General features: G+C 59.5%; 76 protein-coding genes, 5 tRNA genes and 1 pseudogene. 36 read left to right on the top strand and 46 right to left on the bottom strand.

Annotated features, from left to right (window positions below):
- Positions 1 to 251: hypothetical protein (locus F4V58_RS12670; protein ID WP_211362710.1), on the top strand; the 251-nt coding region annotated here is incomplete at its 5' end.
- 606 nt (positions 252 to 857) lie between these two features.
- Here F4V58_RS12670 and F4V58_RS02215 read toward each other — a convergent pair.
- Positions 858 to 1,826: a sugar-binding transcriptional regulator gene (locus tag F4V58_RS02215; RefSeq protein ID WP_075732986.1), complete on the bottom strand. Its 969-nt coding sequence runs from the start codon at positions 1,824 to 1,826 to the stop codon at positions 858 to 860.
- Positions 1,827 to 2,026: 200 nt separating this feature from the next.
- Between F4V58_RS02215 and F4V58_RS02210 the strand changes: the two genes are divergently transcribed.
- From F4V58_RS02210 to F4V58_RS02185, 6 genes and pseudogenes are all read left to right on the top strand, one after another.
- Positions 2,027 to 3,013, top strand: a complete 987-nt coding sequence (locus tag F4V58_RS02210; RefSeq protein ID WP_075732984.1) for a phosphotriesterase family protein — start codon at positions 2,027 to 2,029, stop codon at positions 3,011 to 3,013.
- 1 nt (position 3,014) lies between these two features.
- Entirely contained in the window at positions 3,015 to 3,665 is a 651-nt protein-coding gene (locus F4V58_RS02205) for a 3-dehydro-L-gulonate-6-phosphate decarboxylase (RefSeq protein WP_075732982.1), read from the top strand.
- Complete coding sequence (locus tag F4V58_RS02200) at positions 3,665 to 4,522, top strand: L-ribulose-5-phosphate 3-epimerase (RefSeq protein WP_075736406.1); 858 nt, start codon at positions 3,665 to 3,667, stop codon at positions 4,520 to 4,522. The genes F4V58_RS02205 and F4V58_RS02200 overlap by 1 nt, the downstream gene beginning before the upstream one ends.
- 34 nt (positions 4,523 to 4,556) lie before the next feature.
- Positions 4,557 to 5,231 (top strand): annotated as a pseudogene (locus F4V58_RS02195) (L-ribulose-5-phosphate 4-epimerase); the annotation flags it as partial.
- A complete protein-coding gene (locus tag F4V58_RS02190; RefSeq protein ID WP_075732978.1) occupies positions 5,224 to 6,171 on the top strand; it encodes a sugar kinase in 948 nt (315 codons plus the stop codon). The pseudogene F4V58_RS02195 and the gene F4V58_RS02190, both read left to right, overlap by 8 nt.
- 50 nt (positions 6,172 to 6,221) lie before the next feature.
- A complete protein-coding gene (locus F4V58_RS02185; protein WP_211272767.1) occupies positions 6,222 to 7,604 on the top strand; it encodes an MFS transporter in 1,383 nt (460 codons plus the stop codon).
- Between the two features lie 336 nt (positions 7,605 to 7,940).
- Here the strand turns inward: F4V58_RS02185 and murA are convergent, their stop codons facing one another.
- Both murA and ramA read right to left on the bottom strand, forming a co-directional pair.
- Positions 7,941 to 9,209, bottom strand: coding sequence for a UDP-N-acetylglucosamine 1-carboxyvinyltransferase (gene murA, locus F4V58_RS02175; RefSeq protein WP_075732976.1), 1,269 nt, complete (start codon positions 9,207 to 9,209; stop codon positions 7,941 to 7,943).
- Between the two features lie 10 nt (positions 9,210 to 9,219).
- Positions 9,220 to 10,059: an acetate metabolism transcriptional regulator RamA gene (gene ramA / locus F4V58_RS02170; protein WP_075732974.1), complete on the bottom strand. Its 840-nt coding sequence runs from the start codon at positions 10,057 to 10,059 to the stop codon at positions 9,220 to 9,222.
- 242 nt (positions 10,060 to 10,301) lie between these two features.
- Here ramA and cysK point away from each other — a divergent pair, with 242 nt between their 5' ends.
- Entirely contained in the window at positions 10,302 to 11,240 is a 939-nt protein-coding gene (cysK, locus tag F4V58_RS02165) for a cysteine synthase A (RefSeq protein WP_075732972.1), read from the top strand.
- 86 nt (positions 11,241 to 11,326) lie between these two features.
- Positions 11,327 to 11,890 (top strand): serine O-acetyltransferase EpsC, encoded by a 564-nt coding sequence (gene epsC, locus F4V58_RS02160; protein WP_075732970.1) that lies wholly within the window; start codon positions 11,327 to 11,329, stop codon positions 11,888 to 11,890.
- A gap of 124 nt (positions 11,891 to 12,014) precedes the next feature.
- Here the strand turns inward: epsC and F4V58_RS02155 are convergent, their stop codons facing one another.
- The 5 genes from F4V58_RS02155 to F4V58_RS02135 form a co-directional block, all read right to left on the bottom strand.
- Positions 12,015 to 12,293, bottom strand: coding sequence for a GNAT family N-acetyltransferase (locus F4V58_RS02155; protein WP_150385676.1), 279 nt, complete (start codon positions 12,291 to 12,293; stop codon positions 12,015 to 12,017).
- A 58-nt stretch (positions 12,294 to 12,351) separates the two neighbouring features.
- Positions 12,352 to 12,424: transfer RNA gene (locus F4V58_RS02150), tRNA-Phe, on the bottom strand.
- A gap of 25 nt (positions 12,425 to 12,449) precedes the next feature.
- A tRNA-Asp gene (locus F4V58_RS02145) sits at positions 12,450 to 12,523 on the bottom strand.
- Positions 12,524 to 12,903: 380 nt separating this feature from the next.
- Positions 12,904 to 12,977 (bottom strand) — tRNA-Asp (locus F4V58_RS02140).
- Between the two features lie 34 nt (positions 12,978 to 13,011).
- A tRNA-Glu gene (locus tag F4V58_RS02135) sits at positions 13,012 to 13,084 on the bottom strand.
- 338 nt (positions 13,085 to 13,422) lie between these two features.
- On the opposite strand from F4V58_RS02135, the gene F4V58_RS02130 reads away from it, so the two are divergent.
- From F4V58_RS02130 to F4V58_RS02115, 4 genes are read left to right on the top strand one after another with little or no spacing between them, the layout of a single operon-like run.
- Positions 13,423 to 14,487, top strand: coding sequence for a FecCD family ABC transporter permease (locus F4V58_RS02130; protein WP_150385675.1), 1,065 nt, complete (start codon positions 13,423 to 13,425; stop codon positions 14,485 to 14,487).
- Positions 14,484 to 15,191 (top strand): ABC transporter ATP-binding protein, encoded by a 708-nt coding sequence (locus F4V58_RS02125; RefSeq protein WP_075732964.1) that lies wholly within the window; start codon positions 14,484 to 14,486, stop codon positions 15,189 to 15,191. Before F4V58_RS02130 ends, F4V58_RS02125 begins: the two co-directional genes overlap by 4 nt.
- On the top strand, positions 15,188 to 16,114 hold the full coding sequence (locus F4V58_RS02120; RefSeq protein ID WP_075732962.1) for an ABC transporter substrate-binding protein: 927 nt from the start codon (positions 15,188 to 15,190) through the stop codon (positions 16,112 to 16,114). Before F4V58_RS02125 ends, F4V58_RS02120 begins: the two co-directional genes overlap by 4 nt.
- Before the next feature lie 40 nt (positions 16,115 to 16,154).
- On the top strand, positions 16,155 to 16,412 hold the full coding sequence (locus F4V58_RS02115) for an ArsR/SmtB family transcription factor (protein WP_075732960.1): 258 nt from the start codon (positions 16,155 to 16,157) through the stop codon (positions 16,410 to 16,412).
- Here F4V58_RS02115 and F4V58_RS02110 read toward each other — a convergent pair.
- The 9 genes from F4V58_RS02110 to scpC form a co-directional block, all read right to left on the bottom strand.
- Entirely contained in the window at positions 16,409 to 17,215 is an 807-nt protein-coding gene (locus F4V58_RS02110; RefSeq protein WP_075732958.1) for an urease accessory protein UreD, read from the bottom strand. The genes F4V58_RS02115 and F4V58_RS02110 overlap by 4 nt on opposite strands.
- Entirely contained in the window at positions 17,215 to 17,829 is a 615-nt protein-coding gene (gene ureG, locus F4V58_RS02105; RefSeq protein ID WP_075732956.1) for an urease accessory protein UreG, read from the bottom strand. Before ureG ends, F4V58_RS02110 begins: the two co-directional genes overlap by 1 nt.
- Positions 17,830 to 17,885: 56 nt before the next feature.
- Positions 17,886 to 18,557 (bottom strand): urease accessory protein UreF, encoded by a 672-nt coding sequence (locus tag F4V58_RS02100; protein ID WP_075736402.1) that lies wholly within the window; start codon positions 18,555 to 18,557, stop codon positions 17,886 to 17,888.
- 13 nt (positions 18,558 to 18,570) lie between these two features.
- Positions 18,571 to 19,038, bottom strand: a complete 468-nt coding sequence (locus F4V58_RS02095; protein ID WP_075732954.1) for an urease accessory protein UreE — start codon at positions 19,036 to 19,038, stop codon at positions 18,571 to 18,573.
- Between the two features lie 14 nt (positions 19,039 to 19,052).
- Positions 19,053 to 20,765: an urease subunit alpha gene (ureC, locus tag F4V58_RS02090; RefSeq protein WP_075732952.1), complete on the bottom strand. Its 1,713-nt coding sequence runs from the start codon at positions 20,763 to 20,765 to the stop codon at positions 19,053 to 19,055.
- On the bottom strand, positions 20,766 to 21,107 hold the full coding sequence (locus F4V58_RS02085; protein ID WP_075732950.1) for an urease subunit beta: 342 nt from the start codon (positions 21,105 to 21,107) through the stop codon (positions 20,766 to 20,768).
- A gap of 9 nt (positions 21,108 to 21,116) precedes the next feature.
- Positions 21,117 to 21,419, bottom strand: coding sequence for an urease subunit gamma (locus F4V58_RS02080; protein ID WP_075732948.1), 303 nt, complete (start codon positions 21,417 to 21,419; stop codon positions 21,117 to 21,119).
- A gap of 291 nt (positions 21,420 to 21,710) precedes the next feature.
- Positions 21,711 to 21,783, bottom strand: a tRNA-Lys gene (locus tag F4V58_RS02075).
- A 100-nt stretch (positions 21,784 to 21,883) separates the two neighbouring features.
- Positions 21,884 to 23,383, bottom strand: a complete 1,500-nt coding sequence (gene scpC, locus F4V58_RS02070) for a succinyl-CoA:acetate CoA-transferase ScpC (RefSeq protein WP_075732946.1) — start codon at positions 23,381 to 23,383, stop codon at positions 21,884 to 21,886.
- Between the two features lie 124 nt (positions 23,384 to 23,507).
- On the opposite strand from scpC, the gene dusB reads away from it, so the two are divergent.
- Both dusB and phoU read left to right on the top strand, forming a co-directional pair.
- A complete protein-coding gene (gene dusB, locus F4V58_RS02065; RefSeq protein ID WP_075736400.1) occupies positions 23,508 to 24,650 on the top strand; it encodes a tRNA dihydrouridine synthase DusB in 1,143 nt (380 codons plus the stop codon).
- 50 nt (positions 24,651 to 24,700) lie between these two features.
- Entirely contained in the window at positions 24,701 to 25,429 is a 729-nt protein-coding gene (gene phoU, locus F4V58_RS02060; RefSeq protein WP_075732944.1) for a phosphate signaling complex protein PhoU, read from the top strand.
- Positions 25,430 to 25,733: 304 nt separating this feature from the next.
- Here the strand turns inward: phoU and pstB are convergent, their stop codons facing one another.
- From pstB to mshD, 5 genes are all read right to left on the bottom strand, one after another.
- Complete coding sequence (gene pstB, locus F4V58_RS02055; protein ID WP_075732943.1) at positions 25,734 to 26,507, bottom strand: phosphate ABC transporter ATP-binding protein PstB; 774 nt, start codon at positions 26,505 to 26,507, stop codon at positions 25,734 to 25,736.
- A 32-nt stretch (positions 26,508 to 26,539) separates the two neighbouring features.
- Entirely contained in the window at positions 26,540 to 27,454 is a 915-nt protein-coding gene (gene pstA / locus F4V58_RS02050; protein WP_075732941.1) for a phosphate ABC transporter permease PstA, read from the bottom strand.
- Positions 27,455 to 27,466: 12 nt separating this feature from the next.
- Positions 27,467 to 28,513: a phosphate ABC transporter permease subunit PstC gene (gene pstC / locus F4V58_RS02045; protein WP_075732939.1), complete on the bottom strand. Its 1,047-nt coding sequence runs from the start codon at positions 28,511 to 28,513 to the stop codon at positions 27,467 to 27,469.
- A 124-nt stretch (positions 28,514 to 28,637) separates the two neighbouring features.
- Complete coding sequence (pstS, locus tag F4V58_RS02040) at positions 28,638 to 29,738, bottom strand: phosphate ABC transporter substrate-binding protein PstS (protein WP_075732937.1); 1,101 nt, start codon at positions 29,736 to 29,738, stop codon at positions 28,638 to 28,640.
- A gap of 206 nt (positions 29,739 to 29,944) precedes the next feature.
- The gene (gene mshD, locus F4V58_RS02035) at positions 29,945 to 30,778 is read right to left on the bottom strand and encodes a mycothiol synthase (protein WP_084559649.1); all 834 of its coding nucleotides are present in this window, start codon (positions 30,776 to 30,778) and stop codon (positions 29,945 to 29,947) included.
- A gap of 42 nt (positions 30,779 to 30,820) precedes the next feature.
- On the opposite strand from mshD, the gene F4V58_RS02030 reads away from it, so the two are divergent.
- Positions 30,821 to 31,582, top strand: a complete 762-nt coding sequence (locus F4V58_RS02030) for an LmeA family phospholipid-binding protein (protein WP_075732933.1) — start codon at positions 30,821 to 30,823, stop codon at positions 31,580 to 31,582.
- Here the strand turns inward: F4V58_RS02030 and F4V58_RS02025 are convergent.
- Entirely contained in the window at positions 31,557 to 32,516 is a 960-nt protein-coding gene (locus tag F4V58_RS02025; RefSeq protein ID WP_245803015.1) for a diacylglycerol/lipid kinase family protein, read from the bottom strand. The genes F4V58_RS02030 and F4V58_RS02025 overlap by 26 nt on opposite strands.
- A gap of 37 nt (positions 32,517 to 32,553) precedes the next feature.
- Here F4V58_RS02025 and F4V58_RS02020 point away from each other — a divergent pair, with 37 nt between their 5' ends.
- Positions 32,554 to 33,204, top strand: coding sequence for a heme-binding beta-barrel domain-containing protein (locus tag F4V58_RS02020; protein ID WP_075732931.1), 651 nt, complete (start codon positions 32,554 to 32,556; stop codon positions 33,202 to 33,204).
- Positions 33,205 to 33,322: 118 nt separating this feature from the next.
- Here F4V58_RS02020 and F4V58_RS02015 read toward each other — a convergent pair whose 3' ends face one another.
- Positions 33,323 to 34,162 carry an aminodeoxychorismate lyase gene (locus F4V58_RS02015; protein WP_075732929.1) on the bottom strand — a complete coding sequence of 280 codons (840 nt, stop codon included), beginning with the start codon at positions 34,160 to 34,162 and terminating at the stop codon, positions 33,323 to 33,325.
- A gap of 29 nt (positions 34,163 to 34,191) precedes the next feature.
- Between F4V58_RS02015 and ygfZ the strand changes: the two genes are divergently transcribed.
- A complete protein-coding gene (ygfZ, locus tag F4V58_RS02010) occupies positions 34,192 to 35,256 on the top strand; it encodes a CAF17-like 4Fe-4S cluster assembly/insertion protein YgfZ (protein WP_075736396.1) in 1,065 nt (354 codons plus the stop codon).
- Between the two features lie 155 nt (positions 35,257 to 35,411).
- A complete protein-coding gene (locus tag F4V58_RS02005) occupies positions 35,412 to 35,666 on the top strand; it encodes a DUF3073 domain-containing protein (protein WP_075732927.1) in 255 nt (84 codons plus the stop codon).
- A 98-nt stretch (positions 35,667 to 35,764) separates the two neighbouring features.
- On the opposite strand, the gene purM is transcribed toward F4V58_RS02005, so the two are convergent.
- From purM to F4V58_RS01990, 3 genes are read right to left on the bottom strand one after another with little or no spacing between them, the layout of a single operon-like run.
- Positions 35,765 to 36,820 carry a phosphoribosylformylglycinamidine cyclo-ligase gene (purM, locus tag F4V58_RS02000; RefSeq protein ID WP_075732925.1) on the bottom strand — a complete coding sequence of 352 codons (1,056 nt, stop codon included), beginning with the start codon at positions 36,818 to 36,820 and terminating at the stop codon, positions 35,765 to 35,767.
- Between the two features lie 10 nt (positions 36,821 to 36,830).
- The gene (gene purF / locus F4V58_RS01995) at positions 36,831 to 38,324 is read right to left on the bottom strand and encodes an amidophosphoribosyltransferase (RefSeq protein ID WP_075732923.1); all 1,494 of its coding nucleotides are present in this window, start codon (positions 38,322 to 38,324) and stop codon (positions 36,831 to 36,833) included.
- 46 nt (positions 38,325 to 38,370) lie between these two features.
- Entirely contained in the window at positions 38,371 to 38,742 is a 372-nt protein-coding gene (locus tag F4V58_RS01990; RefSeq protein WP_075732921.1) for a sterol carrier family protein, read from the bottom strand.
- Positions 38,743 to 38,767: 25 nt separating this feature from the next.
- Between F4V58_RS01990 and F4V58_RS01985 the strand changes: the two genes are divergently transcribed.
- On the top strand, positions 38,768 to 39,760 hold the full coding sequence (locus F4V58_RS01985; RefSeq protein WP_075732919.1) for an acyl-CoA thioesterase: 993 nt from the start codon (positions 38,768 to 38,770) through the stop codon (positions 39,758 to 39,760).
- 109 nt (positions 39,761 to 39,869) lie between these two features.
- Here the strand turns inward: F4V58_RS01985 and trhA are convergent, their stop codons facing one another.
- The gene (gene trhA / locus F4V58_RS01980; protein ID WP_245803014.1) at positions 39,870 to 40,562 is read right to left on the bottom strand and encodes a PAQR family membrane homeostasis protein TrhA; all 693 of its coding nucleotides are present in this window, start codon (positions 40,560 to 40,562) and stop codon (positions 39,870 to 39,872) included.
- Between the two features lie 322 nt (positions 40,563 to 40,884).
- Here trhA and F4V58_RS01975 point away from each other — a divergent pair, with 322 nt between their 5' ends.
- Positions 40,885 to 41,922, top strand: coding sequence for an alpha/beta hydrolase (locus F4V58_RS01975; protein WP_084559645.1), 1,038 nt, complete (start codon positions 40,885 to 40,887; stop codon positions 41,920 to 41,922).
- Positions 41,923 to 42,214: 292 nt separating this feature from the next.
- Here F4V58_RS01975 and purL read toward each other — a convergent pair whose 3' ends face one another.
- The 3 genes from purL to purS are packed head-to-tail and all read right to left on the bottom strand — an operon-like array spanning position 42,215 to position 45,394.
- Complete coding sequence (gene purL, locus F4V58_RS01970; protein WP_075732917.1) at positions 42,215 to 44,479, bottom strand: phosphoribosylformylglycinamidine synthase subunit PurL; 2,265 nt, start codon at positions 44,477 to 44,479, stop codon at positions 42,215 to 42,217.
- 3 nt (positions 44,480 to 44,482) lie between these two features.
- Positions 44,483 to 45,160: a phosphoribosylformylglycinamidine synthase subunit PurQ gene (purQ, locus tag F4V58_RS01965; RefSeq protein WP_075732915.1), complete on the bottom strand. Its 678-nt coding sequence runs from the start codon at positions 45,158 to 45,160 to the stop codon at positions 44,483 to 44,485.
- Positions 45,161 to 45,394, bottom strand: coding sequence for a phosphoribosylformylglycinamidine synthase subunit PurS (gene purS / locus F4V58_RS01960; protein ID WP_075732913.1), 234 nt, complete (start codon positions 45,392 to 45,394; stop codon positions 45,161 to 45,163).
- A gap of 118 nt (positions 45,395 to 45,512) precedes the next feature.
- On the opposite strand from purS, the gene F4V58_RS01955 reads away from it, so the two are divergent.
- Positions 45,513 to 48,866, top strand: coding sequence for an ExeM/NucH family extracellular endonuclease (locus tag F4V58_RS01955; RefSeq protein WP_150385674.1), 3,354 nt, complete (start codon positions 45,513 to 45,515; stop codon positions 48,864 to 48,866).
- A 90-nt stretch (positions 48,867 to 48,956) separates the two neighbouring features.
- On the opposite strand, the gene F4V58_RS01950 is transcribed toward F4V58_RS01955, so the two are convergent.
- From F4V58_RS01950 to F4V58_RS01925, 6 genes are all read right to left on the bottom strand, one after another.
- Positions 48,957 to 49,292 (bottom strand): SdpI family protein, encoded by a 336-nt coding sequence (locus F4V58_RS01950; RefSeq protein WP_075732909.1) that lies wholly within the window; start codon positions 49,290 to 49,292, stop codon positions 48,957 to 48,959.
- Between the two features lie 554 nt (positions 49,293 to 49,846).
- Complete coding sequence (locus F4V58_RS01945; protein ID WP_075732907.1) at positions 49,847 to 50,524, bottom strand: DUF2334 domain-containing protein; 678 nt, start codon at positions 50,522 to 50,524, stop codon at positions 49,847 to 49,849.
- A 41-nt stretch (positions 50,525 to 50,565) separates the two neighbouring features.
- Positions 50,566 to 52,674 (bottom strand): S9 family peptidase, encoded by a 2,109-nt coding sequence (locus F4V58_RS01940; RefSeq protein ID WP_075732905.1) that lies wholly within the window; start codon positions 52,672 to 52,674, stop codon positions 50,566 to 50,568.
- Positions 52,675 to 52,713: 39 nt separating this feature from the next.
- Positions 52,714 to 52,857 carry a hypothetical protein gene (locus F4V58_RS13130; protein WP_483862412.1) on the bottom strand — a complete coding sequence of 48 codons (144 nt, stop codon included), beginning with the start codon at positions 52,855 to 52,857 and terminating at the stop codon, positions 52,714 to 52,716.
- A gap of 450 nt (positions 52,858 to 53,307) precedes the next feature.
- A complete protein-coding gene (locus tag F4V58_RS01930; RefSeq protein ID WP_075732903.1) occupies positions 53,308 to 53,823 on the bottom strand; it encodes a helix-turn-helix domain-containing protein in 516 nt (171 codons plus the stop codon).
- Between the two features lie 104 nt (positions 53,824 to 53,927).
- Complete coding sequence (locus tag F4V58_RS01925; RefSeq protein ID WP_169833296.1) at positions 53,928 to 54,692, bottom strand: type IV toxin-antitoxin system AbiEi family antitoxin domain-containing protein; 765 nt, start codon at positions 54,690 to 54,692, stop codon at positions 53,928 to 53,930.
- A gap of 550 nt (positions 54,693 to 55,242) precedes the next feature.
- Here F4V58_RS01925 and F4V58_RS01920 point away from each other — a divergent pair.
- Genes F4V58_RS01920 through F4V58_RS01910 form a run of 3 tightly spaced genes read left to right on the top strand, consistent with a single transcriptional unit; the run spans position 55,243 to position 57,639 of the window.
- A complete protein-coding gene (locus F4V58_RS01920) occupies positions 55,243 to 56,505 on the top strand; it encodes a S1 family peptidase (RefSeq protein ID WP_075732899.1) in 1,263 nt (420 codons plus the stop codon).
- 9 nt (positions 56,506 to 56,514) lie between these two features.
- Entirely contained in the window at positions 56,515 to 57,012 is a 498-nt protein-coding gene (locus F4V58_RS01915; protein WP_075732897.1) for a GNAT family N-acetyltransferase, read from the top strand.
- A gap of 33 nt (positions 57,013 to 57,045) precedes the next feature.
- A complete protein-coding gene (locus tag F4V58_RS01910) occupies positions 57,046 to 57,639 on the top strand; it encodes an exonuclease domain-containing protein (protein WP_075732895.1) in 594 nt (197 codons plus the stop codon).
- A 135-nt stretch (positions 57,640 to 57,774) separates the two neighbouring features.
- On the opposite strand, the gene F4V58_RS01905 is transcribed toward F4V58_RS01910, so the two are convergent.
- Genes F4V58_RS01905 through F4V58_RS01895 form a run of 3 tightly spaced genes read right to left on the bottom strand, consistent with a single transcriptional unit; the run spans position 57,775 to position 60,739 of the window.
- A complete protein-coding gene (locus tag F4V58_RS01905; protein WP_211362709.1) occupies positions 57,775 to 58,977 on the bottom strand; it encodes a hypothetical protein in 1,203 nt (400 codons plus the stop codon).
- Between the two features lie 47 nt (positions 58,978 to 59,024).
- Positions 59,025 to 59,864 (bottom strand): phosphotransferase, encoded by an 840-nt coding sequence (locus F4V58_RS01900; protein ID WP_075732891.1) that lies wholly within the window; start codon positions 59,862 to 59,864, stop codon positions 59,025 to 59,027.
- Between the two features lie 5 nt (positions 59,865 to 59,869).
- On the bottom strand, positions 59,870 to 60,739 hold the full coding sequence (locus F4V58_RS01895; RefSeq protein WP_075732889.1) for a phosphoribosylaminoimidazolesuccinocarboxamide synthase: 870 nt from the start codon (positions 60,737 to 60,739) through the stop codon (positions 59,870 to 59,872).
- Between the two features lie 75 nt (positions 60,740 to 60,814).
- Between F4V58_RS01895 and F4V58_RS01890 the strand changes: the two genes are divergently transcribed.
- Positions 60,815 to 61,519, top strand: a complete 705-nt coding sequence (locus F4V58_RS01890; RefSeq protein WP_075732887.1) for a hypothetical protein — start codon at positions 60,815 to 60,817, stop codon at positions 61,517 to 61,519.
- Between the two features lie 6 nt (positions 61,520 to 61,525).
- Here the strand turns inward: F4V58_RS01890 and purB are convergent, their stop codons facing one another.
- From purB to purD, 3 genes are read right to left on the bottom strand one after another with little or no spacing between them, the layout of a single operon-like run.
- Positions 61,526 to 62,965 (bottom strand): adenylosuccinate lyase, encoded by a 1,440-nt coding sequence (purB, locus tag F4V58_RS01885; RefSeq protein ID WP_075732885.1) that lies wholly within the window; start codon positions 62,963 to 62,965, stop codon positions 61,526 to 61,528.
- Positions 62,949 to 63,668 carry a copper homeostasis protein CutC gene (locus F4V58_RS01880; RefSeq protein WP_075732883.1) on the bottom strand — a complete coding sequence of 240 codons (720 nt, stop codon included), beginning with the start codon at positions 63,666 to 63,668 and terminating at the stop codon, positions 62,949 to 62,951. Before F4V58_RS01880 ends, purB begins: the two co-directional genes overlap by 17 nt.
- Positions 63,665 to 64,933, bottom strand: a complete 1,269-nt coding sequence (purD, locus tag F4V58_RS01875) for a phosphoribosylamine--glycine ligase (protein ID WP_075732881.1) — start codon at positions 64,931 to 64,933, stop codon at positions 63,665 to 63,667. Before purD ends, F4V58_RS01880 begins: the two co-directional genes overlap by 4 nt.
- A 34-nt stretch (positions 64,934 to 64,967) precedes the next feature.
- Between purD and F4V58_RS01870 the strand changes: the two genes are divergently transcribed.
- Entirely contained in the window at positions 64,968 to 65,399 is a 432-nt protein-coding gene (locus F4V58_RS01870; RefSeq protein ID WP_075736390.1) for an HIT family protein, read from the top strand.
- Positions 65,400 to 65,630: 231 nt separating this feature from the next.
- Here F4V58_RS01870 and F4V58_RS01865 read toward each other — a convergent pair whose 3' ends face one another.
- A complete protein-coding gene (locus F4V58_RS01865; protein ID WP_245803012.1) occupies positions 65,631 to 67,067 on the bottom strand; it encodes a sensor histidine kinase in 1,437 nt (478 codons plus the stop codon).
- A 55-nt stretch (positions 67,068 to 67,122) separates the two neighbouring features.
- Positions 67,123 to 67,842: a response regulator transcription factor gene (locus tag F4V58_RS01860; protein ID WP_075732879.1), complete on the bottom strand. Its 720-nt coding sequence runs from the start codon at positions 67,840 to 67,842 to the stop codon at positions 67,123 to 67,125.
- A 175-nt stretch (positions 67,843 to 68,017) separates the two neighbouring features.
- Here F4V58_RS01860 and F4V58_RS01855 point away from each other — a divergent pair, with 175 nt between their 5' ends.
- Positions 68,018 to 69,325 (top strand): MFS transporter, encoded by a 1,308-nt coding sequence (locus tag F4V58_RS01855; protein ID WP_075732877.1) that lies wholly within the window; start codon positions 68,018 to 68,020, stop codon positions 69,323 to 69,325.
- A 3-nt stretch (positions 69,326 to 69,328) separates the two neighbouring features.
- Here F4V58_RS01855 and F4V58_RS01850 read toward each other — a convergent pair whose 3' ends face one another.
- Positions 69,329 to 71,065, bottom strand: a complete 1,737-nt coding sequence (locus tag F4V58_RS01850; RefSeq protein ID WP_075732875.1) for a pyruvate dehydrogenase — start codon at positions 71,063 to 71,065, stop codon at positions 69,329 to 69,331.
- Between the two features lie 256 nt (positions 71,066 to 71,321).
- Between F4V58_RS01850 and F4V58_RS01845 the strand changes: the two genes are divergently transcribed.
- The 8 genes from F4V58_RS01845 to F4V58_RS01810 form a co-directional block, all read left to right on the top strand.
- Entirely contained in the window at positions 71,322 to 73,775 is a 2,454-nt protein-coding gene (locus tag F4V58_RS01845; protein ID WP_075732873.1) for a choice-of-anchor M domain-containing protein, read from the top strand.
- A 35-nt stretch (positions 73,776 to 73,810) separates the two neighbouring features.
- A complete protein-coding gene (locus F4V58_RS01840; protein WP_075732872.1) occupies positions 73,811 to 74,620 on the top strand; it encodes a choice-of-anchor M domain-containing protein in 810 nt (269 codons plus the stop codon).
- Between the two features lie 26 nt (positions 74,621 to 74,646).
- A complete protein-coding gene (locus F4V58_RS01835) occupies positions 74,647 to 76,371 on the top strand; it encodes a choice-of-anchor M domain-containing protein (RefSeq protein ID WP_075732870.1) in 1,725 nt (574 codons plus the stop codon).
- A complete protein-coding gene (locus F4V58_RS01830) occupies positions 76,372 to 77,910 on the top strand; it encodes an anchored repeat ABC transporter, substrate-binding protein (RefSeq protein ID WP_075732868.1) in 1,539 nt (512 codons plus the stop codon).
- Positions 77,911 to 78,804: a choice-of-anchor M domain-containing protein gene (locus tag F4V58_RS01825; protein WP_075732866.1), complete on the top strand. Its 894-nt coding sequence runs from the start codon at positions 77,911 to 77,913 to the stop codon at positions 78,802 to 78,804. It abuts the gene before it with no gap.
- Positions 78,804 to 79,553, top strand: a complete 750-nt coding sequence (locus F4V58_RS01820) for an anchored repeat-type ABC transporter ATP-binding subunit (RefSeq protein ID WP_075732864.1) — start codon at positions 78,804 to 78,806, stop codon at positions 79,551 to 79,553. Before F4V58_RS01825 ends, F4V58_RS01820 begins: the two co-directional genes overlap by 1 nt.
- Positions 79,550 to 80,407, top strand: a complete 858-nt coding sequence (locus tag F4V58_RS01815; protein WP_075732862.1) for an anchored repeat-type ABC transporter permease subunit — start codon at positions 79,550 to 79,552, stop codon at positions 80,405 to 80,407. Before F4V58_RS01820 ends, F4V58_RS01815 begins: the two co-directional genes overlap by 4 nt.
- Positions 80,404 to 81,422: choice-of-anchor M domain-containing protein (locus F4V58_RS01810; protein WP_211362708.1), on the top strand; the 1,019-nt coding region annotated here is incomplete at its 3' end. The genes F4V58_RS01815 and F4V58_RS01810, both read left to right, overlap by 4 nt.

The following is an 81,422-nucleotide window of genomic DNA, read 5'->3' as shown; positions in this document are numbered from 1 at the left end:
AACTCTCCACAAAATCTCTTTTAAGAAAAAGAAGAAAAGGCCGTGAAAAGCCCAAACCTAACAAAATCAAGAACAAACCAACGCAAACACTCACGAAAAACGCAAAGCATTATACGCCTGGCTTATATCTATCCAAAAATTACTACATAAAGAAAAAATACACTCACCACCAATCCGACGAGGATAAACAGTGGCAAGCAAAGTTACCGCAACCAAAAAATTGCAATGAACTAAGATTGATTCTTGTATGAGCCCAAATAATTTCTCATTATTTACAGTGACACCCCTATATGGAAAAGGGCACCACCCGGCACACACCAACCAACACCGCACATAACGGCACCGGCACAACCCAAGCACACAACAACAAAAAGTCACAAACAACCATAAGTTATATAAGTACATTGGTACACTATTGAGTTCTCAGACATCGTCCGTACCCCAACTTCAAACATCATGTATAATGACATTTTCTGTCTCAGGGACTTTTTCTAAGTTACTCCGTCTCAATCACACTGTCAAATCCGAAGATTTTCAAGGAATTTCGATTTCGCAATCTAGAAGTTGTCACTAGCCTGTAACCTTCCGGCTACCTCGCTGGCGACTCGAATAACTTTAGGACATAGCCACTGAAGTTGCAAATTCGCCTTTGGCACACCTTTAAATGCACAGCTAAGGGAGGGTTTTTGCCCAATCCGTTCCTCCTTGGGATTGTCCCTTCTTTGGCCTGTTTCTGCTTTCGTTCGGCCCGGAATTCTACGCAATAAGTTTCACTTTCAGTTCCGGCTGTCAGTTCCGGCTGTCAGTTCTGGTTGTCAGTCCTGACCGTCTCCCCGGGGTTACCGCTCCGCTTGTACTTAGGCTGGTGGAGCGGGCTCGGCCGTGGCTAATAGGCGGGACGCCGTGACTTCGTCAGTCACTAACGTGTTTATATAACCCCCACGGATAACTGCGCGGATGGCCGGGACCTTTTCCACGCCCCATGCCAACAAGATGACGTTGTCTATGGCACGCAGTTTTTCCGGAGGCATAGCGATTGTGCGTTCGCATAGTGACGTTGTTAAATGCCTGCCGTGGGCGTCAATATGGTGGCTACAGATCTGCGCGACCGCACCGAGTTCACGGATTTCTTCCTCGATATCCTTACTGTCCCAGCCTTCCAGGACACCATCCATGCTCCCCACGACTACGCTACCCACGCCTACGATTGCTATTTCCGCGCGTGCAGCCAGATCCAACACTGCAGCCGTTTGCCCATCCGCACGCAGGTATCTAGCCGTAGCGCTTGAACCCAGGACCAACGGAACCGGAATAGTCCGGAAACTTCCCCCCAGCTTGTCTGCCATTCTCCGGCACAGGTCCGGAGAGTCTTCCAGGTGGTTAGCACTACCGAGCGAGCCCAAAAGCTGCACAACACAGCTATTACTAAAACGTCGCGTCTTGAGGTGTTCTACTGCCAGGGCGATGGACGATCCGTTGGATAGCGCAATCAGACTATCGTCGCGGACGGTTTCTTCAATGTACTCTGCAGCCAAGGCGGCAACGGCCGCTGGTTGGGATTTCTCCGAGACAACGGCGGCCGCCAAGCCGAGCTTTTCACACAAACGGCCTTCAATATCATCCAGGCGCTCCATGGGGTGCGCCACCGTGATGGTGACAATCCCCATCTCGCGGGCCTCCGCCAGCATCCGTGAGACGGTAACGCGGGAGTACTTTATCTCGCGCGCAATCGTGGCTTGGGACTTGCCTTCCTCGTAATAGGCCCGCGCAACCCGGAGCAATAGCCGAATACGCCGCCTGTTTTCACCCCTTAATGTGCTGTACATATGTTCATCTTACTGTAGTTAAAAGGGTCACAACTGGAAGTTTGCCCAGAAATATCAGTGCATTTTGCGACAATCATTCCCATTATGAATTTTTGGTGAACATCTGTTCACAAAACTCCTTTACGGACCTCCTAGGGCTAACTAGATTGAGTTACAGAGCTAACAAAAGTTAGCGTAGGTCACAATTTAAGGAGTTTGCAATGTCATTTGCACGCACCATCCTCGGCGATATCGATCCAAAAGAACTCGGCGTCGTCAATGCCCACGATCACCTCATCCGTACCGGCGCCGGTGAAGTCTACATCGACGCTGACCACCTACTCGACAACGTAGATAAGGCTGTCTACGAGGCAGAGCTATTTGTCAAAGCCTCCAAGAACTGGGCAAATTCGGGCACCATCGTTGACATGTGCCCCGCCAACTCCGGACGCGGCATGGACAAGCTCGTCGAGGTTAACCGCCGCGTCGAGGATCTTCACATCATTGCATGTACCGGCTTCCACCGTGAGAAGGTTTACCTGGAGACTCGTGACCACTGGGTCAGCCGCTACACCGTGGACCAGATCACCGAGCTGCTGATTGCTGACATTGAAGAAGGCATCGACCGCAATGACTACTCCGGACCCATTGTTGACCGCACCGACGTCAAAGCCGGCTGCATCAAGGTAGCTACCAGTTACGGCATCATCACCGACTTCGAGCGCAAGTGTATGGAAGCCTGTGCAAACGCCTCCATCGAAACCGGAGCCCCCATCAACACCCACACCACCTACGGCACCTGTGGCCTAGAGCAGGCGCAACTTCTCATCGAGATGGGCGTCCCAGCTGACCAGATTGCTATTGGTCACATCCAGCGCAACGCGGACGTGTGGTACCTCCAGCAGATCCTGGAAACCGGCGCTTACCTTGAGATCGACGGCACCTACCGCATCAAGTACCAGCCAGACTCCAACCGCATCATGGAACTGCGCGAGCTGGGCAAGAGGGGCTTCGGTGACCGGATCCTGTTGGGCACCGACTCCGGCAAGGCCTCCTACCAAAAAGCTTACGGCTCCGTCACCGGTGTTGACTTCAACCCAGCTAACGACGGCCCCCGAATGATCGACGAAGGCTTTGACCCCAAGTTCGTTGATGATCTGCTCATCAACAACGGCCGCACCTTCTTCACCATGCGCAAGGACAAGTAAAATGACCAGGCTCCAAATTGCGCTAGACACTGCCAGTATCTCTGAGGCACTGCGTCCGCTCAACAAGGCCATCGACGCCGTGGACGTTATAGAGTGCGGCACAATCTTGATCTTGCATGAAGGCCTACGTGCCGTCGAGGAGATCCGCGCACTCTACCCAGAAAAGACAATTCTTGCCGATGTCCGCATTGCGGAAGCCGGCCAAATCATTGCCAAGGCCTGTTTCAGCGCCGGCGCTGATTGGGTGAGCTGCGTTGCCGGGGCATCACTAACAACTATTGAACAAGTAGTTGAAGTTGCCCGCGAGTTCGGCGGAGAAGTCCAGGTTGAGCTCAATGATGACCACTACACACTGGAAAAAGCGAAGAAGTGGCGCGAGCTGGGCGTAGAGCACGTGATTGTCAAACGGTCACGCGACCAGGAAGCCGCCGGCATCCTGGAGTGGGGCAAGGATGATTTGCAACGGATCTCCGACCTTCACGAACTCGGTTTCACCGTCAGCGTCACAGGTGGCATCAAGCCAGCGGAGCTCGATACCTTCGCCGATAGCGCGGTGGACGTGGTCATCGCCGGCCGTTCCATTCTCAAAGCTGATGACCCGCGCGCCGCCGCGGACGCATTCCAGCAGGCATTTGACCGAGTGTGGCCCTGATGGATTGCCAAATCAGTCTAGGGATCTACGAAAAGGCTCTGCGCTCCACCGATAACTGGGATGATTTCTTTGCTCAGGTAAACGAAGGGGGATTCAGCTTCGTTGACCTATCGGTCGATGAAACCGACGAACGCAGGGCCCGCCTAGAGTGGTCGGCCGAAAGGCGCCAAGAAGTCCGCGCCGCCGCCATGCGCAACGGCGTGCAAATTGGGGGAATCTGCTTGTCCTTGCACCGCCTCGTGATGCCCGGGTCTATCGACCCGGCCATTCGGGCTGAGGCCCGGGAGGTATACCGCAAAGGTATCGACCTATGCGCAGACCTAGGAATTAGCTTGTGCCAGATCGCTGGATACTACAACTACTACGAAGATCCACACGATCTAGCCCGCAAACACTACATTGACCTCCTTGCTGAAGCTACCCAGTATGCCGCCCACCGCGGCATCGTCTTAGGGATCGAAAACGTGGACGGCAATGACATTAACTCGATCCCAGCCGCCCGCGAACTAGTTGACATGATTGGTTCCCCCTGGCTGCAGATCTACCCAGATCTGGGAAATATTTCCGAGCACGGCGGCGAAGAAACCGCTGAGCTCCGCGCCGGAGAAGGCCACATGATGGCTATCCACGCAAAGGATGTACTACCGGGTCAGCCACGCCGGATTCCGCTCGGGACCGGAACGGTTGATTGGCCAGCCGCCTTTGCTGAGCTAGCTCGGCAGAAGTGGAGTGGACGGATGATGCTGGAGATGTGGAACGACGACGCCCCAGATTCAGTGGAAACCTGTGTCGCCGCACGCCTAAAACTCACCCAGTGGCTCGAAGAAGCCGGGTTCACCGTCCTCAACGAAGCGTAACGAGCGCTTCACACTATTCGAGAAGGAGAAAGCACCAATGCTAGAAGCCCTTAAGGAAGAAGTTTGTGAAGGTAACCTCGCGTTACCTCGTAACGGACTAGTTGCCTGGACCGGAGGAAACCTTTCGGCCCGCGATAAGGAAACCGGATACATTGTCATCAAACCATCAGGTCGCTTGTATGAAGATATGAAGCCTGAAGATATGGTCGTCGTTGACCTATCCGGCAAAATTATTGAAGGCGACTTAGGACCATCCTCAGATACCGCCTCGCACCTGGAAGTTTATAAGGCCCGTGAGGATATCAATTCCATTGTCCATACCCATTCCCGCTACGCTACGGCGTTTGCTGCAGTAGGAAAAGAAATCCCCTGCTGCTTGACCGCCATCGCTGACGAGTTTGGCGGACCAGTTCCCTGTGCCCCCTACGCCTCCATTGGTGGCAAGGAAATCGGGGAAGCAATCCTTTCAACTATTGGGCATTCCCCCGCGGTCCTGCTCAAACAGCACGGCGTTTTCACGATTGGACCCACAATCAACAAAGCCCTCCAAGCCGCCGTCATGGTTGAAGATATTGCGCACACGGTAGCGGTGGCTATGAGTCTCGGTGAAGTCATTTCTTTGCCGGAAGATGAAATCGCAGCCAACTACGACCGCTACACCAACCGTTATGGCACTGTCAACGCATCTCAAGGAGTTTCCAATGTTTGATCTCACGACCATCGGCGAAGGCCAAATACGCCTTACCGTACAAAGCGGCGACCGCCTGGTCACCGCAAACCAACTACGAATGACAGCAGCATGTTCCGAAGCAAACGTTGCCGGACTGCTGTCCGAACTGGGCCGGGAAACCTCGTGGTGCTCGAAGCTGCCAAAAGGCCAGCTCAGCCGCCGCATCATGCAGGAATTCCGTTCGGTAGGTGTGGACATGTCCAACATGCTCCGCGCCGAGGAAGGCCGCGTAGCCCTATACTTCATGGAACCAGGGAAAAGCCCAATGCCATCGAAGGTAGTCTACGACCGTTTGCATACCCCGTTCCGAGATCTTAAAGTCGACGAGATCAACTGGGAGTCCATGTTAGATACCAAGCTCATCTTTGTCACCGGTATTACTGCCGCCCTGACGGAGAACACGGCGAAGGTTGTTCGCTATTTCTGCGACCAGGCCCACGAGCGCGGCATCAGCATTGCCCTCGATGTTAACTACCGGTCCCTCCTGTGGTCGCCTGAGCAGGCACGGGAAACCCTCGAGCCAATCGCGAAGATGTCCGATCTACTGTTCGTATCCCATGCCGATTCCAAAATCGTCTTCGATATGCCCGAAGGTGAGGGCGTTGATGTTTGCCGTGCTGTGCGGGAAAAGTACGAAGTTCCAACTGTTGTCTCCACAAACGGTACCCGCGGCGTCTACCTCTCAGATGAACAAGGCGATGAATCCTACGAAGTTGAGGCTGTGCCAATCGTAGACCGCCCCGGCGCCGGAGATTCGTTCGTTGCCGGAACGATCCACGGATACCTGGACGGCGACGTTCGCGCTGGAGTCTGTTACGGGCAGCGGGTATCTAAATACGCGCTTACCCACCACGGAGATCTCACCCGCATATCCCCGAGTGAGCTGCAAATCCCTATAACATCTGACATTATTCGTTAGTCGTATCTGGGCATCACGGTAGATGCCCGGAGCGCACAAAGAAGGGTTCAATGATGAACACTACTACTACCGCTATGCAGCAGGTGGACTCACGTCCCCTGACCAGCAATCAGAAGTCCCTCATCGGGCTTACTGTGGTTGGAAATATTTCCGAGTTCTTCGATCTGTTCCTGATCGGCTTTGTCATCCACCTGCTCATGAAGACCCCGGGCTGGGACCTCACCGGCTGGGAAATCGGTATGATCGGCGCAGCGTCCGGCGTGGGTACAGTTCTTGGCGCTGTCATCTGGGGCAGGTTAGCTGACCGCTTCGGCCGCCGTAATTCATTCATCGGCTGTATCATCGTGCTGGTGGTATTCACCGCCGTCACGCTGACCATTCAGCCCGGTCAGTGGGAGCTTCTCTCCCTCTACCGTATCGGCGTATGTATCGGTGTGGGTGGTTTGAACATCACCTCCATCCCGTTCGTGCAGGAGTTCGTGCCCGCCAAACAGCGCGGCTTGCTCTCCGGACTTACCTCAGTATTCATTCCACTAGGTATCTTCCTAGGCAGCTTGGCTACCAAGTTCCTGGGCGAGCCGTTTGGCTGGAAGGGCCTCATCGCCCTGGGATGCCTGCCCATCCTCTTGATTGCGTGGGCCGCCACCGTTCCTGAATCACCACGGTTCCTTGCCTCCCGCGGCAAAATCAACGAAGCCAAGAAGGCCTACGCGTGGGCACTGAAGATGCCCGAAGACCAGGTAGGTTCCCTGCCCGTTTTCGAGAAAAACACCAAGTCCACTTCCTACGGCATCATCTTCTCGAAGTACCCGAAGGAACTGCTCATTGTTTCCGCCGGCTCCTTCTGCTTCATCCTGGGTGCATTCACCGTGCAGTCCTGGGGCCAGACGATCTTGGGCGAAAGCTTCAAGTTTGACACCAACGCCGTGGCCTACATGTTCATGGCTGTCTCCCTCGCTGACCTGCTTGGCCGCCTGGGTTCGGCGTGGATTTCAGACCACATTGGGCGCCGCAAGACCATGCTCATCTGGGGTGGCCTGGGCGGTGTGGGCTGCTTGATTGCCGCCTTCTCCACCAAGATTGCCACCTCCTTTGGTGAGGACTCCTTCCACGCCGCCGGAATTGTCTTTTTCATCGGTATCCTCATTGCCATGGCCTTCGGTGACGGTGCATTCGGAATCCTCAACGCCTTCGGTGCTGAGCAGTTCCCGAACGAGGCCCGTTCCACCGGTGTTGGCCTGGGCTACGGTATCGGTGCCTCCGCAAAGATCTTTGGCCCCTACCTAGTTGGCGCGATGATCGGCGGCGGCAAGCCCACGCCCGAGGTTGTGTTCCTGCCGTTCATGATTTTCGCAGTCCTACTCTTTGTGGGTGGGTTCATCTACATGCAAGCAAAAGAGACTGCCGGAAAGCAGCTGGAACAAATTGAGTAACAGCAACCAGCTTTACCACCATGAAGTCCCTTGGCTTGTGACCGCAGCTGCGGTCACAGGCCAGGGGATTTTATTTCTGGTTTAGCAGCCCAAACTGGCGGGCAGCCGTGGTACTAACCAGCAACATCACGCCCCTGCGGTTTCACACTGGTGGAAGTTGCAACTATTTTCCGCACTGTGTTGATTGCTGAGTGCTGAGTGTTGAGTGCTGGGTGCTGGGTGCTGGGTGCTGGGTGCTGGGTGCTGGGTGCTGGGACCCACCAGTCAAAACTAGGAGACGGTCACATCCCACCGGCGGTGCCTCCACTGGCATTCGCGGAGACAAAAGATAGGGAGCTAGTAGATAGTCTCTTCCTGCGAGCGCTCAATGGTGGCGCCCAGCGCACTGAGGTTTTCCACGAAACGCGGGTAACCGCGGTCGATATGGAATACGTCGTGGACAGTAGTGACTTCATCAGCACATAGGGCCGCAAGGACCAAGCCGGCACCAGCACGGATGTCCGAAGACCACACATGAGTGGAAGACAACTGTTCAATTCCCCGAATGACTACATGGTGGCCGTCCACCTGCGCGTCAGCGCCCAAACGCAACATTTCATCAACAAAACGGAAACGGGACTCGAAAACGTTTTCCGTGATCATGGTGGTGCCGTCCGCAATAGCGGACAACCCAATGGCCATGGGCTGCAAATCCGTGGGAAAACCCGGGAAAGGCAGGGTTTGGTAATCGACTGCCGCCGGCCGGCCTTCCATGCGCACACGGAACCCGTTTTCGTAAGTCTCAATCTCCGCACCCGCAGACTTCAGCTTTTCCAAGGGCAAATGCAGATGCCGTGGTGCGATACCCGTTACCGTGATATCCCCGCTGGTCATGGCGGCGGCGTAAGCCCACGTGCCGGCTACAATCCTATCCCCCACTACCTCGTGCGTGGCGGGGCTGAGCTTTTTCACACCCTCAATAGTGAGAGAAGAAGTTCCAGCGCCAGAAATCTTTGCCCCCATGGACGTCAACATCTCACACAAGTCCACAATCTCCGGCTCGCGCGCCGCGTTGTCCAAGAAAGTGGTGCCCTCCGCCAACACAGCGGCGGTAAGAATGTTTTCCGTAGCACCCACGGAAGGAAAATCGAGCTTGATGTGGGACCCCACCAGGCGGTCTGCTTGCGCAACTACCGCCCCGTGCTCAATGTGGGTGGTGGCCCCCAAACGTTCCAAGCCGGATTGGTGCATATCCAAGGGGCGGGACCCAATGGCGTCCCCGCCAGGCAGTGCGACCTTGGCGCGGCCGCAGCGCGCGGTCAAAGGCCCCAGGACGCACACGGAGGCGCGGAATTGGCGGACCGCGTCAAAGTCTGCATCGGAAGAAATCTGCGCCGGGGTGTCAATCTCCACACGGTCACCGTCAATAGTGACCGTGCAGCCCAGACCTTCCAGAACCTTCTTCATTAAGGGGACGTCAAGGATTTCAGGACAATTAGTCAAGACGGAGGTGCCCTCCGCCAGCAGCGCCGCAGCCATGAGCTTCAGCACGCTGTTTTTAGCACCAGCAACCTTCACGGTGCCGTGCAGGCGAGCACCACCAGAAACAATAAAGATATCTTTCACACGGACTAGTTTACGGCAAAGCGCCAATCCTGCGGGCAGCGTTGACGGCTTCGTAGCGAGTGTGCGCGCCAAGCTTGCGCATAACCGAACGCAAGTAGGATTTCACGGTTTCCGCGCCGATACCCATTTCCTCCGCCGCCTCCACATTGGTGTGTCCCAAAGCCACACAAGACAAGACATCTAGTTCGCGTGCGGACAGCTTAGTGGACTGCTTCACGCGTACCGGAGAAACCATCTGGTCACACAACGTTTCCAGCTCTTTGCGCAGGTCTTCATCATCCACCCGGTTGGCCAACATACGCAGCTTAGAGTGGGTGGAGCGGATCTGTTCCCACTCCGCGCCGTTCATCACGTTTCCGCGGGCAGCCATGCCCTTGGAACCATCCATGCGCCGCATAACGGAGTTGACTGCCAGATCCTGTTCCAAGGAACGGGCGGTCATGGTGACTTCTTCAATCACTTTGTCACCCAAGCGAACCGGGGAATGCACGCCCACGTAGAACACGCCCCGGATTTCCCGCTGGACTATGACGGGGACTGCCACGATGGAATGCAGGCCCTCATCTTGAATAGCGCTGTCATTTTCGTGAGTGATGGTGGTGGCGCGGGTGTAGTCCGTGACCCCCACGGCACGGCGGGTGGCCACCACGCGGCCGCCAACGCCAGCGCCCGGATCGATGATCAGGTTTTGCAGGGCCGGCGTGCGCAGGCCGATCCAGTGCGTAATATGCAGGCGGTTGTCAGCCAACAACGTGGCGTACATGGTAACCGGAATGCCAGTAGCGTTCTTCAGGGAAGAAAGCGCAGCACGGACGGCTTCGTCATCATCTTTAATTCGAGGCGAGTCCAAAAGTTTCTCTCCGTCTTCGGGGGCACCCGAATTGGTGCCCTATTACTTAACCAATTTCCGGACATTTGCCCGATTGTCATCTGGCTTGTGGGGGTAATTCTAAACCACACCCCCGCACTTTCACAATATTTGTTGTCAAATCCTTAAGAAATCCTGTCTAGTTTTCCCATACTGATTTGTCTGGTTTGGTCGTGTATGATGGCGACCGTAAAAAATAATTCCCACTAAGAAAGGCTTGTGACATGGCAAAAATATACGACTCCATCCTGGACACCATTGGCGGGACTCCCCTAGTCCGACTCAACCGGTTGACCGGTGACTCCAAGGCAACCGTGCTGGTCAAACTAGAATCCTTCAACCCAGCCAACTCCGTTAAAGACCGCGTGGGCAAGGCCATTGTGGACGCCGCAGAAAAATCCGGTGAGCTGGCTCCCGGCGGCACCATCGTGGAGGCCACCTCCGGAAACACCGGAATTGCACTGGCACTAGTAGGTGCCGCGCGCGGCTACAAAGTCATCCTCACCATGCCGGAGACAATGTCCAATGAGCGCAAAGTCCTGCTCCGTGCCTACGGAGCGGAGCTAATCTTGACTCCGGGGGCGGCCGGCATGCAGGGCGCGGTGGACAAAGCCAATGAGATTGTCAGCGGCACGGACAACGCCGTGCTAGCACGTCAATTCTCCAACGAGGCCAACTCCGCCATGCACTACTCCACCACCGGCCCGGAAATCTGGGAGGACACCGCCGGCTCAGTGGACGCGCTCGTGGCAGGCGTAGGTACCGGCGGCACCGTCACCGGTGCCGGCGGCTACCTCAAAGAGAAAAACCCCGACCTGACCCTGATTGCGGTTGAGCCAGCCGAATCCCCGCTGCTTACAGAAGGCAAGGCCGGTCCACACAAGATCCAGGGTATGGGCGCAAACTTCATCCCCGAGGTCCTGGACCGCAGCCTGCTCAACGACGTCTACACCGTCACCGGCGAAGAAGCCATTGCCACCGCCCGCAAACTGGCCACCGAAGAAGGCCTACTGGTAGGAATCTCCTCCGGCGCCAACGTCGCCGCAGCCCTGCGCCTAGCGCAACAGCCAGAAATGGAAGGCAAAACCATTGTCACCGTTGGCTGCGACTTCGGTGAACGCTACGTCTCCACCGTCCTTTTTGAAGATATCCGCGAGAGCTAACTCCACACCCTCTCTCAGGCGCCCGCCACACCGGCGGGTGCTTTTTCATATCCGTTCCCGTGCAAACCCCGTTAGGATAAATAACCATGAACATCCTCAAGATGATCCGCGAGGATCTAGCCAACGCCCGTGAACACGACCCCGCCGCCCGCGGTGACGTAGAAAACGCCGTGGTCTACTCCGGCCTTCACGCCATCTGGGCACACCGTGTTGCTCATCAGCTCTGGCAACGGGGGTGGAAAGGACCGGCGCGTATATTAGCCCAAGCCACGCGTTTCCTCACCGGAGTTGAGATACACCCGGGTGCCACAATCGGCCGGCGTTTCTTCATTGACCACGGAATGGGAATAGTCATTGGTGAAACCACCGAAATCGGTGACGGCGTGATGCTCTACCACGGGGTCACATTAGGCGGACAAGTCCTTACCCAGACCAAACGCCACCCCACAATCGAAGACGGCGTAGTGATAGGTGCCGGTGCTAAAGTCCTAGGCCCCATCACCATTGGCAAAGATTCCGCCATAGGCGCAAACGCAGTAGTGACCAAGCCCGTACCAGCCAACCATGTGGCCGTTGGCATACCGGCAAAGAACCTACCCCGCGACCCAGAACACCGAGTCAAGCTGGTTGACCCGGACTACTTCATTTAGGTCCCCCGTACCCGTAGAGGCCACCACACCCCTTTTGCGAGCCCCAGGGCCGTGTGAAAGCCCCCGCAGCGGGACTAGGAACGCGGGCCCTACTTACTCTCCCCGTGCGGGCACTGCGGCTGCGCTAGACCCGCAAGTCCCCATAGCGGGGATTCTGCTCAATGAAGTACTCCACCGCCGAACACGATGGCCTAACGCGCAGCCCCGCCTGGCGGGAGCTATCTAACGCTTCCCGTATCAACGGCTTGGACAACCCCTGCCCCTGAAACTGCGGATAGACCTCAGTGTGGAAGAAGTCACGAACCCCGGTTCTATCAGAGTACTGGGCAAACCCGGCTTCCTTGCCCTGCGCGGAAAGAACGTAGCGAGAATTGGCTTTGTCATGAACTACCTGAATATCCATGCCCGCCATTATGGCAGAAAACAACTGAAGCCCTCTCCAAGGAGAGGGCTTCATATTGTGGCCAGAGCCAGGATTGAACTGGCGACCCCACACTTTTCAGGCGTGTGCTCTACCGACTGAGCTATCTGGCCAAAGATTGCCGCAAAGACAATCTTGCGACCCTGACGGGACTTGAACCCGCGACCTCCGCCGTGACAGGGCGGCGCGCTAACCAACTGCGCCACAGGGCCAGTATTTATTTTTCAGTGTGCTCATTGGCACGGGATATTACTTTACACAGGTGCGGGAAAAAGGCACAAATCACCACCTCAGCGCACCATTTCGCGCCTACAGCGAACACCCTAAGCCCCAGATTCGGAAAAGCACAGTCTTGATGTCCGGGAATGACCGCCAGGGTTGGGGCTATCGCTGGGGGACGGGGCTGGTGTTAGGGCTAGGGCTAGGACTGGGGTTAGGACTGACACCGCGCCAAGACAGACACGCTTTTGCCTCTTAACCCTTAACCCCTTAACAACTCGTCCGCCAGCCCTGGCCAGCGCCGCCCCACGCACGGGAAAACCAAAAATCCCAAGCACCACCGAAAAGGTGATTGCTTGGGATTATGGAAATGCGACCCTGACGGGACTTGAACCCGCGACCTCCGCCGTGACAGGGCGGCGCGCTAACCAACTGCGCCACAGGGCCAATATTTATTTAGGTAAAGCCATTTCTGACTTTGTACCCCCAACGGGATTCGAACCCGTGCCGCTGCCGTGAAAGGGCAGTGTCCTAGGCCGCTAGACGATGGGGGCGTGCCATATGCTCAGCTGGCGCTTTACGCGTTCGCTTTGCTCGACCTCTAAGAAATATACTTGAGATATCCCCACACCACCAAATCGCTTCACCCAACAGCCCCGAAAGTGGTCCCTGAACTGTGCTTTTCCGGGAGGGCTGCCGGCCAACTTTAACTACTTCTTCGAGCAGGAACCCCGCCGGTTTTCGTTATCTCCGGCTTTGGCGCGTCCGGTTCTGACGCGTCCGGTTTTCGCTATCTCCGGTTTTTGTTATCGGTTAGCCGCCGGGCTTATCAACGGGCGGGCCATACGCACCGATATTCAAACATTCACTTGAATGACTTATACTTTCCCGTGTGTTGAAAACTTCAGACCCGTTGGGGTTTGCGGCGGCGAGGCGTCGTACCTTCCTCACGGCTTATGTACTGATAGCCGTGCTTGCTGCCCTCTTTTCCTTGGGCCTTATCGTGGGCCCCACCCCACTGAGCGTGCCAGATGTCTTTCGCGTCTTAAGCCACCACGTGTTTCACTCCGCCCTTCCCCACCACCTCATCACGGCGGACGCCATCGTGTGGGATATCCGCACCCCACGCCTTGTCCTGGGGGTCTTCATCGGCGCGAGCTTGTCGGTATCCGGCGCTATTTTGCAAGCCGTAGTGCGCAACATCTTGGCGGACCCCTACGTGCTGGGCATCAACTCCGGCGCCAGCACCGGCGCCGCCCTAGCCATCCTGTTTGGGGTGGGTGCGGGATTTGGGGCCTTTGCACTCCAGGCATCGGCGTTTATTGGTGCATGCGCGGCCGCGGGCTTGATGTTCGCGGTAGCCTACAGCGCCGGCCGCTTGACCTCCACCAGGCTGCTGATGGCAGGAATTGCTGTGGGTTACGCGCTAGCTGCCGTGACCTCCTTCCTCATTTTTGCCTCCGACTCCGCCGAAGGCGCGCGCTCAGTCATGTTCTGGCTCCTGGGCTCTTTGGCCCTCGGGGACTGGAATATCGCGCTCGCACTTACCTGCCTAACCGTCACGGTGATTTCCGCGGCCTTCTGGGCAATGGGCAAACACATAGACATTCTCTCCATTGGTGATGACCCCGCCCGGACAATGGGGCTCAACCCGGACCGCACCCGGCTGCTCCTGGTGCTCATGGTCTGCCTCCTAGTGGCAGCCGCGGTGTCCATGGCCGGATCGATAGGCTTCGTGGGCCTGATAGTCCCCCACGCCGCCCGCCGGCTGGTAGGCGGCACACACCGCCACTTGTTGCCCATCTGCGCGCTCCTGGGCGCGGTGCTACTAGTGGCCGCAGACATAGGTGCCCGCTTTTTACTGGCACCCCAGGAAATCCCCATCGGGATCCTCACCGCACTGGTGGGGGCACCGTTCCTACTGCTGCTGGTGCGCAACATGGCGGGCGCGTCATGATAGAAGTCACCGGACTAAGCTACGGGCCCATCTTGCAAAACATCTCCTTGACCATCCCGGAAAAGGGTGTCACAGGCCTAGTGGGCCCCAACGGCTCGGGCAAAACCACCCTACTGCGCTGCATGTTCGGCGCACTCAAGCCCTCCGCCGGTACCGTGATGGTAGACGGCACGCCACTGCAAAAAATGCGCCCACGGCAAATATCTCAGCTCATGGCAGTACTAAGCCAGGAAGCCATAGAGCCACCAGCCATGACCGTCGCGGAGCTAGTAGGGCTAGCGCGAACCCGCCGCAGCGAAGCCGCCATTGCCGCGAGCTTGGAAAAAGTGGGGCTCAAAGACCGGGCCACCACCTTGCTACCCGAGCTCTCCGGGGGTGAGCGCCAACGTGCCATGATTGCCCGCGCGCTGGCCCAAGACGCCCCCTACCTACTGCTAGATGAACCCACCAACCACCTGGACATTTACTACCAGCTGGAGCTTTTTGAACTCCTCCGGAAACGGAAAGACGCCACCGCGGTGGTGGTCCACGACTTAAACCTGGCATTGCAATACTGCGCGCACGTCCACCTTCTCAACCACGGCAAGCTGGTGGCTTCCGGACCCCCGGACCAGGTGCTAGTCCCCGCAGTCCTGGAACCTATTTACCAGGTGCGGGTACAACGATCCTCCCACCACCTTCACTTCGAAAGGAAACCCGAATGAAAAAACTCGCCCTCCTAGGAGCGTTACTGCTCACTGCCTGTGGCACCAGCCCAGAGGCCCCCAGCGCCTATTCCGTAGACAACTGCGGCCACACCTTTGATTTTGAACGCGCCCCGGAGCGCGTGGTCCTCCAGGACGTCTCTCCTGTACTGACCCTCTCTGAGCTGGGAGTGCTGGATAAGGTGGTAGCCAAGGCCGGTTTTTATCCGGAAGAATACTTCAGCCCGGAGCTCAACTCCCAGGTGGAGAGCATCAAGACGCTGTCGGACCGCTTAGACGCCACCGGGCACCTGCAGATTTCCAAAGAAGCTATTGTGGCAGAACGCCCTGACCTGGTTATTGGTTATAGCGACGCGTACAGCCCAGACACTGTCACCGACACCCCTGTGGTCATGGATCCCGGTTTTTGCGGGGAAGTCAAGGAGGCCAGCTGGAGCCACGTGGATGACGAAATTGATCTCTACGCCCAGATTTTCCAAGCCGAGGAAGCCGCGCAGGCACTCAAAGATGACGTTGCCGCCCAAGTGAAGGCCCTTGACTCCTCCGCCGGGGCTGGGCGCACCGTGGCCGTGCTCTACCCCGGTACTGAGGGCGGAACGCTCTACGCCTACGGCAAGGACTCCATGTCCAACCCCATAGTGACCTCGCTGGGTTTAAAGAACGTCTTTGGGGATACCGCGGAGCGCGTTTTTGAAATCAGCGCGGAACAGTTGGTGGCTAAAAATCCCGATGTCATCCTCATCCTCAACTCTGGGGAGGACCGCGTGGTGGAATCCGTGACCTCCCTGCCGGGTGCGCAGACCATCACCGCAGTGCAAAAGAAAGCCATCTTGCCTATGCTGCTGACCTTTGCTGAGCCACCCAGCCCTATGGCTGTCAAAGGGGCGCAGAAACTTGAGCAGTTCCTGCATGATACCCACTAATATCGGCCGCTGATGTTAGCCAGTGATGTGAGCCAGTGATGTGAGCCAGTGGGCCAGGACCTTTAAGACGCTGGGGTGTCCCACGCGGCTTAGCCTGTTGATGGCCATTCATCAGGAAGGTTCCCCCACGGTCACGCGCCTAGCAGAGCAAGCGGGCGTTAGGGTGGCCACAGCCTCAGCCGCGCTGCGGGCCATGGAGAAAATGGGGACCGTTGAGTCCGTGCGCGATGGACGCATGATCCATTACCAGCTGGCTGACCCCCGCGTGCACCAGCTGCTGCACCTGTGTTCGGGCTAGTACTGGCGCAGCCGCACCGGCCCCTGGCCACGGAGTCGCGCGCGGACCAGGGAGGCCACGTCCAGGATGAGTCCGTAGACGTCCTCGCTGCGGTTGCCCAGGGCGCGCAGGACAAAGCCGGGGCAGTCCGCAGCACTCACCGCTGCGGGATTACCGTCCAGCAGCGCGCGGATCTCAGCTAGCAGGTCCTCATCCACGCCCGCGTCAACGCAGATCGCGGTGCCGCAATGGGTGTAGTCCCCTAAGTAAAAATCCCGGTCTCCGGGGGTCAGGAGCAGGTTGTCTACCACCGCCAGCTGGCCGGCGTAGGTAACCTCCGTGCGCAGGCGCGCCTGTCTATAGCCAAAAAGGGTGCCGTCCGGCGCCCAGCCGGGCGTGATGATGTCCGCTATAAAAAGGGAGCCACCCCGCGCCACGGACGCGGAGACGTGTTGGCGGAAATCCGCGTCGCGGTACAGAATCAGCGGGTCCGGCAGGTACTCCAAGACCCCACGCACCGCAAAGTCCACCCGTTGGGTGACGTGGTTTCCCGGGGTGCGGTAAACCTTGGCCGCTGACTGGTCTGTCAGCAACACGGAGGCACCTTCAGCAACGTCAACGTCAATCCGGTAGCTATCCCCGCCCACATATCCCCCGCCGGGGTTGACCACGATGTAGTACACCTGCCCGGAGTCATCAAGGTAGTGCGGGCGGATGACCTTCAGCGCGCGGGTGTGGTACTGCCGGGTGGCTACCGACCGGCCGCCGCTAAGCGCTATGCCCAGCTCCAGTTCCCCGGTGTAGGGCGGGGTGATGGTAAACACTAGCGGGCAAGATCCTGCATGAGGACGTCGTGGCGGATCCACGCCAGCACCTTATCCAGGCCTTCGTCGGTCTTCAGGTTGGTAAACACAAAAGGTTTGTCCCCCCGGAATTTCCGGGAATCCGCCGCCATGACGTCCAGGTTGGCACCCACGTGCGGGGCCAGGTCCGTCTTGTTGATGACAAACAGGTCAGATTTAATCATGCCTTGGCCGGCCTTGCGGGGAATCTTCTCCCCCTGCGCGACGTCAATGATGTAGATGGAAAAATCCACCAGCTCTGGGCTGAACGTGGCGGAGAGGTTATCCCCGCCAGATTCCACGAACACCAGCTCCAGGTCCGGGTGGCGCGAAACCAGTTCTTCGAAGGCGTCGTCGTTCATGGAGGTGTCCTCGCGGATAGCGGTGTGCGGGCAGCCGCCGGTTTCTACGCCGATGATCCGGTCTTCCGGCAGCAGCCCGTCGCGCGCCAAGATCTTGGCGTCCTCGGTGGTGTAGATGTCATTGGTGATAGCGGCCATGGACACCTCCCCGTCCAACGCGCGGGTAATCCGCTCCACCAAGGCGGTTTTGCCGGAGCCTACCGGCCCGCCGATTCCTACTTTAATTGCTCCCATTTCTTCTCTCCTCTTTCTTCATAGCCAGCTCTAGCCGTCTAGACAGTTCTAGCCGGCTACGACATAAACATGCGCGAATACAGCTGTTCGTGTGCCATTTGCGCGATTTCTAGTTGGGGTGAGACTACCCCTAAGTCTTGTTCAGTATGGTTCATTGTCAACTCTGTGGCCTCCACGATGACTCCGTAGGAGGCTACCAGCGCTCGCTGCCCGGCGTCTTGACCCAGCGGGATGGCACGGATGGCGTTTTGCGTCATCGAATTGGCCATCTGCATCAGGTAGCCGGCCACCGCCCGCGAGCACTCTACTTCCGATGCCCCCATGACCAGCCCCGCAGCAATCCCCGGGTTTCCTTTCGCCCGGCGCGCCGCAACCTGGGCTGCGTAGTAGGCCACCAGGGGGGCATCGGGAGCGACGATGGCCGCGACCTTGGCCCAGCGCTTGCCCATGGAGTTCATGGACGCCCGGACCTGCTTGGGACTCTGGCAGGCGTGAGCCAGCCGGTCCAGGGCCAGGAGGCCCTCCCTGTCCCCGCGGGCGTGGCAGCGGTGGGCTAACTTAACCGCCAGGGCCTCGTTAAAGCTGGCCTGGCGCAGGTAGCCGCCCAGCCAGTCCTGAAACTGCTGCGCCGTAGTGACGCGGCCGTCGGCCACGTAAGTCTCCAGGCCTGCCGAGTGCGCAAAACCGCCCGTGGGCAGCGCGGAGTCAGTCAAGTGCCACAGCACCATATCGGCGTGCATGCTAGTGGGTGTGCTCCGCGTGCCTAAAGGCCTTGGGCATGACGTAATCCCCGCGGTAGTACTTCACGCCCACGTGGTCCAGGTAGTGCTCCACCGTGTGGTCGTAGCGCACCACCATGACCTGCGCACCAAACTGATTGACGCGGCCGAAGAACTGCGCCTGCAGGTGGCGGTTGCCCAGCGTGTGGGCTACCTCAAGGGCTTGCTCAATGCTGGCGGGTTCAATGACCAACACGTCGGTGGGCTCCACCGCCGCCACCAGCAGGCGGTCTGCGGGCCCGGCAAAGATATCCCCGTCGCGGATTTCGCGCACCTCATTCCCCAGGCGCAGGGCGTATTCCTGCCCCGCCTGGGAAGTTACGCGCTGCACGCGCTTGAGCCGGGTTTCATCGTTGAAACGAAGGTATTCCACCGGCTTGCCGTCAGGGACTCCGTCCGCAACGTTGCCGGTGATTTCAGTAATAAGCATGAACACTCTCTTTTCTAGAATAGGAAATAGCGCTGCGCCATGGGCAGCTCAGTGGCGGGCTCGGAGGTGATCTGCTCCCCGTCCACGGTAAGCACATAGGTCTCCGGGTCCACCTCAATTTTTGGAGTGGCGTCATTGTGCTTCATGTCCGCTTTGGAGATGTTACGCATGTTCTTGGCCACCACGAACTTCCGCTTAATCCCCAGCTTCTCCGGGGTGTCTGACTCAAAAGCGGCGGAAGGCAAGAAGGTCACCGAGTTCTGCCCCGCCGCGTGCCCCAGCGCCCCGTAGGAGTAGCGCATGGTGCGCGGCTGCGGGGTAGGAATGGAGCCGTTGGAGTCCCCCATCACTGAGCGCACCACATAGCCGCTCTTGAGCACCAGGGATGGCTTCACTCCAAAGAAGGCCGGATCCCAGATAACCAGGTCCGCGAGCTTTCCTTCCTCCACCGAGCCCACCGCGTGGGAGATACCGGAGGCGATTGCCGGGTTGATGGTGTACTTGGCCACGTAACGCTTAATCCGCTCATTGTCATTGCCCTCGGTGTCGCCTTCCAAGGGCCCGCGCTGCACCTTCATCCGGTGCGCTACTTGCCAGGTGCGTAGCACTACCTCCCCTACCCGGCCCATGGCCTGGGAGTCCGAGGAGGTAATGGATAGCACGCCCAGGTCATGGAGCACGTCCTCAGCGGCAATGGTTTCCTTGCGGATACGGGAGTCCGCAAAGGCCACGTCCTCCGGCAAATCCGGGTTGAGGTGGTGGCAGACCATGATCATGTCCAGATGCTCATCCATGGTGTTAACCGTGAACGGCAGTGTGGGGTTGGTCGAAGCCGGCAACACGTTGGGCAGTCCCGCCACCTTGATGATGTCCGGGGCGTGCCCGCCGCCCGCGCCCTCCGTGTGGAAGGTATGGATAACGCGGTCACCGATGGCGGCTATGGTGTTATCCGCAAACCCGCCCTCATTAAGCGTGTCGGTGTGGATGGCTACCTGCACGTCCATCTCATCGGCTACCTCAAGGGCAACGTCAATGGAGTTAGCAGTAGCGCCCCAGTCCTCATGGATTTTCAGGCCGATGGCACCGGCTTTGATTTGCTCGCGCAGCGGGTTGGCATCTGAAGCGTGGCCCTTGCCAAAAAATCCCACGTTGACGGCGAAGTCCCGGGAGGCCTGAATCATCCGCCGGATGTTTTCCCCACCCGCGGTCACCGTAGTGGCGTTAGTGGAGTCCACCGGCCCGGTTCCCCCGCCAATCAAGGTGGTGGTGCCGTTATCCAGTGCCGCCTCCACCTGCCCCGGGGAGATGAAGTGGATGTGGGTGTCCACCGCCCCGGCGGTGACAATCTTGCCCTCCCCGCCAATGACCTCCGTGCCCACGCCCACCACAATATCCACGTCATCCTGGATATCAGGGTTGCCCGCGTTGCCAATCTTTAAGATTTTGCCGTCCTTGACCGCGATATCCGCCTTGTAGATCCCGGTGTAGTCAATGATGGTGGCGTTGGTAATCAGCAGGTCCGGGATGGTGTCAGCACCCGTGGTGCGACTGTTGTGCCCCATGCCGTCACGGATGACCTTGCCCCCGCCAAAGGACACCTCTTCCCCATACGGGGACGCGTGGTGCTCAATGCGCGCGATTAAGTCCGTGTCCGCCAGACGAATCCCGTCCCCCGTGGTGGGGCCGTGCAGCTCAGCGTATTCACGCCGGTTAATTTCAAAAGACATCTACTTATTCTCCTCTGCTGCCTCAACCACGGCGTCCACCGGGCCATTGACCTTACTGTTGAAGCCGTGCACCTCACGCCGGCCTTGATAATCGATCAGGTTAACCGTGCGGGAATCCCCCGGCTCCAGGCGCACTGCCGTGCCCGCCGGAATGTCCAGGCGCTTGCCCAAGGCGGCATCACGGTCAAACTCCAGCTCCGCGTTGGCCTCATAGAAATGGAAGTGCGAACCCACCTGCACCGGGCGGTCGCCCCTATTGGTGACTTCGATGGTGATGGACTCACGGCCCGCGTTCAACTGCACCGGACCTTCGTCCGCAATGAAATACTCTCCGGGAATCATGCGCGCTCCTTAGCGGATAGGGTTGTGGACGGTAACTAGCTTGGTGCCATCCGGGAAGGTGGCTTCTACTTGGACGTCGTGGATCATCTCCGGCAGGCCCTCCATGACCTCATCCCGGCTTAAGATGGAGGTGCCAAAGCTCATCAGCTCCGCCACCGTCTTGCCGTCGCGTGCACCCTCCATGAGCTCATCAGTAATCAACGCCACCGCCTCCGGGTGGTTGAGCTTCAATCCCCTGGCCTTGCGCCTGCGCGCCACGTCCGCAGCCACCACAATGAGCAGCTTTTCTTTTTCCCGTTCCGTCAAACGCATGGATTCTCCTTAATTCGGGTTATACGCCTTTTCTCAAATCTACCCGCCCCCACGGGCATTCGGCGGACGCAAATAGGAAAATGGCCCCCACCAAGGCACTTATTTCCGCGATGTAGCCCCCTACCTGCCAGTGGTTGACCACACGGCCGATTCCCGCAGCTCCCCGGCAAAATCCAAGCTGGGAAAACCCAGAACAGTGCCTCAACACGCGACACGCCGATCTAGACACACATTTTGTCCCTCAACCGAGGAAACCCCCTGCTAGAAAGAATTTCTAACAGGGGGTGATTGTGGGCCCTCCGGGGCTCGAACCCGGGACCTGCGGATTAAAAGTCCGTAGCTCTACCAACTGAGCTAAAGGCCCAACAAGTTAAACAGTCTACCCGCTTTACCCCGCGCAGCGAAAATCAGGGCTCAAGCTGGTAAAAAGCGGGCCGGAAAACCGGCCCGCTCACCAAAATCACTTACTTGCCGCGCATGTCGCCGGTCTTGGCAAAGTTGATCTGGAACTCAAAAGCAGTCTCCAGGTCGTGCGGGGTGTGCAGGAACTTGTTTTGCTGTGCGCGCTCATAGTACTCCTCCAGCAGCGGACGGTAGTCCGGGTGGGCAATAGCAATGATGCGCTCAACGCGCTCACAAGGCGCCAGGCCACGCAGATCAGCCACACCGTACTCAGTGATGATGACCATGGTGTCATGCTCCGTGTGATCCGTGTGGGACACGAAAGGCACGATGGCGGAAATGGCGCCGCCCTTAGCAACGGATGGGGACACGAAGGTGGTGATGTAGCCGTTACGGGTGTAGTCACCGGAGCCACCAGTACCGTTCATGATGCGGGAGCCGCCCACGTTGGTGGAGTTGATGTTGCCGTAGATGTCAGCCTCAATCATGCCGTTGGAGGAAATCAGGCCAACGCGGCGGATAACCTCTGGGTGGTTGGAGACTTGCTGCGGGCGCAGGATGATGTGCTTGTTGTAGAAGTCAGCCTGCTCATTCATCTTGTCCGCATACTCAGGAGACAGGGCAAAGGAGGTGGCCGAGGCCACGGTCATCTTGCCGGCGTCAATCAGGTTGAGCATGCCGTCCTGGATGACCTCGGTGTAGGCCTGGATGTTTTCAAACTTGGAGTCCAGCAGGCCCGCCATCACGGCGTTGGGGACGTTGCCCACGCCGGACTGCATGATGAACTTGTCATAGTCCAAGCGGCCAGCGGCAACTTCACCTTCCAGGAACTCGATGAAGTTAGCGGCAATCTTCTCCGAGACCTCATCTGGCTCCTTGAACGGAGCGTTGCGGTCCGGGGCGTTGGTCTTAACTACAGCTACTACCTTTTCCTTTGGCAACTCAATGTAGGGAGTACCAATTCGGTCATCACACTGGGTGATGGGGATAGGCAGGCGGTTAGGCAGCTTCTGGATCTTGTAGATGTCATGCATCCCCTCCAGGTTGAGGGACTGCCATTCATTGACTTCCAAAATGATCTTGTCAGCGGCGTCAATGTACTCCAGGTTGTTACCCACAGCGGAGGAAGGGATGATGTTGCCGTCTTCGGTGATGCGAACAACCTCAATGATGGCTACCTGGAAATCACCATAGAAGCCCTCTTCTACCTGCTGGCCGGAATGGGACAGGTGAAGGTCCTGGTAGAGAGCAGTGCCGTCGTTGAACTGACCACGCAGTACTGGGTCCGAGTTGTACGGGGTACGGAAGCGGATGGCCTCAGCTTCTGCCAGCACACCGTCACAGTCAGGTGCGGTGGATGCGCCTGAGAACAGGTCGATCTTGAATTCCTCACCCTTTTCATGGGCGGCTTTGGCCTTTTCCGCGATGGCGGCGGGCAGTGCCTTGGGGTAGCCAGCGCCGGTGAAACCGGAGATGCCCACGCGGTCACCATGATTGACGTGCTTAGCTGCTTCCTCTGCGGAAACAACTAGGTCTTGGTAAAAACCGATACGTTCGGTCACAGCAATTCCTCCTGATTGTCGTTTAAAAAATTGCGTTACCCAGCCCACAATAGCGAATTTTTGTTACACGGGCTACCCGTTCAAAGATTTGCCTAAACGGCTGCTCACGTGGAAAATGCGTGGAGTGAACTTGCGCATCGGAAAACTAGAGCTGGCCTCCCCTGTCATCCTGGCCCCCATGGCGGGGGTTACCAACGTGGCTTTCCGCATGCTGTGCCGCGAGCTGGAGCAACAACGCACCGGCACGGTGGCCGGCCTCTACGTCTGCGAGATGGTCACTGCCCGCGCCCTGGTGGAGCGCAATGAAAAAACGCTCCACATGACCACCTTTGCGCCGGAGGAAAACCCCCGGTCACTCCAGCTTTACACGGTCAACCCAAAGTACACCTTCGAAGCAGTAAAAATGATAGTCGAAGAGGACTTGGCAGACCACGTGGATATGAATTTTGGCTGCCCGGTGCCCAAGGTTACCCGCCGGGGCGGCGGCTCCGCCTTGCCCTATAAACGCAAACTTTTTGGCCAGATTGTCGATGCCGCCGTCACCGCCGCCGCCGGCAGCGGCGTCCCGGTCACCGTCAAAATGCGCGTCGGGATAGATGACGCTCATCACACCCACCTGGAGGCGGGGAAAATCGCGGTAGATATGGGGGCATCGGCAGTAACGTTGCACGCCCGCACCGCTGAACAGCGGTACTCGGGCGACGCCCGCTGGGACGAAATCGCCCGGCTCAAAGACCACCTGGGCGACACCGTCCCTGTCCTAGGCAACGGTGATATCTTCGCCGCTGACGACGCCCACCGCATGATGACCCAAACCGGCTGCGACGGCGTGCAGGTAGGCCGCGGCTGTTTGGGCCGGCCGTGGCTTTTTGCGGAGCTCTCCGCCCAATTGCGCGGCAAGGAAATCCCCGCCCCACCCACGTTAGGTGAGGTCACACGGATAATTGTCCGCCACGCGGAGCTGCTGGCAGATTTTGATGGGGAACGCTACGCCAGCCGCGATATCCGCAAACACATTGGTTGGTACATGCGCGGCTACCCTGTGGGAGGCAAGGTCCGCGCCAGCTTGAGCCAAGTAAATTCCCTCCAGGACTTGCGCGATATCTTGGCTCCGTGGGCTGATTCTGACGCCCTGCCGGACGACGCCGACGGCGCCCGTGGCCGCCAAGGCTCCCCGGCCAAGGTCATGCTGCCGGAGGGATGGCTGACGGACCCGGACGACGCGGCGGTGCCCCACGGCGCGGATGTGATGAATTCGGGCGGATAAAGATCCCCGCTCGCGCTGCAGGTGGTGGCACCTGGCTGTAAGATAGGCTCATGCGTACTGCCTACCGTGAACGTCTTGATAACTTTTCCCACGACCTAATTGTCATGTGTGACAAAGTTGAGCAGATGCTTGGCTTGGCCACCAGCGGTTTGTTGGACTCTGATTTGCAGGCCGCTGAGGAAACTTTATCTACCCGGGATGACCTTGAGGTTATCCGTCTGCGCTGCGAAGAACGGGCAGTGCGCCTCTTGGCCCTGGAAAACCCCCTGGCCACGGACCTGCGTCAGGTGGTGTCTTCCATCTACATCGTTGAAGACCTCAACCGGATGGGCAAACTAGCCAACCACGTGGCCAAAGCCGCGCGCCGCCGCCACCCGGAAACGGCCATCCCCACGGAATACCTAGGGTATTTCAGGGAACTCGCCCGCCTATGCACCGACCTACTCCACCAGACGCGGGAGCTGCTTATCAACCCTGACGCGGACTCCGCGCTAGCGCTGCGGGAAGATGATGACGCCATTGATGACATCAATGAACACATCATGACTATCTTGACCTTGCGCGATTGGCCGGGAACCGCACGCGAAGCCGTAGACATGGCCTTGTTGTGCCGGTTCTACGAACGTTTTGCGGACCACGCAGTCAACGTCTCATCCCGCATCGTGTACCTCACCACCGGTTTGCAGCCGGATCAGTACCTTGCTAAGAAAGACGAAGCCAGCCGCAAGGAACAAATTGAGCTAAGGTTTGCGGATCTGGAACGCCAGTTCCGCCGCTAAAGCGCTCTGGTGGTTACCCGCCGCTAGCTTCCGCGCCACCCCCACCTACTCCCCTGGCTCCGCCACGGTGGACAAGCCCACGGCCCCAGCTCAGCTCCCCGCACCCAGGACCAAGCTCCCTGCACCCAGCTCCCTGGCCGCAATAACGCAGCGGGAAACCCGTAACAGCGGCCCATAAACGGCACACGCTGATGTAGACACACTTTTGTCCCTTATGCTCCGTCAGGCGCTACGCGGGGCTTTGGAACGGGAAATCCCCCGGCACCTGTGAGGGTGCGCGGGGGATGTTTCCTGCGGTGGCGTTCTAGCCAAAGCGGCCGGAGATGTAGTCCTCGGTTTCCTTCTCAGAGGGGTTCTCGAAGATGTTCTTGGTCACGTCATATTCCACCAGATGGCCGGGCTTGCCGGTGGCCTCCAGGTTAAAGAAGCCGGTTTTATCGGATACGCGGGCGGCCTGTTGCATGTTGTGGGTAACAATCACGATGGTGAAGTTTTCCTTCAGCTCGTGAATGAGGTCCTCTACGGCCAGGGTGGAGATGGGGTCCAGAGCGGAGCAGGGCTCATCCATGAGGAGAACTTCCGGCTCCACGGCAATGGCGCGAGCAATACACAGGCGCTGCTGCTGGCCGCCGGACAGGCCGCCGCCGGGCTTATCCAGGCGGTCTTTGACCTCATCCCAGAGGTTGGCGCCGCGCAGGGATTTCTCCGCGACTTCTTTGAGCTTGGTCTTGTTCTTTTCACCGGAGAGCTTCAGGCCGGCTACTACGTTTTCCTCAATGGACATGGTGGGGAAAGGATTGGGCTTCTGAAATACCATGCCAATGGTGTTGCGGACGGATACGGGGTCCACTTTGGGGCCGTAGATGTTGTTGCCGTCCAGCAGGATCTCACCCTTGACGGAGGCACCAGGGATAACCTCATGCATGCGGTTGATGGTGCGCAGAACGGTGGACTTGCCGCAGCCAGAGGGGCCGATGAAGGCGGTGACGGCTTGTGCGGGGATTTCTAGATTGACGTTTTGTACTGCGTGGAAATCGCCGTAGTAAATGTTGACGTCTTTTAGTGACAGCTTGGACATTTCTGACTCCTGTGCGGGGAAAATTTGTGGGGTTACTTCTTGACAGAGAATTTCGCGGAGATAAGGCGCGCGCCGATGTTGAGCAGGGCAATGATGAGCACCAGGGTAAGTGCCGCGCCCCAGAGCTTGTCCAAGACCACCGGCAGGGCGCCTGCCTTGTACATGTCCAACATCATCAATGGCAGCGAGGACTGGGGGCCGGACAGTGGGTCCCAGTTCATGACCTGGGTGGAACCCACCAAGACCAGCACTGGTGCGGACTCGCCCATGACGCGGGCTACGGCCAGCATGATGCCGGTAACAATTCCGGACAGCGCGGTAGGGATGACAATCCGCGCGATGGTCTTCCACTTGGGTACGCCTAGGGCGTAGGTTGCCTCACGCAGGTCCATGGGGACCACGCGCAGCATTTCCTCAGTGTTGCGGACCACGATGGGAATCATCAGTAGAACCAGGGATAGGGCCACGGCAAAGCCGGAGCGCTCGAACCCGAACAAGGTGATCCACATGGCGAATACGAACAGGGCGGCAACGATGGACGGGACACCGGAGAGGATGTCCACCATGAAGGTGGTCATGCGGCCCAAGAAACCACCCTTGGAGTACTCCACCAGGTAGATGGCGGTGAACACACCGATGGGGATGGAAATCAGCGAGGCCATGGCGGTTTGGACAAAGGTACCAATGATGGCGTGCAGTGCACCGCCACCAAAGACGTTGAGCGGTACGCCGCGCTGCGAGGAAGTAAACCACTCAGATGAAAGCATGGGACCGGTTCCGCGCACGATGAGGTCAACGAGCACCCACACCAGCGGGACGAGTGCCAAGAGCATGGCAAACCAAACGATGCCGGTAACTATGTTGTTGGTCAGCTTGCGGGAGCCGGAGATCCCGGTAAACGGGGTGGGGTTGGAAACTGGGGTTGCGATTGTGGTTGCAGTAGTCATCTCCACCACTCCTTACTTGTTTTTCACGATTGAGCGGGCAAGGGCGTTGACCACGAAGGTCAGCAGGAAGAGCATGAGGCCGGCGGCAATGTAGGCACCGGCGCGCATCTCATTACCGAACTCCGCTGCAGCCAACGCGATGGCGGTAGCAAAGGTGGTGCCGCCATCGAATAGGGAGAAACGGAAGTCAATCAGTGGGGAAACAACCATGTACAGCGCCATGGTCTCACCCAGCGCACGGCCCAGGCCCAGCATGGAGCCCGCGATGTAACCGGACAGACCGAAAGGCAGGACCGTCATGCGGATCACTTCCCAGCGGGTAGCGCCCAAAGCCAGCGCGGATTCAACCTGACCGGGAGGGGTTTGCACGAATACCTCGCGGGCGGTGGCGGCGATGATAGGCAAAATCATGATTGCTAGAACGATGCCACCGGTGAGGATGTTGCGGCCCGTTGCAAAAGACGGTGAGTTGTCATAGGTGTGGAAGAGGAAGAAACCACCGGCCCAGGATTCCATCCACGTGTAGAAGCCGGATAGCGCTGGGCCCAGGACTTGCCAGCCCCACAGACCGTAGACGATGGAGGGGACGGCAGCCAGCATGTCCACCAGGAACCCCAGGGGCTTGACCAGGTTGCTGGGGGCGTAGTTGGACAAGAAGATGGCTACGAAAAGCGCGATGGGCATGGCAATGAGCAATGCCACAACTGACACCAGCACGGTGTGGGCAAACAACGTGGGAATACCAAACTTCATGGCCTCCACGTTGGTGGTGTCCCAACGCCCGCCGTAGGTGAAAAAGCCCATGATGCCGCCTTCATTCACGGCGATTGCGGGAATAGCGCGCCAAAGGAGGAAAGCACCGATGGCGGCAATCATCACGGTGATAAGGGTGGCGGACGCGGTGGAGAAGAACTCAAAGATTTGATCTCCGGGGCGCTTGACCTCGGACTTTATCTCCGGAGAGTGCTCCGGACTATCTGAAGTGACACCGGGGCGGGAGGCCGTAAGAACAGTCTCCTGCTCGTTCGACGGCGCCGTGGTGAGGTTACTGTCTGCCATGAGACTGGGAAATCCTTTGCAACGGAAAATAATGGAAAAATTTTAAAAGAAATACCGCAGCCCCCATCGAGCCAAGGTGGCGCATGGGGGCGGGGATTCAAGCTGCGCTAGCCAAGGTGGCGTGTTACGCGACTGCGTCGATGGCAGCCTTCAGGCGGTCAGCGTGACCACCGGAGACTGGGATGAAACCACGGGCAGCAAGGTCATCATTCTGGTTATCCAGAACGGTGGTGAAAAATGCCTTGACCAGCTTGGAGGTTTCCTCATCATAGCCAGCGGAGCAAACAATGTTGTAGGTGGTCAGGATGAGTGGGTAGGAACCTTCACCGTCGGAAGCAAACAGCGCGTCCGCGTCCACAACCATGTTGTGCTCAGAACCGGTGTCTTCGAAAGCCAGGTTGTCCAGGGCCTTGCCCACGGAGTCGTCGTTGAGCTCTACTGGGCCGTTGCCAAAGTCAATGTTGGCAATACCCAGGCCCAGATCCTTAGCAAAGCCGGCCTCTACGTAGGTGATGGCACCTTCAATGCTGGATACCTCGGTAGCAACGCCGGAGGAACCGTTAGCGCCAGCGCCAACTTCCTGTGGGAACTGCTTGCCTTCGCCGTCCCATGCGCCGGTGGCGGCGGCCAGGAACTTCTGGAAGTTTGCGGAAGTACCGGATTCATCGGAGCGGTAAACCACGTTGATGTCGGTGGAAGGCAAATCTACGCCTTCATTCTCAGCCTTGATGGCGGCGTCATCCCACTTGGTGATTTCACCCTTGAAGATCTTGGCCACGGTGTCCACGGAGAGGTTCAGGCCTTCGGAGCCGGGCAGGTTGTATGCAATGGCAACCGGTCCGATAACGGAGGGCAGGTGCCACGCGTCATTGCCGCCACAACGTTCTTTGGCTTTCTCCGGCTGGTCTTTCTTCAGCGGGGAGTCAGAGCCAGCGAACATGGCGGTTCCGTTGATGAAGGACTCAATGCCAGCGCCGGACCCGGAGGGGGTGTAGGACAAGGTGGCGTTGGGATATGCCTCTTGGAATGCGATACCAAAAACATCCATGGCGTTTTGCTGCGAGGAAGCGCCCTCACCGACGAGGGTGCCACCCAGATCGCCGTTGCCGTCCGCAACCGCGTCACCATCAGTGGACCCTGAGGTTTCATTACAGGCTACAAGTGCGGTAGAGGTGGCGGCAACGAGGCCAAAGATAGCGGCGGTGCGCTTGAAATTGCGAATCACGGGAAACCTTCCAGTTGAGATAAAGAAATGTCCGAGCGGGGCTAGATTCCGGGTTTGGGAACCCAGCCTTTTTCGCTCACAGCACATCAAGTTATCCGCGCCCGGTTAACCCCAGTGGTGCGTGGAGGTGAACAAAGTGTGAACATTGACAAACTTTGTATGAACCCCCACGCCGGGCCCCGCAAACTGCCCCACACGCACCCGCGCTAAGCGCCGTAGAGCACGTGCTCCTCACTGACCGCAAAGCCCAGCTTTTCATAGGCCGCCACGGCCGGGGTGTTGTCCGCCTCCACGTACAAGATGACCTCCGTGGCCCCTTTGCTATGCAAATGCTCCAGGCCTGCATGAAGTAGCGGCGCGCCCAGGCCCTGTCCCCGGTAGGCGTTGCTTAAGCCCACCACGTAGACCTCCCCCAGGCCCCCGCCGTGCCACTTAGTCCAGTGAAAGCCCGCCAGCTTCTTCCCATCCCACAGCATTACCACGCCCTCCGGATCGAACCAGCTGGCCTCCATGGCGCGGTGCAGCCGGCTGGTATCCCAGCCACCCTGCTCTGGGTGCCAGGAAAAGGCCTCATTATTGGCCGCCACCCAGGCATGGTCCACAGCGTCCCGGCCAAACTTTGCCGCCGACACCGCGTAGTCCGCCACCTCCAACTCAGTTTCCGGCCGCACCGCCACCGCCTGCAAATCAGCGCCCGCAATCTTCATCACCAGCAAACGCCGTTGCTCTTTAAGCCCGTGTGCGTGCGCAAACCCCTGCGCGGCCGGGATGTTGCCGTGGGCCCATACTGGGGCACCCGCCACGGGGGTTTTGGCAAGCAATGCTGAACCTATCCCCTGGCGGCGGTGATCAGGGTGGACCACCATCTCCGCCGTCTGGCCGTCGTGGGCCCATAAACCAATCACGCGCCCCTGCTGCTTGCGCACCACGTGCTGGTGGCCCAGCCGGGAATCCGTAAGGCCCAGCACGAACTGCTCGGACAGCGGTTCATAACCGTCCGCTGCGGCCGCTTCTGCCAATAATTTCTTCACTTGCTCCATGTCTCCACTCTGCCACAACTGTTGTTAGATAGGATGTGAAGAGTGAAGGCCAAAAAATCTATTGTTGCCGCAGTTGCCGGCCTTAGCCTGGTGTTTTTAGGCGATACCGCGGCGGCCATCAACGCAGAGCGCCAGCTGGCCGCGCGCACCCGCGAGGCCAGTAATCTAGAAGCTACGCCCGCGACCTACATTGGCGGGTTTCCTTACCTCGGTGCACTGGTCACCGGCCAGATACCCCTGGTGGAGGTGCACGCGCTGGACGTCGAAGTTCCCGAGCTAGGGCTAGTCAACGCCGCCACCGTTCTGCGCGACGTAGACGTTTCCACTGCTCAAGTGTGGTCCGGGGATTTCAGCGGTGCCTCCGCGTCCACCCTGTCCCGCTCCATTAGCCTGGACGGCGTGGCGCTCGGCCGGCTACTGGGCATGGATGATATCTCCATATCCAATCCTAAAAATATCTCCCCCTCCGGCGGCCAATCCGCGGAGGCGGAGCTAACCGGCACCATTCCCGGCGATGAAACCCCTACCACCGTGGAAGTGTCCCTGCGGCTCGAAGGCGCCATGTTCTACATGCGCCCGGACACCACCGACCAACGGATAGCGGAAGCCTTTAGCTACCAGGTAGACACCCGCCGGCTGCCGCTTCCTGCCCGGGCCACCAAAGTAAGCATGCGCGGGGGCACAATTTCCTTTGAGGTGCAGCGCCGCGAGGTCACGTTGCGCGACCGGAGCCTATCCCCGCTGGAAATTGACGGCCACTTTGATGAGGCCGGGAGAATTACTGGGGAGCAAGAACCTCAATAGCCCCCGCCACTGAAGAAAGCTTGACTAAGTCACATTTGCCCACCACTTCCCCGTCAGCTTGGAACCGGGCTTCGTCCGGAACTTGCATTTCTAGCTCCTGCACGTCGTCCATAGTGACCACCTCGTCACTGGAGAACATATGCGCGCCGAACAGGTGGAAGAGCCCAGCCAGACCGGACCATCCTTGCAAAGACTTCAGCCCAAAAAGCCCCAGGCCCTTGTCAAAGGAGTTGCCCGGGTTGGTTACCACCGGAACCGGGCCCAGGAATGTCCACGGGTTGGTGTTGGAGGCAAAGATCAAAGGCATCCCGGACAGGGAAATCTCTTTCTTTCCGTTGGTTGCCTGAACCTTGATGCGCTTGGGGTTGCGCAGGGCGTCACGCCAGGTCTTGACCGTAATCCACAGGTACCTAGCCGGGGTGGCAGCGTGACCTTTAGCGCGTTGTTTGTCCACCGCCGCCAGCACGTCCGCGTCAATCCCGAACCCGGCGTTGACGCCAAACCAGCGTTGCTCACCGTCCGATGGGGTTTCCCATACGCCCAGGCGGATGGTCCGGCGGGAATTGTCCCGCAGGGTCTGGGCAAGCTCTACGGCGGCGTCTTCGGGGAATCCGGAAAAGCCCAGTGCGCGCGCAAAAACGTTAGCTGACCCGGTGGGGACCACTCCGAGGGCCGGGACCTCCTGCGGGTCACGGGGGTCATCCGGGGAGCCCAACAGGCCGTTAATGACCTCACTGACAGTGCCGTCACCGCCCACGGCTACCACTACGTCATAGTCCTCGCGGGTGAGGTCCTGGACGATTTCTTCCGCATGCCCGGGGTATTGGGTCAGGCGGACAAAATATTCCGCCCCCTCTACCGCATCAAGGGCCGGGAATACGTGCCGCATGACGGATGAGTCTTGGGAGGTGGAATTAGGATTAGTTATAAGCATTACGCGCATGTTTACCAAGCCTAGTAGAATTTGCCCCATGAATGAGACTCACCCAGAAAATGATCCTAAAAAGCTCGACGGCAATCAGGCCGTAAACCAGGCTGCGGAGGCGTGGAAAGACGCCGCTGGACGCAACATCCCAGCAATCGGACTTGGTGAGACGCCGGTGCCCGATGACACCGCCAACCTGCGCCAAGGCCCATCGTTGCACGACGCCCTCCTGGGGCTTCTCCCCCTCGTGGGCGTGTGGCAGGGCGAAGGCCAGGGCCATGACGCCAAGGGGCAGGAATATTCCTTTGGCCAGCAGCTCATCATTGCCCACGACGGCCAGGAGTACCTGACTTTCTCCTCCCGCACCTGGCGCCTTGATTCCGAAGGCCAAGCGCAGGGCCCCGACGTCCGCGAGACGGGCTTTTGGCGCATCTCCCCCAGCGATGACATTGAGATGACCTACACCTCTTCCAACGGAATCGTAGAGATTTTCTACGGCGAACCCTTCAACGAGCGCGCCTGGTCGCTGCAGTCCGCCTCCACCATGGTCACCGAAACCGGGCCGCAGGCGCTTGGCCCCGGCAAGCGCATGTACGGCCTCATGCCCAATAACAACCTGGGCTGGGTGGATGAACGCCTCGTGGACGGGGAAATGCGCCCTTACATGTCCGCTGAGCTCACCCGCGTGGCCGGCTAGGATTCCTCCCGCCCGACCCCACCGGCTGGCCCCACGGCCCGGCTCCACCGGCCGCCCCGCGGCCCGGCTCCACCGGCTGGCTTCACCGGCCGCCCCACCAAGCCCCGCGCCCGGGAGGCTAGCCCTCGGCGTACATCGCCTTGGTCATCAACTTCTTAAGCTCTGCTTCATCCGCGGGCTTGGCCAGCTTCTCCCCATCCAGGTGGGTCACGCGCACCGGCCCGCGGGTGGAAGACACCAACCACACAGAGTCCGCACCCCGCAGATATTCAGTATCCATAACCTTGGCCTTGCAGCGGTAACCGTCCTTCTGAGCTAGCTCAAACAGGGCGGCCTGGGTGGTGCCGCTGATGATCCCGGGGGCATCGGGCGTGCGGAGCTTCTTGCCCTTTACCGTGATAACGCTAGAGCGAGAGCCCTCCAACACGTGGCCGTCCGAGTCCAGGAAGATGACCTCATCCGCACCGGATTGCTTGGCCTGGCGCAGCGCCGCCATGGTGGACGCGTAATTTAGGGTTTTAGCCCCCACCGCGCCGGGGAACTGCCGCACATTTTCCAGGCTCACCGCCTTAACACCTTTTTCCCGCTGCGCTAACAGCTCCGCGTCCAGGGGCTCCACGCTGACCCAGCCGGTGGGAATACCGGTGGATGCGCGCCCCCGGGTGTAGATCCAGGTGCATTTGCCCTCCCCGAGGCCAAACTCCTCCAGCGCCGCCAAGGTAGCCTCTACCCACTTCGATTCAGTAGGGTCCGGCAGATCCATGGCCAAGGCGGAGGCTTTGAACCGCTCCAGGTGGCGGTTGACGTTAAACGCCTGCCCCTGGTTCAGCACCAGCGTTTCAAAGATTCCCTCACCTCTTGTAATCCCCGCATCATCCGGAAAGACAAGTGGTAGAGCTGGGTTGTGACGGCGGATTGAGCCACCAAATGGCTCAACTACGTAAATGATGGGGAGCATACAACCAATTATGCCCTACGATGGGCACCATGACTTATGCTTCACCACTTTTAACCCGCGCAGGGGCAGCTACTTTGCAAGAAGATTCACCGATCGACGCCGCCGGTGTGGCCTGGCACTACGGAAATCCGTTGGTGGAGCAGCGCTTTGTCGAAGATAGCGGGGCCATCATCGACCGCTCACACCGCCGCGTGATTTCGGTCGCAGGACCAGACGCGCCCAGCTTTCTAAACAACCTGCTTTCACAAAAACTTGACGATACCGCCCCCGGGTATAGCGCCCAGGCCCTGGACATGGACATCCAGGGCCGTATCCTGCACACCATGGGGGTGGCAGTGTCCAAAGACGGCACGTTCTACCTTGATACCCCCGCAGCAGAGTTTCCTTCTCTCCTGGACTACCTGACCAAAATGATCTTCTGGTCTCAGGTAACCGTCGCGGAGGCAGACATCGCGGTACTGAGCGTGCTGGGCGCTCCACTAGAATGCTCGGCTGCGGTTTTTGCCCGCACCCTGCCTCCGGCAACGGAGCTGGCGGCCCCGCAAACGGACTTCGGTGTGCCACGCGGAGAACTGGAAACCGCAGTAGCGGAACTGGAAGGTCAAGGCGGAAAGCTGGCCGGGCTAATGGCCTATACTGCCCAACGAGTTCGCGCCCGGGAACCGGAGTTGGCAGCTGATTTGGATAGCAAGGCTATTGCGCACGAGGTTCCGCAGTGGATTGGCCGCGCGCCTCACCCCGGGGCTGTTCATCTCAATAAGGGCTGTTACCGCGGGCAGGAGACGGTGGCGCGGGTGGAAAATATAGGCCGCTCCCCCCGGCTGCTGGTCATGGTCTATTTGGACGGCTCGGCACCCACCATGCCCATCCCTGGTGCCGATATCACCAGTGGTGGCCGCCGGGTAGGCCGCCTGGGAACCGTTGTTGATGACTGCGACTTCGGCCCGGTGGCGCTAGCGCTGGTAAAACGCTCGGCGCTGGGCGGGCCGCTACAGATTGGGGACGTGGCCGCGGCGGTGGAACAGGGCACCATCCCCCAGGATGAGGGTCCAAAGGCTGGCCGCGCTGCCCAACAACGGCTGCGGGGGCGCTAAATGCCCCGCATTTTCCCAGTTGAGGGGTGTGGTGCGGAATTTTTCCGCGATACAGGCTATTGTATTTAAAAGGAAGATACTAAAACAGACAAAGTTGATGGAGCATCCGAACATTCCCTGGATAGCTTTCCACACACCTCAAGGGGGTCATGCACATGGGACGCGGACGCGCAAAGGCAAAGCAGACCAAGGTTGCACGCCAGCTCAAGTACAATACTCCGGACATGGATCTGGCGTCATTGCAACGTGAGCTTGCTTCGCAAAAACCTAGCAACAGCCAGGACAAAGAAGACGATGAGGTGGACTACGCGAAACTCTACGCTGACTACACTGATTACCCTGATGACCACTCTCGTTATGCCAAATATGGAGACGAAGAATGGGATAGCAAGGGTTCCGGCCAGCAGTAGGAACGCCGGTGTAACAACCTCCGTCTAGCAAGAAAGCCACCCCGCGGGGTGGCTTTTTGCTGTGAGAAAACGAACCCACCGGGGTGGGCCCTAGGGTCCTAGAAGTTGGGGTGTTCGCCAGTCATCTCCACACGCGCCTCATCTGCCTCCTGAGCCTTGGTGATATGCCCCAGTTCCCAAGCGTCCACGTGGCGGGCAGCCAGCATAGCCATAGCGCGGTCACGGTCCTCCGGGGACACGATGGCAATCATGCCCACCCCCATATTGAAGGTCTTTTCCATCTCGGGGAGGGAGACCTTGCCCACCGAGGAGATGGTCTTAAAGATCTGGCCCGGAGTCCACGTAGCGCGGCTGACGTGTGCGGTCAAACCTTCGGGAATCACGCGCGCTAGGTTTCCTGCCAGACCACCTCCGGTGACGTGGCAGAAGGTAGAGACCTCACACTCGTTGGCCAACGCCAGGCAGTCCAGGGCGTAGATACGGGTGGGCTCTAGCAGTTCCTCACCGAGGGTGCGGCCCAGCTCCTCAACGTGGCCGTCAAGTGGCAAGCCGGCCTGCTCCAGCAATACGTAGCGGGCCAAAGAGTAGCCATTTGAGTGCAGCCCTGATGACCCCATAGCAATCAGGATATCTCCCTCGCGGACCTTATCCGGGCCCAGCAGTTCCGACGCCTCCACTACGCCCACCGCAGTAGCGGAGACGTCGTATTCATCCGCGCCCATCACACCGGGGTGCTCAGCGGTTTCCCCGCCCAGCAGCGCACAGCCAGCCTGGACGCAGCCTTCAGCGATACCCTTAACAATTTCCGCTACCTTCTCCGGTACTACCTTGCCCACGGCAATGTAGTCCTGCAAAAACAGTGGTTCCGCGCCGCAGACCACCAGGTCATCTACGCACATTGCCACCAGGTCAATACCAATGGTGTCATGCTTGTCCATGGCCTGGGCTACCGCTAGTTTGGTGCCCACGCCGTCAGATCCCGCCGCCAGGATGGGCTCGTTGTACTTCCCTAGCTTGAATAGGCCGGCAAATCCGCCGAGGCCTCCCATAACCTCCGGGCGGGTAGCGCGCTTTGCGTGCGGGGCAAACAAAGTGACCGCGCGGTCACCTTCTTCGATGCTAACGCCAGCGGCTGCGTACGTGTTATCAGTCATGAAAAATCCTTTAGGAGTCGACGCTGAGCAGCTTCTTTACTGCCTCAGCATGGGGATTGCCGGCCGGTAGGCCAAGTGGATATTTGCCGTCAAAGCAAGCTGCGCACAGCTCGTTCCGAGGTTGATGGGTGGACTCTATCATCTCTTCAGTAGTGACAAAGCCCAAGGAGTCCGCACCGATTGCCTCCCGGATGACCTCCGCCATGATCTCTGGGTCCTCGGAGTCCGTGATGTTGGCAATCAGTTCAGCTGGTGAGGCGAAATCAATGCCGTAAAAACACGGCCATTTCACCGGCGGGGAGGCAATGCGAACGTGTACCTCAGCGGCACCCGCCTCCCGCAGCATGCGGATGAGCGCGCGCTGGGTGTTGCCGCGCACAATGGAGTCATCCACAACCACTAGCTTCTTGCCCTCAATCACCTCACGCAACGGGTTGAGTTTGAGGCGAATGCCCAGCTGCCGCAGGGTTTGCGTGGGTTGGATGAAGGTGCGGCCCACGTAGGCGTTTTTGACCAACCCGTGGCCAAACGGGATGCCGGATTCCCGGGCGTAGCCCACCGCCGCCGGGTTGCCGGATTCTGGAACAGGGATGACCATATCTGCACCCTCAGCCGGCCACATGCGGGCCAGACGCTTGCCAATGTCCACGCGCGCGGCGTTGACAGAACGGCCCTTGATGGTGGAGTCCGGGCGCGCCAAATAGACGTACTCAAACACGCAGCCGTTGCGGTTTTCTTCCTGGAAACGCGCCGAACGGACCCCGGCTTCATCAATAGCCACAATCTCACCGGGCTCAATTTCCCTGATGAACTGCGCGCCCACGATATCAAGGGCGCACGTTTCTGAGGCCACCACCCAGCCCTTGGGCAAACGACCCAAACACAGCGGACGCACGCCGTGCACATCACGCGCGGCGTAGAGAGTATGACCGTCAGTGAAAGTCAGGCTGAAAGCTCCCTTGACCTTGGGCAAGAGCGCGCGGGCGGACTCAAAAATGGTGGTGTCTTCCCCCACGCCGTCCGCCAGCAGCAAAGACAGGCACATGGAGTCAGAGACCGTCTCATTTCCTGACTTCACCAAACCACGCTTCATGGTTTCATCACGCAGCTCTAGGTAGTTAACCAAGTTGCCATTATGGCCCAGCGCGATATCCACGCCGTTGGGGGAGGTAGTGAGCATGGGCTGGACATTGGCCCATTCCTTGCCACCGGCCGTGGAATAGCGGGTATGCCCCACTCCCACGTTGCCCTGCAAGGAGTTCAAGGTGGATTCATCAAAGATATTGGCCACCAGGCCCATATCTTTAAAAACTAAGATTCTGTCTTCATCCCCCACCGCAATTCCGGCGGCCTCCTGGCCGCGGTGCTGGAGGGCAAATAGCCCAAAGTAGGTAAGTTTAGAAACTTCCTCACCGGGGGCCCATATACCAAATACACCACATTCATCTTGTGGAGCATTCTCACCATGATCATCTAGGTTACTGACTTCAGTCGCGCAGTTCACGCCCCCATAATAACTGCAAAAGCCCTAGAAAACTAAACGGCAAACCCTAAACCACGGGCACCCACTGAGCAATTTCGGACGCACGCGCGCCGGAGGCGTCTACTTGGCCCGCCACGGTGGCATCAGCAAAGCTTACCTGCCCCAACGCCAACTTGAGCCACGTCAGCGGATCCGTCTCCACCACATTGGGCGGCGTACCGCGCGTGTGCCGCGGACCATCTATGCACTGCACGGCCACAAACGGGGGCACCCGCAACTCCACACTATGCCCCGGCGCGTCATGGGCCACCGCCCGCGCCGTGAGCCGCACCGCCTGCGCTACCTGCGCCCGGGGTGGGGTGGGCCCATGCCCTTCCACCCAGTCGCGGACCTCCGCCACCGCCACACGCAGCTCCTCCGGATCATATTTCTTTGCCATAGCCCCAGATTCTATACTTGAACGCATGCCCCATACAGAAAAATCCCCGTCCATCACGCTGCGCTTTATGGCCTCCCCAACCGACATTACTATTGCCGGCGCGCAGGGAATTGGCGGCGGACGCGTCCTCGAATGGATAGATAAAGCCGCCTACGCCTGCGCCGCCCAGTGGTCCGGCGCCTACTGCGTGACCGCGTATGTGGGACACATTCACTTCACCCGCCCTATCCCCTCCGGGCACATTGTGGAGGTCCGCTCCCGCATAGCCCTTACTGGCCGCAGCTCGATGCACATCATCAACGAAGTCCGTTCTGCTGACCCCCGGGAAGGCGTGTTCACCCGCGCTTGCGACTGCCTGGTCATCTTCGTGGCCAAGGACCCCTCCACTAACAAACCCACCCAGGTTCCTCGCTTTGAACCTGCCACGGACGAAGAACGCCGCGTTATGGAGACCGCCAAATCCCGGATTGAACTGCGTCAGGCCATCGAGGCGGAGATGGATAAACAGACTTACAACGGCCCTTCCGATGCCCCCCGCATGATCCACCGCTTCCTTGCCAAACCCACGGACGTGAACTGGGGCGGAAAAGTCCACGGCGGTACGGCCATGGAGTGGATTGATGAAGCCGGTACGGCGTGTACCACCGAGTGGTCAGCGCAGCACACCGTGGCGGTCTACGCCGGCGGAATTCGTTTTTATAAGCCCATCTCCATCGGCGACCTCATTGAGGTTGACGCGCGTATGATGCGCACTGACAAGCGCAGCATGCAGATGAGCGTGCACGTGCGCTCCGGAGCGCCAGTGGACGGCCGCAGCCAGCTGGAAACCGCTATCCACGCTACCGTGACCTACATGGCTATGGACCAAGACTGGAACCCGGTGATGGCGCGGCAATTCACTCCGCAAACCCCGGAGGATAAGCGGCTTGCCGAGCACGCCACCATTCTGCGCGAGCTGCGCGGTAAGTACTCCCCGCAACCTTTGGTGGCACCGCTCAACGTCCAACACATCGACTAACGCGCACGCCGGCTAGTACGCACACCAGCCAGCTCGCGCACCGACTAGCCCCGCACACCAGCTAGCCCGTGCACCGACTAGCCCGCGCACCAGATGGAGGGCAGACCAACTAGCGCGCCACCACTATCCACATGGCCACCAAATGAATGGCTGCCGCTACTACCGTGGCGGCGTGGAAATGCTCGTGATAGCCAAACCACCGGGCGTTGCGGCCGGGCCACTTAAACCCGTACACCAGCGCCCCCAGGGAATAAATGACCCCGCCGGCAAACAGCAGCCACACCACTCCGGCTCCCGCGTGGGACCAGACTTGGGGAATCAGGGGGATGATAAGCCACCCCAAAGAAAGATAGACCACCACGTCCAGCGCCCGCGGGTGCTCAATCCACGCTAGGTTCAGCACCGCCGCCGCGGCCGCGCCCACCCACGCTATCAGCAGCATCCACCAGGCATCCGGGGTCACAATTAGCAGCATGGGCGTGTACGTGGCGGCAATAAATACTGCGATAACGGCGTGGTCCGCCCGGCGCCACCACGCCACCGTAGCCGGGGACCGCCACGGGATAAGGTGATAAGCAGCCGAAACCCCGAACAAAACCACCAACCCCAGGCAATAAACGTTCACTCCTAGGGCCTGCCACCACGCCAGTGTCATCCAGGAAAAGGTGGCCAGCACCGTGGCAACTATCAGCGATAGCAGCGCCGCGCCCGCATGCAACCAGCCACGCACCAGCGGGCGCGGCCCCCTGTCCGCCACTAAGAGCGTCTTTTCAATCACGGTTTCTGGGCGCTTTTCTACCACCGGGGCTCCTTTCACTAAAGTTGGGCGGGGCTTGGTGGCCCAGTTACCCCTGGCCGCAGGCCCCGGGGTCATCCGGCACACGGGCGGTCTGCACAGTGCTCCCCGTGATGGCGGAAGTTCAACCACCCTGCCAGCTGCACACAATCGCGGCCAGCGCGGCCAACCTATGCATCAAGCCACCTACGCATCAAGCCTACGTACCCGGCCTGCGCAACCGGCCTGCGCACCTAACCTACGCTGGCGTAAGCTTAGCAGGTGCGGGCTGCGGATGTTTTAGAGGTTTAATAGCCCGCCCGGCAACCAAACACGATAAGATCTAGCTATGGTTTTTTCTTCTCCCCTCAAGATCGCTCTTGCTCTCAGCGCCTGCTTGCTCACCACCCCGGCGGTGGCCAACGCCCAACTTTCCAGCCACCTTCCCGGAAAAGTCGCAGAAACCCTGGCCAACAACCCGCAGCCGTGGTTGGGAAACAACGCCTTCATCGTGGAAAAGACCCACGTCCACGCTAACCACTGGCGCGTGCGCGTGTGGTCGCCTGCCAACCGCGCCATAATTGAAAATAACGTCCTAGTCCCCGAAAATGCTCCGGGCCCGCGCCCCAGCTTCTACCTGCTTCCAGGAATTGAGGGCGGGCAACAAGGCCTCAACTGGCTGGTCAGTACTGACGTCAAACCCTGGTTTGCTCGAAAAAACGTCAACGTTGTCATGCCGCTGGGTGGACCGTATTCCCTGTACACCGACTGGAGCTCCCCTGACCCAATTCTTGGTGTCAACAGGTGGAGTACCTACGTTGGACGCGAACTTCCACCGCTTATTGACGCGGCTTTTGGCGGAACTGGGGTAGATGCCGTAGCGGGGCTTTCTTCCACCGGTGCCGCCGCCTTAAACATCGCTGCGCACAATTCAGCACGTTTCCGCGCCGCTGCTTCCTACTCTGGATGCCCAATGCAGTCTAGTCCTCTAGGCGCGACGGTAGCCTCAGCCATGATGTCCTCCGGCGGTGGCAGTTCCATGAACGCTTGGGGCCTGCCGGGCGGTCCCGCCTGGCGCAACAATGACCCCGCGTCCAACTTGCACCTCCTGCGCGACGTTGAGGTTTTCACTGCTTCCGCCTCCGGAATTCCCGGCGGCCCGGACATTGGTTCCCAGTCCTTGAAGTCAGCTATTGGCCCCCAGCTGGTTGAGCGGGTATCCAACATGTGTACCGCTGACTTTGTCCGCTCCGCCCGCCAGGCGGGAGTTCGCGTCAACCATTACTACTCTCCGCTGGGTGCGCACACCTTCGGGCTTTTTGCCCATGAGATGAAGGTCAGCTGGGCCCAAACTATCGCCCGCACGATTGGCGCCCGCGATCTTTAAAGATCACCACATGTCCGTCCATTGGTAGATAAGTCCTAAACCAGGCGTCGCCAGAGATTATCTACCAACGAACGACACTGTCCCGGCGCAAACTGGAAAGAGGTACAGGCGTCGCCAGAGATTTTCTACCAACGAACGACACCGTCCCGGCGCAAACTGGAAAGAGGTACAGGCGTCGCCGGAGGTTATCTACCAACCAACGTCACCGGGCACCGGCTGAGCTAACAACAATGGGCCGTACAACCGCGAAGGCCGGCCCCAAGCAAGGGGGCCGGCCGGTCAGAGGTGCGCTTTACTCCACTACGGAGTTAGCGCCCACCGCGTGACCAAAAAGGTCGGGCAGCGTGGCGGACCAGGCGGCAACCAGGTCAGCCACGGCCACGGTCTGGCCACCGAAGGTGAAGTTGCCGGAGTCATTGACCGCGCCCACGCGTACAGCCGGTACACCGCATTCAGCGGCGCGGGCCAGCACGGCGTCCACACGCTCAGCGTCACAAGCTACGAGCGCGCGGGAGGCGGACTCGGAGAAGGCCGCCACGAAGTCATCCGCGTGGACGGCGGACAAGTCCAGGTCCACTCCCAGCCCGGCGCGCTTTACCATCTCAAACGCGGCCACTGCTAGGCCGCCCTCGGACAGGTCGTGCGCAGCCAAGACGTCTTCAGCACCGCTAAAGAAGTCCACCAGGCGCTTTTCATTGGCCAGGTCCACCTTGGGCGGCAGGCCGCCCAGCTCACCAGTGGAGACTTGCTGCCAGATGGAACCGCCAAACTCATCCATGGTCTCACCCAACAAGATGAGCTCCGCGGGCTTGGAGACGCTGTGGCCGATGGACTTGGAGACGTCATCGAATACGCCCAGCACGCCCACCACGGGAGTGGGCAGGATGGGCTCATCACCGGTCTGGTTGTAGAAGGACACGTTGCCGCCGGAGACGGGAATACCCAGCTCCACGGCGCCGTCGGCCAGGCCGTGCACGGACTCGCGGAACTGCCACATCACGTCCGGGTTTTCCGGGGAGCCGTAGTTCAGGCAGTTGGTGATAGCCACCGGGGTGGCGCCGGTGACGGCCACGTTGCGGTAGGCCTCCGCCAGGGCCAGGCGTGCGCCGGTGTTGGGTTCGAGCTTGGTGTAGCGGCCAGAGGCGTCAGCGGACACCGCCACGCCGCGCCCGGTTTCCTCATCAATGCGCAGCACGCCGGAGTCGGAGTGGCTGGCTTGCACGGTGTTGCCGCGCACGTAGCGGTCGTATTGGTTGGTGATGAAATCACGGGAGCACAGTGCGGGGGAGGCAACCAGCTTGGTGAGGGCCTCACCCAGCGGTGCGGTGGGCACGCCGGTGAATTTCTGCAGCTCGTCTTGCCACTCAGGCCGGGCGTAGGGGCGGTTGTATTCCGGGGCCTCATCAGCGATGGTTGACGGCGGCGCGTCCACCACTACTTCACCCTGATGGCGGATGATAAGGCGGGTGCCGTCGGTGACCTCACCGATTTCGGCGCAGGTGACGTCCCAGTGGGCGCAGATTTCTAGGAACTTGTCCACGTTCTCCGGGGCCACCACGGCGCACATGCGCTCTTGGGATTCGGAGGCCAGGATTTCCGCGGCGGTCATGTTTTCTGCGCGCAGCGGTACGGCGTCCAAATTGATTTCCATGCCACCATCTCCCGATGCCGCCAGTTCAGAGGTCGCACAGGCCAAGCCCGCGCCGCCCAAGTCCTGGATGCCCACGACCACGCCGGCGTGGTAGAGGTCCAGGCAGCACTCAATGAGGACCTTCTCCGCGAAGGGGTCGCCTACCTGCACTGCGGGCAGTTTGCGCTCCGCTCCGTCTTCGAAGGTGTCGGACGCCAGTACGGACACCCCGCCAATCCCGTCTAGTCCGGTGCGGGAGCCGAACAAGATAACCTTGTTGCCCTTGCCAGAGGCAAAGGCCAGCTTGAGGTCATCCACCCGCAGAGTGCCCACGCACAGGGCGTTGACCAGCGGGTTGCCGGCATAGGAGTCATCAAAAACGGTTTCCCCGCCAATGTTGGGCAGGCCCAGGCAGTTGCCGTAGTGGGAAATGCCATCCACGACGCCGGGCAGGACGCGCTTGGTGTCGGGGGCATCGGCAGCGCCGAAGCGCAGCTGGTCCATCACGGCGATGGGGCGTGCGCCCATGGCCATGATGTCGCGGACAATTCCGCCTACGCCGGTGGCTGCACCCTGGTGCGGCTCCACGTAGGAGGGGTGGTTGTGGGACTCCACGCGGAAGGTCACCGCGTTGCCGTCTCCGATGTCTACCACGCCGGCGTTTTCACCAATACCGGCTAGGATCTTCTCACCCATCTCCGCGGTCATGGTCTCACCGAAGTAGCGCAGGTGCGTCTTGGAGGACTTGTACGAGCAGTGCTCGGACCACATGACGGAGTACATGGTCAGCTCCGCGTCGGTGGGGCGGCGGCCCAGGATGTCTTTGATGCGGGCGTACTCATCGTCTTTGAGCCCCAGCTCGCGGTAGGGCTGCGCCTGCTCCGGGCTAGAGGTTGCTTGCTCAACGGTGTCGTTATGAACGGTCACGGGTTAAGCTCCTTTGGTAATAGCGTTGATGGCGGAGACAAAAAGACCCAGACCATCCGTGGACGGCCCGGTGAGGGTCTCTACGGCGTGCTCTGGGTGCGGCATGAGTCCAACCACGCGGCCGGTCTCATTGGTGATTCCGGCAATGTCGTTGACGGAGCCGTTGAAGTTATCCGTATAGCGGAAGACCACGCGGCCTTCTTCCTCCAGCTGCTTCACTGTTTCAGCGCTGGCCTGGAAGCGGCCCTCCCCGTGCTTAGCCGGAACCAGGATCTTGGAACCGGACTCAAACTCGGTGGTCCACGCCGTGTTGGCGTTATCCACGGTCAGGAAAGTGTCCACGCAGTGGAAGTGCAGGCCCTTGTTGCGGGTCAGCGCGCCCGGCAGCAGGCCGGCTTCAGTCAGAATCTGGAAGCCGTTGCAAATGCCCAGGACGGGCATTCCTTTGCCGGCGGCGTCAATCACGGCGCGCATGACTGGCGCCAGCGCAGAAATTGCGCCGGTGCGCAGGTAGTCCCCGTAAGAAAACCCGCCGGGTACTACTACGGCGTCAACGTTTTTCAAGTCTTCATCCGCGTGCCACAGGCTCACGGCTTCCGCACCAGCCAGACGCACCGCACGCGCGGCGTCTACGTCATCCAAGGTGCCGGGAAAGGTAATGACACCAATCTTTGCACTCACTTAGGAGACCTCCACGGTAAAGTCCTCGATAACGGTGTTGGCAAGCAAGGTCTCTGCAACTTTGTGCAGGTCTTCCTTGGATACCGAGTCATCTACTTCGATTTCAAAACGCTTTCCCTGACGGACGTCATTGACCCCGGAAACACCAATTCGACCCAGCGCGCGGACAACTGCTTGTCCCTGCGGGTCCAGGATTTCTGCCTTGGGCATGACATTGACAACAACACGAGCCATGATTTTTCTGCCTTACTGTGCGTAGCTACAAATGCCTGCTCAGTCTATCGCGATTGGGGAGCGAAAACCTATCCAGCTAAACTTTTAAGCATCCAACCCCAACCCTTGGAGGCTAACCATGTCCCCTCAGCGCCTAGGTATCTTGAGCATTGCCGCGCTAGTTACGTCCTTGACAACCCCTACCGCCTACGCCGCCCCTGCAGGTGACAGCATTGTCATCAACGAGGTCCACGGCGGCGGCGGAAACTCCGGGGCGCTCTACGACTCTGACTTCATTGAGCTTTATAACCCCACGGATAAGCCTTTATCCCTAGCCGGGACCAACATTGCTTATTACGACAAGCAGGGAGCGCTCAAGGAATCCAAGCGGCTGCCGCGCGTGGACATCGCGCCGCAGGGCTACTTCCTCATTAAAGGCGCCACCGGCTCCGGCGGTGAGAAGGGCCTGCCCCCGGCCGACTATGACGCCGGCTTCAGCCTGGCGGCGTCCTATGGATCGGTGACCTTAAGCTCCGAGGAGGCGGGGATAATAGACAAGGTGGGCTACGGCGCGTCCGGGCTTTTTGAATCCCGCCCCGCCACCGGCCACAGCAACGCCAAGTCTGTGAGCCGTACAAACGGCCAGGACACTGACAACAACGCCGCAGACTTCCAGGCTGGTGACCCCACCCCACAAAACGCCACCGGCAACTACCCTGACCTGCTGCCGGCGTATCAGGTGATTACGCCCATCGCGGATATCCAGGGCACGGAGATGGAGTCCACCATGCAGGGCCAGGAGGTCAACACCGAGGGCGTAGTCACCGGCGTGTGGAAGGAGGGCGGCTTTGACGGTTTCACCATCCAGACCGCCGGCACCGGCACTGCGCCCCATGCCGCCGATGCCCCCTCGCACGGCATTTTCATCTCCGTCCCGGCCGGCACGGACTACCCCGAGCTTGGCCAGTCCGTCAAGGTCACTGGAACCGTGCGGGAGAAGTACGAGGACACCCAGATCCGCGCGAAGTCCATTGAGGTTATCGAAGACCTTGCCCCGGTTACTCCGCTGAAAATTGATGAGCTACCCATGGGCGACAAGGCGCGGGAGGCCTACGAGAACATGCTCATCCAACCCGGCGTGCACACCGTGACCGACCACTACGATCTCCACGTCAATGGCACGGTGGGGCTCAACGGCGGGACTAAGCCGCTCTATGCGCCCACCGAGCACCACCTGCCCTCCCACGATGATAACTCCCCCACCCAGAGGCTCTTGCGTGAGAACCCGCAGCGGATTATCTACCTAGACGACGGCCGCACCGGGGACTACACCGCAGGCGACAAGGACACCCCGGTCCCTTACCTCTCCCAGGACGGCGGCCAGACCATTAAGACCCTGCGGCTTACCGACCAGGTGAGGTTCCAGCAACCTGTGCTGCTGCGCTATGCCTACGGGCACTGGACGCTCCAGCCGCAAGCGCCGGTGACCGGCAACTCTACAAGCAGCGAGCTGCCAATCAGCTGGGAGGTATCCCGCCCGCAGGCGCCGGAGATGGACAGCGAATACACCATCGGCGCGTTCAACGTGCTGAACTACTTCATCTCCTTGGGCACCGAATACGGTGATAGCGCCAGCACAGATAAGGACGGCAACCCCATCAAGGTCAAGGAAGGCACCACCCGCGGCGCCTGGAACGAGGAGAACTTCAAGCGCCAGCAGGCCAAGATTGTCTCCGCTATCAACCAGCTGAACACGGACATCGTGACGCTGGTGGAGGTAGAAAACACCTACGCCGTCACCGGGGATCTCAACCGCCGCGACGACGCCCTGGCTCACCTGACGGAGGAGCTCAACAAGGCCGGCGGCAACTGGAAGTTTGTCCCCTCCCCCGCCAACGTGCCCGTGAAGGGTGACGTGGTGCGCACCGCGTTTATCTACAACCCGGACAAGTTCACCCCTGTGGGCGAGTCCCGGATTTACAAGCACGACGCCTTCTACCGCTCCGCCCGTGAGCCCATGGCCCAGGAGTTCGCCTCCGTCACAGATCCTAACGCCGAGCACATCGTGGTCGTGGCCAACCACTTCAAGTCCAAGGGCTACGTCAAAGCCGGCGGTGAGGACCGCCATGACGGCCAGGGCAACAACGCCATCTTCCGCGATGAACAGTCCCGCGCTGTCTTGGAATTCGTGGACGCGCAGACCGACTGGGCGGACAAGCCCATCTTCCTCATGGGTGACTTCAACGCCAATACGCACGAAAACGCGCTGAACATCTTCCGCGACGCCGGCTACTCCGTGCCCGCTGAGAACTACGACACCAGTACCTCATTCATGTACGACGGCCGGCTGGGCACCCTGGATCACCTCATTGTCAATGAACAGGCCGCCGGCAAAATCTCCGACGTCCAGGTCTGGGACATCAACGCCGATGAGCCCCGCGCTTTTGAGTACTCCGAATACAACCAGAACGTAGTCAACTTCTACGACCAGTCCCCGTACCGCTCCTCTGACCACGATCCCCTCAAAGTTGGGTTTCACCTTAAAGACGACGTCTTTTCGGAGTTTAGGAAAAGCACCCACGCAACCGAAAACGACATCGTGTCCATTCCACTGCCTACCGCTCTCCGCGGGGAAATGGCTAATGTGGTCGACTCTGATTTTGTTGCTATCGATGATCTGCCTGGCGGCCTTTCTTATGATTCGGCGTCGGAGAACCTAAAGCCGCTGGGTTACAAGGACGGCCACTTCCACTTCAAAATTCTGGACGTTAAACCCGAGGGCGAAAAATTAGCCGTAAGCATTAAGCAGAATAGCCCTGAACGCACGGCGTCCACGCTCACGGTCATGGCCGCGGACTCACCTCGTATCGTAGACCGCTTCGAAACGACCGATGACGGCCACCTCTGGGTTTTCTACACCAACGGCACCTCCCAGGATCTGGGCAACGTGGTTGGCCCACAAGGCCCACAAGGCAACACCGGACCCGCAGGACCACAAGGCCCACAAGGCAACACCGGACCCGCAGGACCACAAGGCCCACAAGGCAACACCGGACCCGCAGGACCACAAGGCCCACAAGGAGCGCCAGGGGGAGGAATCACCAAGGTTCAGACCAACGGCGCTGGTCATCTCCTCATTACGTTAAGCGACGGCACTGTCAAAGATCTAGGGCCGCTGTCACAGCTTCAAGGCCAAGACGGTAAAGCCGGTCAGGATGGCCGCGACGGCCACGACGGACGCGGTATAGCTTCAATCAACTCCGCAGCCGACGGCCGCTGGGAAATTCATTACACCGACGGAACAACGGAAGTGGTGGAAGCCCCTTCGCGCGGAGAAACGGGAAGCTCGGATTCCTCGCAATGGTGGATTCCCGCCACCGTTGTAGCCGCCATCATTACCATTGCGACGCTGCTCCTATCCGCCCTCCAGCTACCCGGAGTTGGACCGCTGTTCCAGCGGATTTACGACCATCTGCCGCTACACATCCGTTAAAACGGCAGGGGCCTGGCGGCCCAGGGTGGCCCGCCAGGCAGTGTGGAAGGAGCGCGCGGGTCAAACAGCCTGCAGCTCCCAAAGGAAAGCCTATTTCACTGCCGAATTGGCTTTTTGAGAGCCGATCAAAACCAGGAGCAACATCACAGTGACCACCGGCAGGCCAACCCAAGCGAGAAGGGATTCCTGGGCAAACAAGCAGAAGACGCCACCTGCGAAAAGTGGGATACTGCTTGCTATCAAATAGGGTGCTGCGGCTTTGTGGCCTTCGATCCAGCCCTCGTCGCTGGCCAGAAGAGCTGGGGTCCGAATGCCGATCCACATGTTTCTGCGCAGGGCACCTTGTCGGGCCTTAATTCCGGACCACAACATGATTGCTCCCGCCAGGAGCAAAGTTACGGCCATAATTATTGAATAAGCGGTCATCTGAGTGCCTTTCCAAACTGGGGAGGGCCTTGTGACCAGGCCCGCTGGTTCCCACCTAGAGCCCACAGTACAGCGATTCCTTTATGAATGTTGCTGTTTAGCAGGATCAGACAATGGCGAAAAGCACTAGGGAGAGCACCGGATACCAGCGCAGATGAAGGGCCAGATGACAGTGCCGATGGGCAAGCATCACCCATCGGCACCCGGTCTACTCCCGTAGAAAAGCGGGCGAACATGGCACTTGCGTGCCACATTGTCTAGGCCAAGGAAATTTATTTCCTAACCTCTTTCAAGATCTGCTTCGTATCCTTTCGGATCTCAAGCAATATTTGCGCGCCTTTGAAAGCCACGAAAATGATGAGAACAGGAATGATTAAAGTGATCGCTATGACGAGGAATTCCATGATACCGATTGTTTTCTCCTTACTTCATGGCCCGAAAGACCAAAACTTCGCCTAGGGCCCAATGACACCCACGGCCTGGTTACCGGCATTCTAATGGGCATCGTTTCCACTGTCCAGGGGGTAAAAGCTCCCCCTGTCAGAGAGGAATACCTAGAAAAACGCCGTGTAATCAGCCGGGCGGGCACCGGCGCCGGCTGCGCTATCGACCGCCTTGAGGAAGTCGCGCATGACCTTGTCCTCGTGCAGCGTCCGGGCGGAGACGGACAACCGCACGGTATTACCGCGCTGCGCGGAGCGCCCGGCAGCTTTGATGATGTTGCGACGCCACCACTTGGCCGAGCCAAAGCCCTCACCGTAGGAAAGGTTCCGGGTTTGGTGCAAACGGCCCGAATCCAGCTGGTGAATGCCGTTGGTGGAGGCCGCCAGCCGGAAATCGAATTCCGGTAAGACCTCCAGCGCCCCGGGCGACATGCGCCACCGCGGCGGCGCGAAGATACCGGTAACAAACCCCAGCTGGGCCATCTGGCGGGTGGCCCCGGCCAACCGGAGCTTGGCCTCATGAGGCGGCAGATTGGCAAACTCCGCACGCCGGCCCTGGGCGGCTTGGTCGAACCCGTTGAGGATAAGCGCCCGGCCAGAGTCTTGCTGCTCCCGCAGCCAGGCCATAGTCCCGGGGTCTTTAGCTAGATGCCACGAACCATCAATGTGCGGTGCCACCAACAGCGACACCGGCACGCCCCGGCTGTCTAATTCCGCAACCAGCCGGGCGGCACCTTCCCGAGTGCCGGCAAAGATACTTGAGACCGAAACCAGGAGCAGACCGCGCATACTGGGAATTATCGCACAGCCTGCCCGGTTTCGCGCGGCAACTATTCCGTCGCGCCGGTGGCCTTGTTGATGGTCCAGGCGAACTCGAAGGCGTTCTGGCGCCACTTCGCGTAGCGCCCGGAGACGCCGCCGTGGCCGGCAGCCATTTCCGTCTTGAGCAAGAACTCACCCGAGGAAGCGGTATCCCGCAGCTTGGCAATCCACTTGGCCGGCTCCACGTACAGCACGCGGGTGTCATTGAGCGAGGTCAGCGCCAAGATGTCCGGGTAGTCCTGAGCCGCCACGTTCTCGTACGGAGAGTACGACAACATGTAGTCATAGACCTCCGGGTCATGGTACGGATCCCCCCACTCCTCCCACTCGGGGATGGTCAGCGGCAGCTCCGGCTTCAAAATAGAGGTCAGCGGGTCCACAAACGGCACATTCGCCTGGATGCCCACAAACCTATCCGGCGCCATGTTGGCCACCGCGCCCATGAGCAAGCCACCGGCGGAACCGCCCTCAGCCACCAACGTCTTAGGCGTGGTCACGCGGCGGGCAATCAAGTCATCAGCAACCGCAATGAAGTCGGTGAACGTGTTTTTCTTATTGAGCATCTTGCCTTCGTCGTACCACGACCGGCCCATCTCCCCACCGCCGCGCACGTGCGCGATGGCATAGATCATGCCGCGGTCCATCAGGGACAGGCGGAAGACGGAGAAGTACGGGTCAATGCTCATCTCATAGGAGCCGTAGGCATACAGCAGCGCCGGGTTGGGCTTGGTACGGTCCAGGTCCGCGCGGTGGATAACAGACACCGGGATGCGCGCGCCGTCTTCTGCTTCAGCCCACATGCGGTAGGCCACATAATCATCCTTGTTGTAGCCGCCGGGGATTTCCTGGGATTTCAACAGCGTGTATTCGCCAGTAGCCACGCGGTAATCAAACAGCTGACCCGGCTCGATGAAGGAGGTGTAGCTCACGCGCAGCACCGGCGCGTCCCACTCCGGGTTGCCACCAATAGCCACGGTGTAGAGCTCCTCTTTAAAGGTCAGCTCATCAAACGCGCCCCATCCTGCGCGCACGTCCATGATCGCAGCTCTGCCGATGCCCCCGCGCCGGTAACCCACCGCAATATGGTCACGGTAGGTATCCACGCCCTCAATACGCACCGTGTCACTGTGCGCCATCAGGACGTTAAGCTCCCGTAGGGGCTTTAAGTCACCGACCTCGCAGTAGCCCACCTCAAAGTTCGGGCCGGTGGCGTTGTGGGTGACCACCCAATAGTCCTTGCCACCCACCACGGCGTGGTCCACGTCGTAATCCACGCCCGTCTCGCGCTGCCACAGTAACTTCGGGGCGGCATCGGGAGTATCTGCTTCAATGACCCAGGCCTCACTGGTGAGCTTGGAACCAAGGCCGATGAACACGTACTTATCGCTGCGCGCTTTTCCTACACCAACGTTGAAGTGCTCGTCTTTTTCCTCAAAAACCAGCACGTCCTGGTCCTGCGCGGTGCCCAACTGGTGGCGCCAGACCTTATCCGCGCGCCACGCGTCATCAACCGTGGTGTAGAAGATGTACTCATCCCCAATCCAGGTAGCGCCGTAATGAATGCCGTCCAGGCGGTCTTCCAGCAGCTCCCCGGTCTGGAGGTCCTTGACAAACAGCGTGAACCGCTCATCGCCCGCAGTGTCTTGCGAATAGGCCAACAAGCGGCCAGATTCAGACACCGTGGACGCGCCCAAAGAGAAAAACTCATGGCCCTCTGCCAGCTCATTGACGTCCAGCAGGACCTGCTCGCCTGCCGGTGCGCCCTCCTCCGGAATGACCGGCGGGGTCCACGGATCCTGGCCATCTTCCACCGGCAAACGGCAGGAAATGCCGTAGTTCTTGCCCTCGATGGAACGGCCGTAGTACCAGTAGTCACCCCGGCGCGTGGGCACGGACATATCCGTTTCCTTCACACGCGACTTCACCTCTTGGAAAATGTTTTCCGTCAGGGTCTCCAGTTGCTTAGTCTTAGACTCCGTGTAGGCGTTTTCCGCGTTCAGGTAATCCAGCGTCTCCGGGGACTGCTTATCCCGCAGCCACTCGTAGTTATCCACGAAGCTGCGTCCGTGGAACTCGCGGGTCATAGGGTGCTTAGGCGCAATAGGAAAGTTAGTCATAAGCGCTAATTCTACCGGCTTGGTTTCTTGGCCGGCGATCTACGCAGGTGGCGGCAGATCCCGCAACCGCCACATCTGAGTGCGTGCTTCCACTACAAACTGATGAAGTTGACATTTTTCTAATAGATCGAGCAAGTCGGAAGTCCCGATGCCTGGGTTTTCGTAATCCTGTGCCTGCTGCATAAGTATTCTCATCACTCGCGTTGGAGCTAGATCGAGCTGATGAAGAAGAAACTCGTCTGGGGTCTGCGTATCTAGGCCAAAATGCCTTAAGCAAGAGGGAGGAAAATCTTTTTCGTTCGCAGTGACAATAATGTCTGCTCTGCCCTTGATAGCTGCGGCCACAACGTGGCGATCGTCGGTGTCAGGAAGATCAATAGCGCAGAGCAATCTTTCCCAACCAGTTACCTCCGCGTCACTGAAAGCAGAGTTCAGAGTTCAGAGTTCATTGCCTCTACTCGGCGATGCGCCTTGCCATCTTTTGCCATCTCTGGGTGAATAAACTCCAGTGCTCTCACTGTTTCTTCGATGATCTGCGGGCTCCATAAGGGACTGAACAAGCCTCCCTCCGCCAACCATCTGTCTGCGCAATCGGAACTAACACGCAGGCATCTAGGAGAGCACTGAAGCGGGTCACTGCTGACTCTCCAAGCGGGCACGCTTGACTGCTTGGTTAACGGCCTCCATGTCGTATTCGTATGCAAGCAGACTTTCCCCGCCGACTTCTTCCGCCATCTCTTTGAGGGTCTCTCGACGACGCTGATTCACCGATTCCTGGTAGGAAAGCACATCCTGGAGCCGGAGCTTACGGTGCTTTCCCCCGGCCGTGCGTTCAAAAGGGATTTCCCCATTCTCCACAAGTTTTACGAGCGTAGGCCTGCTAATGCCAAGAAAGTCTGCAGCTTCCTGCGTCGTTAGCTTTTGATCGACGGGGGCTACCACGATCGATTTTCCTTGGAGCGCGGCATCAGCAACTTGCTGCAGGAGTTCATAAACCGCAAGAGGAAGCGGAACTGTTTGACCGTCAGGACCAACCAGCGCGGCCTCCGCGCTGTGAACTCCATTTTTGAGAAAGTTCCCCAAATCGAGCATGCCCTGGACATCCGAGGGCGTCAGGACCGTGCGCTCTGCCTTACGTGTCTTTGCCATGGGGTCAAGACTACCAAGACCACACGGACAAAACGAAAATTTCGAAAGATTCACATTTTCATCTACCTCTTGAAACCCTTACCACCCACTGTGATTCAAGGGGATTAAATTCCACTGCAAGCACATTTCTCAGGCCGTTTCTGCAAATACTCTCTGTGAGATTCAGCCAGGGCTGCCAACACGTCAGATGCCGCATTCCCCCTCAGCACCGCGTCCTCCAAGTCTTCAGTAGCACCCGCCTCCGCGAGGGCGGAATCAATGAGCTCACTCCCTGATTTAAAGCCGTAGCTAGATGCAACAGCATTCAGCCTTCTCCGGAAAGCAACAAAGCCGACCCCTTGCTTTTCTAAGGCTTCCACAACATACCGAGCCAAATAATTAAACTCAATTTTTTGTTCCGCTAGATCCAGCACGGTCCGCTCAACTGAGGTCACGGGCAGCCCGTCCACATTTACGACGTCACTGTCCGGCAACAACCGGTGGGTGTAAATCCGAATATCCGCTTGGCTACTTTGCTTGCGTTCCTCCGCGGAAAAGGTGAACTGCTGCGAAATCAAGTCACCGATTCCATGCACTTCTGCCGCTGACTCATGTGACACAACGAGTTTGTTGGATTGCTGCCAACGTTCATCCAAAAATTTTTCAGGTACCAAAGAAATCCAAGCGACCTTCAAATCTGATTGCGAGTCACTAGAGAAGGACGGCAACAAGTAGACACCACGACGAGCTCGGGTCAAATACTCCCGCTTTACCAGACGGCTAAGCCACAAACGAGAGATTCCCTCGCGTTCAGCCTGCTTCGCAGTGATGACTCCCCACTGGTCGGCCGCCAAGATTTCCAGCGAAGCAAGGACGTCTATAGCCTCCACTGGCACCACCCCTCCTCTTTGCCTGTATCAACCCGGAGGATACAAGTGAAGTATCCGGCGTGCAACCCTTGGCCCAAGTTGGCTGGGTCAATTTCCATCACACCGGCAGCACGCAATAGTGCCCAAATTGGGGGGCTGCGGAAAAATCACCGACTCTAAGGAGCTGCGACTGCCATTGCCAGAATACTGAGCGGGAACAAAAATTAGCCATAACCACTGATAAACGCGGATTTCTCCACGCCGAGGGGATACCGGCCGGCCCGCCTAGCGCTCTTGACCCCTTGCCTGACGGCGACTGTGTCATATTAATGATCAAACAGCCCACTGGCCGGGGTCGGCGTGATTATCAGCTTCTTCCTGGCGCCGCCTGTTGCCACCGCCATCACGGCCATCTTCTGGCTAATCACTTCCATCACACCTAAGTTGCGGCAGCAGCAGGATCCCGGGGCCAACTCCCCACGGGCCTAGAGGAGCGCTTTTCTCATTTCCCCAGCGCACCGGCTAAGATTTCCCCGTCATTCTTGGTTACTCACCGAAAGCGCTAACCCCAATGTTTAAAAAGGCACTTGCCGCCGTTACCGCCTCCGCACTACTGTGTGGCACCGCCACTCCCGCACATGCCATTGTGGGCGGCCACGAGGTTACAGACACTGACCCGTGGGCCCGCAACGTTGTCCAGCTGGGCGCGTGTACGGGAACAATCATTGCCCCGCACTGGGTGCTTACCGCCGAGCACTGCTCCCCCGCGCCGGCCCACCAACCGCACATTGACCACGGGCTAAACCGTCCGCACTCGCAGACCGGCTCCAAGCGCTACAACACCGACCGCAAGCTCAAAGCCCCTTCCGGGGACATTCTGCTGTTGCACACTGTGCAGGCCATGGACACTGAAGCCTTCCCAGAGATTTATTCCGGGACACCTAAGTTCCGCGACCGCGGGGTAGTCTACGGCTGGGGCGGCGGCACGGAATACCGTCTCAAATACGCCGATGCCGCCTTCAGTCAACTTCACTCTTCCTCCACCACGCACGGCGGCAACGTTGTGGAAATGCAATACCTGGACGGCGCCCAAGCCCGGCGCGGCGACTCCGGCGGCCCGCTATTCATTGACGGAAAACTCGCTGGCGTCACGTCCTCCACGCTTCACGCCGGGCGCATTCTGGTGGACTTCGCGGAGCTGACCCCGCACGCCGAGTGGATTGCCCAAACCATCTCCCCGCCTAACACCGCTGCCCCAGTGCCGGAGCAGCCTGCGGAACCCGCTGCGCCGTCTTCGCCTTCTGAGTCTTCTGCACCCGAAACGCAGCCAGAGCATCCAGAGCATCCCTCACCGGTAGCACCAGAGCCGGAAACCAAAGATAAACCCGCACCGGAACAACCTCAGTCCATGGCACCGCCACAGCAGCAAGATGAGCTTCAACCACCTAAAGAACCACGTCTGCCCTCCCCGCCAGATAAACAACAGCCTGCCGAACCATCCGAACCTCCTACGCCCCCAAAACAGCAGCCTTCTAAGCCTTCCGTGCCTTCCGCACCCAAAGAACAGCCAGCGCTGCCTTCCCGGCCAGCGCCGGAGAAAGCGCAACCAGAACAGCCCTCCCGGCCAGCGCCCAAGCCACAACTTCTTCCAAGCGCGGCTCCAAAACCAGCGCCAGCTCCCGGCCAGCCACCAAAGCCGCAACCGGAGAAATCCCAGGGCCTGACAATGGGCCTAACAACGGACCAGATCGTGGGGATTATCCTAGGCGCGCTGCTAGGTGGCCTGGGTCTGCTTTCGGGCATCGGTGCCTTTTTGGCAAGGTTTCTGCGATAAAATTAAGCCATGCTGATTAAACCCACCGCCGAATTGCACGACTCCTTCCTGGCCGCCCACCAGGAGTGGAGCGAGGAGCACCAAGACGGCAGTGGCGTTGAGCATGCGCGCGATATCCAAGACCCGGAGGCGTTCCGGGAGTGGATTGCTGCGCTCGAGCGCCAAGAGACCGTGCCGCTAAAAAAGGGCTACGTGACGTGTAGCTATTACTGGCTAGTCGAAGACCGTGAGTTCCTGGGGGCTATCGCGCTGCGCCACGAGCTCAACGACTACCTGCTAAACTTCGGCGGCCACGTGGGATATTCGATTCGGCCTTCGGAGCGCGGGCGCGGGCTGGCCACGCAAGCCCTGCGCGAACTCCTGCCACTGGCGGAGCAACGCGGCCTAGACCGGATCCTACTGACCTGCGACGTGGAGAACTACGGATCGCAGAAGGTCATCGAACGCTGTGGCGGCAAACTTGAAGACGTGCGCGCTAAGACCATGCGTTACTGGATTGACCTTTAAGCACCCCGGACTAGAATTTTTAGAAGGAACGCCATGAAAGAATTTGTCGCGATTGATTTTGAGACCGCTAACGGAAAAAGGGCATCAGCGTGTTCGGTGGGTATGGCCGCCTTTGACGCCAACGGCCAGGTCAGCGCCACCTACTACCAGCTGCTGCGCCCCCACCCCAGCGTGGACTACTTCCAGGCCAGAAACACCGGTATTCACGGCATCACAGCTGCCGATGTCGCCGGCTCCCCGTACTGGTCAGACATCCGCCCCGCGGTCTTGGATTTCATAGGCGACCGCGTGCTGGTAGCACACAACATGGCCTTCGACGGCTCGGTGCTCAATAGCCTCGCACTGGCATACGGCCACGAAAACCTAATCAACCCGCGCATGTGCACGCTGAAAATTGCCCGCGCCAAGCTGTGCGAGCTACCCAAACACCGGCTCAACCTGGTCTTTGACCACTACTTTCCCGGTGAGAAGCTGGACCACCACCTAGCTTCAGCCGACGCGGAGGCCTGCGGCCGGATATTCGCGCGCATGCAAACTGACTACGCCTACGAAGACCTAGAAGTCTGCGGAACCCAATCGCCCACCCCCGGATCCAGGGCTAGGCAGGAACCGCGCTACTTCTTCTAAACTGCCACATAGGTCGAGTAGTCGCGCCCAAAACCTGACTCGCGACTCAGGCCATAGGAAAATCCCGAGAGTGCAAAGTCTAAGACGTAGAGGTGGTCTTAAGGGTCGAGGGTTTAAAATTGCCCCTAAACGATCCTATTCTAAGTTAGACCGAGGGTCACCACCGTACTCTGAGTTAAGTCTTCTCCGGTCTAAATGGTAGAAAAGCCCATGCAATGCGAATATGATAATGGTTCCTAACAACAGCGTCAAATAAAACTTCCAATAAAATAGAACATTGATAAAGAAATGATCTGGGTCGGGCTGACTACCCTCGAGACTGAAGTAGCCAAAAATGATACTGAAGGGTATAGCGATGGTGGAGGCCGCTGAAACTGAGATGACCCATCTCCGATTACGGGAGGACTTCTCAGACTCTTCCATAGCCCGAATCTGATCCGCGCGAGCTGAAACCATCGAATTCACCCGGCTGAGGATTCTGGCAGCTCGATCGCGATCCGATTGGATCTCCAAGACTCCATAAAGAGCTCTATGAAAATCTGCGGGTCGTAGTGAGGGGATTACAGTAAACAGATTGACACCCGCATCAGCAGAGAGAATCAGTAGGTTTTCCAACTCCACGATTTCGGACAAATATCTCAGTAATCTATGCCGATCTGCTGAAAGACTCCGGTACTTCGGTAGAAACGAATCAACATCCTTCAACAACGCCAGCGCCCGGACATGGGTGCGCCTTAAACCGCTTTCTGCGCCTACCGCCATGATGGCAGATAGTAGCGCAATATTCTCGACATAATCCTGGTGGCCCCATAGCAAAGCGACCAGTGGCCCCAAGGCTGCACCCGTATTTTCCCGACGATTCAACTCCGGGGGATATATAAGGTTTATAAACTCTGGAGAAGCATCAAGATTAGCCCGGTAAATAATACGTTGCTGGAAATCAAAATCGGGCACCTCTAAGCTTTGCGGAAGGAAAACGAGACAATACTTAGTCCGAACCGCATCAGATAATCCTTCTTTTCCGTAAGCAGCGAAGGCTAATTCCTCGCGCTCGAATATAAAGTTAATTATTTCTACCACTTCGTTAAGAGGTGTCGAGGCATCTATGTCCGCTGTATAAAGCAGCACTGGTACTCCGTTAGTGGAGCTTCTCCACAGTGACACACTCTCTCGATAACTGACTCCTTTATTATTGACACTGCGTGTTTCGAACGGTGTCTGTTGAGGTAAGATCGTCGGATTGTTTGCCACGTAGCGCGCTAACCGCCCGAACTTAATGTCCGGCGGATTGAAGCTTTCGTCATCAGCAGGGATATCTCCCTCCAAAATTTCAATCAACAACGATATTCGTATCGCACGCCTGTTTTGGAAATCCTCAATGGGAACTAGATGGCTTTCCACTGGGTGTCCTGATCCGTTCCGTCAATTCTTCGCACAAGTTCTCTCTGTTGTTCTTCTCCTTCGCCCCATACCGAGGCCAACCAAGCAAGCATCGTCGTCTCCCGGACGCGTACGGCTGTTTCAACCCATTCCCATTCCATAAGTTCATACCAACGCCCACCGATAATCCGCCGATAAAGCTCCTTGTTTCCCATCCGGACACTAGCGGTAAGTGAGGGTACATAATCGTACTGCCAGGGCCCGTAACACAAATCATCTAGGTCTATAAGAACTACCTGGCCGTCGAATTCCACCGCATTTCCTAGGTGGGCATCCCCATGAAGAAGCACGCTCCCATCCATCACCATCTCACGACAGGACGTTTGTAGCTCTTCCGCCCGGGTAGCGATAATTTCGACGAAACGTTCTGGCACCCCAGCCAGGGCTGCTTTCCTTAACCTCCCGGCAACCGGGGACAAGGGATCAATTCGTTCTATAGCACCGGGAACTGGACACTGGTGGAGCGCCTCAAGCGCATCTCCGAATTCTTCCACTCTGTTGGAGATATCAGCACCTCGAGGCCAAAATGTAGCGGTCCAACCAGAGTACTCAGCAACTCTCATCTCCGCGGGCTTGAGCACGGGAGCTCGGTTGGACAACTCAGCGACGATGTTCAAATTAGCCTGAACCTCTTTGAAAGGCTTTTGACTAACTCGGGCGACGAGATCCAGTCGCGGGAGAAGATAGATAAAATTACTTCCGCTTCGAAGAAGGTCGTAGCGAGACTCTGAAGCTAGGCCAACTGTACGCAGGAGACCATCTAATATTTCTTTTGTGAGGCTCATCTGGCTCAAAAAGACTTGCCCGAAAGGCGCTCGTAGGCCTCAACGTAGCGGTCGCGGGTGGCTGCCACCACGTCATCCGGCAGCGGCGGCGGGGTGGTGTCAGCGTCGACGTCCCAGCCGGAGTCCTCGGAGGTCAGCCAGTTGCGCACGTATTGCTTGTCAAAGGAAGGCTGGACCTTGCCTTCTTCGTAGGTGTCGGCTGGCCAGTAGCGGGAGGAATCCGGGGTCAAGACCTCATCTGCTAGCACCAGGGTGCCGTCAGAATCTAGGCCAAACTCAAACTTGGTATCCGCCAGGATAATCCCGCGCTCCTCCGCAATCGCGGCGGCCTTGGAGTAGATGTCCAGGGTGGCCTGACGCAGTTGCTCCGCGCGCTGGGTGCCAAGCTTGGCCACGACGGCATCGAAAGAAACGTTTTCGTCGTGCTCGCCCTGTTCCGCCTTGGTGGCAGGTGTAAAGATGGGCTCGGGCAGGCGGGAGGCCTCCACCAGGCCGCCTGGCAGCGCGATACCGCACACGGTGCCATCTGCCTGGTATTCCTTCAGCCCGGAGCCGGTTAGGTAGCCACGCGCCACGCACTCGAAGGGCAGCATGTCCAGCTTTTTAACCACCATGGCGCGGCCGAGGACCTCGGCGGGAATACGCTCATCATCGGCAGGGCCTGCCAGGTGATTGGGGAAATCAATGGCGTCAAAGAAGAACATGGTGGTGGCGGTGAGCACACGCCCCTTGTCCGGAATGGCCGGTTCCAGGGCGTGGTCATAGGCGGAAATGCGGTCAGAGACCACCATGAGCAAGGTGGCGTCATCTATTTCGTAGATATCCCGGACTTTGCCGGAGGACAGGTGTTTGTAATCTTTCAACTCAGGGCGCATAGTTTAAGATCATATAGCAGTATTGCCCTTTTAAAGGAGAAACCCATCCGTATTCCCATTATTGCGGCGCTTACCTTGAGCCTCATTGCCGCCCCCAGCGCCCATGCCCAGCCACAACTTGATATCCGCCAGTCCGCCCACGGGCAGTATCTGTGCCGCGTTACGGGCGATGAGCAGGCCGCCCGCGCCCTTGTTGCAGCCTACGGCGCCACCTTGGAGGCTGCCGCCCGGCAGGCGCGTGAGCTAGATGAGCAAGATTTCAACGCCGCAGACTTGGCCATAATTACTGCCGATACCCCCAGCAGCCAGCTGTCCGAAGACCTGCTGAAGGTACTCACGCAGCCTTTCTTGGAGTCTTCCATCAACCGGGCGCGCCAGTACATAGAGTCCATCCCCACAGGCAACCGGGCACCGCTGCTATCCGAAGGACAGGAGTTTAGCTCGGCGTTCCGCGCGATTTTGGCCGCCAATGAAGGCCAGCTGCGCACTGCTATTGCGGAGTTTGAGGCGGCCTCTGGCAACGAGGCTCTGCGCGCGGCTTTCCGCGACTGCATCAAGCAACTACAAGAGCGCGGGGTCAGTGAGGGCTTTCAGCCGGTACCGCAAGTAGAAGTCCCCGTGGTGGTGCCCACCAAGGATAATGAGGGCTCCAGCACGGGGGCTATCGTGGGAATAGTAGCGGCCATCCTGGGGTTGCTGGGGTTGGGCGCTTACCTGTTCAACTCGGGGCTACTGAACCCGGGCGGGATTGCACTGCCCGGGCTCCCCCGCGGTTTTTAGCGGCTTTTAGAGGATATCGCCTGGCTGGTAGCGGGCGGCACGGGGGTGCTGGTCCGCTAGGGCCTTGATGCGGATGAGGACCTGAGCAACCTGGGATTCCGCAGCGCCGATGAACGCCTTCTTGTCGGAGAGAACCTTCTCTAGGGCGGCGGCGTCTAGCGGCAGGCGGTCATCGGCAGCAAGGCGCTCGATGAGATCTTGCTCCCCGCCGTTTTCGCGCATGTTCAGGGCCACAGCCACGGCGTGTTCCTTAATGACTTCGTGCGCGGTTTCCCGGCCCACGCCGGCACGGATGGCCGCCATGAGGATACGGGTGGTGGCCAGGAACGGCAGGTAGCGTTCCAGCTCGCGATCGAACATAGCCGGGAACGCACCGAACTCCGCCAGCACGGTGAGGAAAGTCTCAAACATGCCGTCAATGGCAAAGAAAGCGTCCGGCAAGGCCACGCGGCGGACCACGGAACAAAAGACGTCACCTTCGTTCCACTGCTGGCCGGCCAAATCAGCGGTCATGGTGAGGTAGCCGCGCAGGATAACCTGGAAGCCGCACACGCGCTCGCAGGAACGCGCGTTCATCTTATGCGGCATGGCGGAAGATCCCACCTGGCCTTCCTTGAAGCCCTCTGTCACGGTTTCATTACCGGCCATCAGCCGGATGGTGGTGGCCAAAGAAGAAGGACCGGCACCTAGCTCCACCAGCGCGGAAACGGCGTCAAAGTCCAGGGAGCGCGGGTAGACCTGGCCCACGGACTTGTAAATCCGGCTGATACCTAGGTGATCAGCAATGCTGGTCTCTAGCGAAGCCAGCTTGTCCTCGGAGCCGCCCATAAGGTCCAGCATGTCTTGGGAGGTGCCCATGGGCCCCTTGATTCCGCGCAGCGGGTAGCGGCGCAGCAAGGACTCCACGCGCTCGATGCCCTGCAGGATTTCCTCACCCGCGGAGGCAAAACGTTTGCCCAGCGTGGTGGCCTGCGCGGCCACGTTATGGGAGCGGCCCGCCATGACCAGACCTTGGTATTGAGCGGCGCGCTCACCCACGCGGGCGGCCACGGCAATTGCTTTGTCGCGCACCAGCTCCAGCGAGCGCATGATTTGTAGCTGCTCCACGTTTTCGGTGAGGTCACGGGAGGTCATGCCCTTGTGGATGTGCTCGTGGCCGGCCAGGGCATTGAACTCTTCAATGCGCGCCTTCACGTCGTGGCGCGTTATGCGCTCACGCTCCGCGATGGAGTCTAGGTCCACCTGGTCAACAACAGCCTCATAGGCTTTGATTACGCCGTTAGGAATGGACACGCCCAGGTCTTTTTGGGCGCGCATCACGGCAATCCAGAGCTGACGCTCTAGGACAATTTTATTTTCAGGCGACCAGATCTCCGCCATTGCTGGAGATGCGTACCGCGCGGATAGGACGTTGGTTATATTCTTCTTTTCAGCCACAAGGGCTATTATTCCACGCCTTGACCGCTTGTACTAACGCTTTGACTTGTTGCGGGTCAGTGTCCATGACTGCCTCGCCGCGCCCGCCTGGTCCGGTGGGCCCATACTGGCGCAATTCCGCCGCTGCCGAGCCATGCACAGACCGCACGCCTTTTAACGCTTCCACCGTGCTGGGCTTGATCCCACCGCCGGCCATGAGTTCTATTCCGGGGGCTTTTTCCTGCAACCGGTAGATTTCCGCCGCGCCCTCCGGGGCGGTGGGTCTACCACCAGAGGTCAACACGCGGGTGACCCGCCCGGCTAGTTGTTCTAGCGCCTTTTCACGGTCGGTGAGGATGTCAAAGACGCGGTGTAACACGAACTCCTTGCCCGGCGCGGCGCGGATGAGCCGGTCGAGGGCCGGTAAGTCCAGCCCGCCGTCCGGGGTGGCCGCGCCGATAACAAAGCCTGCTACCCCGGCCTGGTCCAGCGCCTTGATGTCCGCTTCCATGACGGCCAGGTCCGCCGCGGAGTAGATAAAGCCGCCGGGACGGTTGCGAATGAGCGCGAACGTGGGCAAGCCCACGGCCACCACTTCTCCTGCCAGCCCTACGGTGGGGGTCAGCCCGCCCACCGAATGTAGCGCCATGCACAGCTCTAGGCGGTCCGCGCCGGCCTCAAGGGCAACCCGCGCCCCAGCCGCGCCCTCGACGGCAATTTCTACTTCTGTCACAGCTGGTCATGCCCCTTAGCGCCGATGTCCGTGCGGTAGAAACCGCCTTCCATGTCGATGCCATCCAACACCGCGTAGGCACCTGCCCGCGCGGCGTCCAAGTCCGCGCCGTGGCCCAGGACGCTCAGCACCCGCCCGCCGGCGGCCACGAACTCCCCGGCGTCATTCTGGGCAGTACCGGCGTGCAGGACCTTCTCCGGGTCGGTGATAGCGTCTCCGCTGATGACCGCGCCCTTCACAGGGCTGGCCGGGTAGCCCTCCGCCGCCAACACCACGATGACGGCGTATCCGTCCTTCCACTGCAGCTCCGGCAGCTGGTCCAGGGTGCCAGACGCGGTGGCGTCAAGTGCTTGGGCCAGCGGGGATTCTAACAAGGACAACACGGCCTGGGTCTCTGGGTCACCAAAGCGGCAGTTAAATTCCACCACGGATGGGCCCTGCGCGCCCCACGCCAGGCCGGCGTAGAGCAACCCTGAATACGGGGTGCCCCGGCGCACCATCTCTTTAGCCACGGGCACGCAGACCTCATCCACGATGCGCTTAACGCCGTCTTCCGGCAACCACGGCAGCGGCGTGTAGGCGCCCATGCCACCGGTGTTGGGGCCCTCATCATTGTCAAAGGCCCGCTTGTGATCCTGGGCGGGCAGCAGCGGCACCACGGTTTCACCGTCTACCAGGCAAAACAGGGACACCTCCGGGCCTTCGAGGAAGGACTCCAACAGCACCGGGTTACCGGCGGCTAGCACGGCGTCCACGTGCGCGCGGGCCTCAGTCAAGTCCTGGGTTACTACCACGCCTTTGCCGCCGGCCAGCCCATCATCTTTGACCACGTAGTTGGGGCCAAAATTGGCCAGGGCGGCGTCAATGTCTTCACCGGAAGCACCGGGGGTTATCTGCTCCGCGCGCGCGGTGGCCACGCCAGCTGCGGCCATAACGTCTTTGGCAAACTGCTTGGATCCCTCAATCTGGGCGGCGGCTTTGTTTGGCCCGAAGACCTTGACGCCGGCCGCGCGCAGGGCGTCACCCACGCCCGCTACCAGCGGCACCTCCGGGCCCACCACAACCAGTTCCGCGCCTATCTTTTCCGCCAGTTCCACCATCCGGGCCGGGTCATCTACCTGTGAGTACTCCGGGTGGTTGGTGGCCAGCTCCGCAAACGCCGGGGATCCCGGCGCGGCGTGCAGCTCGGTGGTCAGTGGGTCAGCGGCAAGGCCTTTAATCAGGGCGTGTTCGCGGCCGCCCGAACCGATAACTAGGATACGCATGCCCCTTATCCTACTTGCCGGTAGGGTGAAACCCATGTCTTCTGTATTTACCAAGATCATCAATGGCGAACTTCCCGCCCGCTTTGTCTACCGCGATGACAAGGCCGTGGCGTTTTTGTCCATCGAACCCCTGCGCTATGGCCACACCCTAGTGGTGCCGGTTGCGGAGGTGGATAAGTGGACTGACCTGGACCCGGATACCTGGGCGCACCTCAATCAGGTTGCCCTGAAGGTGGGCCAGGCCGTGAAGAACGCCTTCGGTTCCAGCCGCGCCGGCTACATCATTGCCGGCTTTGATGTCCCTCATACCCACATTCACCTCTTCCCTGCCGACAAGATGGAGGAGTATGACTTTGGCCAGGCCTACGCAGCCGACGCCACCGATGACGGCGCCATGGATGAGGCCGCCACCCGTATCCGCCAGCACCTGGACACCGGCAAAGACGGCTTCCCGGGAGCCAAGTAGCAGCAAGCAGCGGCAGCAGCAGCGGCAGCAGCGGCGGCGGCAAGCTGCGGCAAGTAGCGGTGGCGGCAAGCTGCGGCAAGTAGCGGTGGCAGGCAGCAGGTAGCTGCAGGCAGCAAGCAGCGGCAGCAGCGGCAAGCGGTGGCAGGCAGCAAGCAGCAAGCAGCGGCAGCAGCAGCGGCGGCGGCAGGCAACAGCGGCAAGCGGCGGCGGCAGGTAGCGGCAGGCAGCAAGCTAGTCCGAGAGCGCCGGCAAGGACACCGTAAACGTGGAGCCCTTGCCTTCCACCGAGTTCACGCTCAGTTGACCGTCATGCTGTTCCACCAGCGTCTTGGAAATCGCCAGGCCTAGGCCGGAGCCGCCGGTGTCGCGGGTGCGGGATTCATCGGCGCGGTAGAAGCGCTCGAAGATATGCGCGGCCACCTCCGGGGGCATACCCGCGCCGTCATCAATGACATCCACATAAACGTTGTGCGCATCCCGCCGCAATTCAATGGCCACTGAAGCCTCCGGGCCGCCGTGCTTCAAGCCATTGGCAACCAAGTTGAGGAACACGCGGTGCAGGCGGTCCGCCTGGCCACTGACCAGCGGGATAGACCCCGCCTTGTTAACCACCTCAACACAGCGGTCCGGAAACGCCCCGCGGGCGGTGGCACCCACGTTGAGAACTAGCTCCAACATATCCACGGTGGTGTATTCCGGGCGGTTGTCCTCCGCGTTGGTCAGGGCCAAAAGGTCCTCAACCAGCACAGACATGCGCTTAGACTCCGCGTCGATGATACTCATGGCCTTGTCCGCGTCCGGCATGGCCCCAGATTGGTAGAGCTCTGTGTAGCCGCGCAAGCTGGTCAGTGGCGTACGCAGCTCATGGGAGGCGTCGCCGACAAACCGGCGCATCTGCTCCTCCTTGCTCTGTGCGTTTTCCACCGACTCCTGGAGCCGCTCAATCATGGAGTTTAGCGCCCGGGAAAGCTGGCCCACCTCGGTGTGCTCAGGCCAGTGGGGAACGCGCTCACCCAAGTCACCGTCCGCAATCCTGGCGGCCGTGCGCTCCACCTCACGCAGAGGTTTTAGTGCCCGCCGGCTTACAGACAAGCCCACCAAAAACACCAGGACCGCCACAGCCAAGGAGATGAAAATCTGCATAGTAGCCAGGCCGTTGAGCTGCGTGTTTTCACGTTTGACCTGCTTAGCCACCACAATGATGGTGCCTTTGTATTCTGCTGCCACCGCACGCCATTCGCCCGTTTTTTCGCTGAACGGTCCATCACCGGTCACGGCGGCCACTGTTTGGGGCGCACCGCCCACAACGAGGTCCGCCACCTTGGGCACCGAATTGGGCTCGATGTTGAAGTATTTTACTGCCCCGTTTTCGCGGTAGCTGATGATGGAGTAGTCGGTGGGCGGGTACCTAGTGACGTCCTCACCGTAGAGCTCCTCACTCCTGGCCCACCCGCGTGCGGCGTTGACCAGGTCCTTGTCCACCTGACCGTAGATAACCTGCCGCATGACCACATTGACGGCAAAGGCGCTAGAAAGTAGCCCCAGGAATGACACCGTCACCAAAATGAGAAGCAGGGAGTGCCGCAGCGGAAGGGCCCGGGGGAAGACGTTGCGCGTGCCGGTGGCGCGTTCACGGGCGGTACGCAACGAGGTACCAAAAGGGATCAAAACAAGTCCTTAATTCTTAAAGGGCGCGCGGTGCCGCGCTGGTGCTCGGGAGGTGCTAGGAACGCGGCAGGCGCAGGACGTAGCCCACGCCACGGACAGTGTGGATGAGCGGGGTGTCCCCAGTGTCAATCTTGCGGCGCAGGTAGGAAATGTAGGACTCCACCACGTTGCCGTCACCGCCAAAGTCGTAGTGCCACACGTTGTCTAAAATTTTGGACTTGGACAGCACCACTTCCTTATTTTGCATCAGGTAGCGCAGCAGGTTGAACTCAGTGGGGGAAAGTTCAATGAGCTCCCCACCTTTGGTCACCTCATGGGTGTCATCGTTCAAGGTCAGGTCCGCGTAGCTCATGGTGGCGTCAGACTGGGTATCTTCTGCAGCCTTGCCCCGGCGCAGAATAACGCGCAGCCGGGTGATGACCTCCTCCAGGCTGAAAGGCTTGGTTACGTAGTCATCCGCGCCAATGGTCAGGCCGTGGATACGCTGGTCCACCGCGTCTTTAGCGGTGAGGTAGAGCACTGGGCCGTCCAGGCCTTCAGTGCGCAGCTTGCTCAGCAGCTCGAAGCCGTCCATGCCGGGCATCATCACGTCAAGGATGTAGGCGTCCGGGTCAATTTCGCGGGCAATGCGCAGTGCTTCCGAGCCAGAGTTGGCCGTGCGCACCTCAAAGCCCTGGAACTTCAGGGAAACGGTGAGTAGCTCAACGATATTGGGTTCATCATCAACCACCAGGATGGTGGTTGACTCTGCGGGCGGGGTTACTTTTGCGTCCATAGCGGGGTTCCTTCTCAGTTTCTTGCCTGCGGTTTAGCAAGCGCGGTTAGGCAGTCTTTTCCTTAGTATTCCACTCTGCTTATCCCACCGCCTGAACACTTGCTGTCAGGTTCCTGTGAGCGGTGGGGTGGACTCGGGGTGCGCTTTGGGCTCCGGACGAATAAGCTTTTGTGGCATGAATCAAACTGGCAGGCGCACCGACCGCCTCACCGTATTGTCCTGGGCCCTGTGGGACTGGGGCTCGGCCGCTTTCAACGCGGTGTTGGTAACCTTCATCTTTGCCGTCTACCTCACTGACTCCGTGGGAAAGCAGATAGACTCCCAATTCACCCCGGCCCAGTGGCTTTCCTTGTCACTGACACTAGCCGGGCTAGTCATCTTCGCAGTCACCCCGGTGCTGGGTCAGCGCTCCGACCGGAAGGGAACCCGCCGGCGCGAACTGGCTCTGTGGTCAGCAGTGACCTTTGTCATCATGGCCTCGTTGTTTTTCATCCGCAATGACGCCCCGGTGTACTTCTGGCTGGGCTTAGCCGGCATGGCACTGGGGTCTATCTCCATCCAGTTCGCGGAAGTCAACTACTTCGCGCAGCTCAACCAAGTTTCCACGGAATCCAACGTGGGGCGGATTTCCGGCCTGGGGTGGTCCGCCGGTTACTTCGGTGGGATAGTCCTGCTGCTCATCTGCTACTTCGGCTTTGTCTCCGGGGACGGCGGCCTGCTGGGGCTATCAACCGAAGGCGGCTGGAATATCCGCTTGGTGGCGTTAGTGGCTGCGCTGTGGTTTGGGCTCTCCGCCATCCCGGTCATCGCGCGAGTCCCGGAAATCACCCCCTCCGGGGAACCCGTGGGCAGCTTCACTGACAGCTACCGGGAACTGTTCCGTTCCTTGCGCGAGCTATGGGAAGATGACCGCAACGCCCTGTACTTCCTGTTCGCCTCCGCCGTCTTCCGCGACGGGTTATCCGCAGTCTTTAGCTTTGGCGCGGTCCTAGGCGTGTCCGTCTACGGGCTCAGCTCCGGGGACGTGCTGATTTTTGGCGTAGCAGCTAACGTAGCCGCCGCCCTAGGCGCCGTAGTGGGCGGGCTCATCGATGACCGGATTGGCCCCAAAATCATCATCATGACGTGCCTGTTCATCCTCACCGCCATGGCCGGGGTGATGTACATAGCCCACGGTCCCACGGCGTTTTGGATCTGCGGTATCATCCTGTGCCTGTGCGTGGGCCCGGCGCAATCCTCCGCCCGCGCCTTCCTAGCACGCGTGGCCCCGGTGGGCCGCGAAGGCCAAATGTTTGGCCTCTACGCCACCACCGGGCGCGCAGTTTCCTGGCTCACCCCGCTATTGTTCGGCGTGTTCGTTTCCCTCATGGGGCAAGGGGACCGCGGCGGCGTACTGGCCATCGGCGCCGTGCTGCTAGTGGGCGCGCTCATCCTCATCCCCGTACGCGACCCCAAGCGGGCCAAGCAGGTAGGGAACCACTAAAGCCTACGGCCGCGGAATGTTGCGCAAATTGGCCTTTGCCAAATCCAACATGCGCCCCACGCCGCCGTTGAGCACCGTGCGCGCCGCCGCCTTGGAAAAGCCGTAGAACTGCTCAAAGGTTAGCGTGGGCGGGATGGACAGCGCGTTGGGGTCAGTGACCATATCCACCAACACCGGGCCAGGATAAGCCAGGGCGTCGCGGATAACCCGGCGAGCGTCCTGGGGATCTTCCAAGCGGAAGTGCTTAATGCCCGCAGCAGCGGCAATGTCCGCGTAGTTCACGTGCTCATGGTCCGTCTGGTGTTCCGGCAGGCCCTGGACCAGCATCTCTAGCTTGACCATCCCCAGCGAGGAGTTGTTGAACACAAAAATCTTCACCGGCAAATCATGCAGCTTGGCGGTGAGCAGCTCGCCCATCAGCATGGACAAACCGCCGTCTCCAGAGAAGGAAATTACCTGCCGGCCCGGGTTGGCCGCCTGCGCGCCGATAGCCATGGGCAAAGCGTTGGCCATGGTGCCGTGGCGGAAGGAACCAATTTGCTGGCGCTGGCCATTGGGCGTGATATAGCGCGCGCCCCACACGTTGCACATGCCGGTGTCCACGGTAAAGACGGCATCGGCAGCAGCTTCTTCGTCGATGATGTTGGCCAGGTACTCCGGGTGCAGCGGCTTTAGGTGCTCCACGCCTTCGGTGTAGGCCTCCACCACGTGCTCTAGCTTGTCGTGGTGCTCCTTGAGCATCTTGTCCAGGAAAGAGCGGTCCGCCTTTTCCTCCACGTGCGGCAGGATGTTTTGGATGGTTGCGGCCACGTCCCCAGCCACGGGGTAAGAAACCCGGGTGCGGCGGCCGATGTGGGAGGCATCAATATCAATTTGCGCCACGTTCTTGGTGGGCAGGAAGTCGTTATAGGGGAAATCTGTGCCCACCAGGATGAGCAGGTCCGCCTCATGCGTGGCGTCGTGCGCGGCACCGTAGCCCAGCAGCCCGGACATGCCCACATCAAAGGGGTTGTCATACTGGATGTGCATCTTGCCGCCCAGCGCATGGCCGATAGGTGCCTTGATTTTCTCCGCCAAAGCCAGGACCTCCGCGCGGGCGTCCTTCATGCCTTCGCCTACAAACAACGCCACAGTCTTAGCCTCATTGATGGCGCGCGCCAACGCCGCCGCCTCCGCCGCGTCCGGGTAGACCACCGGCTTGCCGCGCGAAAGTTTGCCGGTAACCGGGGAGGCATCGGAAACTTCTTCCAGCGTGACGTCCCCCGGCACAACCAGCACGGACACGCCCTTGCCGGCCAGGGTGGACTGGATGGCTTGGTGCAAAATCCGGGTGCCCTGGTCCGCGCCGTTGGCCATTTCACAGTAGCCGGAGCACTCCTGGAAAATCAGCTCCGGGTGGGTTTCCTGGAAAAACTTAGACCCTATCTGCGCTGAAGGGATGTGGCTGGCAATAGCCAGCACCTTCGCGCCGTTGCGGTGGGCGTCGTAGAGCCCCTGGATGAGGTGCGTGTTGCCCGGGCCGCACGATGCCGCGCAGACCGCCAGCTCACCAGTGGTCAAGGAATCCGCCTCAGCGGCAAAGGCTGCGGCTTCCTCGTTGCGCACGTGCACCCACTCAATATCAGAACGCCGCACCGCGTCCACGATGGGGTTAAGTGAGTCCCCTACCAGGCCGTAGATGCGTTTAACGCCCTGGGCTTCCAGGGTTTCTATGAGAAGGTCGGCGTAAATTTTTGCCATGGGAAAAATCCTTTCAAGATTTAATTAGTGCTCTGGGCTCGATTGTCCCTATTTTCCTCCCGTTTCCCAACCGGGCGGGCATTAGCCCTGCTAAGCGCCGTGCTCCCGGCGCGCCTGCGGGTCCACCGGCGCCAAGGGGTGTCGTTGGGAACAAAGATCCCCACTCGGTATTGAAATCAATCTCCAATAGGCTAAAGTGTTCTTCAGTCCTAAATGGCATCTATTTCCATTACCCCTTCTCCCTGAAAGGCCCCCTATGACCCAACACCGCCGAGCATTGCACGTCCTATCAGCCGTCACGGCCTTCTCCCTTGCCATCACCCCTACCGTGGCTCTAGCAGGCCCGGACGACGGCAAACTGGTAGTAACCGAACACCACATCGACTCACCCAAGACCTTCCGGCTAGATGACGGCACCTACAAACTCCAAACCGAATACGCCAATCACCAAATTGCCCAGCTCGATGAATCCGTCATCTACATTGGCAAAGGCTGGTCCAACAAATGGAAGCAGCAATACCAACTAACCATCCCCGAAGATGACACTTTTGACTACGCCCACCTAGTACAAGGCGGAACCTACTACGCCGCACCGGTAAACCCGTGGGGCAACCGCAACCCAGTATGGTGGGGATTCGGTGCAGACGAATCCGTGAAAATGGAACCATTCCAAGACGGCAAATTCTTCCTCGACTTAGTAGAAGCCAACGGGCCCGGACGCGTAGAAATGTTTGGCTACTACGAGGGCAGCTACCCACTCGGGTTGTCAAAAATCCTTGGCAGCGGCGAAAACAGCCAGCATTCCTCCCAGCTGAAATTCGCTGAGCATACCCACAACTACACCCTCTTCACTCAGCCCGGTCGCTACGAGCTCAAATACCGTGTCTCGGGCCGGAGCAAGGATGACAAATCCCTAATCCATTCCGAGGTCCAAACCCTGGTAGTGCAGGTAGGCGGACAAAAGCCCAAAGATGAAGCCACCGCACCTCTGATGGAACGCTACAACGCCGCCCCAGCCGGTGACGCCGCGACTGCTGGCTACTCCTTCGGATTCGCCCCTCTGACCTCAACCCGGGGCTGGGACGGCGACGCCCACCTAGACACCTTCACCTTCGACGCGAAGGATCCTAATGTCAACGGCACGCTAACCCTCCTAAACAACGGCTACCACCTCACAGACTTGGAGGTCAAAGACGGCAAAGCCGAGTGGCACGAGATGGTGGGCCCCGAATCCTCCGACATTCAAGCGGTATTCATCCCAGCTGATGAGAAGGGCAGCAAATGGATAACGCCAGTTCTCACGCGCAAGGTAGATGATGACCACAAGGGTATCGCGCAAAGCGTCACCTCGGATCAAAGTGCGGAAACCATCGCGCCGGAAAAGGCCGACCCCCGCAATTCCAAACAAAGCCTAGAAAGCTATGAGCCTGCCAAGGACATTGACTTCACCACCACTATCACCCCGATAGACGAAGACAATTTCAAGGCATCCTTTGACTTCTCCGATCCGAAGTTCCGTGGCCTAGTAACACTGGAGTCTGAGGACGAGATCACCAAATACAGCCACTTCGTCGAAGGCGGTCACGGTGAACTCATACTGGATTCTTATGAATTGAATGGTAAGTCAGTAAGTGTGCAGGCTTTCCCCCACTCCACAATCGAAGTGGAGTCCTCCACCAAGACCACCCCGCAACCAGTAAATGGGGAAACCACGCTGCCCACCGCAGTCCTGAAACGCTACGCCGCCGCTGAGCCTCCCAAGAACACCCCGGAGCCAAAGAAAGCCCAGTTCTGCGAGGACCGGATCCTCCTCGACCACGGGCACACCGACCTGAAGGTCCGCCGCGATGGTGCTTCCCTCAAGATGGCAATCAGTGATGAAACCGGAACCGAATCGGAAGACTTCTATGACCGGAAGGTTTCCGAAGTCCTCAACGTGGCAGTCCCAGGATCCCGGCAGGTTTACTCCAACCGCCATGAGGGCCTTGACTTCCTTGACCCGAAGTACCTGGAGGACGGTAAGCACTTTTACCTCCTCCCGGAAACCAACTCCGCGTCCCTGCTGTGGCCGGGTTATAACACCCAGGCTCTAAACATGGATGCTTTTGAAGGCGGAGTGCGCTGGCACGTCGAGCCCGTAGCACTCCCCGACGGTGCCCAGTTTGGCCTGTTCCAAAATTCCACTCTGAGCAACCCTAAGCCAGAAGTTCTTGTTGACACCGTCAATAAGGATTACGAGGTGGACATTGAACACTCCACACACGTTCACATGAACTGGGCTTTCAGCAAGCCCGGAGCGTACAAATTCAAGACCTACTTTGAGGCCACCACTACCGATGGCAAGACGGTAACAACCGAGCCTGAGGTCCTGGCCTTTGTAGCTGGGCAACCCGCCGGCACTGAATGCGACGCCTTCAAGGCCGCCAAGGACACCCCGGCGCCGGAAACCACCGTGCCCGAAACCACCACGCCGCAGCCTTCCACGCCCGAAACCACCACGCCGCAGCCTTCCACGCCCGAAACCACCGTTCCCGAAACCACGGTGCCAAATAAACCAGGCCAGGATAGCAACGACTTCCTGTGGAGAAGGACCATCGTTCCCATTGTGGGCACCGTAGCAACCTTGATTCTGACCCTGCTGGGAATTGGCGGTCTGCACAGCGTCCTAGACATTGTGCGCCGCGTAATCCCTAACATGCTCAACCGTTAAAAGACCCAACCCCACTTCTAAGGAGTTTTCACCCCATGAAATTAACCACCACCGCCATTGCGGGGCTTACCGCCGTAGCCTTGGCTTCCTCCGGGATCACGGCCAGCGCCGCTGACACAACGGTCCTGGAAAAGGGCCATACCGATATCTTTGCCACCAAAGTAGTAGACGGCAAACTCCAGCTGAACCTGCTGGAAGATATCACCGGCTCCGATGTGGAGCGCGCACCGGAGTCAGTGCTGCTGAAGGTCACAGATAAAGCGTGGAAGGATGCTGAGTTCTTCCAGAACCTGGAAACAGACGTAGCCCAGGGCGCGGCCGCCTACCTGCCGCAGTCACAGGACCAAGATGTGTTGTGGCCCGGTTGGGAGCCCCTCCCCTACCAGGACCTCAATACCATTTCCTTCAAATTCCTTGATGTCACTGGCCCTGGGCAGGTCTACCTTTTCCAGACCACTGGCAACAACGACAAGGGCAAGGTTGCCATGAACTCGGTCTTTACCGATACCGGCTTTGAGCTTAAAACCGGCTCACAGATTGATACCCTTACCTCCCATGCACACGCCAACTGGATTTTCACTAAACCCGGTACCTACACCATGAAGGTGCAGGCTACCCAGGGGGACTTGGTGTCTAATGAGGCCACGTACACCTGGGAGGTGGCAGAAAATCCGCGCTCCGCGCCCAGCCAGCCAGCACCCAGCCAGCCCGCGCCCAGCCAGCCCGCTGCCCAAAGCAGCCTTGACGGCGGGGCAATAGCCGGCATTGTTATCGCGATTGTTGCCCTCCTGGGGGCCGCCGGTGCAGCTTTAAGCGGCATGATTCCGGGCCTACCCAAGTTCTAAACCACCGTTGTAACCCCTAAAGGCATATGAAAAAACATCTCTTGCGCTCCCCTGCCGCGTTACTTGCGGTCTTTGTCCTCTGCCTGTTTGCTCCCCGCGCCCTAGCGGTGGAGTTACAGGATGGGCACCTGGACGTTTTTACCGTCCGGCCCTCCGGCTCCGGGTTGGAGTTGCTCATCAAAGAAGACATCACCGGCAGTCACGTGTATCAAAGCGCAAGCGATGTCACCCTCCGGGTAGGCCAAAACGCTTACTCCGATGCCACCACACAGGTCCCGGAGATCGGCCGGGCCACCTACTACCTGCCCCAGAGCCAACAGCCGGGCCTGCTTTGGCCCGGCTGGGACACCCTAGAGGTGCAAGGGGCAGGCTATTCCACTATCACTTTCAATTTCCAAGATGTCCGCGGTCCTGGCACCGTGTACATCTTTGAAACCCCTGGCTTTGGCGATGTCCGGGGCGTGACCAGCAGCGGTTCCCTGGAACTGCGCGCAGGCTCCCAAATTGTCCAAAGCAATCCCGCCCACCGCCACGTCAACTGGGCTTTTAGCGAGCCCGGCACCTACACCATGACCGTTCAAGCTGAGGGCAACGGCACCACGTCTAACACCGCCACCTACACCTGGGTGGTGGGCGACGGTACCGGCGGTGCAGGCGCGGCGGCAGATTCCGGCCTCAACCTGGACTGGTTAAAAGACGACCCCACCACCTCCGCCAAGCCGAAACCGCAAGCAAACCAGCAACCCGCACCGGCGCAGCCGCCCCGCCCCCAGGCCCCCGCAGCACCAGCCGCACCGGCACCAGCGGCACCGGCCGCACCAGCGGCGCAACCCCGCCAGCAAACTTCTCAGCAAACGCCCCGGCAGTGCACTCCCCTACTGGTTCCCATGATCAAAGATGACACCACCGTGCCCGCCACGTGGCGCAACTTTGGTGAGCTGGAATTTCATCTGGGCAACGCCGCCGTTAAAGACCTTCCCGTGGCCATTGGCCCGGTGCCCAAGGGCAAGGTGTGGATGATTGGTTCCACGCAAGAGCCCAACGTGCCGTGGGTGGGGTCTAATAACCAGCACGCCTCGCTCTTGGAGCACACTCAGGGCCCCGTGGCCTGGGAGCTGGTGGGCTTTTCCGGGCCGGGCCCCATGGTGGTCTACAGCCAGGGCGGGCTGGGGACAATTGTGGGCGAGGAATGGTTCCGCGGCGCCAATAACCAGGCGCAGGGAACACACATCATCCCGCGCAATTCCCACGTTCACCCCAACTGGGTCTTCGGCGCACCGGGTACCTACCAGGTGTCTATCCGCCAGATTGCCACACTGAAAAATGGGCAGACCACCGCTGCTACCGGCACGTTGGTATTCCACGTGGGTTCCGGGGCGCAGTCCGGCCACTTCGATATCGGTGCGTCTTTTAACCCCCACGGTAACAATTGTGACCCCGGGCTCGCGGCCGCAGCAGCCATCGCACCAGCACCTGCCGCCGATGCCCCCGCTGCCGCACCCGCGCAATCCAGCACCGCGCCAGAAGCCGCCGGCACCGTCCCAGACGCCGCCGGGCAAGCAAACGGCAAAGATGCCTCCACCGACGTTGTTAAGGCTAGCGGCACCCCCAATCCGAATACCGCCCCTTTGACGCTGGCAGAAAAGATCATCAAGACGCTGCCCTACGTCATCTTGGGGCTGGGGCTTTTTGTACTCGGTGCCGGGAGCACCGCCTTGCTTTCCGCCTTGAATAAGCGGGAGGGCAAATAAATGCGCGTGGCACTATCTATAGTGGCTGCGGGGACGTTGCTGGCGGGCTGCGCCACGGGGGTATCGGCAAGCAATGCCCCTAGTGAGGCAGACGGCGTGTTTGATGTGGTGGCCACCACCCCCATCGTCGCGGACATGGCCCGCAACGTTGCAGGCCAAAGAGCACGCGTGACCGCACTAATCCCGCCCGGCGCGGACCCGCACACCTTCGAACCCGGGCTGCGCAGCGTGCGCAACGTGGCCAACGCGGACCTTATCTTCACCAACGGCTTGCTCCTTGAACAGCAGTCCTTGCTCAAGACCGCGCACCAATCCTCCCGCCCCGGCGTTCCCGTGGTGGCCGTGGCAGAACAAGCCCCCCGGCACGGCGCGGAGCTTATCCCGTTGGTGGAAAATATTGCGCTCGACACCGTGTGGTTTGGCATGCGCATTGCCGGTACGGGCGAATCCCTGGGCGCGCAGCGCAACTCCGGGGTTGAGGTCAAGCTGGTTGATGCCAAGGGCCCCGGGGAAGCAGCGGCGTATATCACCGGCACCTTCGGCCTGCCGGAGGTATTGTTCAACACCCGGGACGGCGTTGATGACCATGACTCCACCACGTTGCCCGTAGACGCCCACACCCACGTTTCCTGGGCCTTTTCCCAGCCGGGTTTTTACCGCTTGACCTTCGCTTCCTTCCTGGACGGGCACACGCCGGTGGGTGAGAACACCATCACCGTGGCCGTGGGCGTGGACCCGCACACGGACCCTGCCAATCCGGACCCGGTGGTACTAGACCACGGGCACATGGACTTAACCACTGACTTAGATAGCCAGGAAATAGTTATCCGCGGGGACGCGCCGGAGGGGATTGACACCAACTATGACTATGATCCGGCGCGCACGGTAGTAGAGGTCCCCTCCAGCGTGCTCCAGCACATCCCGGGGGATCCCACGTTCCGCTTCTTGGGCACGGCTGGGGAGGAGACCTATCTGCTGCCGCAGGCGGTGCTGGGCAAGCACGTGCATGGGGAAGTTGACCCGCACTTGTGGCATAGCGTGGGTGCGGCCATCGGGATGGTGCGCGTGATTGAAGAAGAACTCACGGCCCAAGACCCCGGCGGGCGGGATATCTACCACGCCAACGCTAATGCCTACGTGGATAAACTCACCGAACTTGATGGGTGGATGCGGGCGCAGTTTGGATCCATTCCCGCCACGCGCCGGCACCTGGTTACCACCCATGACGGCTACGCCTACCTGGGCGCGGAGTACGGCATTAACGTGGCGGGCTTTGTTACGCCCAACCCTGCGGTTGAACCCAGCCCGCGCGATGTCATTGCGCTGACCCGCACCCTGGAGAACCTGCGCGTGCCGGCGGTGTTTTTGGAACCAGCGTTGGCTGAACGCCCGGGCGTGTTGAGTGAAACCGCCCACAGACTGGGCGTGGCGGTGTGCACAATCCACAGCGACACCTTTGCTGGGGACGTGGACAGCTACCTGAAACTCATGCGCGCCAATACTCAAGAAATTACCCGCTGTTTACAAAGGAAGATTTAGATGAACCTTAAGAAAATTGCCGCCGCAACTTTAACCGCGGGGCTTTTGGCCCTATCCCAGCCGGTGGCCTACGCCGGGGACCTCAACCAGGTGGTCACCGCGGATGAGCCAGTGGCCGCCGCCGGGACGCTCACCGAATTTCGCCAGGGCCACGCAGACCTGGGCCCGCTGGTTACCCCAGACGGCTTTGCGGTGATGGTGCGCGATGACACCGCCGCCCCGCCCACCTGGCGCGGGCTGGATGACACGCTTTTTGTAGTCTCCGACAAAGCCATCCAGCAGCTGCCCCAAACCGAAGACTTTGACTTTGTGGGGGCGCAGCCGGGCGAAGATGTGTGGGTAGTCCCCCAAACCGAGCAAGCCGGCGTGCCCTGGCTGGGGTGGTCCACGCAGTCCCCGCCCTTTGTGGAAGCCGCCACCCGCGGGGTAACCATGACCTTTTTAGGCCACGATGGCCCCGGCCAGTTCACGCTGTTTTTGCAAAACGGCGGCTTTGAAAAGCCCCAGCTGCTGTGGACCTCCGCGCAGCCTCACGCCCAGGATCTCTTCGTAGACCTCAACACCCACACCCACGCCAACTGGGTATTTACCGAGCCCGGAATCCACCACGTGGCCGTGAAGTTCACCACCGAGTTCCAAGACGGCACCACCCACGATGCCACCCAAACGCTGAGCTTTGCCGTGGGTGAAGGCGTGGACTTGGCTAAAGCGCAGGAATCCCAATTCACTGGCGAATATCTGCCCGCCGGGGACGGGGACCAAGACACGGACGCCCCGCAGACCCAGGGGGATTCCCAGTGGGTACTGTGGGCCATCATCGCGGTGGTGGGCCTGCTAATAGTTGTGGTGCTGGGCGTGGTCGTGCGCTTGCTGGTGAAGAAAAAGGAGAGCTAGTGGCAATCCTCAACGCTAAGAATCTAGGGGTAACGCTGGCCGGCCGGCAGATTTTCTCCGCTACTGATTTTCAGGTAGACGCCGGGGAATTCATTGGGCTCATAGGGCCTAACGGGGCCGGCAAAACCACCCTCATGCGGGCCATCTTGGGGCTAATCCCCTCCACCGGAACGGTGGAAGTAGGCGGGCATAGCGACTTCACCCACATCCGCCGCCAGATAGGCTACGTGCCGCAACGCCACGAGTTTGCCTGGGATTTCCCCATGAGTATTGCGGAATGCGTGGGCAACGGGCGCATCGGCATGCGGGGCTTTTTCGGGCGCGCGGGAAAAGCAGACCGCGAGGCCGTGGACGAAGCGCTGGCCCGGGTGGACCTAACGGACTTGCGGGCGCGGCCCATTGGCCAGCTCTCCGGCGGGCAACGCCAGCGCGTGCTGGTGGCGCGGGCGCTTTCCACCCGGCCCAAGGTGCTGCTGTTAGATGAGCCCTTCACCGGCCTGGACATGCCCACCGCGGAGGCCTTGACCGCGCTGTTTGAACAACTAGCCGCGCAGGGAACCGCGATTGTCATGTCCACCCACGACTTGGGTGAGGCGCTCAATTCCTGCAGCCGCCTGGTGCTGTTTCGCGGCGGTATCTGCGCCGACGGCCCGCCGCCTGCCCTAGCCAACCCGCAGATCTGGATGGATACTTTCCAGGTCAGCAACTCCTCTCCCCTTCTTACTCTGGTGGGAGCGCACATCAAATGATAGATATTTCCTTTTTTGATTTTCTCCACGACCTCACCAACCCGGCGTTGGCGTTTTTGCCCAAAGCCTTGCTCATTTCCATCATCTCCGCCATAGTGTGCGCGGTGATTGGCACGTTTGTGGTGCTGCGCGGCATGTCCTTTATTGGTGACGCGGTGGCGCACGCCGTCTTCCCCGGCCTGGCCATCGCGTTTGCGCTGCAATTTTCCGTCCTGGCGGGCGGGGCGCTGGCGGGCGCGGCGGTGGCCATCTTGATAGCGGTGTTCTCCCAGCGCCGGCGCATCCGCGAAGACGCCGTCATAGGCATCTTCTTCGCCGCCGCTTTTGCCCTGGGCCTGGTGGTTATCTCAAAGACCCAGGGATACACCGCCAGTTTGAACAACTTCCTCTTTGGCTCCATCACGGGCGTTTCTACCGGCGATATCACCTTTGCCGCCATAGCCGGGGTGATGATTATTGCCACCGTGTTATTCCTGCTGCCGCAGCTGACCGCCGTGGCTTTGGACCGGGAAACCGCCCGGGCTATGAACTTGCCGGTGTTTTTCCTGGACTTGGTCATCTACCTGGCGGTGACGGCGGCGGTGGTAATGAGCGTGCGGACCATCGGCAATATTTTGGTGCTGGCGCTGCTTATCACCCCGGCTGCCACCGCGCGTTTGCTCACCGACAACTTGAAGGCCACCATGGCCATTGCTTCCTGTGTGGGCGTGGTGGGCGCGGTTGCCGGCATCTACTTTTCCTGGGCTATTGACCTACCCACCGGCGCCACCATCGTGTTGGTGCTGACCACCATCTTCTTGGCCACCTGGGTCTTTAGCCCCACCCAAGGTCTGATTAGAAAGAAGAAAGCATGAAACTCTACGCTCTATCCCTTGGACTAGCAGCAGGCCTAGCGTGCGCCCCCGCCGCCTGGGCGCAGGAAGATACCCGCTACCTCATCCGCGATAACCACCAGGATGTCCACCTGCTCAAAGATGGCTCCCAGGTGGAGGTGCTGCTGCGCGATGATGGCAGCCGCGACAAGAATTCGCACTCCGCTTACCGCCCCTCCGGGACCGTGTACGTGGGCGTGTGCGGCAACGCCGTCCAGGACTCCGCCGCCATCAAAGCGGAGCTGGGCATAGACGTTGGGCCTAAAGTTTTTAACCTCCCGGAGGTGCAAAAGCCCGGTATTCCGTGGATGGGTTTTTCCACCCTGGGCATTTACGCTGAGGATATTTCCGGCGCGTCCACCATGCCGCTGCAGATGCAGCTCAACCACAAGCCCAGCGACACCGCCCGCGTGGTGTTGTGGAAACAGGCCAGTTTGAGCCAGCCGGCCAGCGTCCTTTTGGATTCTTTCCATCCCAGCCAACAGTGGGATTTTCCGGTGCATACCCACGCGCATACGGGAATTCTTTTCACCGAGCCGGGCCGCTACGAGGCCACCTTCAGTTATAACCCGGAGTTCACTGACGCCACCACCGGTGGGACTTCCTACACCGTTGACTTCCTGGTGGGCTCCGCGGCGGTTGCGGCCGCAACGGCGGATAAGTCGGTGAATATCGTGGAACAAGGCTCTCACGCCCAGCCGCCGGAGTGTGCATCAGAGGGCCAATGGCCTGCGCATACGCCCGAGGATAAGGGTAGTTCCCCGCGCCAGCCCGCCGGCACCGCCAAGCAAGACAGCATGCCGCAGGCAATCACGCAGGGCATCAACGAGCTCAACGGCGCGCTGAAGACTTTTAGCACCCAGGCGGGGAAGTTTATTGAGAAAAACCGGCGGACCACGGTTCCCGCTGCCCCTCACGCCGATGCCCCCTCCCCCGCCGCGCCCGCACCCGCCGCGCCCGCCGCACCTGTGCCCGCACCCGCCGCACCTGTGCCCGC

Source organism: Corynebacterium phocae, from assembly GCF_008693075.1.
Taxonomy (GTDB): domain Bacteria; phylum Actinomycetota; class Actinomycetes; order Mycobacteriales; family Mycobacteriaceae; genus Corynebacterium; species Corynebacterium phocae.
Note: the sequence above shows the minus strand (reverse complement) of the source record. Positions and strands in the feature narration are given on the sequence as shown.

Bases quoted from the DNA above. Each gene is read 5' to 3' on its own strand.
- F4V58_RS02005 (WP_075732927.1), top strand. From the start codon at position 35,412: ATGGGACGCGGACGCGCAAAGGCAAAGCAGACCAAGGTTGCACGCCAG.
- F4V58_RS01990 (WP_075732921.1), bottom strand. From the start codon at position 38,742: ATGGCAAAGAAATATGATCCGGAGGAGCTGCGTGTGGCGGTGGCGGAG.
- F4V58_RS01835 (WP_075732870.1), top strand. From the start codon at position 74,647: ATGAAAAAACATCTCTTGCGCTCCCCTGCCGCGTTACTTGCGGTCTTT.
- F4V58_RS01985 (WP_075732919.1), top strand. From the start codon at position 38,768: ATGCCCCATACAGAAAAATCCCCGTCCATCACGCTGCGCTTTATGGCC.
- F4V58_RS02155 (WP_150385676.1), bottom strand. From the start codon at position 12,293: ATGGATATTCAGGTAGTTCATGACAAAGCCAATTCTCGCTACGTTCTT.
- F4V58_RS01815 (WP_075732862.1), top strand. From the start codon at position 79,550: ATGATAGATATTTCCTTTTTTGATTTTCTCCACGACCTCACCAACCCG.
- F4V58_RS02215 (WP_075732986.1), bottom strand. From the start codon at position 1,826: ATGTACAGCACATTAAGGGGTGAAAACAGGCGGCGTATTCGGCTATTG.
- F4V58_RS01955 (WP_150385674.1), top strand. From the start codon at position 45,513: ATGTCCCCTCAGCGCCTAGGTATCTTGAGCATTGCCGCGCTAGTTACG.
- epsC (WP_075732970.1), top strand. From the start codon at position 11,327: ATGAACATCCTCAAGATGATCCGCGAGGATCTAGCCAACGCCCGTGAA.
- F4V58_RS02210 (WP_075732984.1), top strand. From the start codon at position 2,027: ATGTCATTTGCACGCACCATCCTCGGCGATATCGATCCAAAAGAACTC.
- F4V58_RS02095 (WP_075732954.1), bottom strand. From the start codon at position 19,038: ATGCTTATTACTGAAATCACCGGCAACGTTGCGGACGGAGTCCCTGAC.
- F4V58_RS01950 (WP_075732909.1), bottom strand. From the start codon at position 49,292: ATGACCGCTTATTCAATAATTATGGCCGTAACTTTGCTCCTGGCGGGA.
- F4V58_RS01870 (WP_075736390.1), top strand. From the start codon at position 64,968: ATGTCTTCTGTATTTACCAAGATCATCAATGGCGAACTTCCCGCCCGC.
- F4V58_RS01855 (WP_075732877.1), top strand. From the start codon at position 68,018: ATGAATCAAACTGGCAGGCGCACCGACCGCCTCACCGTATTGTCCTGG.
- ureC (WP_075732952.1), bottom strand. From the start codon at position 20,765: ATGTCTTTTGAAATTAACCGGCGTGAATACGCTGAGCTGCACGGCCCC.
- F4V58_RS02120 (WP_075732962.1), top strand. From the start codon at position 15,188: ATGAAAAAACTCGCCCTCCTAGGAGCGTTACTGCTCACTGCCTGTGGC.
- F4V58_RS01945 (WP_075732907.1), bottom strand. From the start codon at position 50,524: ATGCGCGGTCTGCTCCTGGTTTCGGTCTCAAGTATCTTTGCCGGCACT.
- F4V58_RS01920 (WP_075732899.1), top strand. From the start codon at position 55,243: ATGTTTAAAAAGGCACTTGCCGCCGTTACCGCCTCCGCACTACTGTGT.
- F4V58_RS02185 (WP_211272767.1), top strand. From the start codon at position 6,222: ATGATGAACACTACTACTACCGCTATGCAGCAGGTGGACTCACGTCCC.
- F4V58_RS02020 (WP_075732931.1), top strand. From the start codon at position 32,554: ATGAATGAGACTCACCCAGAAAATGATCCTAAAAAGCTCGACGGCAAT.
- F4V58_RS01840 (WP_075732872.1), top strand. From the start codon at position 73,811: ATGAAATTAACCACCACCGCCATTGCGGGGCTTACCGCCGTAGCCTTG.
- F4V58_RS02080 (WP_075732948.1), bottom strand. From the start codon at position 21,419: ATGCGTTTGACGGAACGGGAAAAAGAAAAGCTGCTCATTGTGGTGGCT.
- F4V58_RS01895 (WP_075732889.1), bottom strand. From the start codon at position 60,739: ATGCGCCCTGAGTTGAAAGATTACAAACACCTGTCCTCCGGCAAAGTC.
- F4V58_RS02190 (WP_075732978.1), top strand. From the start codon at position 5,224: ATGTTTGATCTCACGACCATCGGCGAAGGCCAAATACGCCTTACCGTA.
- pstA (WP_075732941.1), bottom strand. From the start codon at position 27,454: ATGACTACTGCAACCACAATCGCAACCCCAGTTTCCAACCCCACCCCG.
- F4V58_RS01830 (WP_075732868.1), top strand. From the start codon at position 76,372: ATGCGCGTGGCACTATCTATAGTGGCTGCGGGGACGTTGCTGGCGGGC.
- purD (WP_075732881.1), bottom strand. From the start codon at position 64,933: ATGCGTATCCTAGTTATCGGTTCGGGCGGCCGCGAACACGCCCTGATT.
- F4V58_RS01915 (WP_075732897.1), top strand. From the start codon at position 56,515: ATGCTGATTAAACCCACCGCCGAATTGCACGACTCCTTCCTGGCCGCC.
- F4V58_RS02025 (WP_245803015.1), bottom strand. From the start codon at position 32,516: ATGCTTATAACTAATCCTAATTCCACCTCCCAAGACTCATCCGTCATG.
- F4V58_RS13130 (WP_483862412.1), bottom strand. From the start codon at position 52,857: ATGCAGCAGGCACAGGATTACGAAAACCCAGGCATCGGGACTTCCGAC.
- F4V58_RS02205 (WP_075732982.1), top strand. From the start codon at position 3,015: ATGACCAGGCTCCAAATTGCGCTAGACACTGCCAGTATCTCTGAGGCA.
- mshD (WP_084559649.1), bottom strand. From the start codon at position 30,778: ATGGAGCAAGTGAAGAAATTATTGGCAGAAGCGGCCGCAGCGGACGGT.
- F4V58_RS01940 (WP_075732905.1), bottom strand. From the start codon at position 52,674: ATGACTAACTTTCCTATTGCGCCTAAGCACCCTATGACCCGCGAGTTC.
- F4V58_RS02200 (WP_075736406.1), top strand. From the start codon at position 3,665: ATGGATTGCCAAATCAGTCTAGGGATCTACGAAAAGGCTCTGCGCTCC.
- F4V58_RS02100 (WP_075736402.1), bottom strand. From the start codon at position 18,557: ATGGTGCTGTGGCACTTGACTGACTCCGCGCTGCCCACGGGCGGTTTT.
- cysK (WP_075732972.1), top strand. From the start codon at position 10,302: ATGGCAAAAATATACGACTCCATCCTGGACACCATTGGCGGGACTCCC.
- ygfZ (WP_075736396.1), top strand. From the start codon at position 34,192: ATGACTTATGCTTCACCACTTTTAACCCGCGCAGGGGCAGCTACTTTG.
- F4V58_RS01900 (WP_075732891.1), bottom strand. From the start codon at position 59,864: ATGAGCCTCACAAAAGAAATATTAGATGGTCTCCTGCGTACAGTTGGC.
- F4V58_RS01975 (WP_084559645.1), top strand. From the start codon at position 40,885: ATGGTTTTTTCTTCTCCCCTCAAGATCGCTCTTGCTCTCAGCGCCTGC.
- F4V58_RS01845 (WP_075732873.1), top strand. From the start codon at position 71,322: ATGACCCAACACCGCCGAGCATTGCACGTCCTATCAGCCGTCACGGCC.
- phoU (WP_075732944.1), top strand. From the start codon at position 24,701: ATGCGTACTGCCTACCGTGAACGTCTTGATAACTTTTCCCACGACCTA.
- ureG (WP_075732956.1), bottom strand. From the start codon at position 17,829: ATGGGAGCAATTAAAGTAGGAATCGGCGGGCCGGTAGGCTCCGGCAAA.
- F4V58_RS02085 (WP_075732950.1), bottom strand. From the start codon at position 21,107: ATGATTCCCGGAGAGTATTTCATTGCGGACGAAGGTCCGGTGCAGTTG.
- F4V58_RS02015 (WP_075732929.1), bottom strand. From the start codon at position 34,162: ATGCTCCCCATCATTTACGTAGTTGAGCCATTTGGTGGCTCAATCCGC.
- pstB (WP_075732943.1), bottom strand. From the start codon at position 26,507: ATGTCCAAGCTGTCACTAAAAGACGTCAACATTTACTACGGCGATTTC.
- pstC (WP_075732939.1), bottom strand. From the start codon at position 28,513: ATGGCAGACAGTAACCTCACCACGGCGCCGTCGAACGAGCAGGAGACT.
- F4V58_RS02125 (WP_075732964.1), top strand. From the start codon at position 14,484: ATGATAGAAGTCACCGGACTAAGCTACGGGCCCATCTTGCAAAACATC.
- F4V58_RS01825 (WP_075732866.1), top strand. From the start codon at position 77,911: ATGAACCTTAAGAAAATTGCCGCCGCAACTTTAACCGCGGGGCTTTTG.
- F4V58_RS01930 (WP_075732903.1), bottom strand. From the start codon at position 53,823: ATGGCAAAGACACGTAAGGCAGAGCGCACGGTCCTGACGCCCTCGGAT.
- F4V58_RS01860 (WP_075732879.1), bottom strand. From the start codon at position 67,842: ATGGACGCAAAAGTAACCCCGCCCGCAGAGTCAACCACCATCCTGGTG.
- F4V58_RS01910 (WP_075732895.1), top strand. From the start codon at position 57,046: ATGAAAGAATTTGTCGCGATTGATTTTGAGACCGCTAACGGAAAAAGG.
- purS (WP_075732913.1), bottom strand. From the start codon at position 45,394: ATGGCTCGTGTTGTTGTCAATGTCATGCCCAAGGCAGAAATCCTGGAC.
- purM (WP_075732925.1), bottom strand. From the start codon at position 36,820: ATGACTGATAACACGTACGCAGCCGCTGGCGTTAGCATCGAAGAAGGT.
- F4V58_RS01850 (WP_075732875.1), bottom strand. From the start codon at position 71,065: ATGGCAAAAATTTACGCCGACCTTCTCATAGAAACCCTGGAAGCCCAG.